This is a genomic window from Amycolatopsis sp. NBC_01286 (assembly GCF_035982555.1).
Taxonomy (GTDB): Bacteria; Actinomycetota; Actinomycetes; order Mycobacteriales; family Pseudonocardiaceae; genus Amycolatopsis.
Window position 1 is genome coordinate 10,452,320 of the sequence record NZ_CP108428.1, and the last position, 112,174, is coordinate 10,564,493.

114 protein-coding genes (2 of these 114 cut by a window edge) are annotated in these 112,174 nt (G+C 72.4%); 45 read left to right on the plus strand and 69 right to left on the minus strand.

The genetic code is table 11. The annotated features are described in order from the left end of the window. The 4 genes in view from OG570_RS47120 to OG570_RS47135 are tightly spaced (at most 58 nt apart) and all read right to left on the minus strand, a layout consistent with a single transcriptional unit that may run on beyond the window. Positions 1–705 carry the 5' portion of an alpha/beta fold hydrolase gene (locus tag OG570_RS47120; RefSeq protein WP_326955002.1) on the minus strand. Its footprint begins 108 nt before the window's first position, so only the first 705 of its 813 coding nucleotides appear in the window; it begins with the start codon at positions 703–705; its stop codon lies off the left edge, out of view. A 15-nt stretch (positions 706–720) separates the two neighbouring features. Further along, the gene (locus OG570_RS47125) at positions 721–1,452 is read right to left on the minus strand and encodes a VOC family protein (RefSeq protein WP_326955003.1); all 732 of its coding nucleotides are present in this window, start codon (positions 1,450–1,452) and stop codon (positions 721–723) included. 58 nt (positions 1,453–1,510) lie between these two features. Next, positions 1,511–2,278 carry a maleylpyruvate isomerase family mycothiol-dependent enzyme gene (locus OG570_RS47130; RefSeq protein ID WP_326955004.1) on the minus strand — a complete coding sequence of 256 codons (768 nt, stop codon included), beginning with the start codon at positions 2,276–2,278 and terminating at the stop codon, positions 1,511–1,513. Continuing rightward, complete coding sequence (locus OG570_RS47135; RefSeq protein ID WP_326955005.1) at positions 2,268–2,732, minus strand: SAV_6107 family HEPN domain-containing protein; 465 nt, start codon at positions 2,730–2,732, stop codon at positions 2,268–2,270. The genes OG570_RS47130 and OG570_RS47135 overlap by 11 nt, the downstream gene beginning before the upstream one ends. A gap of 222 nt (positions 2,733–2,954) precedes the next feature. Here OG570_RS47135 and OG570_RS47140 point away from each other — a divergent pair, with 222 nt between their 5' ends. Together OG570_RS47140 and OG570_RS47145 are read left to right on the plus strand one after the other, a co-directional pair. After that, positions 2,955–3,476 carry a YbaK/EbsC family protein gene (locus tag OG570_RS47140; protein WP_326955006.1) on the plus strand — a complete coding sequence of 174 codons (522 nt, stop codon included), beginning with the start codon at positions 2,955–2,957 and terminating at the stop codon, positions 3,474–3,476. A gap of 5 nt (positions 3,477–3,481) precedes the next feature. After that, a complete protein-coding gene (locus OG570_RS47145; RefSeq protein WP_442788360.1) occupies positions 3,482–4,063 on the plus strand; it encodes a GNAT family N-acetyltransferase in 582 nt (193 codons plus the stop codon). Between the two features lie 16 nt (positions 4,064–4,079). On the opposite strand, the gene OG570_RS47150 is transcribed toward OG570_RS47145, so the two are convergent. The 3 genes from OG570_RS47150 to OG570_RS47160 form a co-directional block, all read right to left on the minus strand. Further along, positions 4,080–4,940 carry a DMT family transporter gene (locus OG570_RS47150; protein ID WP_326955008.1) on the minus strand — a complete coding sequence of 287 codons (861 nt, stop codon included), beginning with the start codon at positions 4,938–4,940 and terminating at the stop codon, positions 4,080–4,082. A gap of 343 nt (positions 4,941–5,283) precedes the next feature. Then, positions 5,284–6,969 (minus strand): DUF885 domain-containing protein, encoded by a 1,686-nt coding sequence (locus tag OG570_RS47155; RefSeq protein WP_326955009.1) that lies wholly within the window; start codon positions 6,967–6,969, stop codon positions 5,284–5,286. Between the two features lie 42 nt (positions 6,970–7,011). Further along, the gene (locus OG570_RS47160; RefSeq protein WP_326947431.1) at positions 7,012–7,896 is read right to left on the minus strand and encodes a methylenetetrahydrofolate reductase; all 885 of its coding nucleotides are present in this window, start codon (positions 7,894–7,896) and stop codon (positions 7,012–7,014) included. Between the two features lie 135 nt (positions 7,897–8,031). Between OG570_RS47160 and merB the strand changes: the two genes are divergently transcribed. Genes merB through OG570_RS47185 form a run of 5 tightly spaced genes read left to right on the plus strand, consistent with a single transcriptional unit; the run spans position 8,032 to position 13,055 of the window. Beyond that, positions 8,032–8,721: an organomercurial lyase gene (merB, locus tag OG570_RS47165; RefSeq protein WP_326955010.1), complete on the plus strand. Its 690-nt coding sequence runs from the start codon at positions 8,032–8,034 to the stop codon at positions 8,719–8,721. Positions 8,722–8,781: 60 nt separating this feature from the next. After that, complete coding sequence (locus tag OG570_RS47170; protein ID WP_326955011.1) at positions 8,782–9,873, plus strand: polyprenyl synthetase family protein; 1,092 nt, start codon at positions 8,782–8,784, stop codon at positions 9,871–9,873. Between the two features lies 1 nt (position 9,874). After that, complete coding sequence (gene crtI, locus OG570_RS47175; RefSeq protein ID WP_326955012.1) at positions 9,875–11,347, plus strand: phytoene desaturase family protein; 1,473 nt, start codon at positions 9,875–9,877, stop codon at positions 11,345–11,347. Continuing rightward, positions 11,344–12,270, plus strand: coding sequence for a phytoene/squalene synthase family protein (locus OG570_RS47180; RefSeq protein WP_326955013.1), 927 nt, complete (start codon positions 11,344–11,346; stop codon positions 12,268–12,270). Before crtI ends, OG570_RS47180 begins: the two co-directional genes overlap by 4 nt. Then, on the plus strand, positions 12,267–13,055 hold the full coding sequence (locus OG570_RS47185) for an LLM class F420-dependent oxidoreductase (RefSeq protein WP_326955014.1): 789 nt from the start codon (positions 12,267–12,269) through the stop codon (positions 13,053–13,055). The genes OG570_RS47180 and OG570_RS47185 overlap by 4 nt, the downstream gene beginning before the upstream one ends. 57 nt (positions 13,056–13,112) lie before the next feature. On the opposite strand, the gene OG570_RS47190 is transcribed toward OG570_RS47185, so the two are convergent. Then, positions 13,113–13,649: a CGNR zinc finger domain-containing protein gene (locus OG570_RS47190; RefSeq protein WP_326960359.1), complete on the minus strand. Its 537-nt coding sequence runs from the start codon at positions 13,647–13,649 to the stop codon at positions 13,113–13,115. Between the two features lie 1,188 nt (positions 13,650–14,837). Continuing rightward, positions 14,838–15,206 (minus strand): Rv2175c family DNA-binding protein, encoded by a 369-nt coding sequence (locus tag OG570_RS47195; RefSeq protein WP_247062933.1) that lies wholly within the window; start codon positions 15,204–15,206, stop codon positions 14,838–14,840. 103 nt (positions 15,207–15,309) lie between these two features. Here OG570_RS47195 and pknB point away from each other — a divergent pair, with 103 nt between their 5' ends. The 5 genes from pknB to OG570_RS47220 all read left to right on the plus strand — a co-directional run bounded on the left by pknB (position 15,310) and on the right by OG570_RS47220 (position 21,437). Further along, positions 15,310–17,325: a Stk1 family PASTA domain-containing Ser/Thr kinase gene (pknB, locus tag OG570_RS47200; protein ID WP_326955015.1), complete on the plus strand. Its 2,016-nt coding sequence runs from the start codon at positions 15,310–15,312 to the stop codon at positions 17,323–17,325. After that, positions 17,322–17,531, plus strand: a complete 210-nt coding sequence (locus tag OG570_RS47205; protein ID WP_326947422.1) for a hypothetical protein — start codon at positions 17,322–17,324, stop codon at positions 17,529–17,531. The genes pknB and OG570_RS47205 overlap by 4 nt, the downstream gene beginning before the upstream one ends. Positions 17,532–17,586: 55 nt before the next feature. Further along, entirely contained in the window at positions 17,587–19,101 is a 1,515-nt protein-coding gene (locus OG570_RS47210; protein ID WP_326955016.1) for an SPFH domain-containing protein, read from the plus strand. A gap of 136 nt (positions 19,102–19,237) precedes the next feature. After that, a complete protein-coding gene (locus OG570_RS47215; protein ID WP_326947420.1) occupies positions 19,238–19,939 on the plus strand; it encodes a hypothetical protein in 702 nt (233 codons plus the stop codon). A 190-nt stretch (positions 19,940–20,129) separates the two neighbouring features. Next, positions 20,130–21,437 carry a wax ester/triacylglycerol synthase family O-acyltransferase gene (locus OG570_RS47220; RefSeq protein ID WP_326955017.1) on the plus strand — a complete coding sequence of 436 codons (1,308 nt, stop codon included), beginning with the start codon at positions 20,130–20,132 and terminating at the stop codon, positions 21,435–21,437. Positions 21,438–21,440: 3 nt separating this feature from the next. Here OG570_RS47220 and OG570_RS47225 read toward each other — a convergent pair whose 3' ends face one another. Further along, positions 21,441–22,832, minus strand: a complete 1,392-nt coding sequence (locus tag OG570_RS47225; RefSeq protein WP_247062925.1) for a class II 3-deoxy-7-phosphoheptulonate synthase — start codon at positions 22,830–22,832, stop codon at positions 21,441–21,443. A gap of 23 nt (positions 22,833–22,855) precedes the next feature. Between OG570_RS47225 and OG570_RS47230 the strand changes: the two genes are divergently transcribed. Further along, complete coding sequence (locus tag OG570_RS47230) at positions 22,856–23,089, plus strand: hypothetical protein (RefSeq protein ID WP_442788238.1); 234 nt, start codon at positions 22,856–22,858, stop codon at positions 23,087–23,089. Between the two features lie 295 nt (positions 23,090–23,384). Here OG570_RS47230 and OG570_RS47235 read toward each other — a convergent pair whose 3' ends face one another. The 3 genes from OG570_RS47235 to gltB form a co-directional block, all read right to left on the minus strand. Next, on the minus strand, positions 23,385–24,551 hold the full coding sequence (locus OG570_RS47235) for a macrolide family glycosyltransferase (RefSeq protein ID WP_326955018.1): 1,167 nt from the start codon (positions 24,549–24,551) through the stop codon (positions 23,385–23,387). Between the two features lie 103 nt (positions 24,552–24,654). Further along, positions 24,655–26,163: a glutamate synthase subunit beta gene (locus tag OG570_RS47240; RefSeq protein WP_326955019.1), complete on the minus strand. Its 1,509-nt coding sequence runs from the start codon at positions 26,161–26,163 to the stop codon at positions 24,655–24,657. Then, on the minus strand, positions 26,156–30,709 hold the full coding sequence (gene gltB / locus OG570_RS47245) for a glutamate synthase large subunit (protein ID WP_326955020.1): 4,554 nt from the start codon (positions 30,707–30,709) through the stop codon (positions 26,156–26,158). The genes OG570_RS47240 and gltB overlap by 8 nt, the downstream gene beginning before the upstream one ends. 333 nt (positions 30,710–31,042) lie before the next feature. Between gltB and OG570_RS47250 the strand changes: the two genes are divergently transcribed. Continuing rightward, the gene (locus OG570_RS47250) at positions 31,043–31,828 is read left to right on the plus strand and encodes an SDR family oxidoreductase (protein ID WP_326955021.1); all 786 of its coding nucleotides are present in this window, start codon (positions 31,043–31,045) and stop codon (positions 31,826–31,828) included. 4 nt (positions 31,829–31,832) lie between these two features. Here OG570_RS47250 and lgt read toward each other — a convergent pair whose 3' ends face one another. Genes lgt through OG570_RS47265 form a run of 3 tightly spaced genes read right to left on the minus strand, consistent with a single transcriptional unit; the run spans position 31,833 to position 35,181 of the window. Beyond that, the gene (lgt, locus tag OG570_RS47255) at positions 31,833–32,858 is read right to left on the minus strand and encodes a prolipoprotein diacylglyceryl transferase (protein WP_326955022.1); all 1,026 of its coding nucleotides are present in this window, start codon (positions 32,856–32,858) and stop codon (positions 31,833–31,835) included. A 26-nt stretch (positions 32,859–32,884) separates the two neighbouring features. Continuing rightward, the gene (locus OG570_RS47260) at positions 32,885–34,060 is read right to left on the minus strand and encodes a M20 metallopeptidase family protein (protein ID WP_326955023.1); all 1,176 of its coding nucleotides are present in this window, start codon (positions 34,058–34,060) and stop codon (positions 32,885–32,887) included. Continuing rightward, on the minus strand, positions 34,057–35,181 hold the full coding sequence (locus OG570_RS47265; RefSeq protein ID WP_326955024.1) for an amidohydrolase family protein: 1,125 nt from the start codon (positions 35,179–35,181) through the stop codon (positions 34,057–34,059). Before OG570_RS47265 ends, OG570_RS47260 begins: the two co-directional genes overlap by 4 nt. Positions 35,182–35,283: 102 nt before the next feature. Between OG570_RS47265 and OG570_RS47270 the strand changes: the two genes are divergently transcribed. After that, positions 35,284–36,642, plus strand: coding sequence for a glutamine synthetase family protein (locus OG570_RS47270; protein WP_326955025.1), 1,359 nt, complete (start codon positions 35,284–35,286; stop codon positions 36,640–36,642). On the opposite strand, the gene OG570_RS47275 is transcribed toward OG570_RS47270, so the two are convergent. The 8 genes from OG570_RS47275 to OG570_RS47310 form a co-directional block, all read right to left on the minus strand. After that, positions 36,634–36,783 carry a peptidoglycan recognition protein family protein gene (locus OG570_RS47275; protein ID WP_326955026.1) on the minus strand — a complete coding sequence of 50 codons (150 nt, stop codon included), beginning with the start codon at positions 36,781–36,783 and terminating at the stop codon, positions 36,634–36,636. The genes OG570_RS47270 and OG570_RS47275 overlap by 9 nt on opposite strands. A 552-nt stretch (positions 36,784–37,335) precedes the next feature. After that, a complete protein-coding gene (locus tag OG570_RS47280; protein ID WP_326955027.1) occupies positions 37,336–37,908 on the minus strand; it encodes a Uma2 family endonuclease in 573 nt (190 codons plus the stop codon). Between the two features lie 134 nt (positions 37,909–38,042). Next, a complete protein-coding gene (locus tag OG570_RS47285) occupies positions 38,043–38,423 on the minus strand; it encodes a MerR family transcriptional regulator (protein ID WP_326955028.1) in 381 nt (126 codons plus the stop codon). 33 nt (positions 38,424–38,456) lie between these two features. Continuing rightward, positions 38,457–39,248, minus strand: a complete 792-nt coding sequence (trpA, locus tag OG570_RS47290; RefSeq protein WP_326947407.1) for a tryptophan synthase subunit alpha — start codon at positions 39,246–39,248, stop codon at positions 38,457–38,459. Further along, complete coding sequence (gene trpB, locus OG570_RS47295) at positions 39,245–40,477, minus strand: tryptophan synthase subunit beta (protein WP_326947406.1); 1,233 nt, start codon at positions 40,475–40,477, stop codon at positions 39,245–39,247. The genes trpA and trpB overlap by 4 nt, the downstream gene beginning before the upstream one ends. Next, positions 40,456–41,265: an indole-3-glycerol phosphate synthase TrpC gene (gene trpC, locus OG570_RS47300; protein ID WP_247062897.1), complete on the minus strand. Its 810-nt coding sequence runs from the start codon at positions 41,263–41,265 to the stop codon at positions 40,456–40,458. The genes trpB and trpC overlap by 22 nt, the downstream gene beginning before the upstream one ends. 124 nt (positions 41,266–41,389) lie before the next feature. Further along, complete coding sequence (locus OG570_RS47305; protein WP_326951458.1) at positions 41,390–41,917, minus strand: Trp biosynthesis-associated membrane protein; 528 nt, start codon at positions 41,915–41,917, stop codon at positions 41,390–41,392. A gap of 58 nt (positions 41,918–41,975) precedes the next feature. Then, positions 41,976–43,535: an anthranilate synthase component I gene (locus OG570_RS47310; RefSeq protein ID WP_326947405.1), complete on the minus strand. Its 1,560-nt coding sequence runs from the start codon at positions 43,533–43,535 to the stop codon at positions 41,976–41,978. Between the two features lie 78 nt (positions 43,536–43,613). Here OG570_RS47310 and OG570_RS47315 point away from each other — a divergent pair, with 78 nt between their 5' ends. After that, positions 43,614–44,246, plus strand: coding sequence for a TetR/AcrR family transcriptional regulator (locus tag OG570_RS47315; protein ID WP_247062893.1), 633 nt, complete (start codon positions 43,614–43,616; stop codon positions 44,244–44,246). Here OG570_RS47315 and OG570_RS47320 read toward each other — a convergent pair. The 8 genes from OG570_RS47320 to hisF form a co-directional block, all read right to left on the minus strand. After that, positions 44,243–45,061 (minus strand): DUF3592 domain-containing protein, encoded by an 819-nt coding sequence (locus OG570_RS47320; protein WP_326955029.1) that lies wholly within the window; start codon positions 45,059–45,061, stop codon positions 44,243–44,245. The genes OG570_RS47315 and OG570_RS47320 overlap by 4 nt on opposite strands. Positions 45,062–45,070: 9 nt before the next feature. Further along, complete coding sequence (locus tag OG570_RS47325) at positions 45,071–46,150, minus strand: DUF3592 domain-containing protein (RefSeq protein WP_326955030.1); 1,080 nt, start codon at positions 46,148–46,150, stop codon at positions 45,071–45,073. A 94-nt stretch (positions 46,151–46,244) separates the two neighbouring features. Further along, positions 46,245–46,811 (minus strand): hypothetical protein, encoded by a 567-nt coding sequence (locus OG570_RS47330; RefSeq protein ID WP_326955031.1) that lies wholly within the window; start codon positions 46,809–46,811, stop codon positions 46,245–46,247. A gap of 102 nt (positions 46,812–46,913) precedes the next feature. Then, positions 46,914–47,681, minus strand: a complete 768-nt coding sequence (locus OG570_RS47335) for a hypothetical protein (protein WP_326955032.1) — start codon at positions 47,679–47,681, stop codon at positions 46,914–46,916. 44 nt (positions 47,682–47,725) lie between these two features. Further along, positions 47,726–48,088 (minus strand): DUF1304 domain-containing protein, encoded by a 363-nt coding sequence (locus OG570_RS47340; RefSeq protein ID WP_326947399.1) that lies wholly within the window; start codon positions 48,086–48,088, stop codon positions 47,726–47,728. Further along, positions 48,085–48,450, minus strand: a complete 366-nt coding sequence (gene hisI, locus OG570_RS47345; RefSeq protein WP_326947398.1) for a phosphoribosyl-AMP cyclohydrolase — start codon at positions 48,448–48,450, stop codon at positions 48,085–48,087. Before hisI ends, OG570_RS47340 begins: the two co-directional genes overlap by 4 nt. Next, positions 48,447–48,824: a hypothetical protein gene (locus OG570_RS47350; protein ID WP_326947397.1), complete on the minus strand. Its 378-nt coding sequence runs from the start codon at positions 48,822–48,824 to the stop codon at positions 48,447–48,449. The genes hisI and OG570_RS47350 overlap by 4 nt, the downstream gene beginning before the upstream one ends. Next, positions 48,821–49,594 (minus strand): imidazole glycerol phosphate synthase subunit HisF, encoded by a 774-nt coding sequence (gene hisF, locus OG570_RS47355; RefSeq protein WP_326947396.1) that lies wholly within the window; start codon positions 49,592–49,594, stop codon positions 48,821–48,823. The genes OG570_RS47350 and hisF overlap by 4 nt, the downstream gene beginning before the upstream one ends. A gap of 38 nt (positions 49,595–49,632) precedes the next feature. On the opposite strand from hisF, the gene OG570_RS47360 reads away from it, so the two are divergent. Further along, complete coding sequence (locus OG570_RS47360) at positions 49,633–50,241, plus strand: TetR/AcrR family transcriptional regulator (protein ID WP_326955033.1); 609 nt, start codon at positions 49,633–49,635, stop codon at positions 50,239–50,241. 268 nt (positions 50,242–50,509) lie between these two features. On the opposite strand, the gene OG570_RS47365 is transcribed toward OG570_RS47360, so the two are convergent. Further along, on the minus strand, positions 50,510–52,138 hold the full coding sequence (locus tag OG570_RS47365; RefSeq protein WP_326955034.1) for a hypothetical protein: 1,629 nt from the start codon (positions 52,136–52,138) through the stop codon (positions 50,510–50,512). A 294-nt stretch (positions 52,139–52,432) separates the two neighbouring features. On the opposite strand from OG570_RS47365, the gene OG570_RS47370 reads away from it, so the two are divergent. After that, complete coding sequence (locus OG570_RS47370) at positions 52,433–52,930, plus strand: SigE family RNA polymerase sigma factor (protein ID WP_326947393.1); 498 nt, start codon at positions 52,433–52,435, stop codon at positions 52,928–52,930. Beyond that, positions 52,927–53,907 carry a hypothetical protein gene (locus tag OG570_RS47375; RefSeq protein WP_326955035.1) on the plus strand — a complete coding sequence of 327 codons (981 nt, stop codon included), beginning with the start codon at positions 52,927–52,929 and terminating at the stop codon, positions 53,905–53,907. Before OG570_RS47370 ends, OG570_RS47375 begins: the two co-directional genes overlap by 4 nt. Here OG570_RS47375 and OG570_RS47380 read toward each other — a convergent pair. Further along, positions 53,897–54,844 carry a hypothetical protein gene (locus tag OG570_RS47380; RefSeq protein WP_326955036.1) on the minus strand — a complete coding sequence of 316 codons (948 nt, stop codon included), beginning with the start codon at positions 54,842–54,844 and terminating at the stop codon, positions 53,897–53,899. The two genes, OG570_RS47375 and OG570_RS47380, sit on opposite strands and share 11 nt — an antisense overlap. 142 nt (positions 54,845–54,986) lie before the next feature. Here OG570_RS47380 and OG570_RS47385 point away from each other — a divergent pair, with 142 nt between their 5' ends. From OG570_RS47385 to OG570_RS47395, 3 genes are read left to right on the plus strand one after another with little or no spacing between them, the layout of a single operon-like run. Beyond that, entirely contained in the window at positions 54,987–55,700 is a 714-nt protein-coding gene (locus OG570_RS47385; protein ID WP_326955037.1) for an ABC transporter ATP-binding protein, read from the plus strand. Then, complete coding sequence (locus OG570_RS47390) at positions 55,697–56,431, plus strand: ABC transporter permease (RefSeq protein ID WP_326955038.1); 735 nt, start codon at positions 55,697–55,699, stop codon at positions 56,429–56,431. The genes OG570_RS47385 and OG570_RS47390 overlap by 4 nt, the downstream gene beginning before the upstream one ends. A 13-nt stretch (positions 56,432–56,444) precedes the next feature. Next, positions 56,445–56,831, plus strand: coding sequence for a PPOX class F420-dependent oxidoreductase (locus tag OG570_RS47395; RefSeq protein ID WP_326947388.1), 387 nt, complete (start codon positions 56,445–56,447; stop codon positions 56,829–56,831). On the opposite strand, the gene OG570_RS47400 is transcribed toward OG570_RS47395, so the two are convergent. The 5 genes from OG570_RS47400 to OG570_RS47420 form a co-directional block, all read right to left on the minus strand. Further along, a complete protein-coding gene (locus OG570_RS47400; protein WP_326947387.1) occupies positions 56,815–57,291 on the minus strand; it encodes a GNAT family N-acetyltransferase in 477 nt (158 codons plus the stop codon). The genes OG570_RS47395 and OG570_RS47400 overlap by 17 nt on opposite strands. A gap of 48 nt (positions 57,292–57,339) precedes the next feature. Next, a complete protein-coding gene (locus tag OG570_RS47405) occupies positions 57,340–57,681 on the minus strand; it encodes a DUF1330 domain-containing protein (RefSeq protein ID WP_326955039.1) in 342 nt (113 codons plus the stop codon). 74 nt (positions 57,682–57,755) lie between these two features. Beyond that, complete coding sequence (gene priA / locus OG570_RS47410) at positions 57,756–58,493, minus strand: bifunctional 1-(5-phosphoribosyl)-5-((5-phosphoribosylamino)methylideneamino)imidazole-4-carboxamide isomerase/phosphoribosylanthranilate isomerase PriA (RefSeq protein ID WP_326955040.1); 738 nt, start codon at positions 58,491–58,493, stop codon at positions 57,756–57,758. 36 nt (positions 58,494–58,529) lie between these two features. Beyond that, a complete protein-coding gene (gene hisH / locus OG570_RS47415; protein ID WP_326951457.1) occupies positions 58,530–59,150 on the minus strand; it encodes an imidazole glycerol phosphate synthase subunit HisH in 621 nt (206 codons plus the stop codon). 32 nt (positions 59,151–59,182) lie between these two features. After that, positions 59,183–60,058, minus strand: coding sequence for a hypothetical protein (locus tag OG570_RS47420; protein WP_326955041.1), 876 nt, complete (start codon positions 60,056–60,058; stop codon positions 59,183–59,185). A 171-nt stretch (positions 60,059–60,229) separates the two neighbouring features. On the opposite strand from OG570_RS47420, the gene OG570_RS47425 reads away from it, so the two are divergent. Genes OG570_RS47425 through OG570_RS47435 form a run of 3 tightly spaced genes read left to right on the plus strand, consistent with a single transcriptional unit; the run spans position 60,230 to position 62,206 of the window. Then, the gene (locus OG570_RS47425) at positions 60,230–60,418 is read left to right on the plus strand and encodes a hypothetical protein (RefSeq protein ID WP_326955042.1); all 189 of its coding nucleotides are present in this window, start codon (positions 60,230–60,232) and stop codon (positions 60,416–60,418) included. A gap of 48 nt (positions 60,419–60,466) precedes the next feature. Beyond that, positions 60,467–61,639 carry an acyl-CoA dehydrogenase family protein gene (locus tag OG570_RS47430; RefSeq protein WP_326955043.1) on the plus strand — a complete coding sequence of 391 codons (1,173 nt, stop codon included), beginning with the start codon at positions 60,467–60,469 and terminating at the stop codon, positions 61,637–61,639. Positions 61,640–61,675: 36 nt separating this feature from the next. Continuing rightward, positions 61,676–62,206 (plus strand): NIPSNAP family protein, encoded by a 531-nt coding sequence (locus OG570_RS47435; protein ID WP_326955044.1) that lies wholly within the window; start codon positions 61,676–61,678, stop codon positions 62,204–62,206. Here OG570_RS47435 and OG570_RS47440 read toward each other — a convergent pair. After that, entirely contained in the window at positions 62,192–62,761 is a 570-nt protein-coding gene (locus tag OG570_RS47440; protein ID WP_326955045.1) for an NUDIX hydrolase, read from the minus strand. The two genes, OG570_RS47435 and OG570_RS47440, sit on opposite strands and share 15 nt — an antisense overlap. A 376-nt stretch (positions 62,762–63,137) precedes the next feature. Between OG570_RS47440 and OG570_RS47445 the strand changes: the two genes are divergently transcribed. Beyond that, positions 63,138–64,187, plus strand: coding sequence for a hypothetical protein (locus tag OG570_RS47445; RefSeq protein ID WP_326955046.1), 1,050 nt, complete (start codon positions 63,138–63,140; stop codon positions 64,185–64,187). Here the strand turns inward: OG570_RS47445 and OG570_RS47450 are convergent. Together OG570_RS47450 and OG570_RS47455 are read right to left on the minus strand one after the other, a co-directional pair. After that, entirely contained in the window at positions 64,165–65,049 is an 885-nt protein-coding gene (locus OG570_RS47450) for a transketolase family protein (RefSeq protein ID WP_326955047.1), read from the minus strand. The two genes, OG570_RS47445 and OG570_RS47450, sit on opposite strands and share 23 nt — an antisense overlap. 4 nt (positions 65,050–65,053) lie before the next feature. Continuing rightward, on the minus strand, positions 65,054–65,746 hold the full coding sequence (locus OG570_RS47455) for a thiamine pyrophosphate-dependent enzyme (protein WP_326955048.1): 693 nt from the start codon (positions 65,744–65,746) through the stop codon (positions 65,054–65,056). Positions 65,747–65,799: 53 nt separating this feature from the next. On the opposite strand from OG570_RS47455, the gene soxR reads away from it, so the two are divergent. Both soxR and OG570_RS47465 read left to right on the plus strand, forming a co-directional pair. After that, positions 65,800–66,261: a redox-sensitive transcriptional activator SoxR gene (gene soxR / locus OG570_RS47460; protein ID WP_247062842.1), complete on the plus strand. Its 462-nt coding sequence runs from the start codon at positions 65,800–65,802 to the stop codon at positions 66,259–66,261. A 34-nt stretch (positions 66,262–66,295) separates the two neighbouring features. Then, on the plus strand, positions 66,296–66,844 hold the full coding sequence (locus tag OG570_RS47465) for an RNA 2'-phosphotransferase (RefSeq protein ID WP_326955049.1): 549 nt from the start codon (positions 66,296–66,298) through the stop codon (positions 66,842–66,844). Between the two features lie 348 nt (positions 66,845–67,192). On the opposite strand, the gene OG570_RS47470 is transcribed toward OG570_RS47465, so the two are convergent. Continuing rightward, on the minus strand, positions 67,193–67,786 hold the full coding sequence (locus OG570_RS47470; protein WP_326955050.1) for a TetR/AcrR family transcriptional regulator: 594 nt from the start codon (positions 67,784–67,786) through the stop codon (positions 67,193–67,195). 207 nt (positions 67,787–67,993) lie between these two features. Between OG570_RS47470 and OG570_RS47475 the strand changes: the two genes are divergently transcribed. Further along, complete coding sequence (locus OG570_RS47475; protein WP_247062839.1) at positions 67,994–70,189, plus strand: MMPL family transporter; 2,196 nt, start codon at positions 67,994–67,996, stop codon at positions 70,187–70,189. Between the two features lie 58 nt (positions 70,190–70,247). On the opposite strand, the gene OG570_RS47480 is transcribed toward OG570_RS47475, so the two are convergent. Further along, positions 70,248–71,453 carry an IS30 family transposase gene (locus OG570_RS47480; protein WP_326955051.1) on the minus strand — a complete coding sequence of 402 codons (1,206 nt, stop codon included), beginning with the start codon at positions 71,451–71,453 and terminating at the stop codon, positions 70,248–70,250. A gap of 68 nt (positions 71,454–71,521) precedes the next feature. After that, on the minus strand, positions 71,522–71,680 hold the full coding sequence (locus OG570_RS47485) for a hypothetical protein (protein ID WP_247062838.1): 159 nt from the start codon (positions 71,678–71,680) through the stop codon (positions 71,522–71,524). Positions 71,681–71,697: 17 nt separating this feature from the next. On the opposite strand from OG570_RS47485, the gene OG570_RS47490 reads away from it, so the two are divergent. Then, complete coding sequence (locus tag OG570_RS47490; protein WP_326955052.1) at positions 71,698–72,435, plus strand: MBL fold metallo-hydrolase; 738 nt, start codon at positions 71,698–71,700, stop codon at positions 72,433–72,435. Here the strand turns inward: OG570_RS47490 and hisB are convergent. Genes hisB through hisD form a run of 3 tightly spaced genes read right to left on the minus strand, consistent with a single transcriptional unit; the run spans position 72,432 to position 75,450 of the window. Continuing rightward, positions 72,432–73,031, minus strand: coding sequence for an imidazoleglycerol-phosphate dehydratase HisB (hisB, locus tag OG570_RS47495; protein WP_326955053.1), 600 nt, complete (start codon positions 73,029–73,031; stop codon positions 72,432–72,434). The two genes, OG570_RS47490 and hisB, sit on opposite strands and share 4 nt — an antisense overlap. Continuing rightward, entirely contained in the window at positions 73,028–74,128 is a 1,101-nt protein-coding gene (locus OG570_RS47500; protein WP_326955054.1) for a histidinol-phosphate transaminase, read from the minus strand. Before OG570_RS47500 ends, hisB begins: the two co-directional genes overlap by 4 nt. Continuing rightward, positions 74,125–75,450 (minus strand): histidinol dehydrogenase, encoded by a 1,326-nt coding sequence (gene hisD / locus OG570_RS47505; protein WP_326955055.1) that lies wholly within the window; start codon positions 75,448–75,450, stop codon positions 74,125–74,127. The genes OG570_RS47500 and hisD overlap by 4 nt, the downstream gene beginning before the upstream one ends. An 84-nt stretch (positions 75,451–75,534) precedes the next feature. Between hisD and OG570_RS47510 the strand changes: the two genes are divergently transcribed. Next, a complete protein-coding gene (locus OG570_RS47510) occupies positions 75,535–76,326 on the plus strand; it encodes a carbon-nitrogen hydrolase family protein (RefSeq protein WP_326960361.1) in 792 nt (263 codons plus the stop codon). Positions 76,327–76,395: 69 nt separating this feature from the next. Here OG570_RS47510 and OG570_RS47515 read toward each other — a convergent pair whose 3' ends face one another. Genes OG570_RS47515 through eccB form a run of 3 tightly spaced genes read right to left on the minus strand, consistent with a single transcriptional unit; the run spans position 76,396 to position 79,180 of the window. After that, positions 76,396–77,052 carry a response regulator gene (locus OG570_RS47515; protein WP_247062829.1) on the minus strand — a complete coding sequence of 219 codons (657 nt, stop codon included), beginning with the start codon at positions 77,050–77,052 and terminating at the stop codon, positions 76,396–76,398. Beyond that, the gene (locus tag OG570_RS47520; protein WP_247062827.1) at positions 77,049–77,747 is read right to left on the minus strand and encodes a response regulator transcription factor; all 699 of its coding nucleotides are present in this window, start codon (positions 77,745–77,747) and stop codon (positions 77,049–77,051) included. Before OG570_RS47520 ends, OG570_RS47515 begins: the two co-directional genes overlap by 4 nt. Before the next feature lie 11 nt (positions 77,748–77,758). Continuing rightward, positions 77,759–79,180 (minus strand): type VII secretion protein EccB, encoded by a 1,422-nt coding sequence (gene eccB, locus OG570_RS47525; RefSeq protein ID WP_326955056.1) that lies wholly within the window; start codon positions 79,178–79,180, stop codon positions 77,759–77,761. 142 nt (positions 79,181–79,322) lie between these two features. Between eccB and OG570_RS47530 the strand changes: the two genes are divergently transcribed. Beyond that, positions 79,323–80,381, plus strand: coding sequence for a type VII secretion protein EccE (locus OG570_RS47530; protein WP_326955057.1), 1,059 nt, complete (start codon positions 79,323–79,325; stop codon positions 80,379–80,381). 67 nt (positions 80,382–80,448) lie between these two features. On the opposite strand, the gene eccD is transcribed toward OG570_RS47530, so the two are convergent. The 6 genes from eccD to OG570_RS47560 are packed head-to-tail and all read right to left on the minus strand — an operon-like array spanning position 80,449 to position 85,914. Beyond that, complete coding sequence (eccD, locus tag OG570_RS47535; protein WP_247062821.1) at positions 80,449–81,822, minus strand: type VII secretion integral membrane protein EccD; 1,374 nt, start codon at positions 81,820–81,822, stop codon at positions 80,449–80,451. A 37-nt stretch (positions 81,823–81,859) separates the two neighbouring features. Then, positions 81,860–82,180: a YbaB/EbfC family nucleoid-associated protein gene (locus OG570_RS47540; RefSeq protein ID WP_247062813.1), complete on the minus strand. Its 321-nt coding sequence runs from the start codon at positions 82,178–82,180 to the stop codon at positions 81,860–81,862. Then, positions 82,177–82,650 carry a hypothetical protein gene (locus OG570_RS47545; RefSeq protein ID WP_326947367.1) on the minus strand — a complete coding sequence of 158 codons (474 nt, stop codon included), beginning with the start codon at positions 82,648–82,650 and terminating at the stop codon, positions 82,177–82,179. The genes OG570_RS47540 and OG570_RS47545 overlap by 4 nt, the downstream gene beginning before the upstream one ends. Next, positions 82,644–84,008, minus strand: coding sequence for a WXG100 family type VII secretion target (locus OG570_RS47550; RefSeq protein WP_326955058.1), 1,365 nt, complete (start codon positions 84,006–84,008; stop codon positions 82,644–82,646). The genes OG570_RS47545 and OG570_RS47550 overlap by 7 nt, the downstream gene beginning before the upstream one ends. A gap of 3 nt (positions 84,009–84,011) precedes the next feature. Continuing rightward, entirely contained in the window at positions 84,012–85,097 is a 1,086-nt protein-coding gene (locus OG570_RS47555) for a hypothetical protein (protein ID WP_326955059.1), read from the minus strand. A gap of 40 nt (positions 85,098–85,137) precedes the next feature. Next, positions 85,138–85,914 (minus strand): WXG100 family type VII secretion target, encoded by a 777-nt coding sequence (locus tag OG570_RS47560; protein WP_326947363.1) that lies wholly within the window; start codon positions 85,912–85,914, stop codon positions 85,138–85,140. Between the two features lie 141 nt (positions 85,915–86,055). On the opposite strand from OG570_RS47560, the gene eccCa reads away from it, so the two are divergent. Both eccCa and OG570_RS47570 read left to right on the plus strand, forming a co-directional pair. Then, a complete protein-coding gene (gene eccCa, locus OG570_RS47565; RefSeq protein WP_326955060.1) occupies positions 86,056–89,985 on the plus strand; it encodes a type VII secretion protein EccCa in 3,930 nt (1,309 codons plus the stop codon). A gap of 93 nt (positions 89,986–90,078) precedes the next feature. Further along, the gene (locus tag OG570_RS47570) at positions 90,079–91,767 is read left to right on the plus strand and encodes an arabinofuranosyltransferase (RefSeq protein ID WP_326955061.1); all 1,689 of its coding nucleotides are present in this window, start codon (positions 90,079–90,081) and stop codon (positions 91,765–91,767) included. A 4-nt stretch (positions 91,768–91,771) separates the two neighbouring features. Here OG570_RS47570 and OG570_RS47575 read toward each other — a convergent pair whose 3' ends face one another. Further along, entirely contained in the window at positions 91,772–92,263 is a 492-nt protein-coding gene (locus tag OG570_RS47575; RefSeq protein WP_326955062.1) for a hypothetical protein, read from the minus strand. A gap of 208 nt (positions 92,264–92,471) precedes the next feature. Here OG570_RS47575 and OG570_RS47580 point away from each other — a divergent pair, with 208 nt between their 5' ends. The 3 genes from OG570_RS47580 to OG570_RS47590 are packed head-to-tail and all read left to right on the plus strand — an operon-like array spanning position 92,472 to position 94,126. Then, positions 92,472–93,149 (plus strand): S1 family peptidase, encoded by a 678-nt coding sequence (locus tag OG570_RS47580; RefSeq protein ID WP_326955063.1) that lies wholly within the window; start codon positions 92,472–92,474, stop codon positions 93,147–93,149. A 57-nt stretch (positions 93,150–93,206) separates the two neighbouring features. Then, entirely contained in the window at positions 93,207–93,650 is a 444-nt protein-coding gene (locus tag OG570_RS47585; RefSeq protein ID WP_326955064.1) for a YdeI/OmpD-associated family protein, read from the plus strand. Next, positions 93,650–94,126: a nucleotidyltransferase domain-containing protein gene (locus OG570_RS47590; RefSeq protein ID WP_326955065.1), complete on the plus strand. Its 477-nt coding sequence runs from the start codon at positions 93,650–93,652 to the stop codon at positions 94,124–94,126. The genes OG570_RS47585 and OG570_RS47590 overlap by 1 nt, the downstream gene beginning before the upstream one ends. Here OG570_RS47590 and OG570_RS47595 read toward each other — a convergent pair. Continuing rightward, positions 94,123–95,586 carry a class I adenylate-forming enzyme family protein gene (locus OG570_RS47595; protein WP_326947357.1) on the minus strand — a complete coding sequence of 488 codons (1,464 nt, stop codon included), beginning with the start codon at positions 95,584–95,586 and terminating at the stop codon, positions 94,123–94,125. The two genes, OG570_RS47590 and OG570_RS47595, sit on opposite strands and share 4 nt — an antisense overlap. 641 nt (positions 95,587–96,227) lie before the next feature. Between OG570_RS47595 and OG570_RS47600 the strand changes: the two genes are divergently transcribed. From OG570_RS47600 to OG570_RS47625, 6 genes are all read left to right on the plus strand, one after another. Continuing rightward, a complete protein-coding gene (locus tag OG570_RS47600) occupies positions 96,228–96,572 on the plus strand; it encodes a WXG100 family type VII secretion target (RefSeq protein ID WP_256475974.1) in 345 nt (114 codons plus the stop codon). Positions 96,573–96,589: 17 nt separating this feature from the next. Next, a complete protein-coding gene (locus OG570_RS47605) occupies positions 96,590–96,892 on the plus strand; it encodes a hypothetical protein (RefSeq protein ID WP_072480751.1) in 303 nt (100 codons plus the stop codon). Positions 96,893–96,992: 100 nt separating this feature from the next. After that, complete coding sequence (locus OG570_RS47610) at positions 96,993–97,376, plus strand: hypothetical protein (protein WP_247062789.1); 384 nt, start codon at positions 96,993–96,995, stop codon at positions 97,374–97,376. Further along, a complete protein-coding gene (locus tag OG570_RS47615; protein ID WP_326955066.1) occupies positions 97,373–98,689 on the plus strand; it encodes a WXG100 family type VII secretion target in 1,317 nt (438 codons plus the stop codon). The genes OG570_RS47610 and OG570_RS47615 overlap by 4 nt, the downstream gene beginning before the upstream one ends. A gap of 76 nt (positions 98,690–98,765) precedes the next feature. Beyond that, positions 98,766–100,106, plus strand: coding sequence for an alpha/beta hydrolase (locus tag OG570_RS47620; protein ID WP_326955067.1), 1,341 nt, complete (start codon positions 98,766–98,768; stop codon positions 100,104–100,106). Further along, positions 100,103–100,468 (plus strand): hypothetical protein, encoded by a 366-nt coding sequence (locus tag OG570_RS47625; RefSeq protein WP_326955068.1) that lies wholly within the window; start codon positions 100,103–100,105, stop codon positions 100,466–100,468. The genes OG570_RS47620 and OG570_RS47625 overlap by 4 nt, the downstream gene beginning before the upstream one ends. 185 nt (positions 100,469–100,653) lie before the next feature. Here the strand turns inward: OG570_RS47625 and OG570_RS47630 are convergent, their stop codons facing one another. The 4 genes from OG570_RS47630 to nadA form a co-directional block, all read right to left on the minus strand. Further along, a complete protein-coding gene (locus tag OG570_RS47630; RefSeq protein WP_442788239.1) occupies positions 100,654–101,820 on the minus strand; it encodes a S8 family serine peptidase in 1,167 nt (388 codons plus the stop codon). A 79-nt stretch (positions 101,821–101,899) separates the two neighbouring features. Then, positions 101,900–102,793, minus strand: coding sequence for a carboxylating nicotinate-nucleotide diphosphorylase (gene nadC / locus OG570_RS47635; protein ID WP_326955069.1), 894 nt, complete (start codon positions 102,791–102,793; stop codon positions 101,900–101,902). Then, entirely contained in the window at positions 102,790–104,433 is a 1,644-nt protein-coding gene (locus OG570_RS47640) for an L-aspartate oxidase (protein ID WP_326955070.1), read from the minus strand. Before OG570_RS47640 ends, nadC begins: the two co-directional genes overlap by 4 nt. Next, positions 104,430–105,443 carry a quinolinate synthase NadA gene (gene nadA, locus OG570_RS47645; RefSeq protein WP_326947350.1) on the minus strand — a complete coding sequence of 338 codons (1,014 nt, stop codon included), beginning with the start codon at positions 105,441–105,443 and terminating at the stop codon, positions 104,430–104,432. Before nadA ends, OG570_RS47640 begins: the two co-directional genes overlap by 4 nt. A 111-nt stretch (positions 105,444–105,554) precedes the next feature. Here nadA and OG570_RS47650 point away from each other — a divergent pair, with 111 nt between their 5' ends. Next, entirely contained in the window at positions 105,555–106,187 is a 633-nt protein-coding gene (locus OG570_RS47650) for an NUDIX hydrolase (protein WP_326955071.1), read from the plus strand. Between the two features lie 41 nt (positions 106,188–106,228). Continuing rightward, a complete protein-coding gene (locus OG570_RS47655; protein WP_247062774.1) occupies positions 106,229–106,945 on the plus strand; it encodes an LON peptidase substrate-binding domain-containing protein in 717 nt (238 codons plus the stop codon). A 6-nt stretch (positions 106,946–106,951) separates the two neighbouring features. On the opposite strand, the gene OG570_RS47660 is transcribed toward OG570_RS47655, so the two are convergent. From OG570_RS47660 to OG570_RS47685, 6 genes are all read right to left on the minus strand, one after another. Continuing rightward, positions 106,952–107,986 (minus strand): M48 family metallopeptidase, encoded by a 1,035-nt coding sequence (locus OG570_RS47660; RefSeq protein WP_326955072.1) that lies wholly within the window; start codon positions 107,984–107,986, stop codon positions 106,952–106,954. 46 nt (positions 107,987–108,032) lie between these two features. After that, positions 108,033–108,629 (minus strand): DUF2567 domain-containing protein, encoded by a 597-nt coding sequence (locus OG570_RS47665; protein ID WP_326947347.1) that lies wholly within the window; start codon positions 108,627–108,629, stop codon positions 108,033–108,035. 59 nt (positions 108,630–108,688) lie between these two features. Further along, positions 108,689–108,901, minus strand: a complete 213-nt coding sequence (gene bsaP / locus OG570_RS47670) for a biotin synthase auxiliary protein BsaP (protein ID WP_326947346.1) — start codon at positions 108,899–108,901, stop codon at positions 108,689–108,691. Continuing rightward, positions 108,888–109,901 (minus strand): biotin synthase BioB, encoded by a 1,014-nt coding sequence (gene bioB, locus OG570_RS47675; protein ID WP_326955073.1) that lies wholly within the window; start codon positions 109,899–109,901, stop codon positions 108,888–108,890. Before bioB ends, bsaP begins: the two co-directional genes overlap by 14 nt. A 79-nt stretch (positions 109,902–109,980) precedes the next feature. Continuing rightward, entirely contained in the window at positions 109,981–110,706 is a 726-nt protein-coding gene (gene bioD / locus OG570_RS47680) for a dethiobiotin synthase (protein WP_326947344.1), read from the minus strand. Between the two features lie 64 nt (positions 110,707–110,770). Then, a protein-coding gene (locus tag OG570_RS47685; protein WP_326955074.1) for a bifunctional SulP family inorganic anion transporter/carbonic anhydrase crosses the window boundary here: on the minus strand, positions 110,771–112,174 show its 3' portion. It continues 774 nt past the right edge of the window; the window shows 1,404 of its 2,178 coding nt (coding positions 775–2,178); its start codon lies beyond the right edge, outside the window; its stop codon occupies positions 110,771–110,773.

The window sequence follows — 112,174 nt, forward strand, 5'->3', positions numbered from 1 at the left end:
CGGGATGGCCGCCGCGAGGCGCTCGCCCAGGGAAATCGGGATCCACGTGTCCTCCGTGCCCCACAGCACCCGCACCGGGAGGTTCAGCCGGTCCAGTCGCTGCTCGTTCTCGGCCAGGTAGCTCTCGTCGTACGCGGCGATCTGGCGGTAGAGCGCCGGCTGGCCCTCGTCGCCCAGCCATGGGGCTACCAGCTCAGCCAGGTCCGACTCTCGCAGCTGGTGGAACGCCGCGTTGCCGATGTACGCCCTGACCAGCGCCTCGTGAATGTACGGCGGCACCTGGGCCAGCACGTCCGGGTGCTGCTTGACCAGCTGGAAGAACGGCGAACCCGACGGCGGGATAGCCACCGCGTCGGCCAGCAGCAGCGACGCGTACGGGACGTCGTGGAACAGGTGGGCGCGCAGCGACACCGCGCCGCCGTAGTCGTGGGCCACGACGTGCGGGCGCTCCAGGCCCCAGTGGGTGAGCAGGGCGGTGAACGCCTCCGTCTGGACGCCGAAGTCGACGGCGTGGGACGGGTCCTTCGACGACCGGCCGTAGCCCGGCATGTCCCAGAGGTACACCGTGAAGTCGCCGCTCAGGGCTTCGGCGAAGGGCCGCCACAGCCAGGACGACCAGGGCGTTCCGTGGCAGAACACCACCGCGGGCCCGGAACCCGCGCGCTCCCAGGCGATCCGGCGCCCCTGCCAGTCGAAGTTCTCCATGCCTCCCAAGCTAGGTCAGCGCGGGGTCAGCACGCAGAACTCGTTGCCCTCCGGGTCGGTCAGCACGCGCCACGGCACCCGGACGCCTTCGCGGTCCGCCGGGGCCGCGCCCGCCACCAGGACCTCCGACACCGCCGCCGCGTGGTCGGCGCCCGCCGGGGGCGCGATGTCCAGGTGCACCCGGTTCTTCACGCGCTTCGCGTCCTCGTTGCGCAGGAATTCCAGCCACGGCCCGCGACCCGACGGCGCGCGCAGGCCCACGATGACCTCACCCTGGCCGGCCCGGACCTCCCAGCCCGTGATGCCCGCCCAGAAGTCCGCCAGCCGCGGCGGGGACCAGGCGTCGACCAGGATCGACGCCACCGCGCCGGTGTCCGCGTACTGCTCGCGCGGCTCCAGGACGCAGAACTCGTTGCCCTCCGGATCCGCCAGCACCACCCACGGCACCGCGCCCTGCCCGATGTCGACGCGCCGGGCGCCCAGCTCCAGGGCGCGCGCGACCAGCTCCTCCTGGTGCGCGGGCGTCCGGCTCGCCAGGTCGAGGTGGATGCGGTTCTTGACCACCTTGGCTTCCGGCACCGGGACGAACACCAGGTCCAGGTCCCAGCCGTCGGTCTCCGGGGCGCGGACGTCGACCTCGTCCGGCAGCTCCCCGGCGACGCGCCAGCCGAGCAGCGCGGCCCAGAAGTCCGCCAGGACCCTCGGCCGCGCCGCGTCGATCACCAGGTTGACCAGGCGAGTGCTCATGCGCCGCACGCTAGCCCGCACCACCGACAGTTCCGGTTCGGCTTCCCCACCGGCCGGGTCATCGGGTCGCGAGCCGCAGCAGCGCCCAGAGCTGCGCCGCCTGGTCGTGCACTCCTCGCACGGTCACCGAGGTCAGGGACGCCCGGCCCCAGAGCCACAGGTAGATCCGCTCCGGTTCGGCCGTGACGACGTCGTCCGCGGCCTCGGCCTCCTCGGCCGGGCAGTGCCAGGCCTGCGTCACCTCCGGACCGGCCCGCGCGATCCAGCTGTGGCCGCCCGCCAGCACGCCGACCGAGCCCGCTTTCGTGCCGGTGAGCCCGAGCAGCGGCAGCTTCTGCCCGAACCAGAGGAGCAACGCCTCGTCGATGCCGTCGAGCGCCAGGTCTTCGGGCACCTCACGCGGCTCCACACCCGCGGACTGTTCGACGTCGACGCGGTGCACCAGGGTCTCGTGCACCATCCGCCGCCGCCAGAAGCCGTACGTCGGGTCGGCGGGCCACCACGTGTCGGCGCGCTCCCCCGGGTCGTGCGCCGCCAGCTCGTCGAGCAGTTCGGCCAGCCCGGTCTCCAGGTAGTCCGCCAGGCCCTGGCCGGGCGCGGGGTCCCGCGGCCACTCGTCCGGGACGCGCCCTTCGGCCAGCCGGCGCCGGACCATCCGGTAGCGGCTGCCGACGTGCCGGGCCACCTCGCCGAGCGACCAGCCCGGGCACGCGGGCACCGGCGCCTCGAGCGGCGCCGCGCGCACCGCGTCGACCAGTATTCCGCCTTCGATCCCCAACGCCGTGAGCAGCCGCCCTTGGTCGATCAGGCCGTGCTCACGCGACATGGGCGTCCTCCGCGATCGGCAGGCCGTGCACGAGACGGCGGACCAGCTCCAGGAACGGCTCGGCGGCGCGCACCAAGGCCGCGGCCGACTCCGCGGTGACCCGGCCGGTGATGCCGGCCTGGGCGTCGGCGCGCATGGCCGAATTGCTCGCGAAGAAGGCAGACCACTCCCGCAGCTCGGGGGCGTCGGCGTCGAGCAGGACCCACGTGCTGGCCGGGCGCGACCGGCCCCGGTGCGGGCGGCCGTGGGCGGCGAGCACCGCGGCGGCGCCGCGCAGCGCGGCGAGGTAGGCGCCGATGAACCGCTCCGCGGGATCGGCTTCCCGCTCGGCTTCGGCGAGGCCGCGCCGCGCCTGGGCGAGCAGGCCGGCCGCCGCCGGCGAGGCGGGCGGGCGCAGCGACAGGGGCAGCTGGGGCTGCCCGGGATCCGCGGGGGACACGACCGAGACGGACATGACGACCCTCCTCCTGCGCGTTGTGAGCCCGGGCGGTGCCCGGCGCGGGACGCTTCCCCCCGCCCCGCGCCGGTCACCTGACCGGTGCGCGCTCACCAGATGTCGAACGTCTGTTCGAACGATTTCCAGAGTAACCCCGGACGTGGCGTTCGCTCAACCCCGAGGCGGAATCCCCCGGACGTGGTGCGGGACACCTCGCCGCCGGCGTGATCTCATAGGTTCATGAGTTCGCTGGACCACCCCGCCGTCGCCAAGGTGGCGGCCGCACTGTCCGAAGCCGGGCAGCACGCCGCCGCCGAAGGCATCCGCGTCCTGCCCGCCGAGGTCCGGACCGCCGCCCAGGCGGCCGAGGCACTCGGCGTGCCGGTGGGGGCCATCGCCAACAGCCTCATCTTCCGCGTGGGGTACGACAAAAACGCGCACGCGCTGCTCGCGCTGACCTCCGGCGCCCATCGCGCGGACCCGGAAACGCTCGCCGGCCTGGCCGGCGTCGAGGCCGTCGGGAAGGCCGACGCCGACTTCGTGCGGGCCCACACCGGGCAGCCGATCGGCGGCGTCGCCCCGGTCGGGCACCCGACGCGGCTGACCACGCTCGTCGACACCGCGCTGGCCGCCCACGACGTCGTCTGGGCCGCCGCCGGGCACCCGAAGACCGTCTTCCCGACGACGTTCGCCGATCTGGTCACCCTGACCGGGGGGACCACTGGCGCGCTCGCGGGCGCGGAGGAGAATAGCCAGCTGTGACCGCGATGCGCTCCCGTTACGTCCAGCTCTCCGCGGACGAGTTCCGCGCGCGCCTGCCCGAGGCGCTGGACATCTACGTCCGGGCGATGCGCTACCCGGCGGGCACCGCCGAGCAGCGGGCGCCGATGTGGCTGACCCACGCGCTGCGCGAGGGCTGGCGCTGCATGGCCGCCTTCGACGCCGACGACGTCCTGCTCGGCCTGGCCTACGGCTATCGCGGCCGGCCGGGGCAGTGGTGGCACGAGCAGGTGCGCCACGGCCTGAGCCGCCGGTCCGGGCCCGCCGAGGCCGACCGCTGGCTGATGGACTACTTCGAGCTGACCGAGATCCACGTCCGGCCGGAGAACCAGGGCCACCGGATCGGCGAGGACCTGCTGCACGGCCTGCTCGACGGCGTGCCGAGCGCGAACGTGCTGCTGTCGACGCCGGAGGGCACGAGCCGCGCGTGGAAGCTCTACCGCCGCACCGGGTTCGTCGACGTCCTGCGCGACTACCACTTCGCCGGCGACCCGCGCCCGTTCGCGATCCTGGGCCGGACGCTGCCCCTCGAGCCCCTCGAGCCCCTCGATCCCCTCGAGCCGCGCTGAGGGGCAGCGCCGGGACTCACCTCGGTTCGGGCCGCCAGTAGCCGACGGCCAGCGCCGCGACCAGCACGGCCGCGCCGCACCACGCCGTGCCGGCGAGCCGTTCGCCGAGCAGGACCGCGGACAGGATCGCCGCCGTCAGCGGTTCGAGCACCGCCGACAACGCGCCCAGCACGGGATGCGCGTCCGCGAGGCCGCGCAGGTACGCGGCGTACGCGAGGGCCGTCGGCACCACACCGAGGTACAGGGCGACCGCGAGGACGTCCGGGTGCAGCGGCAACGCCATGCCGGACCAGCTCGCCAGCGGCGCGAGCAGCAGACCGCCGAGCAGGCAGCCGAACGCCGTCGTGGACAGCGGGTCGAGACCTTCGACCGGCTTCGCGGTGAGCAGGGTGAGCGTCGCGAATCCGGCCGCCGCGAGCAGCGCGAACGCGAGCCCGCCGAGGGACGCCGAAACGTCCGGCGACCAGCGGAGCAGCACCAGGCCGGCGAGCGTGCCGGCCAGGGAGACCAGCGTCCAGCGGCCGGGACGGCGCCACCTGGCCACGGTGACCACGACGGGCGCCGCGCCGATGGTGGTCATCGTCGCGACGCTCACCGAGCTGAGCGCGACGGCGGCGAAGTAGCTCGCTTGGAACAACGCGAACAGGCCGCCGACGGTGAGCAGCCGCCGGATCGCGGCGCGGCCTCGTGGCCGGGACTTGACGAACAGGCACGCGACGCCGCCGCCGATGAGCAGCCGCCAAGCCGCGACGGCGAGCGGGTGGAGGCCGGCGAGCGCGCCGAGCAGCGAACCGGCGAGACCGCCGGTGCCCCACAGGACACCGGCGAGGACGAGCGCGGCCGACGAACGGGCGCGCACGGGTAGGGCGAGGGACATCGGAAAACGCTCCTGCGTCGAAGGAATCGGAATCGACGACGCGGGGCGATCTGCTTCAGAGCACCACGAAGAAGCCGCGGGTCACGCGGCGAAGACCACCCCGCTCAGGCGCGGGGCGGCGGGGTGGCGAACAGGATCCGATGCACAGAGCCGACATTAGCGGGGACGTCGTGGCGGGCGCGACGGGTTTTCGGGCCCGCTTGTCCACAGGGGTGCCTTGTTGTGGACAAGCGGGCCCGGGAAGGGCTTTCCGGGCGGGATCGTCGGCCAGGCCCGATAAACTGGACGTGGGACGCCCCCCAGGGATGGGCGGGGGCTCGGTTCCGGAGGGGGCGGCCGGCCGTCAGTCCAGCTGGGCCAGCTGGTCCCGCAGTGTGTCCAGGCCCATGCCGCCCATGTCCAAGGCCTGGGTGTGGAAGCGCTTGATGTCGAACGACGCTCCCGCGCGGGCCCGGGCGTCCTCGCGAGCCGCCAGCCAGAGGCGCTCGCCGATCTTGTACGACGGGGCCTGGCCCGGCCAGCCCAGGTAGCGGTCGATCTCGTCGCGGACGTGGGCCGGGTCGGTGATCGTGCGGGTCAGCATGAACTCCAGGCCCAGGTCCGGGGTCCAGCGCTCCCCCTCGTGGAAGCCGGTGCCCGCCGGGATCTCCAGCTCCAGGTGCATGCCCAGGTCGATGATCACGCGCGCGGCGCGGAACAGCTGCTCGGACAGCATGCCCAGCAGGTCGCCGTCGTCGGAGAGGTAGCCGAGGTCCTGCATCAGGCGCTCGGAGTACAGCGCCCAGCCCTCCGCGTGGCCCGACGTGAACGCCATCATCCGCTGGTACTTGTTCAGCGCGTCCGACTTGTCGACCGCCGTCGCGATCTGGAGGTGGTGGCCCGGCGCGCCCTCGTGGTAAACGGTGCTCGTCTCGCGCCAGGTGATGAACTCGTCGCGGCCCGGCGGCAGTGACCACCACATGCGGCCCGGCCGGCCGAAGTCCTCGCTCGGGCCGGTGTAGTACGCGCCGACGCCACCGCCCGGCGGGGCGATCAGGCACTCCAGCGCCATCACCCGGTCCGAGATGTCGAAGTGCTTGCCGCGCAACGACTTCAGCGCGTCGTCCGAGAGCCGCTGCATCCACGCCTCGAACTCGGCGCGCCCCTGGACGCGGTAGCGCGGGTCGGCGTCGAGCTGCGCCGCCGCCTCCGCCGGGGTGGCGCCGGCCTTGACGCGGTTCGCGACGGTGCGCATCTCGGCCTCGATGCGGGCGAACTCCGCCCAGCCCCACTCGTAGGCCTCGCGCAGGTCGAGCGCCGCGCCGACGAAGTACCGCGACCACAGGCGGTAGACGTCCTCGCCGACGGCGTCCTTGCCCGGGGCCTTGGGCGCCAGCTCCGCGCGCAGGAACCCGGCGAACTCCGCGAACGCCTCTTCGGCGGCCCGCGCACCGCGCGCGAGGTCGGTCTTGAGCGCGTCGCCCTGCTTCTCCGCGCCGCCGACGAGCTCGCTGAAGAAGCCCTTCTCCTCCTTCAGGCCGGCCCATGTCTCGCACTGCTCCGCGACCTTCGCGACCTGACGCAGCGCCGCGACGTGGCCCGCGTCGGACCCGGCCAGCAGGCCCGTGCGGATCCCGGCCAGCGCCTTCGGCACCTCGCCGATCCGCGTAGCGACGACCGACCAGTCGGCCTCGGTGTCCACCGGCATCAGGTCGAAGGCCATCCGCAGTTCCTGGACCGGGCTGGAGATCACGTTGAGCTGCGCCACGTCGAGGCCGGCTTCGTGGATCTCCAGCTCGAGCCCGATCCGCTCGGTGAACACGGCCTTCGCGGACCGCTCGCCGGCGTCGGCGGGCTCGGCCGCGGCCACCGCGGCGTGCGCCCGCGCGGCCAGCTCGGCGCGCTCGTCGAACCCGGCGGGCGAGTAGTCGGTCAGCCGGTGATCGTGGCCGATGATGCCGAAGGAGGTCGCGGCGACCGGGTCGGCGGCCGCGTAGTCGTCGACGTAGCGGTCGCAGATCCCGTGCACGCCATCGGAAGAAGAAGCCATGCGCCGCACGCTACCGGTCCAGTATGGGCCCGCGGTACGGACTTAAGTGCGGGCCGGCACCAGCCCCAGCCGCGCGATCACCTCGCGTGTCGCCTTCGACCGGTTGAAGGTGTAGAAGTGCAGGTTCGGCACGCCTTCGGCGATCAGCTTCTCGCACAGCTCGGTGATCACGTCGATGCCCGCGGCGCGGAACGCCTTGGGGTCGTCGGCGAGGGGTTCGAGCCGGTCGAGCAGCTTCGCCGGGGCCGGCGCGCCGGACAGCTTGATCGTCGTCTGCAGGGTCCGCAGCGTCGTCAGCGGCATCACGCCGGGCAGCACCGGGACGTCGCAGCCGGTCGCCGCGACGCGGTCGCGCAGGCGCAGGAAGTCCTCGGCGTCGTGGAACAGCTGCGCGATCGCGAAGTCGGCGCCCGCGCGCAGCTTGCGGACCAGGTACTTCGTGTCCGTTTCGAGGTCGGGCGAGCGGGGGTGGCCGTAGGTGGACGCCGAGACGCCGACGCAGAAGTCGCCCAGCTCACGCACGAGCTGGACCAGCTCCTCGGCGTAGTTCAGGCCCTCGGGGTGCGGGGTCCACTCGCCGTAGACGTCGCCGGGCGGGTCGCCGCGCAGCGCGAGGATGTTGCGGACGCCGACCGAGGCGTACCAGCCGATCACGTTGCGCAGCTCGGCGACGGAGTGGTTGACGGCGGTCAGGTGCGCCATCGGCACCAGCGTCGTCTCGGTCGCGACGCGGGCGATGCTGCGGATCGTGCCGTCGCGGTTGGAGCCGCCGGCCCCGTAGGTGATCGACATGTAGGCCGGGTCGTACGGCTCGAGCTCCCGGACGGCCTTCCACAGGACGGCCTCGTCCGCCGTGTCCCGGGGTGGGAAGAACTCGATGGAGAACTTCGGCCCGTCTCCTCGCAACCGCTCGATCACCGACGTCATACCCGAATGTTAAGGGCCAATGCCCGACATCCGGGAGCCCCCGTCCGCTTTCCGAGACGGAGAGTCGAGTGGTTTTCGAGTGTGGTTCGTGCGGGCGGCCCGACTAGACTGGGCAGCCACCGTGGGGAGCGAGCGATGAGGGACGACGCGAGCTGGGACGAAGACGTGCGCCTGGCCGTCTACCGCGCCTTCGCCGCCCATGGCCGCGCGCCGACGGCGCCGGAGCTGGCCGACGCCGCGGGCGGGTCGCTCGCCGTGGCCAAGCAGGCGTTGCACCGCCTCGCCGACGCCCACCACCTGGTGCTCGACGAGTCCGAGCACGTCGTGCTGGCGCACCCGTTCGCCGCGAAGTCGCTCGGCTTCTCCGTGATGGGCGCGCGCACGCTGTGGTGGGGCGGCTGCGCCTGGGACTCGTTCGCCATCCCCCACCTCGTCGACGACGAGCCGGAGGTCCTGGTCGCGACCCGGTGCCCCGGCTGCGAGCAGCCGCACGCGCTGGTCGTCGGCCGCGCCGAGCCGCCGGCGGGCTCCCAGGTGGCGCACTTCCTCGTGCCCGCCGCGCGGATGTGGGACGACGTGCTGCACACCTGCGAGCACCAGCGACTGTTCTGCGACGAGTCCTGTGTGGACGAATGGCTCACCGCGACCGGGCAGGCCAAGGGGGACGTGCTGGACCTCGGGACGCTCTGGCGGCTCGCCCGCGGCTGGTACGCGGGGCGGCTGGAGCGCGGCTACCGGCGGCGCGAGCCCGGCGGCGCCGTCGCGTACTTCGCCGAAGCCGGGCTCACGGGCCCGTTCTGGGCGCCGCTCGCGACGAGAGTCTGATTCACCACATCCGGGCGCCCCGGCGGCCCGGCCGCGGCCGGGTTCGGCGAGGATGAGGGCATGAACGTGCCCGTCTCCGACGTCGATCTGCCCGCCAACGTCCAGCGCGCGCTGGCCGGGTTCCTCGGCCGGGCGGGCGAGCGGATCATCGAGACCGAGCCGACGGTGGCCGCCGGGATCGAGGCGCTCAGCGGGTTCGTGCTGACGGGTGGCAAACGTTTGCGGCCCACGTTCGCGTGGTGGGGCTGGCGCGGCGCGGGCGGCGACCCGGCCGGGCCGGACGCCGAGGGCGTGCTGCAGGCGGTGTCCAGCCTGGAGCTGATCCAGGCGTGCGCGCTGATCCACGACGACCTGATCGACTCCTCCGACTCCCGCCGCGGGTTCCCGACCGTGCACATCGCGGGCGCGAAGCTGCACGCCGACCGCGGCTGGCTCGGCTCCCCCGCGACGTTCGGGCTGGCCACCGCGGTGCTGGTCGGCGACCTGGCGCTGGCCTGGGCCGACGACATGTTCGCCGACGCCCCGCTGCCGGCCGAGACGCTCGCCGCGGCCCGCCCGGCCTGGCGCGCGATGCGCACCGAGGTGCTCGCCGGGCAGTACCTCGACGTCCGCACGCAGGCCACCGGCGACGCCTCCCCCGAGGCCGCGCTGAAGATCGACAAGCTCAAGACCGCCGCCTACACCGTGCAGCGGCCGCTGCACCTGGGCGCGGCGCTGGGTGGAGCGTCCCCCGAGCTGATCGAGACGCTGCTGGAGTTCGGCGGCGAGGTCGGCATCGCCTTCCAGCTGCGCGACGACCTGCTGGGCGTCTTCGGCGACCCGTCGGTCACCGGCAAGCCGGCCGGTGACGACCTGCGCGAGGGCAAGCGCACCCTGCTCGTCGCGCTCGGCCTGCAGCTCGCCGCCGAGAAGGGCGAGGAGGCGGCCGCCACGGTCATCGCGGACGCGATCGGCGACGCCGACCTGTCCGACGAGGGTGTCGAGACCGTCCGGATGGCGTTGCAGCAGGTCGGCGCGGTCGACGCGGTCGAGCACCGGATCGACGAGCTGACCACCGCCGCGATGGCCGCGCTCGAGCGCGCGCACCTGGCCGAGCCGGCGCCCGCCGCGCTGACCGGGCTGGTCGTCAAGGCCACCCAGCGGACGTACTGACGTGCGGCGCGTGGAGGGGCCGACCGACCACGTCGTCGTCATCGGCGCCGGGCTGGCCGGCCTGTCGGCGACCCTGCACCTGCTCGGCGCGGGCCGGCGGGTGACGCTGCTGGAGCAGGCCGACGTCCCGGGCGGGCGCACCGGGCAGCAGCGGTTCGGCGGCAACGCCGTGGACACCGGCGCGAGCGTGCTGACCATGCCCGAGCTGCTGGACGAGGCGTTCGCCGCGGTCGGCGACTCGATGGCCAAGAACCTGCGCCTGACCCGGCTCGACCCGGCGTACCGGGCGCGGTTCGCCGACGGCAGCGCCCTTTCCCTGCACACCGACGGCGACGCCATGGAAGCCGAGATCCGCGCCTTCGCCGGCGCGCGCGAAGCCGCGGGCTACCGGGCGCTGCGGCGCTGGCTGACCGAGCTGTACGCGGTGCAGAAGGACCGGTTCCTCGGCACGAACTTCGACTCGCCGTTCGACCTCGCCCGGCCCGAGCTGGTGAAACTCGCCGCGCTCGGCGGGTTCGGCCGGCTCGGCCCGCGCGTCGCCCGGTACCTGCGCGACGAGCGCGTCCGGCGGCTGTTCTCGTTCCAGTCGCTCTACGCGGGCCTCGACCCGGCCCGCGCGATCGGCGCGTACGGCGTCATCTCGTACATGGACACCGTCGGCGGCGTGTACTACCCCGAAGGCGGGATGGGCGAGATCGGCCGGGCGCTGACCGGTGCGGCGACGCGGGCGGGCGCGGACGTGCGGTTCGGCACCGAAGCGGCGTGGCTCGAGCGCGTCTCGTCCCGGGTGCGCGCGGTCCGCACGCGTTCGGGCGAGCGGATCCCGTGCGACGCCGTCGTCCTCGCGACCGAGCTGAGCACGGCGTACCGGCTCATCGGCGCCCGGCCGAAGCGGCCGGTGCCATTGCGCTACTCGCCGTCCGCCGTCGTCCTGCACGGGCGGACCACGAAGGCGTGGGACCTGGGCCACCACACGATCTACTTCGGCGCCGCCTGGGAGCGGACGTTCGCCGAGATCATCCGCGAAGGACGGCTGATGAGCGACCCGTCACTGCTGGTCACGCGCCCGACGGCGACCGACCCGGGCCTCGCCGGGAACGGCGGCGAGATCGTCTCCGTGCTGGCGCCCGCGCCGAACCTGAACCGCGGGCCGATCGACTGGGCGCGCGTCCGCGGGCCGTACCGCGAAGAGCTGCTTCGCACGCTCGAAGCGCGGGGGCTGACCGGGTTCGGCGACGAGTTCACCGTCGACGAGACGCTCACCCCGGCCGACTGGGCGGCCCGCGGGCTCGCCGCCGGGACGCCGTTCTCGCTGGCGCACACGTTCACCCAGACGGGCCCGTTCCGGCCGGCGAACCTGGTGCGCGCGGCGGGCAACGTGGTGCTGGCCGGCTGCGGCACGACGCCGGGCGTCGGCATCCCGCCGGTGCTCATCTCCGGACGGCTCGCGGCGGAACGGATCACCGGGAAGTGAACGAGCTCGACGCCGCCGGCATCACCGACCCGGCCCTGCGCGCCTCCTACGCCGCGTGCCGCCGGCTCAACGCCCACCACGGCCGCACGTTCTTCCTCGCGACGCGCCTGCTGCCGGCCCGCGCCCGGCCGGCCGCGCACGCGCTGTACGGCTTCGCGCGGATGGCCGACGAGCTGGTCGACAACCCCGAACCGGGCACGGACCCGGCGGCCGAGCTGGACCGCGTCGCGGCGATGGTCGAGGACGTCTTCGCCGGCGGCAGCCCGGACGCCCCGGTGCTCGCGGCGCTGTCGGACACGGTGCACTCCTACGGCATCGCCCAGGACCTGTTCGAGGCGTTCCTGCGCTCGATGCGGGCGGACCTGAAGCCGGTCGAGTACGCGACGTTCACCGATCTGGGTGCGTACACGTACGGGTCGGCGGCGGTGATCGGGCTGCAGATGCTGCCGGTCTTCGGCACCGTCGGGCCGCTGGCCGACGCCGAGCCGGGGGCGATCGCGCTCGGCGAGGCGTTCCAGCTGACCAACTTCCTGCGCGACGTCGGCGAGGACCTCGACCGCGGCCGGCTGTACCTGCCGCTCGACGAGCTGGCCGCCTTCGGCGTCTCGCGTGAGCTGCTGGAAGCCCGCCGCCCGGACCCGCGGATCCGCGCGGCGATGGCGTACTTCGTGGCCAGGACGCGCGCGGTGTACCGGCGGGCCGAAGCCGGGGTTCCGTTGCTGCGCCCGGAATCCCGGCCGTGCGTGCGGACGGCGCTGACGCTGTACGAGGGCATCCTGGACGAGATCGCCGCACTGGACCACGACGTCCTCACGCGGCGGGCGGTGGTGCCGAAGACGCGCCGGCTGGTGGTCGCGCTGCCCGCGTTCGCCGCGGTCTGGGCGCGCGGGACCCTCGGGGCCGGTCGTAGGCTGCGATCATGACCTCAGCAGCAAAGCGACCGATCCGGATCGGGCTGCAGCTCCAGCCGCAGCACGCCGACTACGACACCATCCGGCGCACCGCGTCCGCCGCCGAAGAGCTCGGCGCCGACATCGTCTTCAACTGGGACCACTTCTACCCCCTCTACGGCGAGCCCGAGGGCCAGCACTTCGAGTGCTGGACCATGCTCGGCGCCTGGGCGGAGTCGACGTCGCGCGTGGAGATCGGCGCGCTCGTGACCTGCAACAGCTACCGCAACCCCGAGCTGCTGGCCGACATGGCCCGCACCGTCGACCACATCTCCGGCGGGCGGCTCATCCTCGGCATCGGCTCCGGCTGGTTCGAGAAGGACTACGACGAGTACGGCTACGAGTTCGGCACCGCCGGCGGCCGCCTCGACAACCTGGCGGAGTCGCTCCCGCGCATCGAGGCCCGCCTCGGCAAGCTGAACCCGGCGCCGACGCGCAAGATCCCGGTGCTCATCGGCGGTGGCGGCGAGAAGAAGACCCTGAAGCTGGTCGCCAAGCACGGCGACATCTGGCACGGCTTCGGCGACCCGGAGGTCGTCGAGCGCAAGGTCAAGATCCTCGACCAGCACTGCGCCGACGTCGGCCGCGACCCGGCCGAGATCGAGCGCTCGTGCGGCGTCCAGGGTGAGCCGGACGAGCTGGGCCCGAAGCTGCTGAGCCTGGGCGTCTCGACGTTCACCGTCGGCGTGGGCGGCCCGGACTACGACCTGGGCCTGCTCAAGTCGTGGATCGCCTGGCGCGACAAGAACAACGGCTGAGTCCTTTTTGGTCCGTGAAGGCCTCCTTACCGGCTCTTATGGCCGGGAAGGAGGCCTTCACGGCTTTCCGGGGTGCCGGGCGGCGCGGTGGGCGGCGACGCGTTCGCGCGTTGCGCAGCGGGGTGAGCAGTAGCGCTTCGGGCTGCCGCCGCCCAGGTGGGCGAACGGTTTGCCGCACGACGGCGACGCGCACAGCCCGCCCGGCGGGCCTTGGCGGTCCGCGAGGAGCGTCGCCAGGCCCAGCGCCGACGACGTCACCAGCCAGCGGTCCCACGGGCCGTCGTCGGCCGCGTCGAGGTGCAGGTGCCAGCCGTAGCCGTCCTCGTGGTCCGTCAGGCGCGGTGGGCCCGCGTAGCGCGCGAAGAGGCGGTTGAGCGCCGAAGCCGCTTCGGTGACGTCGGACGCTGCGAAGACGTCACGGAGTTCTCGCGCTGCTTCGCGCAGCTTCGTCAGGTCGCTCGGTGAGAGCGTCGTAGCCGGTTCGCCGTGGGCCTGCAGGACGCGCTCGACGTCGGCCGCGCCGGTGTCCGGGGGCAGCAGCACGGCGAGGAGGTCGACGGCGCGCTGGACGGAATCCCGGTGCGGAAAGGCCATGCCCCACTGTAACGTCTCGATCATGTCGAGCCGTTACAGACTCGCCGGGTACCTCACCGGGGCGACGCTCGCCCGGACCGGCGACGAGCTGTCCGGGCCCGCGCTCCTGCTGCTGGGCCTGACCGCCGGCCCGCACGCGGGGGCGGCCCTGCTGGCGGGCCTGACCGCGGCGGCCGCGGCGGGTGGCCCGGTGTTCGGGGCCCTGCTGGACCGCAGCCCGGCACCGGGGCGGCTACTGGCGGTCGCGCTGGCCGGGTACGCGGGCGGGATAGCCCTGGTGACAGCGGTGTTCGGGTATCTGCCGCTGTGGTCGGTGGTCGCATTGGCGGCGCTGACGGGCCTGCTCAACCCAGCCATCGCGGGCGGCTGGACGGCTCAGCTGCCGTCGGTCGTGAGTGGCCAGTCGGCTCAGCTGCCCTCGGTCGCGGGACCCGTCCCCGCCACCGCCAGCCGCCTCGATGCGTTGACCTTCACCGCCGCCGCCCTCGCCGGGCCTGGGCTCGCCGGTCTCCTCACCACCCTCGCCGGCGCCCCGGTCGCCCTCGCCGTGGCGGTCGGCATGGTCGCCGCCGCGCTCCCCGCCGCCTGGACTCTCCCTCGAAGACCCCGCCCGGCCGCGACCCGACTCGGGAAACAGCTCGCGGACGGCTTCGGCGTCCTTCTGCGCAACACGCCGCTCCGGCGGGCCACCTCGACGTCCACGCTCTCGTGCGCCGGGGTCGGGATGGTCACCGTCTGTTATCCCCTGCTCGGCGCCGCGCACCTCGGGAGCGCCGCGGACGGCACACTGCTCATGACCGTCCTCGCGGTGGCGTCACTGCTGGCCAACGCCGTCTTCGCCGGAAAACGGCTCGCACCCGACACGGTCGTCTGGGCGAGCACGCTGGTCCTGGCCGCGAGCTGCGTCGTCGCGGCGACGGCGACCGACGTAAAACTCCTGGTCGCGGCCGCGGCACTGGCCGGATTCGCCGAAGGGCCGCAGCTCACGGCCCTGTTCGCGGTCCGGCACCGGGAGACGCCCGCACGCGTGCGGGCTCAGGTGTTCACGACGGCGGCGAGCGTCAAGATCACCGGTCTGGCCGCCGGGGCGGCACTGGCCGGCCCGCTGGCGGCGCGGTCGGTCCCGGCGTGCCTGCTCACGGCCGCGGCCGTTCAGCTGGCGGCCGCGTTGTGCCAGATCAGAAAGCCTCAGAAAGCCATCGCCTGGGCGCGCCGCTTCACCTCGGTGCCGTGGCTCGTGCGCAGCGCGTTGACCGGCGTGTTGCCCGGCAGCGACTCGTCGACGGTGAACAGCCAGCGGAGCATCTCGGTGCGGCTGAACCCGGAGTCGTCGAGCACGGTTATCGTGCCGGACAGGCCCTTGACCACGCCGTCCTTGACGAGGAACGCGCTCGGGACGCACAGCTCGCCGCCTCGTTTGAGGGCGATCAGCTCGCCCTCGCGCAGCAGCTGGCGGACCTTGTTGGTCGACGTCCCAAGGGCGGTCGCGACCTCCGGCAGCGGCAGCACCGCGATGTCGGCGGCCAGGACGTCTTCGGCGACAGGAATCCCACTCACAGGTGACACTGTGCCACATTCGCCCCCCTCTCCCGCTAGTGCGCACGGGTGACCCGCGAGGTCTCCTCCACGCGGCGTGCCGGGTTCCGTACGATCCCTACTCGTGACACGCACCCACCCCAGCCTGGTCGGCACGCTGCTCGAGCGGCGCTACCGGGTGGACCGGCTGCTCGCCCACGGCGGGATGTCGTCGGTCTACCAGGGGACGGACACCCGGTTGGACCGCCAGGTCGCGATCAAGATCATGGATCCGCGCTTCGCGGACGACCGGTCGTTCGTGGACCGGTTCGTGCGGGAGGCCCAGTCGGCCGCCCAGCTGCACCACCCGAACGTCGTGGCGGTGCACGACAAGGGCGAGGAGGGCGGCCTCGCCTTCCTGGTCATGGAGCTCGTCGACGGCGGCACCCTGCGGGACCTGCTGGACGAGAAGGGCCCGCTCGACATCGCGCTCGCGCTGAGCGTCGCCGAGCCCGTGCTGTCGGCGCTCGCCGCCGCGCACCGGGCCGGGCTGGTGCACCGCGACGTCAAGCCCGAGAACGTGCTCATCGGCCGGTCCGGGCCGCACACCGGCGGCGTCGTCAAGGTCGCCGACTTCGGTCTCGTGCGGGCCGTGGCCAGCGCCGGGACGACCAGCGCGAGCGTCATCCTCGGCACCGTCGCCTACCTCTCCCCCGAGCAGGTCACCACCGGCGCGGCCAACGCGCGCGGCGACGTCTACTCGGCCGGGATCCTGCTCTACGAAATGCTCACCGGCCGCGCGCCCTACACCGGTGACACCGCGATCTCGGTGGCCTACCGGCACGTCAACGACGACGTCCCGCGGGCGAGCGAGCTGCGCCCGGACCTGCCGGCCGCGCTCGACGACCTGATCACGCGCGCGACCCGGCGCGACCCCGAGCTGCGGCCCGCCGACGCCGGGGAGTTCCTCACCGAGCTGACCGCGGTGCGCGCACAGCTGGGCCTGCTGCCGGTCACCGTGCCGGTCCCGGTGTCCCACGGCCAGGGCGACATCGCCGACACCGAGCGCACGCTGCCGCGGATCCCGCAGGTGCAGCCCGACACCGGGAAGACCATGCCGGTGCACCGCCCGAACGCGACGCGGGCGCTCAGCCACCCCGGCCACCCGGGCACCCCGCCGCCGGGGATCCCCGCGGCCGGGAACGTCCCGCCGCGCCCGCCCCGCCGGCGGGCCGAGCCGGAACCCGAGAAGCCGGCGGACAACCGCAAGCGGATCGCGCTGATCGCCGGGGCGGTGCTGCTGTTCGGCGGGCTGATCACGGCGTTCATCTTCATGCTGACCGACACCGGCGGCGACAAGACGTCGACGGTGCCGAAGCTCGTCGGGCTGAACCAGGCGGCGGCGGGTGACGCCCTGCGCTCGGCGAAGCTGACGCCGCAGTTCAGCCAGGAGTTCGACAACACGGTGCCGTCGAACACCGTGCTGCGCAACGAACCCCCCGAGGGCACCACGCTGACGCCGAACTCGACGGTGTCGGTCGTGCTGTCCAAGGGCCGCCCGGCCGTGCCGGACATCCGCCCGGGCACCGCGTTGCCCGACGCCGAGCAGGCGATCAAGACGGCGCAGCTGACCCCGGTCCGCGGCACTGACGACTTCGACGCCGACGTCCCGCAGGGCGCGGTGATCCGCACCGAACCCGGCGCCGGCAGCCAGCTGAACATCAACGGCCAGGTCACGATCATCGTGTCCAAGGGCCCGATCCCGCTGCCGCCGGTCCCGGACGTCACCGGGAAGAGCAAGGACGAGGCGTTCCAGCTCCTGCAGCAGGCCGGGTTCGAGCCGTTCCAGGCGGGCGAGGAGTTCAACCAGAACGTCCCGGGCGGCGCCGTCACCCGGACCGACCCGGGGGCCAACTCGCAGGCGACGGCGAAGCGGATCGGCGTGTTCCTCAACAACGCCGTGCAGGTGCCGGACGTCCGGTTCCGCTCGTTCGACGACGCCCAGAAGCTTCTCGAGCAGGCCGGGCTGCAGGCCGACCGCGACGGCGGCCGCGGGCGCGGCGGGGGCGGCGGGTTCGACTTCGTCTTCCAGCAGGACCCGCAGCCGGGCACGTTCGTGCAAAAGGGCTCCAAGGTCAAGCTGAAGGGCTTCGGTGGATGATCGGCAGCCGCGGGCGCGTGACCGGCACGATCGGCCCCGGCCTCATCGGTGAGGTGCTGCTGAGCGTCCGGGGCGGCACCGAGGCCTTCTACGCCTACCCGATCGACCCCGAAGCGACCTTCGCCTCGGGCACGCAGGTGCTCGTCGTGGACTTCGAACCTCCCCGCACGGTTTATGTCGAACGGTGGCAACCACTGAGCCGTTAGCGGCGTCGAAGGGCTACCAACAACAGAAGACTGAACTGAGGGGTGTGGGAGGCCAATGAGCATCCTGCTGATCGTCGGCATCGCCGTCGTGGCCGTGATCGTGATCTTCGGACTGCTGCGGGTCCTGTACAAGGTCGCGGAGCCGAACGAAGCGCTGATCGTGTCCGGCTGGGGGATCCGGGTCGAACGCAGCGAGACCGCGGACAGCCTGGGCTTCAAGATCATCACCGGCCGCGGCGTGAACGTCATCCCCGGGTTCCAGACCGCCCGGCGGCTGTCACTGGACACCCGGGGCGTCAACCTGCAGGTGTCCTGCGTGACCCGGCAGGGGCTGCCGGTCACCGTGCGCGCCGTGGTGATCTACAAGGTCGGCGACGACTTCTCGTCGATCGCCAACGCCGCCCGCCGGTTCCTGGACCAGCAGAAGGGCATGAACGACACGATCCACGAGCTCTTCTCCGGGCACCTGCGCTCCATCGTGGGCGGGCTGACCATCGAGGAGATGATCCACAACCGGGACGCGCTCACCGGTGAGGTGCGCCAGTCCTCGGCCACCGAGATGATCAAGCTCGGCCTGATCGTGGACTCCTTGCAGATCCAGGAGATCGACGACGAATCGGGCTACATCCTCAACCTCGGCAAGCCGCACGCCGCCGCGATCGCCGCGTCGGCCCGGATCGCCGAGGCGCAGCGCGACCAGGAAGCCGCCCAGGTCGAGCAGGAGTCGGCGGCGAAGAAGGCGGCCGCGGTCCGCGCGAGCCAGATCCAGCAGGCCGGTTACCAGGCCGAGGTCGACCAGGCGCGGGCGAAGATGTCCCAGTCCGGTCCGCTGGCCGAGGCGACCGCGCGCCAGGAGGTCGTCGTCCAGGAGACGCGGGCGGCCGAGCTGGAGGCGGCGCTGGCCGAGCAGCGGCTGCAGTCGCAGGTCCGCAAGCCGGCCGACGCGAAGGCGTACGACACGCGCACGGCGGCCGACGCGGCCCGTGACGCTTCGATCGCCAAGGCCCAGGCCGAGGCGAAGGAGACCGAGCTGCGGGCGGCGGCGGACGCGACCCGCGTCAAGACCGCGGCCGAAGCCGAGGCGCAGGCGACGAAGGCCCGTGCGGAAGCGGCGGCCGGGGCGACCCGGGCGACCGGTGAAGCGGAGGCGGCCGCGGCGAAGGCCCGCGGTCTCGCCGACGCGGAAGCCGCGAAGGCGAAGGGTCTCGCCGAAGCCGAGTCGGCCCGGGCGAAGGGTCTCGCCGAGGCGGACGCCATCAAGGCGCGCGCCGCGGCGCTGGCGGAGAACCAGGAAGCCGTCGTCGCGCAGCAGCTGGCCGAGCGCTGGCCGGAGATCGTCGAGGCGGGCGCGAGCGCGTTCGGCAACATCGACCACATGGTCGTACTCAACGGCGCCGACGGCATGTCCGACATGTTCGCCAAGGCGCTGTCGCTCGGCGGGACCGGTCTCGGCCTGGCCCGGCAGCTGATGGAGTCAATGGGCAAGCCGGCGGACAAGGAGCTCGACGAGAACGCCGGCAAGAACGGCGAGCTCAAGCTGAGCGACCGGGACCTCAAGCTGAGCGACTGATCGCGCACGCTGCGTACGGCCCTTGTGTCCCGGATCACGGGAGACGAGGGCCGTACGCCCGTTCGGGGGCGGAAATTCCCGGGACGTTGCCTTACCGTGGGCGCATGGTGCCGGACAGCACGTCGCGGGCCGCCCGATGAACTTCTTCACCGGCGGTCCCCGCGAACGTCCCCTGTTCCCCGTTCCGGAGCAGGAGCTGTACGCCTTCAACGGCAGGCACTGGACCGATCCCCCGCGCGAGCACATCGTCCCGGCCGTGCTGCCGTGGGCGCAGGCGCTGGGCCGGTCCGAGCGCACGATCGTCGCGCTGCGGGCCGTCGAGGTGTGGCCGGAGGCGGTCACCCTGCGGGTCACGGTGTACTCGCGCGACAGCCTGGTCGACGACCCCGCGGAAGGCCTGATCGACCACCGGCGGGTCCCCGACTACAACGGCCTGCTCATCGGCGTGCTCTACGCCGACGGGAGCCGGGCCAGCTCGGAGACCATTTCGGTGCCCTCGGCGAGCGAGCCGGACGGGCCGGTGCTGCGGGCGCAGGCGGTCGGCGGGACGCGGTTCGCCGTCGAGCACGAGGTGTTCCTGTGGCCGCTGCCGTCGGCGGGGCCGCTCAAACTGGTCGTCCAGTGGCGCGGCCGGGGCATCGAAGAGTCCCGGACGACGCTCGACGGCGGCGCGATCCGCGCCGCGGCGAAGGACGCCGCGGAGATCTGGCCCGGGCTCGGCAAGCGCCACGCCGGTGCGTTGCCGGTGCGCCGCGTCGGCAAGCAGGTGGCGTTGACCCCCGACTGGGGGACCGCCACGGCCCGGGCGGACACGCCCGAAACCCCGCCCGGCGAATAAAAACCGGTTGATCTGTGACCCCGGGCACCGCTGCCCGGGGTATCTCGAATGGCTGAATGGGGTGGTTAGTTAGCGTCGACGAAACACTTCGACCACCCGCGCGTCACGTCGGGCTGGTGCAGTGGCTTTCTCCTCCCCTCGTCGCACGTGGCCGTGCAGACCCGCGAACGCCTGATGGGAAAGGTCGCTTATGGCAGGCTCGCCGCTCAGCGCACTCGACGTCGCTTTCCTTTGCCTGGAAAGCGAAAAGTCCCCGATGCACATGGGCGCGGTGATCACGTTCACCGCGCGACGGCCGGTGGATCCGCCGGCGTTGACCGCGATCCTCGCCGAACGCGCCGCCCGGCTCCCGAAGCTGCGCCAGCGGGCGCGCTCGGAGCTGTTCCCGCCCGGCGCCGCCCGCTGGACCGAAGACGCGGATTTTGTTGCCGCGGACCACATCCACCACGTCGAGCTCAGCTCGCTCTACGACCCGGACCCGCTGACGGCCTACGCGTCGCGGTGGATCGCCGAGCCGCTCGACACCGGCCGCCCGCTGTGGGACCTCACCCTGGTCACCGGCCTGCCCGGCGGGCAGTTCGCGTTGCTGATGAAGCTGCACCACGCGCTCACCGACGGTGCCGGGGCGTACGCGGTCGCGGCCGGGCTGCTCGACGGCGTCAAGCTGCCTGCCGCGCCGACCCGCCGGATCCCGGCCCAGCGGTCCACTTTGGACACGGTGAAGGGCGCGCTCGGCACGGTCTGGGACCAGGCCAACGAAGCCGCCGGCATCGCCTCGTCGGTGGTGCGGGCCACCCGCCCGACGCTGTCCCCGGTGTCGGCGCCGGCCTCGGCCGAACGCCGGCTGGGGTTCGTGCGGCTGCCGCTCGCGGAGCTGCGCCGGGTGCGCCGGGCCCACGGCGGCACCACCAACGACGTCGTGCTGGCGGTGCTGTCCGGCGCGCTGCGCGAGTGGCTGGTGAACCGCGGCCACCGCGCCGACGGCCGCACGCTGCGCGCGCTGATCCCGGTGAGCGTCCGCGGCCGCTCGGGTGACCAGCTCGGCGGCAACAAGCTGTCCGGCTACCTGTGCGACCTGCCGGTCGGCGAGGACGACCCGGTCGAGCGCCTGCGCGTCGTCCGACGCGCGATGAACCGCAACAAGGCGGCGGGCCCGAGCCGCGGTGCGGGAGCGCTGCCGCTGCTGGCCGACCGCGTCCCGGCCCTGCTGCACCGGCTGGGCACGCGCACCGCGGGCCAGGCCGCACCGCTGCTGTTCGACCTGGTGATCACCACGGTCCCGCTCCCCCCGGCCCGCCTCTCGATCGACGGCGCACCGCTGGCGGAGGTCTACCCGTTCGTCCCGCTGGCCCCCCGCCACGCGGTCGGCATCGCGGTGGCCACCTACCGCGACTCGGTCCACATCGGACTCCAGGTCAACGGCGAAGCGGTGCCGGACATCGGCTCGCTGCGGGACGCGGTCCTGAAGTCCGCGTCCCGCTTGCTCGACGCCTCCTGAGCCTCAGCCGCGGAGCATCTCCGCGACCAGGAACGCCAGTTCCAGGGACTGCTGCGTGTTCAGGCGCGGGTCGCACGCCGTCTCGTAGCGGCCCGAGAGGTCGATGTCCGAGATCTCCTGGGCGCCGCCCAGGCACTCGGTCACGTCTTCGCCGGTCAGCTCGACGTGGATGCCGCCCGGGTAGGTGCCGAGCTCGTTGTGGACCTCGAAGAAGCCCTGGACCTCGTCGACGATCCGGTCGAAGTGGCGCGTCTTGTACCCGGTGGACGACTCGTGCGTGTTGCCGTGCATCGGGTCGCACTGCCAGATGACCTTGTGCCCGGACGCCTCGACCTTCTCGACGATGCCCGGCAGCACGTCGCGGACCTTGCCGTTGCCCATCCGCGCGATCAGCGTCAGCCGGCCCGCCTCGACACGCGGGTCGAGCCGCTCGACGTACTCCACGGCCTGCTCGGGCGTGGTCGTCGGGCCGATCTTCAACCCGATCGGGTTGGCCAGCAGCTCGGCGAACGCGATGTGCGCGCCGTCCAGCTGGCGGGTCCGCTCGCCGATCCAGAGGAAGTGCGACGACAGGTTGTACAGCTTCGGGTTCGACGCGTCGGCGTTGTCGAGCCGCAGCATCGAGCGCTCGTAGTCGAGCAGCAGGGCCTCGTGGCTGGCGAAGATCTCGGTCGACTGCAGCGACGTGTCGGTGACGCCGCAGGCCGACATGAACCGCAGGCCGCGGTCGATCTCGTTGGCCAGCGCCTCGAAGCGCTGCGCCGCCGGCGACGCCGACACGAAGTCCTTGTTCCAGTCGTGCACCTGGTGCAGGTCGGCCATGCCGGCGCCGGTGAGGGCGCGGACCAGGTTCATCGCCGCGCCCGCGTTCGCGTAGGCGCGGATCATCCGGCCGGGGTCCGGCACGCGCAGCTCGGGCTTGGCGACCAGCGAGTTGATGATGTCGCCGCGGTACACCGGCAGGCCCAGCGCGTCCGTCGCGGCCGAGCGCGGCTTCGCGTACTGGCCGGCGATGCGGCCGACCTTGACCACCGGCAGGCTCGCGCCGTAGGTCAGCACGACCGCCATCTGCAGCAGGGTGCGCAGGTTGGCCCGGATGTGCGGCTCGGTGTTCGACTCGAACGTCTCCGCGCAGTCGCCGCCCTGGAGCAGGAACGCCTCACCGCGGGCGACCATCGCCAGCCGGCTCTTCAGCCGGTCGATCTCGGCCGGGACGGTGATCGGCGGCACGCTCTCCAGCACCCCGCGCACCCGGTTGGTGAGTTCCGGGTCGGGCCACTCCGGCTGCTGGGCCGCGGGCCGGGCCAGGGCCGCGTCGAGGCGGGCCCGCAGCTCGGGCGGAAGCGGCGGCAGTTCGGGCAGTGTGTCGACGGGGACGTCCACAGTCCAGTTCACCCCTCCAGGATAAGGTTCGCGCCGTGCTTCGTTCCGCCAGGTGGGCCACCGAGCTCCTCGCTCCCTGGGTCTGGGTGCTCGCGTTGCCCCTCGCGCTCGCCTGGGACGCGACCGGCCACCGGTGGCTCTCCGCACTGAGCTGGGGACTCCTCATCGCCGTCACGGGCTCGCTGATCCCGATGGCCGTCATCGTCCGCCGGGGCGAAGCGCGGCGAGTGGGACGGCCATCACGTGACGGCGCCGGGTCCCGCTGCTGATCGTCGGGCTCTCCGGTCGCCGATACCGGGCTGGTCAGCCCGCTGGTCACGGCAGGCGCGAAGGTCGAGATCTCCCCGCACGCGGTCGCGCCCGAGGTGCCGACGCTCCCCCGCGGCCCGTCGGTGCTCCCACCGGTTCGACTGGGTGGCGTGGTCGCGGCTCGCCGGGCCGGCGATGGGCGTCGTCGTCGGTGGCGGCGGTTACTGGGCGCTGCTCACGGCGTTGACCGGCTGACGTTCCGCACTCGCGAAGTCAGCAAGCCGGAAGAAACCGACTCGGCACGGTGCCCCGGAGTCAGGCGAGCAGCTCCTCGATCGTGTCGGCTCCGGCACGCGGGCCGCCGGCCGCGCGCAGGTGGCCGGCCATCCGGGCCAGGTTCGCGCGGATCGCCGGGTCCGCCGCGACCTCGTCGACCGTCCGGCGCAGCTCCCGCGGGTCGAGCGGGCCGGTGAGCACCCGGCCCAGGCCCAGCTCCTCGACGCGGCTGCCGTTGACCGTCTGCTCCGGCGTCTGCGGGTACGACACCAGCGGCACCTCGCACAGCAGCGCCTCCATCGTGGAGTTCATCCCCGTGTGCGACAGGAACACCGCCGCGTGCCGCAGCACGGCGGGCTGCGGGAAGTACGGCCGGACCTCGAAGTTCGCCGGGATCGGGCCCAGCCGGGCCGGGTCGACGCGCTCGCCGAGCGCCAGCACCACGGGCCGGCCGGTGCCGCCGAACGCCGTCACGCACGCGGCGAAGAAGTCGGGGCGGTCGTTGACCACCGTGCCCAGCGAAACGAACAGCACCGGGCCGGCCGCGGGCGTCCAGTCCGCGGCCCGGGAGCCGAACGACGGGCCGATGAACCGGTAGTCGGCCCCGAAGGTGTCGCCGGCGATCTGGAACTCGCGCGGGAGGAAAACGAGCTTCCGGTCCGCGAGCCGGCCCACCGAGGCCGGCGTCCCGGCCGGGACGCCGGCGGACGCGGCGAACCGGGCCTGGGCGGCGGCGTACTCGGCCAGCCGCGGGTGCCCCGGGTCGAAGTCGGGCGGGGCCAGCAGGGTCGTCGGGTCGAACACGTCGTTGCCCGCGAACGTCGGCACCGTCGCCACCGACGGGCGGCCGAGCCGGTGGGCCAGTACCGGCCCGAACGGCGTCAGCGAGTCGTAGCAGACGACGTCCGGCGGATCTTCGCGGAACACCTCCGTCAGTCGCGGCAGCACCGCGCGGGTGACGTCGAGTGCGCCGGTGAGCGTCTCGGCGACCTCCTCGGTGGTCCGGCTGCGCGCGGCGGCCACCTTCGCCCACGGCGCGTCCGGGACGACCGGTGCCGCCCCCGCCGCGGCGACGGCGTCCCGCAGCGCCGGGCCGGTGGCGTAGGTGACCCGGTGCCCGCGCCGGACCAGCTCCTCGACCAGCGGCAGGGTCGGGTTGACGTGCCCCGCCGCCGGAACCGCGAGAAACGCGATGTGTGCGCCCATGGTCGGAACGGACCCCCATTTCCCGACCATTGTGGCGGGCGCCGCTCGAATACGGAAAGGGCCGCCCGGCACGCGGCCGGGTGGCCCTTTCCGCAACGCGCGCTCAGACGACGGCGAGTGGCAACGCCGTCGGGTGCACCGGGGACGGCAGGTCGGACGCGCCGGTCAGGTACGTGTCGACCGCGTTGGCCACCGAACGGCCTTCGGCGATCGCCCAGACCACCAGCGACGCGCCGCGGTGGGCGTCACCGCAGACGAAAACACCCGCCGTCTCGGTCTGCCAGTCCGCACCGCACGACAGCGTGCCGCGCTTGGTCAGCGACAGCCCGAGGCCGCCCAGCAGCGGCATCTCCTCGACGCCCTCGAAGCCGATCGCCAGCAGGACCAGGTCCGCCGGGAGCGTCTCGACGTCGTCGCCGACCGGGATGACCTCACGGCGTCCGGTCGCGGGGTCCTTCTGCACCTTCACCTGCTGCAGCTCGACCGCCGTGACGCGGCCGGCGTCGTCGCCGACGAACCGCTTGACCGCGACGGCGAACTTCCGCTCCCCCGCCTCCTCGTGCGCCGGGTAGGTGCGCAGGATGTAGGGCCAGGTCGGCCACGGCGAGCGGTCGTCGTCCCGGGTGGACGGTGGGATCGGGTACTGGTCCAGCTGGGTCACCGAAAGCGCGCCCTGGCGGGTCGCCGTGCCGTAGGAGTCGGCGCCGGTGTCGCCGCCGCCGATGATCACGACGTGCTTGCCGCGCGCGTCGACCGGCGACGGGCCGTCACCCTCGACGAACTTGTTGGCCGGCACCAGGTGTTCCATCGCCAGGTGCACGCCGGACAGCTCCCGCCCGGGTGTGGTCGTGTCGTCGCGGCCGCGCAGGGCGCCGACCGCGAGCACGACGGCGTCGTACCGCTCGCGCAGGTCCTCCACCGTCAGGTCGACGCCGACCTCGCAGCCGGTGACGAACTTGGTGCCCTCCTTCTGCAGCTGCGCGAGCCGCCGGTCGAGGACCTTCTTCTCCATCTTGAACTCGGGGATGCCGTAGCGCAGCAGCCCGCCGAGCCGGTCGTCCCGCTCGAAGACGGTGACCTCGTGCCCGGCGCGGGTCAGCTGCTGGGCGGCGGCGAGCCCGGCCGGGCCGGAGCCGACGACCGCGACCCGTTGCCCCGACGACACTTCCGCCACCTGCGGCTGGACGTAGCCCGCTTCCCAGGACTGGTCGGCGATCGTCTGCTCGACGCGCTTGATCGACACCGGCCCGCCCGAGAGCGGCGAGATCGACAGCACGCAGCCCGCCTCGCACGGCGCGGGGCACAGCTTCCCGGTGAACTCGGGGAAGTTGTTGGTGGCGTGCAACCGATCGCTGGCGGCGGCCCAGTCACCGCGGCGGACGAGGTCGTTCCACTCCGGGATCAGGTTGCCCAGCGGACAACCGGACCCGCCGGAGTGGCAGAACGGGATGCCGCAGTCCATGCACCGCGACGCCTGCTTGCGGACGTCTTCGTTGCGCGCGCCCGGATCGACGTCCGCGTAGACCTCGCCCCACGAGTGGAGCCGGTCCTCTTTGGCCTTCTTCTTGGGCTCTTCGCGGTCGTACTTGAGAAAACCGGTCGGGTCAGCCACGAGCGGCCTCCATGATCGCCTCGTCGACGTCGCGGCCCGCGGCTTTCGCCGCCTTCGCCGCGTCCAGGACCCGCTGGTAGTCACGCGGCATCACCTTCGTGAACGCCACGCTGCGGCGCGGCCAGTCGCCGAGCAGCGACGCGGCCACCGCGGAGCGGGTGAGATCGTAGTGCTGCTGCACGGTTTTCTTGAGCCAGGCCAGGTCGTCCGCGGTCGGCTTGAGCAGGTCCACCATGTCCTGGTTGACCTTCTTGCGGTCGACGTCGAGCAGGAACGCGATGCCGCCGGACATGCCGGCCGCCAGGTTCCGCCCGGTCGGGCCGAGCACCACGGCGCGGCCGCCGGTCATGTACTCGAAGGCGTGGTCGCCGACACCCTCGGCGACGACGGTGGCGCCGGAGTTGCGGACGCAGAAGCGTTCGCCGACCTGGCCGCGCAGGAACAGCTCGCCGCCGGTCGCGCCGTAGGCGATCGTGTTGCCCGCGATCGTCTGCGCCTCGGCGGCGAAGGACGCGTCCGGGTCGGGGCGGACGATGATCCGCCCGCCGGACAGGCCCTTGCCGACGTAGTCGTTGGCGTCGCCGACCATGTCGAGGGTGATGCCGCGCGGCAGGAACGCGCCGAGCGACTGGCCCGCGGACCCGGTGAGCAGGACGTGGATCGTGCCCTCGGGCAGGCCTTCGCCGCAGTAGCGGCGGGTGATCTCCGAGCCGAGCAGGGTGCCGACGGTCCGGTTGACGTTGCGCACCGGCAGTTCGAGCCGCACCGGGTGCGCGTCTTCCAGCGCCGCCTCGGCGAGCTGGATGAGCGTGCGGTCCAGGGCGTGCTCGAGGCCGTGGTCCTGGCCGCGGGTCCGCCGCTTCGCGCCGCCGTAAGGCGTCTCGGCCGGCATCTCGAAGATCGGCGACAGGTCCAGACCGGACGCCTTCCAGTGGTGCACGGCCTCATCGGTGTTCAGCAGCTCGGCGTGGCCGATGGCCTCGTCGAGCGTGCGGAAGCCCAGTGCCGCCAGGGTCTCCCGGACTTCCTGCGCGACGAACTTGAAGAAGTTCACGACGTGCTCGACCTGGCCGGTGTAGCGCTTGCGGAGCTCCGGGCTCTGCGTGGCGACGCCGACCGGGCAGGTGTCGAGGTGGCAGACGCGCATCATGATGCAGCCCGCGACGACGAGCGGGGCCGTCGCGAAGCCGTACTCCTCGGCGCCGAGCAGCGCCGCGATGACGACGTCGCGCCCGGTCTTCATGGCGCCGTCCACCTGCACGGTGATCCGGTCGCGCAACCCGTTGAGCAGCAACGTCTGCTGGGTCTCGGCGAGGCCGATCTCCCACGGCGTGCCGGCGTGCTTGAGCGAGTTCATCGGGGACGCGCCGGTGCCGCCGTCGTGCCCCGAGATGAGCACGACGTCCGCGTGCGCCTTGGACACGCCCGCCGCGACCGTGCCGACGCCGAGCGAGGACACCAGCTTCACGTGGATGCGGGCGTGCTCGTTGGCGTTCTTGAGGTCGTGGATCAGCTGGGCGAGGTCCTCGATGGAGTAGATGTCGTGGTGCGGCGGCGGGGAAATCAAGCCGACGCCCGGCGTGGAGTGCCGGGTCCGCGCGATCCACGGGTACACCTTGTTCGGCGGCAGCTGGCCGCCCTCACCGGGCTTCGCGCCCTGCGCCATCTTGATCTGGATGTCGTCGGCGTTCACGAGGTACTCGCTGGTGACGCCGAACCGGCCCGAAGCCACCTGCTTGATCGCGCTGCGGCGCTCGGGGTCGTAGAGCCGCTCCGGGTCCTCGCCACCCTCGCCCGTGTTGGACCGGCCGCCCAGCCGGTTCATCGCGATCGCCAGGGTTTCGTGTGCCTCGGCCGAAATCGAGCCGTACGACATCGCGCCGGTGTTGAAGCGCTTGAAGATCGCCTCGGCCGGCTCGACCTCGTCGAGCGGCACCGGCTCGCGGACGCCGTCGCGGAAGGCGAACAGCCCACGCAGCGTGCCGCCCTCGCGGTAGAGGCGGTGCACCTCGTCGGTGTACTTGCGGTACACCTCTTCGCGGCCGGTCTTGGACGCGTGCTGCAGCAGGAACACCGTCTCCGGCGAGAACAGGTGCAGCTCGCCCTCGCGGCGGTAGGCGTACTCGCCGCCGGTGTCGAGTCCACGGTGGACGCGGTCGGTCGGGTTGTCCGGGTACGCGCGGCGGTGCCGGACGGCGACCTCTTCGGCGAGCACGTCGAGCCGGACGCCGCCGAGCTTCGACGACGTCCCGGTGAAGTACTCGTCGAGCAGGTCCTGGGCCAGGCCGAGGGATTCGAAGACCTGGGCGGCGGTGTACGCGCCGACCGTCGAGATGCCCATCTTGGACATGATCTTCAGGACGCCCTTGACGAGCGCCTGCACGTAGTTGCGGATCGCCTTGCCGGACTCGATGCCCGTGACGGCACCCTGCCCGATCATGTCCTCGATGGTCTCGAAGGCCAGGTACGGGTTCACCGCGGCGGCGCCGTAGCCGAGCAGCAGCGCGATGTGGTGCACCTCGCGGGCGTCGCCGGATTCGACGACCAGCGCGACGCGCAGGCGTTCCTTCGTGCGCACCAGGTGGTGGTGCACCGCGGAAACCAGCAGCAGCGACGGGATCGGCGCCATCCGGTGGTCGGAGTCGCGGTCGGACAGCACCAGCGTGCGCGCGCCGGCCGCGATCGCCTCGGACGCCTCACGCCGGACGCGCTCGACCGCCGACGCCAGCGCCTCGGCGCCGCCGTCCACTTCGTACAGTCCGGAAAGGACACTGCACGCGAAGCCCGGCAGGTCGCCGTCGTCGTTGATGTGGATGAGCTTGGCGAGCTCGTCGTTGTCGATCACCGGGTACGGCAGCTTCAGGTGCCGGCACGACGCCGGGCCCGGGGCCAGGAGGTTGCGCTCCGGGCCCATGATCCGCGCCATGCACGTGACGAGCTCTTCGCGGATCGCGTCCAGCGGCGGGTTGGTCACCTGCGCGAAGTTCTGCTTGAAGTAGTCGTAGAGCAGCCGAGACCGCTGGGACAGCACCGCGACCGGGGTGTCCGAGCCCATCGAGCCGATCGGCTCGGCGCCCTTCTCGGCCATCGGCGCGAGCAGGATCTTGAGCTCTTCCTCGGTGTAGCCGAAGGAAAGCTGGCGCCGCAGCACCGAGTCGTGGCTCTGCACGACGTGGTCGCGGTCGGGCAGCTCGGCGAGCTTCAGCAGGCCGGCGTGCAGCCAGCCCTCGTACGGCAGGTCCTTGCCCAGCTCGGACTTGACCTCTTCGTCGTCGACGATCCGGCCGGCCGCGGTGTCCACCAGGAACATCCGGCCGGGCTTGAGGCGGCCCTTCGCGACGACGTCCTTCGGGGCGACGTCCAGGACGCCCGCCTCGCTGGCGAGCACGACGCGGTCGTCGGCGGTGCGCCACCAGCGCGCCGGGCGCAGGCCGTTGCGGTCGAGGACCGCGCCGACCAGCGTGCCGTCGGTGAAGGTGACGCAGGCCGGGCCGTCCCACGGTTCCATCAGACTCGCGTGGAACTGGTAGAAGGCGCGGCGCGCGGGCTTCATGGTGGCGTGGTTCTCCCACGCCTCCGGGATCATCATCAGCACGGCGTGCGGCAGCGACCGGCCGCCCAGGTGCAGCAGCTCCAGGACCTCGTCGAACGAGGCCGAGTCCGACGCGTCCGCCGAGCAGATCGGGAACAGCCGGGTCAGGTCGCCGGGGATGAGGTCCGATTCGAGCAGCGCCTCGCGGGCCCGCATGCGGTTGCGGTTGCCGCGGATGGTGTTGATCTCGCCGTTGTGGGCCACGAACCGGAACGGGTGCGCGAGCGGCCACGACGGGAACGTGTTGGTGGAGAAGCGGGAGTGGACCAGGGCGATGGCGCTCGCCAGCCGCTCGTCGCGCAGGTCGCCGAAGAACGCGGGCAGCTGCTCCGGCGTGACCATGCCTTTGTAGACGATCGTCCGCGAGGACAGCGACGGGAAGTACGTGCCGCAGCCCGCGATCCCGCTCTCGTGCTCGGTGCGCTTGCGCAGGCAGAAGGCCAGGCGGTCCAGCTCGAGGCCCGCGGCGCCGTCGCCGGCGACGAAGAGCATCGCGAAGTGCGGCATGACCGAGCGGGCGGACGGGCCGATGTCGGCGCGGTCGGCGTCGACCGGGACCTCGCGCCAGCCCAGGACTTCGAGTCCTTCCTCGACGGCGATGCGTTCGGCCAGCTCGACGGCCTTGCGGCGCTGCTCGGCGTCGGCGGGCAGGAAGGCGATCCCCGCCGCGTACCGGTGGTGGCCGTTTTCGTCGGGTTCGGGCAGCTCGAAACCGGCTTCCGCACGCAGCAGCTCGTCGGGCAGCTGCAGCAGGATGCCGGCGCCGTCGCCGCTGGTGGGTTCGGCACCGGCGGCGCCTCGGTGGTCCAGATTGGTCAACGCGGCGAGGCCGTCGGTGACGATGCCATGGGAGCGGCGGCCGCGGATGTCGGCCACCATGGCCACACCGCAGGAGTCCTGTTCGGTCTCCGGATCGTAGAGACCCTGCTTGCCGGGAATGGCGGAGAAGATCATGAAGGGACCTCCTTCGTCGTCTGTTCGTGCTGGCCGGGCTAGCGGCCGGGGAGCGCACGGGACGACGATGGCCCGCTCGTTAGCGCGACTTTAACACCTGGGAAACATGCCAGCATCAATTCAGAGCGCCCCGAACAACGTCGGACGGTAACGATCTGGCCGCGCGGAACGACGTAGTTCCTGATGAGTTCCTGGTAGTTCGCTCTGCTAAGTATACGACCCGGAAACCTGCGTCAAGTCTAACGTGACGCGGCCGACGCCGCCCGGTCCGATGGCCGCAACGCCCCCTTCGAGGCGTTCCCGCACGTTAGTAGAACGTGTTACATTTCCCGCATGATCCTCGACCGGTTCCGGCTGCCCGGCCAGGTCGCGGTGGTCACCGGCGCCGGACGCGGGATCGGCGCGGCCACCGCCGTGGCCCTCGCCGAAGCGGGCGCCGACGTGGTCATCGCCTCCCGGACGGCAGCCCAGCTCGAAGAAGTGGCCTCCCGGGTGTTCTCGGCGGGCCGGCGCGCCCACGTCGTCCCGCTCGACCTCGCCGACCCGGCCTCAGCCGCGACGCTCGCCGCGGTGGCCGTCGAGCAGTTCGGGCGCCTCGACCTGGTGGTCAACAACGTCGGCGGCACCTACCCGCGGCCCCTGCTCGAGACGACGCCCGAGTTCCTCGAAGAGGCGTTCCGCTTCAACGTCTCGACGGCGCACGCGCTGACGGTCGCGGCGGCGCCGTCGCTCGTCAAGACGGGCGGCTCGGTCGTCAACATCTCGTCGATCATGGGCCGGGTCGGCGGCCGCGGCTTCGTCGCGTACGGCACGGCGAAGGCCGCGCTGGCCCACTGGACCCGCCTCGCGGCGGCCGACCTCGCACCACGCGTGCGGGTGAACGCGATCTCGGTGGGCTCGGTGGCGACGTCGGCGCTGGAGATCGTGGTCGGCAACCCGGAGCTGAAGGAGAAGATGGAGTCCGCGACGCCGTTGCGCCGGATCGGCGAGGCGGAGGACATCGCGGCGACCGTGGTCTTCCTGGCCTCGCGCGCCGGCGGCTACATCACGGGCAAGATCCTCGAGGTCGACGGCGGGCTCCAGTCCCCTAACCTGGACCTGGGCCTGCCGGACCTCTGACGCGTCAGTCCTCGGTCTTCTTGGGTTCCTCGGCCACCGGGGGCTCTTCGGCGGGCTTCTCCGCCGAAGCCGGCGTCTCGGCGGCCACCTTCACGGAGTCGCTGTCGTCCGGTTCGGTTTCCGGCACGGCCGCGGCCGCGGCGGTGTCCTTGCCGTGCAGCAGTTCCGGGGCTTCCCGCGGCCCGCGCCGGCCCGCCAGCACGAAGTAGATCACCGCGGCGAGGAACAGCAGGATCGACGTCCACACGTTGACCCGCAGGCCGAGGATGTGGTTCGCGGTGTCGGTCCGCATCATCTCGATCCAGCCGCGGCCCACCGTGTAGCCCGCGACGTACAGCGCGAACACCCGGCCGTGGCCGAGCTTGAACTTCCGGTCGGCCCAGACGATCAGGCCGGCGATCAGCAGGTTCCAGATCAGCTCGTACAGGAACGTCGGGTGGACCGGGCTCTCCGGCAGCGGGATGTGCCCCGTCGCGACGCCGTTGAGCAGGTTCTCCGGGTCGTCCGGGTTGAAGCGCTGGTAGACCTCCAGGCCCCACGGCAGGTCGGTGTGCGCGCCGTAGAGCTCCTGGTTGAAGTAGTTGCCGAGGCGGCCGATGGCCTGCGCGACGATGATGCCGGGGGCGATCGCGTCCGCCATCGCCGGCAGCGGGACGCCCTTGCGGCGGCACGCGATGAGCGCGCCCACCGCGCCGAGCGCGATGGCGCCCCAGATGCCGAGGCCGCCGTCCCAGATCGCGAAGGCGTTCCAGGGGTTCTTGCCCTCGGTGAAGTACAGCTCGGGGTCGGTGATCACGTGGTACAACCGGCCGCCGACCAGGCCGAACGGCACGGCGTACACCGCCATGTCGATGATCGTGCCCTTGGTGCCGCCCCGGGCGACCCAGCGCCGTTCACCCCACCAGATCGCGACGATGATGCCGGCGATGATGCACAGGGCGTAGGCGCGGATCGGGATGATCCCCAGGTGCCAGACCCCGCGGTCGGGGCTGGGGATCGTCGCGAGGAAGGCGGCCGAGGCGGAAATCACGGGGCCACCGTAGCGCGTCTCCCGAGCTAGCGGGACTCCGCCTCCGTCGCGGCCAGGTAGCCCGCCACCAGCGCGTGCGCGACGCGGGTGACGGCGTCGTCGCCGGGGAGGAACACCTCGTCGTGCAGGCTGGGCGCGCCGGCGGTGTCGCCGAGGCCGACGAACAGCATCAGGCCACGGGTTTCGCCGCCGCAGTAGTGCGCGAAGTCGTCGGCGCCGAACGAGCGGAACTCGTGGTCGACGCGGGCGCCGCTGTGCACCAGCCAGCGCTGCGCCGCCGCGGCCAGGGCCGGGTCGTTGTGCAGCACCGGCTCGCACGGGCTGATCCGCAGCTCGGCGGTGCAGCCGTGGGCCGCCGCGGTGCCGTGCACGATCTGCGCCAGCGCTTCGAGCGCGCGTTCACGGTCCTCCGCGCGCATCAGCCGCAGCGAGCCGGCCGCGCTCGCGGAGTTCGGGACGACGTTCGCCGCGGTGCCGGCCTGGATCCGGCCGACCGAGCAGACCGCGCCGAACACCGGGTCGATCCGGCGCGACGCCAGCTGCTGCAGGCTCACCACCAGCTGCGACAGCGCGAGGATCGGGTCGCGCAGCATGTGCGGGTAACCGGCGTGCCCGCCTTGGCCGTGCAGGACGACCTCGAACTCGTCGGTGGACGCGTTGACCGGGCCCGGCACGGCCGACACGGCCCCGTCCGCGAGCCGGGGCTGGACGTGCGCGCCGATCACGGTGTCCACCCGGTGCTCGGCGAGCAGCCCGGACTCGACGACGTCGAGCGCGCCGGAGGGTGAGGTCTCCTCCCGCGGCTGGAGCAGCGCGAGGATCGGGCGCGGCACCTCGACCCGCACCGCCGCGCGGGCCACCGCGACCAGCGCCGCCAGGTGCACGTCGTGGCCGCACGCGTGCATCAGGTCGGTCTCCGACGCCCACGGCACGCCGGTGCGCTCGGTGACCGGCAGCGCGTCCAGCTCGGCGCGCAGGGCGACCGCGGGGCCGTCGGCCGCCGCGCCGGGCAGCGGGATCGCGCGGCCGGTCTTGGCGACACGGATGCCGTCACCCGCGCCGATCGCCGCGGTGACCAGCCGGGCGGTGTCCTCCTCGTCGCCGGAGCCGCGCGGGTCGGCGTGCACGGCGTGGCGGAGGGCGACGGCGGCGGGCAGTTCGTCGTCGATCGCCCGGGTCCACCGGGTCCACAGGTCGGTCACACGTGCTCCAAGCGGTAGATCCTCTTCGCGTTCTCGTGCCCCACCAAAGCACACAGCCGGACGGCGTCCACTTCGGACATCGCGTCGGCGGCGAGCGCGGCGCGCACGAAGTCCGACAGGCCGCGCCGGAACAGCGCCGTGCCCAGGTGGTACAGCTCGGCCAGGCCGAACGCGTCGGTGGAGAACAGCACCTTCCCGAACGGCGCGATCTCCAGCAGCTCGGCCAGGATCGCGGGCGCTCGGAACCCCGCGTTGTGCGTGATCAGGCCGGCGTCGACGAAGACGTGCTCGAAGACCTGCGCGAGGTAGGCCGCCTGGCGGTGGAACGGGTAGTTGTGCAGCAGCAGGATCGGCACGCCCCGGTCGCGTGTCGCCCGCAGGAAGCCGGTGAGCAGCAGCGGGTCGCAGCGGTGCAGGTCGACGTCGGAGTCGCCGTACCCGACGTGGAACTGCACCGGCAGGCCCAGGTCGAGCCCGGTCCAGACGAGGTGGCGGTGCAGCACCTCGTCGGCCAGCCGGACGTCTCCGGAGCGCAGCCAGCGTTCCGCCGCGGCCGCCACCTCGGACGGCGACGGCCGCTCCCCCGCCAGGTCGAGGCCGACGCGGTAGGCGGCGATCGACTTGAGCCCGACGGCCGTCGCGGCGCGTTTCCCCAGCTCGTCGGCGAAGGCCGCGGCGAACCCCGCCGCGGTCGTGCCCGCGATCACCGCCTCCGCGACCTGCTCCAGCCGGACGACGTCGTGCGCCCGGGACGCGGCGAGGGCGCCGAACTCCGGCGTCGACGTCACGGATTCCGGGAGGAACCCGCCGTCCAGCAGGAAGTCGGTCGTGCCGGTGGCCCGCAGGAACCGCCGCGCCACCTCAGCCGCGCCCAGCTCGGCGCGGCGGTCGAGGTAGACGTCGGCGGGCGCGTGCTTCGGCAGGTCGAGCACGGGCGCGCAGCGTTCGCGCACGGCCAGGCCGATGAGCGAGTCGAACAGGCTGGTGCCGAGCGGCGACGTCGTGTCGGCCTCGGTCAGCAGGGCCTCGAAGTCCGCGCGGACCACGTCCCGGGTGAGGACGCCGTGGCCGTGGTGGTCCACGAGCGGCAGGTCCGCCACGAACGGGAGCAGCCCGGTCATGCGCGGCCCGCCGCTGGACGGGTTTCGACGGCGTCTGACACGATCTCCTCCACTTTCCCAAGGTATCCGGTTTTCTCGGGGTATCCAGTGAACAGGAGCAGGATGAGCCGGCTCGATCGGGCAGAACTCGCGCAGCAGGGCGCCATCCGGGCCGACGGCCTGCGCGCCGCCGGGGTGGAGCTGGTCGCGCTGACCTTCGTGGACAACAGCGGCATCACCCGGACGAAGGCCGTCCCGGTGGACCGGCTGTGGTCGGCGGCCGCGTGGGGCGTCGGCGCGTCGAACTCCTTCGACTTCTTCCTGGCCACCGACGAGATCGTGGACGGCACCTACTCGCGCGGCCCGGTCGGCGACCTGCGGCTGCACCCGGACCTCGACGCGCTCGTCCCGCTGGCCGCGCAGCCCGGCTGGGCGTGGGCGCCGGCGAACCGCTACGACCAGGACGGCGTCCCCCATCCGCAGGACTCCCGGGCGCAGGCGGCCGCGGCGACGGCGCGGCTCGCGGCGCTGGGCTACGACGTCCGGACCGCGTTCGAGATCGAATGGGTGATCACGACGGCGGACGCGCCGGACGACCCGCGCTCGGCGACGGCGGGCCCGGCCTACGGTTACGCGCGGCTTTCCGCGCAGGCGCCGTACCTGCGGGCGCTGGTGTCGGCGCTGGCCGCGCAAGGTGTTGCGGTGGAACAGATCCACCCGGAGTACGCGGCCGGGCAGTTCGAGCTGTCGGTGGCGGCGGACGACCCGGTGCGCGCGGCCGACATCGCGGTGCTGACCCGCGAGACGATCCGGGCGGTCAGCCAGCAGCACGGGCTGCGCGCGTCGTTCACGCCGAAGTTCGCCCCGGACGGCGTCGGCAACGGCGGTCACGTGCACCTGAGCCTGTGGGACGGCGAGCGCAACCTCTGCGCCGGCGGCGACCGCCGGTTCGGGCTGACCGCGACGGCGGAGGCGTTCGGCGCCGGGATCTTCTCGCGGCTGCCCGCGTTGCTGGCGATCGGCGCGCCGTCGGTGGTCAGCTACCTGCGGCTGGAGCCGCACCACTGGGCGGGCGTGTTCCTGGCGTGGGGCCTGGAGAACCGCGAGGCGCCGCTGCGGCTGGTGCAGGGCGTGGCCGGCCAGCGCGACCGGGCGGCGAACTTCGAGGTCAAGTGCTTCGACCTGACCGCGAACCCGTACCTGGTGGTGGCCGCGCTGCTGTTCGCCGGCCTGGCCGGCGTGGACGCCGACGCGACGCTGCCGGAGCCCGTCGACGTCGACCCCGGGACGTTGCCCGCGGCCGAGCGGCTGCCGAAGACACTCGCCGAAGCCGTCACGGCGTTCGAAGCGGACGAAGCGCTGACGAAGGCGTTCGGCCCGGAACTGGCGACGACGCTGGTGGACGTCCGCCGCGGCGAGATCGACCGGTTCGGGCGCCTGTCGCCGGCCGAGCTGTGCGCCGTGATGCGGTACCTACACTAGGGCGTTCGCGACCTCCGTCCGCAGCTGCGGGAGCTTGGCGTAGAGGCGGTCGCCGGGGCACTCGGTGTTGTAGTAGTCGCGGTGGCCCTTGATCTCCGCGACCGGGATGCCGTACTGGCGGCAGATGTAGGCGCAGAACACGACGAGCGAGTCCCACTGGGTCTGCCGGGGGTTGGACGCTGGTGTAGAGGCCTTCGTTCTCGATGCCGATGGCGTTGGTGTTCTGGCCGGGGCAGTGCGCGCCCTGGATCATGGTGGTCCGGCCGCGCAGCGCGTCGAGGCTGCCGTGCCGCCCTTCCATCCGGTACCCGCCGCGGCTGACGGTGAAGTGCTGACCGGTGTCGGACCAGCCGTTGTTGTCCATGTGGTCGTGCTGATCGTCGCGGGCGACCTGGAAGGCGTGGTCGAGGGAGTAGTCGGTGCTGTTGGCACTGGCGATGTGGTGGATGAGGATCCGGTTCGCCGGATGGTCGAGGGTGACGAGTTCATCCGACGGCGGCCGCGCACCCCACTCGGCACAGCTGTAGATCCGCGGCGCTTGCGCGGCCCTGGCCACGGCGGGCAGAAGCAGGCCGCCCGCCCCGGCGACGGCGAGGCCGGTGGCACCGCGAAGGAAGGTACGCCGCGGAGGGTGTCCGATGTCCATGCACCGGACCCTCCCGCGGCCGCGTACAGCTTTTGTACAAAGCCCGGTCAGGCCAGGGTGATCTCGGCTTCGAAAGGCCGGGTGAAGGTGAGCTTCCCGGCTTCGCTCTTGGCGATGGGTTCGTACTCGCCGCGTTGGAGTTCGAACAGGGTCGCGGTGTCCGGCTCGCCCGGCTCGACCAGCAGGTAGAACGGGATCAGGGCTTCGGCGTAAATGGCCCGCTTGAGGATCCGGTCCTGCACCCTGGAGGACGGCGACACGATCTCGACGACGAGAACGACCTGCTTCTCGGTCAGGCTCACGCCCGTCAGACCACACTCGTCGGCCACCACGAGATCCGGTATCAGCAGGCGGTTACCGCGGTTCCCGAGTACGACATTCGCTCCGGGGAAGACTTCGAACTGATCTCCAGCCCCCGCAGAGAGCTGGCCCCACAGGGTACCGACAAGACGCTGGTGCTCCAGCCGTGGCCATGGGCTCACGAAGAGTGCCCCGTCCACGAGCTCGATCCGCTGGAGTGAGGTCTGATCCTCCGGCAGTGCGAGGACTTCGTCGACCGTCCAGCCGTCGGGGTGCGGTGGGATGCTGAGCCCGGAATCGGGTTCAGTCGGTGCTGCCATCGCGCTTCACCTCCGCTCGCGCCGATTGCCGTCGGTCTGCTCCAGTGTGGCATGTCCGCTCGGTCCCCTCGTTGTGGATCATCACACGGGGAGTATGCGGATCACCACCGACAGTTCTGAGCCGGGTGATGGCGTCACGAGGATGCGACAGCCAGTTCCGGTGCGCCGCTGTAGAGCTTGATCTTGAACTGGATGTGCTCCTGGTGCTCGCGCAGCCGGTCGATCTGGGCCTCGACGCGGGCCTCGTGCTCGCGTAGGACCTCCAGGCGCTCGTCCTGCGTTGCGTCGCCCGAGCGCAGCAGCTCCACGAAACGCAGCATCTCCGCGACCGGCATGCCCGTGTACCGCAAACAGCGCAGGAGCTGCAGGAACTCCACGTCCTGGTCGGTGAACGTGCGGCGGCCGCCCGCGGTGCGGCCGACGTGGTGCAGCAGGCCGATGCGCTCGTAGTACCGCAAGGTGTCGATGGTGAAGCCGGTCTTTTCGGTCACCTGGGCCGGGGTGTAGGACGTCACCGGTCCAGGGTGGCACCTGGAGTGCGGTCCAGGTCAAGCCGTGGCGACGGCCCGGCGTACCCCGTCGGCCAGCTCCGCAGACAGCCGGTGCACTCCCGAGGGGCCGTCCGCCGCCGCCGTGACCAGGGCCGAGCCCACGATCACCGCGTCCGCGAACGACGCCACCTCGGCCGCTTGGTCGCCCGAGCGCACGCCGAGGCCGACGCCGATCGGGAGCTTCGTGTGCGCCCGCGTGCGGCGTACCAGCTCCTCCGCGCCCGCGCCGACCTGGTCACGCGCGCCCGTCACGCCCATCACCGCGGTCGCGTAGATGAAGCCCGAGGCCGCGTCCACCGTGCGGGCGAGCCGCTCCTCCGACGACGACGGCGCCACCAGGAAGGTCCGGTCGAGGCCGTGGGCCTTCGACGCGGTCATCCACTCGCCGGCTTCGTCCGGGATCAGGTCCGGGGTGATCAGGCCGAGCCCGCCCGCCGCCGCGAGGTCGCGCGCGAAGCGGTCGACGCCGTAGCGGTGCACCGGGTTCCAGTACGTCATGACGACCGCGCGGCCGCCACGCGCCGAGATCGACTCGACGACCTCGAAGACGTGCTTGAGGCGGAAGCCGTTGTCCAGCGCGGTGACCGACGCGGCCTGGATGGTCGGGCCGTCCATCACCGGGTCGGAGTACGGGACGCCGACCTCGATGAGGTCCGCGCCGCCGTCGATCGTCGCCGCGATCAGGTCCTTCGAGGCCTCGACGGTCGGGAAGCCGGCCGGCAGGTACCCGATCAGGGCGCCGCGGCCCTCCGCGCGCGTCGTGGCGAAGAGGTCGTCGAGCCCGCTCACTTGTCCACCAACCCGAACCACTTCGCCGCTGTGTCCATGTCCTTGTCGCCGCGGCCGGACAGGTTGACCACGATCAAGCCCTCCGGGCCGAGCTCGCGCCCCAGGTCCAGCGCGCCGGCCAGCGCGTGCGCCGACTCGATCGCCGGGATGATGCCCTCGGTGCGCGAGAGCAGCATGAACGCGTCCATCGCCTGGGCGTCGGTGATCGGGCGGTACTCGGCGCGGCCGGTGTCCTTCAGCCACGCGTGCTCCGGGCCGACACCCGGGTAGTCCAGCCCGGCCGAGATCGAGTGCGACTCGACCGTCTGGCCGTCGTCGTCCTGCAGCAGGTACGTCATCGCGCCGTGCAGGGTGCCCGGGGTGCCCTTGGTGAGGGTCGCGCCGTGGCGGTTGCCGTCGATGCCCTCGCCGCCCGGCTCCAAGCCGACCAGCCGCACGGACGGGTCGTCGTAGAAGCCCGAGAAGATGCCGATCGCGTTCGACCCGCCGCCGACGCAGGCCGCGACGACGTCGGGCAGGCGGCCGGCCTGCTCGAGGATCTGCGCGCGGGCCTCGGTGCCGATGATGTGGTGGAAGTTGCGGACCATCGTCGGGAACGGGGCCGGGCCGGCCGCCGTGCCGAACAGGTAGTGCGTGCTGTCCGCGTTGGTCACCCAGTCGCGCAGCGCCTCGTTGATGGCGTCCTTCAGCGTCCGCGAACCGGTCTTGACCGGGATGACCTCGGCGCCGAGCAGCCGCATCCGGGCCACGTTCAGCGCCTGGCGCTCGGTGTCGACCTCGCCCATGTAGACGACGCAGTCGAGGTCGAGCAGCGCGCACGCGGTGGCCGTGGCCACGCCGTGCTGGCCCGCGCCGGTCTCGGCGATGACGCGCTTCTTGCCCATGCGCTTGGTGAGCAGCGCCTGGCCCAGCACGTTGTTGATCTTGTGCGAGCCGGTGTGGTTCAGGTCTTCGCGCTTGAGGAACACGCGCGCGCCGCCCGCGTGCTCACCGAAGCGCTTGGCCTCGGTGAGCAGCGACGGACGGCCGGCGTAGTCGCGGAGCAGGCGGTTGAACTCGTTCAGGAACTCGGGGTCGTGCCGGGCCTTCTCGTACTCGGTGGCGACCTCGTCGACGACGCCGATCAGCGCCTCCGGCATGAACCGGCCGCCGTACGGGCCGTAGTAGCCACGCTCGTCCGGGTCGTGTTCGGTGTTGGGCTCTTTGCTCACCGCGACGGCCTCGGGCACGCGGGGTGCGATCCGGCGGTGACCAGCTTGACCAGGGCGCCCTTCGGGTCGCCCGAGGCGACGAGGCCTTCGCCGACCAGTACCGCGTCGGCGCCGTGCCCGGCGTAGGACATCAGGTCGCCCGGCCCGCGGACACCCGACTCGGCGACCTTGTAGACGTCCATCGGCAGGCCGGGGGCCAGCCGCGAGAAGACGTCGCGGTCCACCTCGAGGGTGTGCAGGTTGCGCGCGTTGACGCCGATGACCTTGGCGCCCGCCTCGAGGGCCCGGTCGGCCTCCTCGGCGTTGTGGATCTCCACCAGCGCGGTCATGCCCAGCGACTCGACGCGGTCGAGCAGCGCGGCGAGCGCGTTCTGCTCCAGCGCGGCGACGATCAGCAGGACCATGTCGGCGCCGTGCAGCCGGGCCTCGTGCACCTGGTACGGGCTGACGACGAAGTCCTTGCGCAGCACCGGGATGTCCACGGCCGCGCGGACGGCGTCGAGGTCGGCCAGCGAGCCGCCGAAGCGGCGCTGCTCGGTGAGCACGCTGATCACCCGCGCGCCGCCGTCCTGGTAGTCCTTGGCCAGCGCGGCGGGGTCGGGGATGTCGGCCAGGTCGCCCTTGGACGGGCTGCGGCGCTTCACCTCGGCGATCACGCCGATGCCGGACTCGCGCAGCGCGGTCATCACGTCGCGGGGCGGCTGCGCGGCGGCCGCGCGGATCTTCAGCTGGTCGAACGGCAGCGCGGATTCCCGCACGGCGAGGTCTTCCCGCACGCCGGCGACGATCTCTTCGAGCACGCTCACCGGGCGCCCCCGCCCGGGCTCGTGGTCACGGTTTCACTCGCAAGGTCGCTCACAAAAACCTTCCCCTTCCCGCCGAAACGATGCTAACCCCCGCATCCGAAGAGCCCGGTTCCGGGTGTGCGCGTTACTCCGAATGCCGTCCGCCACCCTCCGTGGGATCCTCGCCCTCCGACAGCGCTTCCCACAACTCGGCGTCCGGATCACGCACCTTCTTCCGGGTGGCCGGGGCCGCGTACTTCGCGCCGAGCCGGGCACTCCGCCCGGCACCCTTGATCGCTGCCAACCCGCCGGCGGCGACCAGAATTCCCCCGAGCACGGCCAGGCCGCGTCCGAGCAGCATCTGCGTCACCGGCAGCCCGTCGGCCCAGCCGGTGAACCGGACCCCCGCCACGCCGGCCCACACGGCCGCCACACCGGCCAGCGCCAGCACGACGCCCAGGACGCGCCGGGCCCAGCCGCCGGTGGCGATCAGGCCGGCCACCCCGGCGAGCGCGAGCAGCGCCAGCGGCACGAGCGCCGTCGCGCGCTGTTCGCCGGTCTCGCGGTAGAGGACCGTGCCGCGGACGCCGCCGTCGCGGAACTCGGCGTACCAGGTCAGCTTGGACGCGCCCCACAGCGCGAGCGCGCCCAGCAGCAGGGCGACCACCATCATCCACAGTGGACGCCGGGACGGCCGCGCCGTCGCGGTTTCGGGGTCCGCCACCTCCGGCTCAGACACGAGCGGCGTCCGCGGCCGGGTCGAGCTTGCCCGCCGGCACCATGGTCTGGGCCGCGGCGACCGCGGACAGCACGGTCCGCGCCTTGTTCAGCGACTCGGTGTCCTCGTAGTCGGCCACCGAGTCGGCGACCACCCCGCCCCCGGCCTGGACGTGCGCGATCCCGTCCTTCATCAGCGCGGTGCGGATCGCGATGGCCGTGTCGGCGTCCCCGGCGAAGTCGAGGTAGCCGACGACGCCGCCGTACAGCGCGCGGCGCACCGGCTCCAGCTCCTCGATCAGCTCCATCGCGCGGACCTTCGGCGCGCCGGACAGCGTCCCGGCCGGGAAGCACGCGGTGACCGCGTCGAAGGCCGTCTTGCCCTCGGCCAGCTCGCCGGTGACGGTGGAGACGATGTGCATGACGTGGCTGTAGCGCTCGATCTGGAAGAAGTCGACGACGCGCACGGTGCCCGGCTTGCAGACCTTGCCCAGGTCGTTGCGGCCGAGGTCGACGAGCATCAGGTGCTCGGCGCGCTCCTTCTCGTCGGCCAGCAGGTCCTTGGCCAGCTGCGCGTCCTCCTCGGGGTCGGCGCCGCGCCAGCGGGTGCCCGCGATCGGGTGCGTGGTCGCCTTGCCGTCCCGCACGGTGACCAGGGACTCGGGGCTGGAGCCGACGATGTCGAAGCCGTCGAGCCGCAGCAGGTACATGTACGGGCTGGGGTTGGACGTGCGCAGCACGCGGTAGACGTCGAGCGCGTCGGCGCCGGTCGCGATCTCGAACCGTTGCGAGGGCACGACCTGGAACGCTTCGCCGGCCTTGATCGCCTCGACGGCCTTGTCGACCGCGGCGTGGAAGTCCTCCTTGGACCGCTTCCGGGTGAACTCCGGCTCGGGCCGGTCGAACGCGGCGACGGTGGCGGGCGCGGGCACCTGCAGCTGCTCGGTCATCGCGCCCAGCCGGGCGACGGCGTCGTCGTAGGCCGCGTCCACGCGCTCGGGCGAGTCGTCCCAGTTGACGGCGTTCGCGATGAGCGTGACCGTGCCCTCGTGGTGGTCGAACGCGGCCAGGTCGGTGGCCAGGAGCATGGTCAGCTCGGGGATGTCGAGGTCGCGCTCGGCCAGCTCGGGCAGCTTCTCGAGCCAGCGGACGGCGTCGTAGCCGATGTAGCCGACCATCCCGCCGGTGAGCGGCGGCAGGCCGGGCAGCGCCTCGGTGTGCAGCGCCTCGATGGTCTCGCGGAGCACGTTCAGCGGGTTGCCCTCGGTCGGCAGGCCGACCGGCGGGGTGCCGGTCCAGACCGCTTCGCCGTCGCGGACGGTGAGCGCGGCCGGGCTGCGGACGCCGATGAACGACCAGCGCGTCCAGGAGGCGCCGTTCTCCGCGGACTCGAACAGGAAGGTGCCCGGCCGGTCGGCGGCGAGCTTGCGGTACACCCCGATCGGCGTCTCGCCGTCGGCGAGCACCCGGCGCACGACCGGGATCACGCGGCGGCTCTCGGCGAGGGCGCGGAAGTCCTCGCGGGACGGGCTGACCGAGCCGGGGCCGGTGGAACCGGCGTAAGCGCTGACCATGGAACTCATTGTGCCGCCCCGCGTGAACCGGGCCGCGCGGGGTCCCGAATTCAGCAAATGTTGAATTCAGGATCGCGGATGAGTCATGATGGGGCGGTGAGCACCACCGACAACCCCGAGACTACGGCGCGCCGCCGCGGCCGCCGGCCCGCGGGCCAGGACACGCGCACGGCCCTGATCGACGCCGCGCGGTCGGTGTTCGCCGAGAACGGCTACGACGGCGCGACCGTCCGCGCGATCGCCACCCGCGCCGGCGTCGACGCCGCGATGGTCAACCACTGGTTCGGCAGCAAGGAGGGCCTGTTCGCCCGCGCGGTGCTCGAGCTGCCGTTCGACCCCCTGGAGCTGCTGGAGACCCTGCGCGACGGCCCTGACGAGGAGTTCGGCGAGCGGATCGTCCGCACGTTCCTCACCCGCTGGGACAGCGCGGGCGGCGGCGTGTTCGTGGCGCTCATCCGCAGCGTCGCCGGCCACGAGCAGGCGGGCCAGGTCCTGCGCGACTTCTTCCGGAAGTTCTTCACGCACGTGCTCTCGTCGGTCGGCTCCGACCAGATCCCCTTGCGCACCACGCTCTGCGCGTCCCAGCTGGTGGGCATGGGCATGATCCGCTACGTGGCGAAGTTCGAGCCACTGGCCGCGGCGGACGTCGAAACCCTGGTGGCCGCGGTGGCGCCGAACGTGCAGCGCTACATCAGCGGCGACATCGGTTAGGGCACGCGCCGGCCCATCTCGGTGCGCGACGTCCGGCCGAACGCCGGGACCGCGTACGGCCGGCGCAGGTCGCCGCGCGAGAAGAGGACGACCATGTCCGGGCCCGCCCCGCCGACCCACGCCGGTCGTGCGGGCCGGTGCCACAAGTACGTGCTGCCGTGGCACGACATCGAGGCCCGCAGCTCGGCGCGGCTGCCGTCGCGGTACTCGACGAGCAGGTCCGGCAGGTGCCGGCCCCGGCGGACCGGGTAGTCGGGCCGCACGGTGACCGAAGCCGGCCGCCAGCCGGTCCGCAGCACCGCCGCGTGCCGCCGGCGCCACCGGAGGGCGGCGGCCAGGCTCACGCCGGCGAACGTCAGCACGAACAGGCCGAGGATCCAGAACAAGGCGGACACCCGTCCGTCCAGGCGGTCTTCCAGCAGCGTGCGCGCCCGGCCCGGGTTCGCGGGGTCGTAGATCACCGTGAGCGTCCCGCCCACGATGTAGCGCCGTCCCGACGTCACGGGGATGGTGGCGTAGCCCGGTTCACCCCGCACGTCGTAGGAGACGCGGATCGCCTGCTCTCTCGGGTGGTCGTCGAACCACAGCACCTTCCCGGTCACGTGGACCCCGTCGCGCAGGAGCGCGCGGGCGGGGTACTCGTACACGACCAGGCCGGCGAACACGCCTCCGGCGGCGACCAGCAGGAGCAGCGCGATGGCCAGCGCGCGCCGGCCGTACCCCGGCAGCCTGGCGATCTGGGCGGCCGGATCCGGCGGTGCCCCGTCCGGTGCGGTTTCGTCCTCTTCCGGCAGCCAAGCCGCGTCTTCCCCCATCGGCCCAGATTACGCGGCCGGAGGCCGCCGCCGCGGCGAAATCGCGCGCGCCGGGACGGCGAGCGCCCGCTTGCGCAGCGGCGCGTCCGGGAACAGCACGACCATGGCCCGGCCCCAGCCGCCGACCCACGCCTCGCGGTCGCGCCGGCCCTGGAACCCGGTGGCGCCGTGCGTCGAGGCGACGGCCCGCAGCACCACGCGGGAGTCGTCGCCGTAGCGGACGTGGAGGTCCGGCAGGTGCCGTCCTTTGCGGACCGGGTAGTCGGGCACGACGCGCACCTCGGCGACGCGCCAGCCGGTGTGCCGGACGGCGCGGTACCGCCGCCACCAGCCCGCGGCGGCCACCAGCGACCAGGGCACCGCGACGCAGGCGAGCAGCATCGGCACCACGAGGATCCCCAAGAGGCCCTGGTCGGCGTTGGGCTCCTCCACCGTCCGGACGTGCGCCGGGTCGGCCCGGTCGTACACCACCGTCACCGCTTCGCCGACCGCGTACGCGCGTTCGGTGTCCCGGACGATCTCCGCGGTCCGGGACACGCCGCCTGCCGGGTAGCGCACCCGCATCGACGACGCGCCGCTGCCGTGCCTCGTGTCGTGGACGCTCACCACCTCGCCCGCGGTGCGGGCCCCCGTCGCCAGGAGGTGCTCGGCCGCGTCGTCCACCAACGTGAGCCCGGTGGTCGCGGCGGCCAGCACGCCGAACCAGAGCAACGCGATCCCCACCGCCCGCACGCCCAGGCCGCGCAGCCGGCGGGTTTCGGCCGCGAAGCGCTCCTCGTCGTCGAGCGGCACCACCGGCGGGAGCCAGCTGCCGGTGCCCATCCGCGTGAGCACGTCGCCGGTCCGGCGGTCGCCGGCGCGGATCCGGACGACGGCGAAGCCGGACAGCGCCCCGGAACCGGCGAGCACCCCGAAATCGGCGGCGAGCTCACCGTCGTCGAGGCCGTAACCCGGGTCGAGGACCGAGTAGGCGGTGCCGATCACGAAGACCACGAACACCAGCGCCCCCACCGCACCGGCGACCACCCAGGCCGCTCTGCGCCGCGTGAGCCGTCGCAGCACGGCCGCGTAGTCCCGTTCCGGATCCATCCGCCGAATGTAGGGCGGAAACCCTTGTGCCGGCGGGGTTCGGGAGGTAACCGACACGCGGGCAACCGAACGCGGCGCCCGCGCGTGCAAGCGGTCATGGCTCAGGCGTCCAGCGGTGGGTCTCGGCCTTAGCCGCCAAAACGCGGGGCCGCGTCCACCACGGCGGCCGCGGCAGCACCAGCAGGACCATGGCCGAGCCGTGGCCGCCGACGAGCGCGGGCAGGTCAGGCAGCTCGGACAACGCCTGGACCGTCCACCCGCTGTCGGCCATCCGCAGGTCGATCCGGCTGCCGTCGGCGAACTTCACGGCCACCGCGGGGCCCCGCGACCTGGGCCCCACGTAGCCGATCGTCGCGGTCGCGTCGCGCCAGCCCGTGACGCGCACCGCCCGGTAGCGGCGCCGCCACCGCACCAGAGTGCCCACGCAGCCCGCGACACCGATCGCGCCCACGAAGAAGAGCACGGTGCCGGCCCCGACGCTCGCGAGCGACACCGGCGCGGCGCCCAGCAGCATCGCGGCCGACAGCACCACGAAGAACACCGAGCGGTCGCCCTGCTCGCGCACCAGCCGGGTGTACTCCGGCACGCCCGCCACCCGGGCCCCGCGCCGCCCGGGCAGCGGCAGCGAGTCCGCGATCTTCCGCCGTCGCTCCAGGTCCATTCCCGGAATGTAGAGCGGAAAGCCACGGTTCGGCGGGGTTCGGGAGACAGCCGACACCCGGGCAACCGGACGTCGCGCCCGGGCGTGCAAGGGGGCAGGGCTTCAGCTCTGTGCCGTCGGACGGGCGCCGGGCTTCGGCTCGAGTGACCTGACCGGGACCGCGTACGGGCCGTTGCGGAAGAGGCCGCGCGGGAACAGCACCACCATCGAGCGGTCCGCCCCGCCGAAGCGCACCGGGGTGCCCGGGAAGTCCGTCATGTTCGCGGCGCCGTGCGTCGAACCGATCGACTGGGTGCGGATCCGGGTGTCGTCGCCGAGGGTCAGGATGACGGTGCACATGCCGCTGCCGCGGGTCACCGTGGCCGTCGCCGGACGCCAGCCGGACGCCGTCACCGCGCGATGACGGCGTCGCCAGTTGACCGCGGCCGCGACCGAGAACCCGAACCCCATCAGGGCGAAGACGATGACCACCAGCGGCGTGGCCGCGGCGATCTCGGGCGGCGAATCGGTGCCGGACGACGCGGGATCCCGCGTCAGCACCACGGCGGCAGCGACACCCGCCACGACGGTGACGACGGCCCAGAGCACCGCGAACCCGGTCGCGCGGAGGCCGAGCGCGCGCACGCGGGTGGTCTGGACGTCGAGGTCGACGTCGTCCCAGCCGGGCGGCACCACACCCGTGGCCGCCGCGTACCGGCGGCCGAGCCGGCGGGCCCAGCCCGCGCACAACGCCGACAGCGCCGCGAAGGGCACCACCAGCGGCATGTACGGCTCGCCCGCCACCAGCGCCAGGACCAGCGCGGCGACCGCGACAAGCCCCAGCAGCACACTCCCGGCGACCAGCGCCGCCCTCCCCCGCCGCAGCCCCACGGCCGCCCCCTTCCCCAGGGGACGGAGCGTAGACCGGACGGTGGTTACCTGGCCAGCAGCAGCGCGATCAGCGTCAGCACGCCCGGCACCACCTGCACGAACAGGATCCGCTTGTTCGCCGTCGCCGCGCCGTAGATGCCGGCGATGATCACGCAGACGATGCCGTAGAGCTTCAGCTGGTAGCCCGTGGGGTCGGTGGCGATCAGGCCCCAGACCAGCGCGAGGGCCAGGAAACCGTTGTACAGCCCCTGGTTCGCGGCCAGCGGCGCGCTCTCCTTGGCGAACTCCTCGGTGGTCCCGAACGCCGCGCGTCCGCGCGGGGTGTTCCAGAGGAACATCTCCAGGACGACGATGTAGACGTGGATCAGGGCGACCAGCCCGACCAGGATGTCGGCGGCGATCTTCACGCGGTGTGCTCTTTCTCGTCGGCCAGGAGCAGGCGCTCCTCGGTGTCGAAACAGGTGTGGGTGCCGGTGTGGCAGGCGGGACCGGTCTGGTCGACGCGCAGCAGGACGGTGTCGCCGTCGCAGTCGATGCGGACCTCGCGGACGTGCTGGTAGTGCCCGGACGTCTCGCCCTTGACCCACAGCTTCTGCCGGCTGCGGGAGAAGTACGTGCCCCGGCGGGTGGACAGGGTCGCCGCGAGGGCGTCGTCGTTCATCCAGGCCATCATCAGCACGTCCGAGGTGGCGTGTTCGACGACGACCGCGGCGATCAGGCCGTCGGCGTTGCGCTTGAGACGCGCCGAGACGCCCGCGTCGAGGTTCATGCTTCGGCTCCCAGCAGGTGCCGCTTCAGCGGCATGGAGTTCAACAGGACGAACGCGTAGCCGTAGCCGAAGAAGGACAGGCCGGAGAACACCTTGTTGAACCACAGTTCGGCGCCCAGCAGCAGGAACGCGTGCAGCAGCGCGAACACCACGGTGACGACCAGGCCGCCGATCCGGGCGCTGCCCATCTTCACCGCCAGCCCGGTGGTCACGACGCCGCCGAGGATCAGGGCGAGCGCGGGCGTCCGGTAGATGGCCAGGCTCGAGCCCGCGCTCAGCACGGGGATCAGGTCGAGCAGGGCCCACGCCACCGGCAAGCCGATCAGCAGGGCGGCGACGACCTTGACCTCGACGGGTGCGCGCCAGGACTTCATCGGACCTCCACCCCGCCGTCGCGCAGCGCGGTCTTGACCTCGCCGATCTTCAACTGTCCGAAGTGGAACACGCTGGCGGCGAGGACGGCGTCCGCGCCGGAGCGCACCGCGGGCAGGAAGTGCTCCAGGGCCCCCGCTCCCCCGCTGGCGATCACGGGCACCCGCACGGCCTTGCGGACCAGGTCGATCAGCTCGAGGTCGAAGCCGTTCTTGGTGCCGTCGGCGTCCATCGAGTTCAGCAGGATCTCGCCGACGCCGAGCTCCTCACCGCGCGCGGCCCACTCGACGGCGTCGATGCCGGTGCCGCGGCGCCCGCCGTGGGTGGTGACCTCGAAGCCGGACGGCGTCGCTTCGCCGCCTTCGGGCACGCGGCGCGCGTCGACCGACAGCACGATGCACTGGGCGCCGAACCGGCGCGAGGCCTCGTGGAGGAATTCCGGCCGGGCGATCGCGGCGGTGTTGATGCTGACCTTGTCCGCGCCGGTGCGCAGCAGCCGGTTGACGTCGTCGTTGCTGCGGACGCCGCCGCCGACGGTCAGCGGGATGAACACCTGCTCGGCGGTCCGGCGGACGACGTCGTAGGTGGTCTCGCGGTCGCCCGAGGACGCCGTGACGTCGAGGAACGTCAGCTCGTCGGCGCCCTCGGCGTCGTAACGCCGGGCCAGCTCGACGGGATCGCCGGCGTCGCGGAGGCCGGCGAAGTTGACACCCTTCACGACCCGGCCCGCGTCGACGTCGAGACAGGGGATCACCCGCACCGCGACAGACATGACCGCAAGCGTAGTCAAGGGCGTTCTAAGCTCGGGCAATGGCACAGGCGGGGCGGCGGCCGGGGCGGACGGAGACGCGGGAGAAGATCCTCGACGCGGCCCGGCACCGGTTCGCGGAGCTGGGGTACGACGGCGCGACGGTCCGCGGGATCGCCGCCGACGCCGGGGTGAACGCGGCGCTGCTGCACCACTTCTTCGGCAGCAAGCAGCAGCTTTTCGCGGCGTCGATGAACCTGCCGGTGAACCCGGCTTCACTGGTCCCGGCGATCCTCACGGGCCCGCGCTCGGGCGTGGGCGAACGGCTGGTGCGCGCCTTCCTGGCGCTCTGGGCCGCGCCGGAGGGGCGGACGCCGTTCCTCGCGATGCTGCGCGCCGCGGCGACGAACGAGCAGGTCGCGCTCATGATGCGCCAGTTCATCGAGCGCACGGTGCTGGCCGAGGTCGCCAAGGCGCTCGACGTGCCGCCGGTGCGCGTCACCGGGATCGCCGCGCAGATGATCGGCGTCGCGCTGCTGCGCTACGTGATCAAACTGCCCCCACTGGCCGACGCGGACGACGAGGAACTGGTCGCACTGCTCGCCCCGGTCGCGCAGTACTACCTCGACCCGGCACCCGGCGGTCAGGGCCCGGCCACCCGATCCGTCTAGCTCACCCAGGCGCGCGGGCTGCTCCCGGCGGCGCTCGCGGACGCCGACGACCGCAACCGGTGGTGCCGACGCCGCTCACGCCGGACCGGTGGCGCTGACACCGCTCGCGCCGGGACCGGACAACACGCCCGGCCGGTTTCGGCGACCGGCACCGCGTGCCGGGCCCGCCGCGGCTACCCGCACGGCCTCCTCGTCGCCGGGCCTACGGCGGCCGGTCGTGAGTGGCGAGGAGGGTTCCGCCCCTCCTGGACACTCACGACCGCCGCCGTCACCAGACGAAGATCCGCGGCATGCTCACCCGTGGTGGTGGCGCGATCCGGGGTACCCGGGCGATCTCCGGGGGCACCCGGAACGTGTCCGGCGGCGTGTAGCCGTGCAGGCCGTAATCGCGCGTTCCGTAGCTGCCCAGGCCGTAGTCGTACGGGTACCGCAGGCTGTAGTACTCCGGCGGTGGCAGGCGGAACGACTCGATGTCCGGAAGGGTGAGCTTCAGCTTGCCCGACGGGTCGTATTCCGGCGGTGGCCGCCGGGCCTCGATCACCTCCGTGACCTTCCGGTCCAGCTGGACCGGGGCGTCCCGCAGCGCCGAGACGGTCGTGGCGAACGTGCGCGCCAGGTCCTCCGCGCGCGGCGTGGCGTGCGCGACCGGCTTGGCGACGTCCGTCTGCCGGACCAGGTCCGCGGCCTCGCGGTCGACCGCCGCGCCGAGGTCCTGCGGGGCGCGCAGCACCAGCTCGGCCAAGCGGTCGTACGCCCGGGCGAGCCGGTCCTGCAGGCCCTTGTCCGCCGCCTCGACGAACGCCTGCACCAGCGGGTCCAGGAACGGGACGGCGTCCGTCACCGGTTTCGTGAGCGCCGCGATCCGTTCGGTGGCCACCTTCTCGACCTGCAGCGTCACCTTCTTCCGGCTGTCGGCGACCAGGTCGATGCCCGGCTCGGCCGGCCGTGCGTCGACGACCGCCCGCGCGGCTTCGACCTGCTCCGGCGTCACCTCGCCGGGCGTCGCCCGGCCGGTGCCCTCGACCCGCAGCTCCGGCCCGATCCCCGCGGCCTTGTCGCGGCTCACGGTCTCCGCGCGGACGGCGTCGTCGACCGCGGGCAGGCTGACGTCGTACGGCTTGGCGCTCGCCGCGCTGCTCCGCGCGGTGTCGAGCAGGTTCGGCAGCTGCGTGGCCCGCGCCGCGAGCGCGTCCCGGTAGGACTGCGGGAACGCCGCTTGGACCTTGTCGTAGAGCTTGCCGGCGACGCGCTCGGTCAGGCCCGCCTCGAGCTTCTTCGTCACCTCGGCGTAGCCCTGCTGCGCCACCTTGAACTTCACCTGCAGGTCCGTGGCCGGCACGCCCACCTGCATGCCGAACAGCGTCAGCGCCGCGAGTGTGGCCAGCCCGGCGGCCGCCGGTCCGCTGTACTTCGTGTAGAAGTCCGCGGCCCGCCCCAGCCCGGCTGCGGTGCGTCCGCGCCACGGCCCGGCGTCCCGGCGGGCGAGCAGCAGGCAGGTCAGCAGGTAGACGCCGATCAGCACGGCGAACACCGAGAACTCGCTCAGCTTCAGGTGGTCCGAGAAGAACCGCGACACCGTCTCGAAGAACCGCTGCAGTGAGATCAGCCAGCCGACGCCCGACGTGTCGCCGAACCACTGCAGGTACGCCGACAGCAGGAAGTACGCCGTCGCCGCCACGCCGATGGGCACGAGGTAGAGCACCCCGAACGAAGCCAGGTGGTACCGGAACCCCGGGCCCTCCCGCACCTGCTCGGCCGTGAACCGCCGCGGGTAGCCGCGGCCGAACCGCACCAGCCCCCAGATCACGCCCACGACCAGCGCGAACGGGCCGGCCACGAACGCCGCCACGAGCACCACCGAGACGGCCAGAGCCGCCCGCTGCTTCCCCGCCGTCATCTCCCCCTCCGATCTGTCCGGTTCAGGAAAGCACGGCCCACCGACAGGTTTTCCGAGGCGATCCACGGCACCGCCGAAGGCCGGGAACGCAGCGGAGCCGCCACTCACCCGGACTCGTGAACAACCGTGACGGAGCAAGACCGAACCGCCCGGCATCTGCCGCTCAGTGACGGACAAGGCTCGCGAGCTGGGCCGAACCGGTGAACTCCGTCACGAAAGAAACTTCCCGGCCGCGTGCATCAACTCGGCCGTCCCGGACGTCCATGAAGGTGACAGGCGGGCGAAGGGACGTACGTGGGCTTCGAAGAGTTCGTGGCGGAGCGGCTGGACGGGCTGCTCCGCTACGCGACCGTCCTGACGAACGACCCGCACCTCGCGCAGGACATCGTCCAGGACGTCCTGCTGCGCGCGCAGCAGCGCTGGGACGGCATCGACGCCCCGCCGACCTACGTCCGCAAGATGGTCACCAACGAGTACCTGTCGTGGCGCCGCCGGGCCGTGCGGCGGATGGTGCCGAGCAGCCACGAGGTCCTCGACGCGCTGTCCCCGCCCGAAGCCGACCCCGCCACCGCCTACGACGAGCGGGACGCGATGCTCGCCCTGCTCGCCACGCTCCCCCGCAAGCAGCGCGCCGCGGTCGTGCTGCGCTACTACGAGGACTACTCGGACGCCGAGATCGCCGCCGTCCTGCGCTGCGGCACCTCCACCGTGCGCAGCCAGATCTCCCGTGCCCTGGCCACCCTCCGGGACGCACCCCACCCCGCGCCCCTGACCACCGGAGCCCCCGAATGACCCGCAGCGACCACGAGACCGAGACGCTGATCCGGGAGAGCCTCGACCGCCTCGCCGCCCGCGCGCCGGACGGCCACGCGGTCCGGGACGCGCTCGCGGACGCCCGGCGCCGTCGTCCGGTCGCGCGGCTGACGCTGGTGGCCGCCGCCGTGGTGCTGCTGGTGGCCGGGGTCTTCGTCGGCACGCAGGTGCTCACGAGCCCGCCGGTGCTCGACCCGGCCGCGGGCCGCCCGGTGCTCGGCTACACCCCCGGCTGGCTGCCCGACGGCTTCACCGAGCAGAGCCGCGAAGGCGGCCCGGGCCTCACGCCGCAGGTCCGCCGGTGGTTCGCCGGGCCGGCGGAGGTCACGCTGTCGGCGTACCCGACGGCCGATCCCGAGTGGTCGCGGACCGCGCTGAAGATCGCGTCGATCAAGGACCAGATCGTGGTGCACGGCCGGGTCGCCATGGTCACCGGCGACACCGGCACCGCCGCCCTGCTCACCTGGCTGGCCGACGACGACCACGTGCTCACCGCCCGGGTCGGCGGGGTGCCGGACGCCCGCGCGGTCGCCCAGCGGATCGCCGAGTCGGTCGAGGCGACCCCGGTCGGCGTCCGCGGCGAGCTGCGGTTCGGGCCGCTGCCGGCGGGGCTGACGGAACGCTCGGCCGCCGTCCGGGGCACCGGCCCGGACGACGCGAGCACCGAGCTGACGGCGGCCGACCCGGCCCGCCCGTCGGTCCCGGCCGTGACGGCCGCCGTCGGCGCCGGCTCGCCCGGGATCGGCGGCGCCGCAAGCATTTCCGTGCGCGCCGGCCCCGGGTTCTACTCCGCGCCGAAGCCCGGCGAACCCGCGCTGGTCGCGGTCCGGCTGCCGTCCGGGCGCTGGCTGACGGTGACCGGGCCGCAGCCGGAGGCCGTGCTGGTCGCCGTCGCGGACGGCGTCCAGCTCGACCCTTCGCCCGACTACCGCTGGCTCGGGCGGCCTACCAGCTGACCGTCGGGAACCAGATGATCCCGAGCCGGCCGAGCACGCGCACGTCCCAGTAGAGCAGCGTGAACGTGCCGCCGACGAGCAGCGCCGCGCCCGTCACGGCGGCGATGCGGCCCGGCTTCGCGGCCAGCCAGCGCTGCACGCGCCCGCCCGTCGCGTGCGTCAGGATCAGGAACAGCACGCCCATGATCACGATGTTGCCGAGTGACTGCAGGGCGAACGCGGCGGCGCCGTAGAACACGTTGTGCTGCTCCGCGGCGCTGCGGAACATGATCCGGAACAGCGGGTAGGGCCGGCCGATGAGGAACCCGCCGATCAGCGCGCCCATCAGGACCAGCGGCGCGGCCGGGTGCCGCCGGGTCAGCGCGCCGATCGGGTTGCCGATCACGCCCACCGAAGCCAGGCCCAGCACCAGGAACACCAGGCCGACGACGCCGAAGGCGACCATCGACTGGATGCTGCGCGGCGTCAGCCCGCTGGCCGGCGCGGTGTCGAACTGCGGCATCCGCGTGCCGACCAGCGCGACGATCACGCCGTAGACGATCGACACGGTGAGCATGCCCGCCGCGATCCAGCCGAGCGGCTTGAGCGTCGTCGCGAACCGCCGTTTCCCGCCCGCCTCGGCGCCGACCAGCGGCGCGACCGCGCCGAACGCGGCGATGTTGCAGGCGGTGAACGAGCCGGCGAGCCCGGAGACGAACGCGAACAGCGTCCCGGCGAGCACGCCGCCGATCGGGGTGGCCTTCGCGTCGTAGCCGAGCAACGTGTTGGCGACGCTGTCGCCGATGACGGAGTCGACGAACGGTGCCGACCAGAGCGCCGTCAACGCGAACCCGGCGAGGACCGCGATGACCACGACCCGCGCCCGGTGCGCGGGATACGGGCCCGAGCCGAAGAAACCCGCTTGCGGATGAACCGGAACCTGCTGTGTGACGGCCATCTACACCCTCCAGTGTGCGGGAAAAACCCAGCCCGCAAAGCGTTGCAAATATTCCGTTGAAGCGCTTCCGCCGAACTGCGCCTCCGCGTTGAGCCGGAAGCCCGCTTGACGCCGTGACCTCGGCGAGCGCAGAATTAATCGCATGACTAATTCTGCCGTCGAGGTCACCTGCCTGCGGGTCCGCCGCGGCGGGCGGCCGGTGGTGCGCGACGTGAGCTTCGCGGTCCCGCGCGGTGTGGTCACCGGGCTGCTCGGCCCGAGCGGCTGCGGCAAGACGACGCTGCTGCGCGCGATCGTCGGCGTGCAGCTCGTCGAGAGCGGCACCGTCACCGTGCTGGGGCTGCCCGCGGGCAGCCCGCCGCTGCGGCGCCGGATCGGCTACGCGACGCAGAACCCGGCGATCTACGCGGACCTGACCGTCCGGGAGGCGCTGCGCTACTTCGCCGCGGTGCTGCGCGCCCCGGTGTCCGATGTGGACCGGGTCATCGGCGAGGTCGGCCTGGGCGACCACGCCGGGAAGCTCGTCGGCTCGCTCTCGGGCGGGCAGCACAACCGCGCGAACCTCGCCGTCGCGCTGCTCGGCAAGCCCGAGCTGCTGGTGCTCGACGAGCCGACCGTCGGGCTCGACCCGGTGCTGCGCGACGAGCTGTGGGCGCTGTTCCGCCGGCTCGCCGAAGGCGGCGCCACGCTGCTGGTGTCCAGCCACGTCATGGACGAAGCCGCGCGCTGCGACCGGCTCCTGCTGATGCGCGAGGGCGTCCTGCTGGCCGACGACGCGCCGGCGGAGCTGCGACGGCGTACCGGCGCCGCCGACCTCGAGCAGGCGTTCCTGCGGCTCGTGCGGGTCGCGTCGTGAGCCCCGCGCTGACGCTCGCCACCACGCGGCGCATCCTGGCCCAGCTGCGGCACGACCCGCGCACCGTCGTGATGCTGGTCCTGGTGCCGACGCTGCTGATGATCCTGCTGCGGTACGTCTTCAACTCGACGGTGGTGTTCAGCCACGTCGCACCCGCGCTGCTCGGCGTTTTCCCGTTCCTGATCATGTTCCTGATCGCGTCGATCACGACGTTGCGCGAGCGGACCACGGCCACCCTGGAGCGGCTGATGACGCTCCCCCTCGGCCGGCTCGACCTGCTTTTCGGCTACGCGCTGGCGTTCGGCGTGCTCGCCGTCGTCCAGGTGGCGCTCGCGACGGCCGTCTCGCTGTCCTGGCTGGGCCTCGACCTGGCGGGCCCGGTCGTGCTGCTGCTGGTGATCGCCGTCCTCGACGCGCTGCTCGGGATGGCGCTCGGGCTGTTCGTCAGCGCGTTCGCGCGCACCGAGTTCCAGGCCATCCAGTTCATGCCGGTGTTCGTGCTGCCGCAGATCCTGCTGTGCGGCCTGATCGCGGCGCGCGAGGACATGGGCCGGCCGCTGCGGTGGCTGTCCGACGTGATGCCGCTGTCCTACGCGGTCGAGGCGCTGAACCGCGTCACGGCTTCGCCGACGGTGGACGCGGTGATCCTGCGGAACCTGGCGGTCGTCGCCGGCTGCGCGCTGCTGGCGCTGGTCCTCGGCGCGGCGACGCTGCGGCGCCGGACGCCCTGACTACCGTGGACGCATGGCATCCGAAACGGATCGGCTCGCGGCCGAGCGCTACGTCGTCCTGACCACGTTCCGCAAGGACGGCCGCGCCGTGCCGACCCCGATCTGGGTCGCCGGCGACGGCGGCGAGCTCGTCTTCAACTCGGTCCGGGACGTGGGCAAGGTCAAGCGGATCCGCAACAGCGGCCGCGTCGAGGTCCAGGCCTGCGACCTGCGCGGCAAGAAGACGCACGGCGCGGTGGCGAGCGGCCAGGCCCGGCTGCTGGACCTCGAGGAGACCAAGCGGGCCCAGCAGGTGATCGGGCGCAAGTACGGCGTCGTCGGGCGGGTGTCGATGTTCTTCTCGAAGCTGCGCGGCCCGGCCGACCGGACGGTCGGGATCGCCGTCAAGCTGAGCGAGTGAAGCCCCGGAACCCCCGCCGCAGGTAGTTCGGCAGGGCGTTCGGGTGATCGAGGGTCGAGGTGTGCAGCCAGACCCGGCGCGCGTCCGGCACCGTCCACGCGGCCGCGACGACGAGCGTGAGCGCGTACCCGCCGAGCCCCTTCCCGACAAACTCGGGCAGCAGCCCGAACGTCGTGATCTCGACGTCGTCGCCGGGCTGCGGCTCGAAGTCGGCGGCGCCGGCGATCTCCCCGCGGTACTCGACCAGGCGGTAGCGCCGGTGCGGCTCGGCGAGCCAGCGCGCCCAGTCGTCGTCGGTCCGGGACGCGCTCGGCCAGCGGTAGGGCGTCCCGATCCGGACGTGCAGCTCGCGGATGAGCGGCGAGGCCTCGACGGTGCGCAGGGTCACCCCGTCGACCGGCGGCGCCGGGGTGAGCTGGCCGGCCGCGGTCATCTCGAGCTGGGTGACGATCTCCTCCACCGCGGCAACCTAGTGGTTCGGCGTGGTCCTGTCAGCCGCTTTTCGGCGTCAACCCGCCGCGCGCAGCGCCGCCGCCATGGCCGCCGAGTCGTGGTCCGGCCCGCAGCCTTCGACGATGACCAGGTCACCCGGGATGTGGTCGGCGCGCAGGCGCAGGATCGCCTGGTAGGCGGGCGAGTCGTACCACTCGCGAGCCACCGCGGCATCCGGGAACTCGATCACCACGAGCGCGCCGGGCCACTCGCCTTCCAGCACCTGGACGTCGGCGCCGTGCACGACGAACCTGCCGCCGTACGGATCGAGCGTGGCCTGGATGCGTTCCAGGTACCGGAAGACGTCCTCGGGTAGCACGGCGGGCGGACGCAGGTGCGCGATTCCGTAGGCGGTCATGGTGGTCCTTTCGTTGTCCTGAAAGGAATCCTGCTCGCCCGCGCGCACCGCGTCGATTACCCCGGAGGTAACCTTCAGACCTGCGCGACCGCCGCCAGCGCCTCGGGCAGCGTGAACGCCCCCGCGTACAGCGCCTTGCCGACGATCGACCCCTCGACGCCGTCCGACTCCAGGCCGGCCAGCGCGACCAGGTCGTCCACACTGGACACGCCGCCGGACGCGATCACCGGGGCGTCGGTGCGGGCGACGACCTCGCGCAGCAGGTCGAGGTTCGGGCCCTTCAGCGTGCCGTCCTTGCTCACGTCCGTCACGACGTAGCGGGACGCGCCGTCGCGGTCGAGGCGGTCCAGGACCTCCCACAGGTCGCCGCCGTCGGACGTCCAGCCGCGGGCCGAAAGCCGGTGGCCGGCCTCGGTGATGCGGACGTCGAGGCCGATCGCGACGCGGTCGCCGTACTCGCCGATCACGCGCGCGGTCCACTCGGGATCCTCGAGCGCGGCGGTGCCGAGGTTGACGCGGCGGGCGCCGGTGGCCAGCGCGGCCTTCAGCGAGGCGTCGTCGCGGATGCCGCCGGAGAGCTCGACCCGCACGTCGAGCCGGCCGACGACCTCGGCGAGCAGCTCGCGGTTGCTGCCCTTGCCGAACGCGGCGTCGAGGTCGACCAGGTGGATCCACTCGGCACCGTCGCGCTGCCAGGCCAGCGCGGCCTCCAGCGGGCTGCCATAGGAGGTCTCGGTGCCGGCCTCGCCCTGGACGAGTCGCACGGCCTGGCCATCGGCCACATCAACGGCGGGAAGCAGCGTGAAAGTCACGCCGGTAACTCTAGGGCGGCGGCCCCGGTCACCCGGTCAGAGGGTCGCGAGCCAGTTGCGCAGCAGCTGCGCACCGGCGTCACCGGACTTCTCCGGGTGGAACTGGGTCGCCCAGAGCGGGCCGTTCTCCACCGCCGCGACGAAGTCCTCGCCGTGGTTGGCCCAGGTGACCTTCGGCTCGCGGCCGGGCAGGCCCGACTCCAGCTCCCACGTGCGGGCGGCGTAGGAGTGCACGAAGTAGAAGCGCTCCTCGGGATCGAGGCCCGCGAACAGCTGAGAGTCTGCCGGTGCGCGCACGGTGTTCCAGCCCATGTGCGGCAGCACGTCGGCCTTCAGCCGGTCGACCGTGCCGGGCCACTCCCCCGTGCCTTCGGTCTCCTCGCCGTGTTCGACGCCGCGCTCGAAGAGGATCTGCATGCCGACGCAGATGCCCAGCACGGGACGGCCGCCGGCGAGGCGCTTGCCGATGATCCGCTGCCCCCTGACCGACAGCAGGCCGGCCATGCAGGCGGAGTACGCGCCGACGCCGGGCACGACCAGGCCGTCGGCTTCGACGGCGGCGTGCGGGTCGGCGGTGACCTCGACTTCGGCCCCGGCGCGCGCCACAGCGCGTTCGGCGGAGCGGAGGTTGCCGGAACCGTAGTCGAGAATCACCACACGAGACACGCCACACAGCGTAGCCGGAGGGCTCAGCGGCGCTCGAACGAATAGACGTCGGTCACCGTGTTGCACGGCGACGGCGGCACGACCTCGACCCGCAGGACCCCCGTCGGCGCGTCGTAGTCGACGCCTTCCGGGGTGAACGTGCCGGTGCAGGTGCTGACCAGCGGCACCTGGCCGAGCTCGCGCACCTTCGCCGTGACGTCGTGACCGTTGAGCGGCCGCGCCAGGTCGACCTGCAGCAGCTGCAGGTTCGTCGGGTACAGGTCGTTGTTCGGGTCCGACGTCGCGCAGACCAGCCGCGTCGAGCTGACGAAGTCGCAGCCCTGGGCGCTGCGGATGTGGTGGTCGAGGTGGATGCGGGCGGCGATCGGCAGGTCACCGGCGACGCGCGGGGCACGCGGGTTGAGGAACGGCGTCGGCGAGACGTAGAGCCGGTCGACCTCGCCGAGCGGGCCGGACACCAGCCACTGGCCGTCGGGAGTGGCCGCGACCTGGGCGTTCGCGTTGACGGCCGGCTCATCGGCCTGCAGCGGGTGGACGAACTCCGTCGTCGTCCCGTCCGGCTTGGTGACCAGGTACATCTTCTTCGCCGGCGTCGGGGTGACGGTGTCCTGGTAGACGTCGAAGACGTAGCCGCGCAGGGAGTCGGGGTCCCCGACGTGGCCCCAGCCCTCGTCCTTGAGCGGCTGCGGGATGGTCGCGCCGTTGCGGTAGACGGTCTCGGGGGCCTGCCCGGGCAGCCGGAGCGTCGTGATGCCCTCGCCGCTCACGCGGTTCTCGGCGGTGGTGTGGCCGACCTGGCGCCACGGGTTGCCCTGGGCGGCGGCAACGCCGGTGCCGGCGCCGCCGAGCAGGGCTGTGGTGGTCAGGGCGAGCAGACTTGCCGTCCGCAGTGCGCGCATGTGCGCTCCTCGGGAGTTGAGGCCATGGCGGCGGCGACGCGATTCTGCCATGGGTGGGTGACGCGCCGGAAGAATCTTGAAGACCTGCGTTTCGGCGTCCCGGTCGCTGGGTATCTAGCCACCCGATCGTGTGAGCGCGCTTCCGCGCGCCCGAAACGCCAGGAGGCGGAGATGGCCGAGAACGATGTGCTGTCCCAGATGCTCGACGCCTGGCGCGACGACGTCGAAAGCGTCCCGTTCCCCCAGTTCAGCGAGCTGCTGATCCCGCGCCAGCAGGTCCGGCCACGGGTCGAGCGACGCTGCACCGCGCGTCCTTCTGTCGCCCGCGTGACGAACGCCACGCAGGGGACAGACGCCTGACTGTGGTTTCCTGCGGGGACCGCACCGACGCGTCCCCTTGGAGCCCTCATGAGCCGCACCCCGGATCCGCACGACTTCCTGGACCTCGACGCCGGGCTCGCCGAGGAGGAACGCGCCATCCGCGACGCGGTCCGCGCGTACGCGAAGGACAACCTGCTGGACCGCGTCGCCGGCTGGTACGAGACGGGCGCGCTGCCCGCGTCGGAGCTGGCGAAGGAGTTCGGCTCGCTCGGCCTGCTGGGCATGCACCTGGAGGGGTACGGCTGCGCCGGCACCAGCGCGGTCGCGTACGGCATCGCGTGCCGTGAGCTGGAAGCCGTCGACTCGGGCCTGCGGAGCTTCGTGTCGGTGCAGGGCTCGCTGGCGATGTACGCGATCCACAAGTGGGGCAGCGAGGAGCAGCGCCAGGAGTGGCTGCCGCGGATGGCCACCGGCGACGCCCTGGGCTGCTTCGGCCTGACCGAGCCGGACGCGGGCAGCGACCCGGGCTCGATGCGCGCGCGCGCGGTGCGCGACGGGTCCGACTGGGTGCTGTCGGGCACGAAGATGTGGATCACCAACGGAACCGTCGCCGACGTCGCGGTCGTCTGGGCCCAGACCGACGACGGCATCCGCGGCTTCGTCGTCCCGACGTCGACACCGGGCTTCACGGCGAACGAGGTCAAGCACAAGCTGTCCCTGCGGGCGTCCCTGACGGCCGAGCTGGTCCTCGACGGCGTCCGGCTCCCCTCGTCGGCGATGTTCCCCGAGGTCAAGGGCCTGCGCGGGCCGCTGTCCTGCCTGAACGAGGCCCGCTACGGGATCTTGTTCGGCGTCGTCGGCGCGGCGCGCGCGTGCTACGAATCGGCGTTGGAGTACACGCTGTCGCGGGAGCAGTTCGGGAAGCCGCTGGCGGGTTTCCAGCTGACCCAGCGCAAGCTGGCCGACCTGCTCGTCGAGGTCAACCGCGCCGGCCTGGTGGCGATGCAGATCGGGCGGCTCAAGGACAGCGGGCAGCTGCACCACAACCACGTCAGCTTCGGCAAGATGGCCAACGTCCGGTCGGCGATCGAGGTGGCCCGCACGGCCCGGACGATGCTGGGCGCGAACGGGATTTCGCTGGAGTACCCGGTGATGCGCCACATGGCGAACCTCGAGACGGTGCTGACGTACGAGGGCACCGAGGAGATGCACGCGCTGTCCCTCGGCCAGGCGGTCACGGGGCTGGCGGCGTTCCGCTGATCCTTTTTGTCGGTGGTGCCGGGTAGCTTTCGCCTCGTGACTTTCACCGAGTACGAAACGGTCCTGGAGCTGCGGCGCTACACGCTGCACCCAGGGCGTCGCGACAACCTGATCGAGCTGTTCGAGCGCGAGTTCGTCGAGCCACAGGAAGCCGCCGGCGCGCACCTGTTCGGCCTGTTCCGCGTGCCGTCTTCCCCGGACGAGTTCTGGTGGCTGCGCGGATTCCGGTCGATGGAGGCCCGGAAGGAGGCGCTGGAGGCCTTCTACTTCGGCCCGGCGTGGAAGGCCCACCGCGACGAAGCGAACGAGACGATGATCGACTCGGACAACGTCCTGCTGCTACGCCCGGTCCAACGTGGTCTGACGGCACCGCCACCGGGCTCGGAGCTGTACCTGTCCCGTTCGGCGCCGCCTACCGCTTTTGCCACTTTCGAGACGGAGCCATCCCCGAACACCTTCCCCCAGCTGCCGGTCCGCGAAGACGGCCCATTTTCGGTGTCGTTCAGCCGCTCTGCTTCGCCTTCGGGGGTGCTGCTGGAGCCGACGACGCGGTCACTGCTCCGGTAAGAGCAGCTCGGTGAGCCCTGTGGGGTAGAGGATCTTGCTGCCATCGCGAAAGTCCGCGACGTCGACCCACCGCGCGGTGGAGTCGTCGTCGAGGATCTTGAACTCTTCCCGGGCATAGAAAGCGCGATCGGCGAACGCGGCGTCGTAGAGGAAGACGATCTCGTGCCCGGTCCGCCCTTCCGAGACGAAGACGTTCTCGAGCACCTCGATCCGCGCGCCCACCTCGACGTCGGCGTCGAGCTCCTCCCGGAACTCCCGCCGAAGGGCCTCCGCACCGGTTTCGCCGAACTCGATCCCGCCCCCGAGCGGCCGGTAGAACGTCTCGTCCTTGACTCCGTCGTGCCCTTCGAAGACGAGCAGAGCGCCGCCACGCCGAATGACCCCGAGCGCGAGCGGCCGAATGGTTGACCCCATACCGCCCACGCTAGCGGGCTCGCCGTCCCGAAGCACGACCCAACCGAGCATCCCCACCCCACCGGCCACCACCACCCCGAAGGCCAGCCAAGCCCACCCACCCCCGAACACCCCGGCAACGGCGACCACCACGATGCCCACAGCAGGCCCCACCCAGGGCGAAACCCCCATCCCCACCCCGCCTCACGCAGTCGACTGCGCCTGAATGCTGGCCTAACATGGTCCATTCCTGGACGGCGGGGTGAGGCGATGCGCAGAGTGCGTTTCGTTCGCCGGATCGTGCAGCTGACGAGTATCCCACCACCGACGCTTCCCGGTCACCGCAGGCGACAAGGTGGGAGACGGTGCCCCCAGTGCGGCAACCTGGTCCGACCGGAGGGAAGCCGGGACTGGTGTCCGGCCTGCGACGAGTTCGTCGACGAGATGCGCGGCTAGGCCCGCGATGACAAGTCCTTCACCTTCGGCGGTCCCCTTCGACCTGGCCGGACGGATAGGTCGCTACTTCAGCGTCGTCAGCGTGGTGCCCGCACTTTTCCTGACCGCGTGGACGGTGGCCTTGGCCACCAGTGATGCGTGGAGGACGACGCCAGACCTGAACTTGATGGTGAGACGGCTGACCGGAATCAATTTCGCCGGTGCTGTGTGGTTGGTCCTGATCACTACGATCTTCGCTCTGTTCCTCCACCCGCTCCAGCTGGGGATGACGCGAATCCTGGAGGGCTATTGGGGAAGTTCGTGGCTCTCGCGAATCCTGCTCCGGCGAGGTATCACCCACCACCGCAAGCGGCGGACCAAGTTGCACAGGCGCTACGAGAAACTCACAGCGGCAAAGGACGAGATTCTCCTGGCGCAACTGGTTGCCAGGTACGAGGAAAGACAGGCTGCTGGAAAGAGACACCAAGGCGACCCGAGGCTGTGGGGTAAAGAACAACTGGACCACGGTTTGACCGGACGACTGTCACACGACAAGGCACATGCGGCCAGTGGGCTACATGCTGCCTCGGCTGCAGCAGAGATCGCTTTCGAGCGCTACCCGGAAGCTTCTCGGATCATGCCGACCCGGCTCGGCAATGCCCTTCGCTCGGCCGAGGACGCAATCGGCAAGCAGTACGGGCTCGACGCGATCCTTACCGCACCGCACGTAGCTTTGATCGCCCCCGGTGAGCATGTCAGCTATCTCCAGGATTCACGCCAGCAACTCGATACCGCGGTGCGGTTGTGCGTGGTCGCTCTGATCGTCACAGGTGAGACCGCCGGTTGCCTGTTGACCGACGGGTTGTGGCTGCTCATTGCCATCGCACCGTACCTCCTGGCGGTGATCGCCTATCGCTCCGCGGTCGCCGCGGCCGACCACTACATGGCGATCGTAGGAACAGTTCTCGATCTCAACCGATTCAAACTCTACGAAAGCCTTCACGTGAAGATGCCGATGAACACCGTCGAAGAGCGCTGGAACAACGAGAAGCTGATGGCAGTTCTCGCACGGCAAAGAGGTTCGAACATCCGGTACGAACACCCCGCCGCCGGCACCGGCGTCACTCCGGCTACTCCCCCAGGAACTCCCTGATCGACAGCCCCAGCGACCCCGCGTCCAGCCCGTGTGCCAGGTCGTGGTCCGCGATCTCCCCGTACGTCCGCACCTCCGCGTCCCGTCGCACCCCCAGCGACCGCAGCCGGTGCGGCACATCCGACAAAGCCTCCGAAACCCAATGCGCCGACGTCCCCGCCAAGTACGGCTCCACCAGCACGACGGAAGCCGAAGCAGCGAGCACCGCCGACCGCAAGCCCGCCGCGTCGAAAGGGCGGATCGTCGACGCGTACAGCACCGTCACGTCCAGGCCGGAAGTGGCCCGCAGCACCCGATCCAGCACCGGCCCGACCGCCACCACGACCCCGCGAGAGCCCGATCGCAGCCGTGTGAACCCGACTCCCAGGTGCGGCGACGCGTTCTCCTGAGCCGAGAGGCGCAAGTAGACACGGCCGTCTCCCGGGATCGACTCCAGCAAGAGCCGGCGCGCCTCCGACGGATGGCCCGGGACGTGCACCGTCCAGCCCGGCAGAGAATCGATCAACGCCACATCACCCGGGGCCTGGTGCGTGCGACCCTCCGTCGACATGTCGTACGACGCGCCGTACGACACCAGCACCCCGCCCAGCTCCTGGTGCGAGAAGTCCAGCTTGATCTGCTCGAACCCGCGCTCCACCAGGAACGACGAGAACGTGTGCACGATCGGCCGCAGCCCCGCCAGCGCCAGGCCCGCGCCCGTGCTGACCAGCAGCTGCTCGCGGATCCCGACGTTGATCACCCGGTCCGGGTGCCGTCGCGCGGCGCCGGCCAGCTGCGCCGCCGAGATGTCCGCCAGGACGATCGCGACGTCCGGGTCGGCGTCGAGGATCTGCTCGGTCGTGGTCAAGAACGTGTCGCGCATGGGTTCAGCCCTTCGGTTCGACGACGGCGACGACCGCGAGCGGCCGGCCCGGGTGCGGGGTGGTGAACGCGGCGAACAGCGCGTCGTGGTCGCGGCCGGGCACCGTGCGCGTCTCCCAGCCCTCGACGTCGAACCGGCGCGCGATGCCGCCCGGCCAGCCGCGCGTCGACGACCGGTTGTCGATCACCACCGTCGTGAGGTTTTCGAGCGCGAACCTCGCGGCGACGACGATCGCCTCGTGGTTCGAGCCCTCGTCCAGTTCCGCGTCGCCGATCAGCGTCACTACCTTGGGTGACAACAGGCCGCGGGCGCGCAGGCCCAGCGCCGTGCCGAGCGCGATCGGGAGGCCGTGGCCCAGCGAACCGCTGGAGATCTCGACGCCCGGGATCCGCCGCCGGTCCGGGTGGCGGCCGAGGCGCGACACCGGGTCGGACCACGTCGGCAGCTCCGCCTCGTCCAGGAAGCCTTTCGCGGTCAGCACGGCGTAGTACGCCATCGGCCCGTGCCCCTTCGACAGCAGGAAGCGGTCGCGGCCCGGCTCGCGGAAGTTCTCGGTCGTGATGTCGAGCACGCGGTCGTAGAGCACCCACAGGACGTCCACTGTGGACTCCGCGGCGGCTTGGTGCTTGTCGTCGCCCGTCATCAGCGAGATGAGTCGGGGCAGCTCGGCGTAACCCGGTTCGGTCGCAGTGGTCATGCTTCCGACGATGCAACCTCGACTAAACTCGAAGTCAAGGCTAGCCTGAGCCGGTGACGAGGCTCGCCGAACATCTCAGCATCGGACAAGTGGCAGACCGCAGCGGAGTACCGCACACGGCGCTGCGGTTCTACGAGGAACGAGGGCTGATCAGCTCGGAGCGCTCGGCGGGCAACCAGCGCCGCTACGCGCGTTCGGTGCTGCGGCGGATCGCGTTCATCCGCGCGGCGCAACGGGTCGGCCTCTCCCTCGAAGACATCAGCGCGGCGCTGGCGACCCTGCCCGTCGACCACGCGCCGACGAAGGCCGACTGGGCTCGCCTTTCCCGCGACTGGCAGCACGAGCTCGACGCCCGGATCGACGCCCTGCAACGCCTTCGCGACCGCCTCACCGGCTGCGTCGGCTGCGGTTGCCTGTCCCTGCGCAGCTGCGCGCTCTACAACAACGACGACGACCTCGCGCGCTTCGGGCCCGGCGCCAGCAAACTGCGTCCCGCGGTCGAGGGCGGCATCTGAAATCGCTTGCCCGCGGCGGGATCCTGGGGAGGTTATGAACGACAAAGAAATGATCCGCATCTCGAAACGGCTGGCGCTGCACCTGCGCCACGACCCCGCCGCGATCGGCCTCACCCTCGGCCCCGGCGGCTGGGTGGCGGTCGACGCGCTCCTGCGCGCGCTGCGCGCCCACGGGTTCACGCTCACCCGCGAGCAGCTCGACGAAGTCGTCGAGACCAACAGCAAACGCCGGTACGCCTTCGACGAAACCGGCACCATGATCCGCGCGAGCCAGGGCCACAGCGTGGACGTCGACCTCGGCCTGGTGAACGCGCCACCACCGGCTGTCCTCTACCACGGCACGGTGGCGAAGTTCCTCGACGCGATCCTGCGCGACGGCCTGCGCCCGATGAACCGTCACGCCGTCCACCTGTCGGCGACGATCGACACGGCCCGGACGGTCGCCGCCCGCCGCGGCAAGCCGGTCATCCTGCGCGTGGACGCCGCGGCGATGACGGCCGCGGGCCACATCTTCCAGATGAGCGCGAACGGCGTCTGGCTGACCGCGGCGGTGCCGCCGGAACACCTCCACCGCCTGGCCTGACGCGGACGACACGCGCACCTGAGCGGACGACACGCGTACCGGGATGGACGACTCGCGTACCCGGAGGGTCGGCTCGCGCACCGGGACGGTCGGCTCGCGTACCAGGCGGTCGGCTCGCATATCTGGACGAACGACACGCGTGCCCAGGCGGTCGGCTCGCGGGAGCAGAACCCGAACTCGCGTGATTGGGCGCGGGACTCGCGTGATTGGGCGCGTATCTCGCGTGACTGGGGAGGTATCTCGCGTGATTAGCGGGTCGACTCGCGTGACTGGAGGGTCGACTCGCGTGATTGAGGAGTCGACTCGCGTGACTGGAGGGTCGACTCGCGAGGCGGGGGGTCGCGGGGGTTAGAGGGTTGAGACTGGGAGGTGGGCTCGGCGGCGGGGGCGGCCCAGGAGGCGGCGGCCGACGTCGAGGAGTTCCGTGCGGAGTTCTTCGTCGTCGAGGGCGGCCAGGTCCGGGGAGCCGCCGGCCATCGCGATGCCCGTCAGGGCCACCATCGCGTTGACGCGGGCCGCCGTGTCCGGGTCCGGGCCCGACAGGATGCCGAGCAGCGCCTGGCCGAAGCCCTCCATGCCGCCGTGCGCCGACTTCTCGATCGCGCGGATGAGGCCCGGGTCGCTCGAGAACAGCGCCACCAGCGTGCGGTGCCGGACCACCAGGTCGACGAACCCCTCCAGCAGCAGGTCCACCTGCGCGCCGCGGCGCTTCTGCGCGGCCGCGCGCAGGACCAGCTCGTCCAGGTCGCGGATACCGGGCTCGGCGACGGCCTCGGTGAGCTCCGCCTTCGTCTTGAAGTGGTAGTAGACCGCGGCCTTCGTGATGCCGAGCGCGTCGGCGATCATCTGCAGCGACGTGCCTTCGACCCCGTGTTCGGTGAACAGCCGCAGCGCGGTGTGCAGCAGTCGGGTCCGGGTGTCCTCGGCCGGGCCGGCGGTCATTCTTCCTCCTCAGCGAGTCGTCGGAGCGTACGTCAAGCCCTCCTTCACGGGCAAACGCGCTTACTTGCCGATCGGCAAGCGAACTCCTTGCTGTTCGACAAGTCACATACTTGCCGATCGGCTTGGACGCCTCCTTGCCGATCGGCTAGCTTGGAAAGTAATCAGATGGAGTGAACCGACCCCGTTCGGGCGAAACGGAGCTGACTCGTGGCGACCTTCCTATACCGGCTGGGCCGGTTGTCGTTCCGGCGGCGCGCGCTGGTCGCGGCCGTCTGGGCGGCCGTACTCGTGGCCCTCGGACTGGGCGCGCTGACGCTGTCGGGCCAGCTGTCCAACTCGGTGACCATCCCCGGCACCGAGTCGCAGCGGGCGATCGACCAGCTCACCGAGAAGTTCCCGCAGGCCAACGCCGGGGGCGCCACCGCGCGCGTCGTGATCGAGGCCCCGGCCGGGACCACCGTGGCCGACGCCCGGGGCAAGGCCACCGTCGAGGCGCTCGTCGGGCAGCTGAAGACCGCCCCGAAGGTGTCGAGCGTCGTCGACCCGTTCCAGGCCCAGTCGATCTCGCCCGACAAGCGCGTCGCCCTCGCGCAGGTCAGCTACGGCGCGAAGGCCTACGAGCTCACCGACGAAGACCGCCAGGCGCTGCTGAACACCGCGAACGCCGCCCGCGCGGCCGGGTTCACCGTCGAGCTCGGCGGCGACGCGGTGCAGGGCATCCCGGAAACCGGCGCGACCGAAGGCCTGGGTGTCGCGGTCGCGGCCGTCGTGTTGATCATCACCTTCGGCTCGCTGATCGCCGCCGGGATCCCGCTGCTCACCGCGCTGATCGGGGTCGGCACCGGAATGGGCGGCATCTTCCTCGCCTCCGGCTTCCTCGAGCTGAACTCGAACACGCCGATCCTGGCGCTGATGATCGGGCTCGCCGTCGGCATCGACTACGCGCTGTTCATCGTGTCGCGCTACCGGCACGAGCTCAAGCTCGGCCGCAGTCCCGAGGAAGCCGCGGGCCGCGCGACCGGCACCGCCGGGTCCGCCGTCGTCTTCGCCGGCCTCACCGTGATCATCGCGCTGGCCGGGCTGACCGTCATCGGCATCCCGTTCCTCGGCCAGATGGGCGTGGCCGCCGCGGTCACCGTCGCGGTCGCCGTCGTCATCGCGCTGACGCTGCTGCCCGCGATCCTCGGCTTCGCCGGGAAGCGGGTCGCCGGCGAGCGGATCCGCCTGCGCCGCAAGCCGGTCGAGACGACGCACGGCGAGCGCTGGGCGCGGTTCGTCGCCCGCCACCGGTGGCCGGTGCTGCTCGTCGCGCTGGCCGGGATGGCCGTCGTCGCGCTGCCCGCGCTCGGCATGCAGCTCGGCCTGCCCAACGACAGCACCGCCGCGCCGGAGTCCACGCAGCACAAGGCGTACGAGATCGTCAGCCGCAGCTTCGGCGAAGGCGCGAACGGGCCGCTGCTGGTCGTCGTCGACGTCGGCTCGAGCACCAACCGCCAGGCCGCGCTCGGCCAGGCCGCGGCCGACATCCAGAAGCTGCCCGACGTCGCCGCCGTCACCCCGCCGAAGGTCAACCAGAACGGTGACACGGCGTTGCTCTCGGTGATCCCCAAGAGCGGGCCGAGCAGCACCCAGACCGAGGACCTCGTCGCCGCGATCCGCACCGAATCCGGGACGCTGCAGGAGGCGACCGGCGCGAAGCTGGCCGTCACCGGGCAGACGGCGGCGAACATCGACGTCTCGGAGAAGCTGTCCGACGCGATGCTGCCCTACCTCGCCCTGATCGTCGGGCTGGCGTTCATCCTGCTGATGCTGGTGTTCCGCTCGGTCGTGGTGCCGCTGAAGGCGACGATCGGCTTCCTCGGCTCGGTCGCCGCGACGTTCGGCGCCGTGGTCGCGGTGTTCCAGTGGGGCTGGCTGACGGACCTGCTCGGCGTCGAGTCGACCGGGCCGATCATGAGCATGCTGCCGATCCTGCTCATCGGTGTCCTCTTCGGACTCGCGATGGACTACCAGGTGTTCCTGGTGACGCGGATGCGCGAGGAGCACGTCCACGGCGCCGAACCCCAGGAGGCCATGGTCACCGGCTTCCGGCACGGCGCCCGCGTGGTCGTCGCGGCGGCGCTGATCATGATCAGCGTGTTCGCCGGGTTCATCCTGGCCGAGTCGACGCTGATCCAGTCGATCGGCTTCGCGCTGGCGTTCGGCGTGCTGGTGGACGCGTTCGTGGTCCGGATGACACTGGTGCCCGCCGTGATGTCGCTGCTCGGCCGCGGCGCCTGGTGGCTGCCGAAGTGGCTCGACCGGATCCTGCCGGACGTCGACGTCGAGGGCGAGAAGCTCACGAAGCACCTGGACGACGCCCCCGGCGACGACCCGCGCGAACTGGTCGGCGCGAGCCGCTAGCGGCAAAGTCCGTGAAGGCCTCCTTACCGGCTCTTATAGCCGGTAAGGAGGGGCGGATTCATGCAGTGGTTGCAACACCTGGTGTTTGTTGATCTGACAGTAGCTTCGTAAGGGCCTCGGTCGGTGTCCGCCAGCCGAGGGTCTCCCGAGGTCGCCCGTTCAGCTCCGCCGCCACCCGTGCCAGCTCCGCCGCGTCGTGCTGGGACAGGTCGGTGCCTTTGGGGAAGTACTGCCGGAGCAGTCCGTTGGTGTTCTCGTTGCTGCCTCGCTGCCAGGGCGAATGCGGGTCACAGAAGTAGATCTGCAACCCCGTGTCCAGGGTGATCTTCCGGTGATGGGCCATCTCTTTGCCCTGATCCCAGGTCAGGGAGCCCAGCAGCAGCGGCGGCAACGTCTGGATCATCTCGGTCATCGACGCCGCGACCGTGGCTGCGTCCCGCCCGTGGGGCAGGTGCAGCAGCATCACGAACCGGGTCGAGCGTTCCACCAGCGTCCCGATCGCGGACCGATTGTCCCGGCCCAGGATCAGGTCGCCTTCCCAATGCCCCGGCACCGCACGATCAGCGACGTCGGCGGGCCGCTGCGAGATGTTGACCATGTCCTGGATCCGGCCTGACGGGCGGGCTCGCCGGGCTTGGGCCTGCCGTTGCGGCATCCGTAACGCTCGTCCGGTCCGCAGTGCCGCTGTCAGTTCGCGGCGTAGCGCACCTCGGCTTTGGACGTAGAGTGATTGGTAGATCGTTTCGTGTGACACCCGCATCTCCGGCTGGTCGGGAAAGTCGAGGACCAGTCTCTCGGAGATCTGCCGCGGTGACCATTTGCGGTCCAGTCCGGCCTGGACGATCGCCCGCAGCAGCGGATCCGCGGCCAGCTTCGCGGTTTTGGGTCGTTTTGCGCGGTGTTCGGCGTGGTGCTGGGCGCTGCTGGCCCGGTAGGTCCCGGTCAGGCCGGTGTTGCGGACCAGTTCCCGTGACACCGTCGAGGCCGGCCTGCCGATCACTCGTCCGATGGCGCGGGGCCCGTGACCTGCGGCGGTGAGGCAAGCGATCTCGTCCCGTTCGGTGATGCTCAGCCGGACTGGGCCGGTCCGGCGGGGTGCGTTGCTGGTCACTCCGCCAGCTTGGCGGAACAGCCGGACTCCAGTGGCGGGGGCGAAGCCGGCCGCTTGCGCGGCCGGCTTCGCCCCCGTCCCGGCCCGGATCTGGTCCCAGAACTCCAGTTGCAGTGAGCGTGGTAGCCAGCGATGCTCTCGAACCATCTGCATCCCACCTTTCATCGAGGTGGTGTTGCAACGACCCCATGACTCCAAGAGGCCTTCACGGCTTTACGGGGTCAGCTGGCGAACCAGAAGATGGCGCCGCCGATGGCCAGTACGGCCGCGATGCCCAGCACCACGGCCATGAACTTGGCCGTCTTCCAGGCCGAATAGACGCCGCCCACCAGGAAACCACCCAGGGCCAGCAGCAGAACGCCCACCACTTCCTTGCTCACGCTGGTTAGGGTGCCACATGTCGTTCGACGTGATCGTGCTGGGCAGTGCCAGCCCCTACCCGCGCCCCGGCGCGCCGTGCTCGGGGTACCTCGTGCGCAGCGCGGGCGCCACGCTCTGGCTGGACGCCGGGCCCGGCACCCTGGCCGCGCTGCAGGAGCACACCACCCTCACCGACGTCGACGCGATCTGGATCTCGCACCTGCACGCGGACCACGTCGCCGACCTGCTGCCGGCGGTGTACGCGCTGCTGTTCGCCGACCTCCGGCCGGCACGGCCGATCCAGCTGTACGGCCCGCCGGGCATCGCGGCCCGGCTCGGCGCGTTCCTGACGAACACCGCGGCGGCGCCGATCGGCGAGGCGTTCGAGGTGCACGAACTGCACGACGGTCACTTCGCCGAGGTTGGCGGGCTGACACTGGCGACCACGGCGGTGGAACACGGCTTCCCGGCGTTCGGCGTCCGCGTGACCGACGGCGACCGGGTGCTGGCGTACTCCGGTGACACCGGCCCGTGCGCCGCGCTCACCGACCTGGCCAACGGCGCCGACCTGTTCCTCTGCGAGGCGGACGGGCCGGAGCCGTCGACGGTGCACCTGACGCCGGAGGACGCCGCCCGGGCCGCGCACAGCTCCGGGCGGCTCGTGCTGACCCACCTCGGGCCGTTCCTCGGCGCCGCCGACGCCGTCGAGCGCGCCTCGGCCGTCCACACGGGACAGGTCGAGGTCGCGACGCCCGGCGCGGTGTTCGCGGTCTAGAGCACGCCCTTCGTGGAGGGGATGCCGCCCGCTCGGGGGTCCGGTTCCGTTGCCGCGCGCAGGGCTCGGGCCACCGCCTTGTACTCCGCCTCCGCTATGTGGTGCGGGTCGCGGCCGTGGATGACTCGGACGTGCAGCGCTATCTGGGCGTGGAACGCCAGCGAGTCGAACACGTGGCGGGTCAGCACGAACGGGTAGTTGCCGCCGATCGTGAAGGTGGTGAACTGCTCCGGCTCGCCCACGTGCACGCAGTACGGGCGGCCCGAGACGTCGATCGCCGCGTGGGCCAGGGTTTCGTCCATCGGGATCCAGGCGTCGCCGAAGCGGCGGATGCCGCTCTTGTCGCCCAGTGCCTGGCGGATCGCCTGGCCGAGCACGATCGCCGTGTCCTCGACCGTGTGGTGCGCGTCGATGTGGACGTCGCCCGTCGCCTCGACCTTGAGGTCCAGCGAGCCGTGCACGCCGAACGCCGTCAGCATGTGGTCGTAGAACGGGACGCCGGTCGAGATCTCCACCTCGCCCGTGCCGTCGAGGTCCAGCTGCACGGAGATCGAGGACTCCTTGGTGGTCCGCTCGACCTTGCCGATGCGCGTCATCGTGATACTTCCTTACTCGCCTCGAGGAAGGCGTCGTTCTCCTCCGGGGTGCCGATGCTGACGCGCAGGTGCCCGGGGATGCCCGGGTCCCGGATCAGCACACCGGCGTCCAAATAGGACTTCCACGCGGTCGCCGGCGAAGCGAACCGTCCGAAGAGGACGAAGTTCGAGTCGCTCGGCACCGGGTCGAAACCCAAGCCCGCCAACGCTTCCACGACGCGGTCGCGTTCCGCGGCCAGCTTGTGGACGGTGCCCAGCGTCGCGTCGGCGTGGCGCAGCGCCGCGCGTGCGGCCGCCTGGGTCAGCCGCGAGAGGTGGTACGGCAGGCGCACCAGCAGCAGCGCGTCGACGACCGCCGGGGCCGCCGCCAGGTAGCCGAGGCGGCCGCCGGCGAAGGCGAACGCCTTGCTCATCGTGCGCGACACGATCAGCCGCGCCGGGTAGTCGGCCAGCAGCTCGACCGCGCTGGGCTGCGACGAGAACTCCGCGTACGCCTCGTCGACGACGACGATCCCGGTGGCCGCGTCCAGCACCACGCGCAGCTCGTCGAGCGGGATCGAGCCGCCGGTCGGGTTGTTCGGGCTGGTGACGAACACGATGTCCGGCCGCTTCTCCCGGATCACCGACGCCGCCGCGGCCGTGTCGAGCGTGAAGTCGGCGCGGCGCGGCGCCGGGAGCCACTCGGTGCGCGTGCCCGACGCGATGATCGGGTGCATCGAGTACGACGGCTCGAAGCCGAGCGCGCTGCGCCCGGGACCGCCGAAGGCCTGCAGGATCTGCTGCAGCACCTCGTTGGACCCGTTGGCGGCCCAGACGTTCTCCTCGGTGAGCACGACCCGCGTCGACACGCTCAGGTAGTCGGCCAGGTCGTGACGCAGCTCGAGGGCGTCGCGGTCCGGGTAGCGGTGCAGCTCGGCCGCCTCCGCGCGGACCGCCTCGGCGACGTCCGCGACCAGCTCGGGCGGCGGCGGGTACGGGTTCTCGTTGGTGTTGAGCCGGACCGGGACGTCCAGCTGCGGCGCGCCGTAGGGCGACTTGCCGCGCAGGTCGTCGCGCAGCGGCAGCTCGTCCAGCGTGATCTCTTCGCCGATGGTCATCGGGCCTCCCCCGCGAATCGGGCCGTGACGGCTTCGCCGTGCGCCGGCAGGTCCTCGGCGTTCGCCAGCGCGACGACGCGGCCGGCGACCTCGCGCAGGGCGTCCTCGGAGTAGTCCACGACGTGGATGCCCTTGAGGAAGCTCTGCACGGACAGGCCCGAGGAGTGGCGGGCGAACCCGCCGGTGGGCAGCACGTGGTTGGAGCCGGCGCAGTAGTCGCCGAGCGACACCGGGGCGTACGCGCCGACGAAGATCGCGCCGGCGTTGCGGACGCGGGCGGCGACCGCGCGCGCGTTCGCCGTCTGGATCTCGAGGTGCTCGGCGGCGTAGGCGTCGACCACGGTCAGGCCGTCATCCACAGTGGACACCAGGATGACGCCGGACTGCTTGCCGCCCAGGGCTTCGGTGACGCGCTCGGTGTGCTTGGTCGCCGAGACGCGGCCTGCCAGCTCCTTGTCGACGGCGTCGGCCAGCTCCTCCGACGTCGTCACCAGGACACTCGCGGCGAGCGGGTCGTGCTCGGCCTGGCTGATCAGGTCGGCGGCGACGTGCACCGGGTCGGCCGTGTCGTCGGCGAGGATGGCGATCTCGGTCGGGCCGGCTTCGGAGTCGATGCCGATCAGGCCGCGCAGCATGCGCTTCGCCGCGGTCAGGTAGATGTTGCCCGGGCCGGTGACGACGTCGACCGGGGTCAGCTCGGTGCCGTCGGTGTCCGTGCCGCCGTAGGCCAGCAGCGCGACGGCCTGCGCGCCGCCGACGGCCCACACCTCGTCGACGCCGAGCAGCTCGGCCGCGGCGAGGATGGTCGGGTGCGGCAGGCCGGCGAACCCGGCCTGCGGCGGCGAGCAGACGACCAGCGAGCCGACGCCGGCGATCTGCGCCGGGACGACGTTCATCACCACGGTCGACGGGTACACCGCGAGCCCGCCCGGCGCGTACAGCCCGACGCGCTCGACCGGGACCCACTTCTCGGTGACCGTGCCGCCGTCGACGACCGTGGTCGTGACGTCGGTGCGGCGCTGCCCGTCGTGCACCTTGCGGGCCCGGGTGATCGACTCCTCCAGCGCGGCGCGCACGGCGGGGTCGAGCTGGGCGAGGGCCTGGGTGAGCCGCTCGCGCGGCACGCGCACGCTCACCGGCCGGACCTTGTCGAACTTCTCGGTGTACTCCAGGACGGCTTCGACACCGCGATCGCGGACCGCCTCGACCACCGGCCGCACCTGATGCAGCGCCGCGTCCACGTCGTATTCGGCACGCGGGAGGGTGGCGCGCAGTTCGGCGGCGGTCGGGACCTGCCCACGCAGGTCGGTGCGGTTCAGCATGCCCACCAGGGTACGAGGTCACGATCCCGGCCCGTTCGGCGATACTCCCCGGTGACGGCGGATCCCAGCATGCAGGAGGCCACGGTGGCGCGAATCGCGTTGTGCCAGCTCAACTCGGGTGACGACCCGGAAGCGAACCTGAAGCTGGTTCGCTCGGGCGTCGAAGCGGCGGTCGCCGACGGCGCCCGGATCGTCGTGTTCCCGGAGGCGACGATGGCGCGCTTCGGCCGGCCCCTGGACGCGGTGGCCGAGCCGCTGGACGGGCCGTGGGCGTCGGCGGTCGCCGCGGTGGCGGCCGAGCACGACGTGGTGATCGTCGCCGGGATGTTCACCCCGGCGGACGGCCGGGTGCGCAACACGCTGCTGGTCACCGGCGGCGGGCACCACCGCGGTTACGACAAGATCCACCTCTACGACGCGTTCGGCTTCGCCGAGTCCGACACGGTGGCGCCGGGCGCGTCGTTGACGACGTTCGAGTTCGAGGGCGTCGTCTACGGCGTCGCGACGTGCTACGACGTCCGGTTCCCGGAGCTCTTCCGGTCGCTGGCCGACGACGGCGCCGACGTCGTGCTGCTGCCGGCGTCGTGGGGCGCGGGCGAGGGCAAGCGCGAGCAGTGGGAGGTCCTGGTGCGGGCCCGCGCGCTGGACTCGGGCTGCTGGGTCCTGGCGTGCGGCCAGGCCGACCCGGCGGCGACGGGCGTCACGGTGAACCCGAAGGCGCCGACGGGCATCGGCTACTCCCTGGCGTCCGACGGCTTCGGCCGGGTGCACGCCGCGGCGGGCCCGGGCGCGGAGACGCTGGTGGTGGACGTCGACCCGGCGGTGGCCGCGCGAGCCCGCACGGCGACCGGCGCCCTAGCCAACCGCCGCCTCTGAATCCCGAAGGCGGCACTTTCACGTGAAAGTGCCGCCCCCTGGTGGTCACTTTCACGTGAAAGTGCCGCCTTAGCGGAGCAGGCCTTCGCGGATCGCCACCCGGACGAAGCCCGCGCGGCGGCGTTCGCCCGTCTTGTCGCGGATGCGGTCCAGGTAGGAGCGGACCGTGCGGACGCTGATGTTGAGGATCTCCGCGACGTCGACGTCGCGCTCGCCCGCCGCCACCAGGCGCAGCACCTGCTTCTCGCGCTCCGAGAGCACTATCTTCGGCCCGGCGTGCCGCTCCTCGCTGTCCTGGATGATCATCCCGGCCAGCGTCGGCGACACGTAGGCGTTGTCGTCGGCGATCGTGCGGATCGCGCGCAGCAGCTCGTCGCCGTCGACGTCCTTCGACAGGAAGCCCTTCGCGCCCGCCTGCATCGCGCCCAGGACCTCGGGCTGCTCCGCGTGCGCGGACACCACCAGCACCTTGTGCCCCATGTGCCCCACCTCCAGGACCGCGGCCGCGTCCTGGACGCCGCGCAGCTTGAGGTCGAGCACCACGACGCTGCCGGCAGGCTGTTCCTGCACGGCGAAGCGGGCCACCGAGTCGGCGACCGCGCCCAGCTCGATGTCCGGGGCCTCGGTGAGCACGCGGGTCAGCGCGTACCGGTAGAGCGGGTGGTCCTCGATCACGCCGACGCGGATGCGCCGCGGGGCCGGGGTCTGCTCGCCGGAGTCGCTCACTTGCGACCGCCGCGCCGCGGGCCCGACCCGCCGATGAGACCGCGCCGGATGGCTTCCTTGACCAGCCCCGGCCGTCGGCGTTCGCCCGTCTTGTCGCGGATCCGGTCGAGGTAACCGCGCACCGTCCGGACGCCGATGCCGAGGATCAGGGCGATGTCGACGTCCCGCTCCCCCGCCGCGACCAGCCGCAGCACCTGTTCCTCACGCGGCGACAGCTCGACCTCGGCCGCGGTGACCGGGCGGTCGGCGTTGTCCTTGATGATCATCCCGGCGACCACCGCCGAGACGTACGCGCCGCCGTCGGCGACCGTCTTGATCGCGATCAGCAGCTCGTCGGCGTCGACGTCCTTCGACAGGAAGCCGCGCGCGCCGGCCGCGATCGCGCCGAGCACGACGTCCGGTTCCGCCTGGGCGGACACGACGAGCACGTGGTGGCCCAGCTCGCAGACCTCCAGCACGGCCGCCGCGCCCGCTACGCCCGGGAGGCCGAGGTCGAGCAGCACCACGCTGCCCGGCGGCTGCCGGTGGACGTGGAAGCGCGCGACCGAGTCGACCACCGCGCCGAGCTCGACGAAGTCGGCCTCGGCCAGCACGCGCTCCACGGAAACGCGGTACAGCGGGTGGTCCTCGACGACCGCGACCCGGATCTTGCCCATCGCGGCCAGTGCGTCTTCGGTCGAGCGCTCTTCTGTCATGTGCACGACTTTCACCCCGTTCCACCCAACGGGGCCGGCCGGCCGGCGGTGACCGGATCCAGCGCGGGGCCCGTCGGCACCAATGCGAGCAAACTACCTGCGATCGACTGGCGGGCCACTCCTCCGTACCCCAGCGAGGCCAGCGCCTGTGTGTTCACCACCGGATACTTCAAGCCCGTGTCGGTCACCAAGTACGTCGTCGCCGAACCCGCTTCGACGACCACCGCCCCTCCCGACGGCGGCACGAACACCTCGTCCGCCACCCGTGCTTCGGAGCGGGTCGCGACCTGGATGGCCCGGGATCCGGCGGGCAGCGGAAGTTCGGCCGAAACGAGCAACCGGTTCCCCTGACTGCACAGCGTCACCGAGTTCCCGGTGATCGGCGCCTTGCCGGGGATGCGGTCCGGGAAGGCGGCCGGGTCGGCGCCGCCGGCGCGGGGCGCGGCGAGCTTCGGCGCCCCGGCGACGTCGGCGGCGCGCACCTGGACCGGCGCCGGAGTGCCGGCGTAGGCCGCCGCGTTGGCCTCGGTCGTCACCAGCAGGCTCGCCTCGGTCTGCCCGACCGGCTCGAGCCCGTCCGCGCGGACCAGGTAGTACGACGTCGCGGTGCCGGGCGCGGCCATCGCGTCGACCACGGAAAGCACTTCGCCGACGCGCGTGTCGCGGCCGCCCACGACAGGCCCGCGGCCGCCGGCGCCGTCGACCGGCAGCGCGGTGAGGTCCCGCCCGGACGCGACGGTGTCGATCCAGCGGGCGGACACCGCGATCGTCGGGTAGCTGTCGAACTGCAGCGCGGTCGCGGCCTCGTCGCCGAGCTTGTAGCGCCGGCCGCCGCTGAGCAGGAACTTCTCGCCCTGCGGCAGCCGGACGATGACGCCCTGGTCACGCGGCAGTTCGACGCCGGACGCGGGCGCGGCGAGCAGGACGGCGGTGCGCGGCTCGGCCGACGCGGGCGCGTCCTGGGTGGTCCGGCTGCAGCTCGTCCAGGGCGCGGTGACCAGCGCCGGCGCCGCGGGCAGCGAGTCGGGGGCGCCGGCGATGCCGATCTGGGCGCCGCGCCCGGCCTTGCCGAGGTTCTCCGAGGACACCGAGACGGTCGCGTCGCCGTTGCCGCCGGCCAGCAGCCGGGCGGAGGCGTAGTTGAGGACCGGGTGCAGCACGCCGTCGGCGCCGAGGACGAACCGCGCGCCGGTGCCCTCTTCGACGATCACCTTGCCGCCGGCCAGCCAGTCTTTACCGCCGGAGGGGTTCAGCAGGCCGATGATGCCGAAGACGGCGGTCACGAGCAGGGCGGCGACGAGGCCCAGGACGGTGCCGAGCACGAGGCGGCGGCTGGGCGAGACGGGGTGGTTGGCGTCGGCGGCGACGAGCGCGGAGACCAGCCTGCGGCGGAGGAACTGGTACGCCTGGATCTGGTCTCGCTGCGTCCACACGCTGCTGCGCCCCCGGTGTGTGCGTACCGACCCTCCGAGCGGTTGATGCTAAGCACCCGATCCGGGCACGGCGAGGGTAATTTTTACGCCCACGCCGTATCTGGGGAGGTACTAGCGTCCCGGAGCGGGGAAAGGGGAACCTGTGTCCGTCGGAACCGCTGAATCCGCCGTCCGCCCGGCGCCGCCGCGACCCGCTCGCGCGCCGCTGCCCTGGCTGCTGCCGATCCGGCCGCTGCAGGCCGCGGTGTGGGAGATCGCGGCCATCGCCGCGCTGCTCGCGTGGACCGTCGGCGGCCTCGCGCAGCCCGTGCGGATCGGCGTCAGCGCCGCCGCCGGGCTGGTGGTGCTGCTGACGTCGGTGCGGTTCGCCGGGCGGCACCCGGCCGGCTGGACGCTGACGTGGATCGCCTACCGCTTGCGGCGCCACGACACCCGCCACGACAGCCCGGACCCCCTGATGCGGGTCGCCGGGCCGGTGAAGGTGCGGCAGCACGTCGACCGCGCCGGGAACCGCTTCGGCGTCGCGGAGGTCGACGGCGGGTGGAGCGCGCTGGTGCGCCTCACGCCCGGGTCGGGCTCGCCCTCGTCCGCGGTGCTGGTGGACATCCTGCGCGCGGCCTACCGCCGCACCGACGTCCCGCTGGCGTCGGCGCAGCTGCTGACGTGGGCGGTCCCGCGCGGCGACCAGGTGCTGCGGGTGCGCTGGCTGGCCGTGCGCTACCGCCCGGACCTCGCGCCGATCGCGGCGCTGGCCCGCGGCGGCGGCGATCTGGGTGCGTTGCGCAGCACGGCGTCGGCGGCGCTGAGCCTGATGGGCGAGCTGGCCGAGGCCGGCTACCCGAGCACGGTGCTGGAGGCGGGCGAGCTGGGCCAGGAGCTGCGGGTGGCGCTGGGCGTCCAGGGTCCGTCCGCCGCGCAGGCCGACCACTGGCGAGCGTGGACGTGGGGCGAGGCGAGCCAGATGTGCTTCATGCCGCGTTCGGTGCGGACGCTGGACGTCTCGGTCCCGGAGGCGGCCTTCACGGCGACGTCGTACACGCTGCGCCGCACGGCGGCGGGCAAGGAACACGAGGAGCTGACGATCCGGGTGGGCGGCCGTCCCGGCAAGCCGGTGCCGTCACCGGGCCACTCGGCCGTCCCGCTGCACGGCCGGCACGGCGCCGGAGTCCGCCGCACGCTCCCGCTGGCGCTGGACTCCTGAAAGCCGTGAATGCCACATTGAGGGACACTTGGTCCCTCAATGTGGCATTCACGGCTTTGGACCAGCGTCAGCCGCGGACGGCTTCGTAGACTCCCGCGATCATGCCGACGAACGGGACCAGCGAGAGCAGCACCAGGAACTCCGAGACGTCCAGCAGCCGTGACCAGTACGGCGATCGCAGGCCGCGCGCTACCCGGGTGGCGTAAGCCAGGCAGATCGCCGCGGCGAGGACGACCGCGCAGCCCGTCGCGAAGATCGCCGTGCGGTTGCCCGAGGCCACCAGCCAGCCGCCCGCGACGACCAGGCTCGTGATGCCGAAACCCACCAGCACCAGGCGTTGCGTCTTCCCCGCGTACGACCGCGACCGCAGGATCCACGCCAGGCCCAGCACCGCCGCCAGCCCGGCGTCCCACGGGCCGCCGGTCGCCAGCACCACCGTCGAGAACAGGACCACCAGGCCCAGCGCCACCAGCAGGCCCGTCAAGACGGCTTGGGCGCGCGACGTCCGGCCGAACATCTCGTCGCCCAGCGACGGCTGTTCGTCGGCGCGGAAGGCCTCCATGTCCTCCGGCACCCGCGGCAGCGGAAGCCGCGCGAGGCGCAGCGCCAGCATCGGGGCCACCGCGGCCAGCGCCGTGGCGAGGACCGCGGCCACCGCCGCGGCCGCCACCGGAGTGGTGCCGGCCAGCAGCACGACCCCGGTCGTCACCGCGCCGAAGCCGGCCGCGACCGTGATCGCGACGAACCACGGCAGCCGGTCGGCGACCGAGACCGCCGCGAGGACGCCGTAGATCGTCACGGCGGCGAACCCGGCGGCCAGCGGGCCGGCCGACAGCGAGAACAGCGGGTGCGGTGGCAGCACGGACATCCCGGCCAGCAGCGCGACGCCCACCCCGGCGAGCGACCCGGCCGCGCCGGCCTCGGCGTCGCCGTACGCGCGGCTCAGCGCGCCGCCGCCCAGGAGCAGCACCAGCGCCAGCAGCCCGGTCCCGATCGGGGCCAGCACGCTGCCGGACGCCGCGGCCTGCACCAGCAGCCCGCCCGCGAGCAGCAGCACGACCGCGGCCACCAGCCCGGACCGCCGCGCGACCGAGGGGCCCCAGCCGCCGTTCGAGTCGGCGACGCTGGCGATCGAATCGATGACGTCGTCGAACAGCAGCGGACCCCGCGGGCGTTCCCGCGGGGTCAGGTGGAGGACTTCGCCGTCGCGGATCTGGGCCGCGGCGACGCTCAGGCCGAGTGCGAGTGGCGCCCCGCCGAGCCGGGAGAGCACCCAGCCGGGATGGTCCGCGGACGCCTGCCCGGCGGCGCCGGCCAGCCGCACCAGCTGCGGCACCAGCTCGGCGAACGTCGATTGCTGCGGCAGCGCGACGTCCACCCGGGCCCGCGGCGTGACCACGGTGACCCGCCGGGTCGTCCCCGTGATTGCGGCGGCGGTCATCGTGGCGCCTCCGCGGGAAAGAACACGTCGGCCGTCATCAGATGTTCTTGGCGGCCGAGATGACCGGGGCGAACTTCGCGTTCGAAGCCTCGGCGAGCTTGGTGAGCCCGGCGTTCACCGCCTCCAGCACGATCTCCGAGAGGTTGCGGGCGTCGTACTCGCGGATCGCGCGGGGGTCGATGTCGATCGAGGTGAACCGGCCGTCGCCGCGGAGGGTGACGGTGACCTCGTTCTGCCGCGAGTGCGCCTTGACCTCCATCGCCTCGACCGTGCGCTGGATCCGCTGGACCTCTTCGGTCTGCTTGCGCACCTGCGCCAGCAGTTCGTCCATGTCCGGCACCGCGTACGGATCGGTCACTGTTGTCTCCCTTCGTGCTGGCGGACGTGGACGCTGCCGACGAACCGCTGGAAACCGGGTGAGAGCGCCCGCGCGGTCGCGGGCGCGGCCGTGCAGGCGAGCTCGAGCACCAGCCGCTGCTCCGGCGTGGCGCCGGGGACGGTCAGGTGCACCTGGGTCTGGATCAGCTCGGTGCCCTCGCCGGTGCGCAGGCGCAGCAGCTGCATGACACCGGGCGCGGCCGGGGCGCCGACGTCCCGGTGGCTGAGGACGTCGAGCCCGGCCGAGCTGAGGGACAGGCGTTCGACGGCTTCGGCGGCGATGTCGTCGATCGACTTCGCGTCGGGCCGCTGCTGCACGCTCACCGTGATGTTCGGGACGAACTCGCCGGCCGGCGCGTCGTGCACGGCGACGAACACCGCGCCGGAGTCGCCGGGGTCGACGGCCGTCCAGCCGTCGGGGATCACGAAGTCCAGGGGAAGGGTCACCACGCCCCCACCGACGAAACCGCGTCGTCCCAAGCGGAACCGACGGCGTTGGCGGCGTCGTGCGCCGCGGTGCCGACGTAGTCGGCGGCCGCGCCGCCGTACTCGCTGATCGTGTGGCCGACCTTCGGCAGGTCGATGTCGATCTTCGCGCCGACACCCGCGCCGAAGCCGAGCGCGGCACCGGCTTTGAAGTTGACTTTGAGGTGGCCGGCGTCGTAGACGGCCTGGGCGTCGAGCTGCGCGCCGATGCCGTACTGCAGCGTGCCGTTCGCGCCGACGCCGATGCCGGCGACGTCCGCGGCGACCTCGCCCTCGACCTTGCCGCCGACGAAGACGTTCGCGTGCGCGCCGACGCCGTGCGCGCCGAGCGTGCCGGACGCGCTCGCCTCGCCGCCGGCGAACACCGTGCCCTTGGCGTGCGCCGACGAGACACCCCAGTCGCCCTTGAGCTCGCCCTCTTCCTTCACCGCGGCCAGCTCGGTGTGCCCGGACGCGCCGACGTCCCAGCCCTTCGACGTGATCTTCCCGTCGTACTCCGGGGTGAGCCCGTCCTGGTCCTGCTTGAACTTGTAGTAGGTGATCTCGGTGTTGTTGCCCAGCTTGTCCTTGAGGCCCTCGGGCTTCGGCTGCCCGAACGGCGTGTCCGCCTTCTTCGGCGCGCGCGTGCCCTCCAGGCCGTCCCAGGTGAGCTTCTTCCAGCCCGAGTTCTTGAACCACGACGGCGCGTCCCGCGGCCGCTTGCGCCCGTCGAGCGGGCTGCCGTTGAGCCAGCCCAGCGGGCCCGCGGTCTTCTTGCCCAGCTTGTACTCCAGCCGCTGGGTGCCCTCGGGCGGGAACAGCTCGGCGAGCGCGTCGGAGTACTCGTCGACGACCTGGCGGGCCGCCTGGACGCTCTGCTCGCCGAGCTGGCGGGCGGCCTGGATGAACGCGCCGACCGAGGCGGAGTTCACCGCGCGGGCCTGCGCGGTCAGCTGCTGGGCGTACTGGTCGAACTGCGCGAGCACCGAGTCGACGGCGGCCTTCGCGGACTGCACGAGCTGCGCCGCCGTGCTGAGCCGTTTCGCCTGGTCGTCGAGCTTCGTGGCGGCGTCGGTCAGCTCCCCGCCCAGTTTCCGCGCCGCGGTGGCGAACGCGGTGTAGGCGTCGCCGTCCCAGTCCGCGTGCAGCGTCTTCGCGGACTCGTCGATCTCCTTGGCCTTGCCGGAAACCGTCGAGGCCTGGGTGGCGACCCGCTGCGACGCCGCGCTCAGCGCGCCCGGGTCACCCGTGACGCGCCGCCGGCACTCGACGAGGACCTGCCGGTACCCGGACAGCACGGAGCTGACCACTCCCGACGCGTCGACGACCCCCGAGCCCGTCATCGGCTAGTTCCCCGCCGCGTCGTAGCCGACGTGCTGGCTGAAGTGTTTTCCGTCGTAGTCGAGGTTGATGTCGACGTCGAAGTCCTGCCCGCCCGGAGCCTCCACAGTGGACTCCCCGGTGGTGAGGTTGGTGTGGATGACGACCTCGTTCGCGCCGCCGGCCGCGCCCGCGCCGCCGGTGACCGGGGCGGGCTGGGTGACCGGCGCCGGCTGGGTCGGCACGGTGGCGCCGTTCTGGGCCGGGTCCACGGCGATCCAGCTGTTCGACGGGTCGAGCGGGGTGCCGTTGGCCGTCACCGGCGTCGTCGCCCCGGTCGCTCCGGTGCTGGAACCGCCGCCGGTGGCGAGCGCGGGCGGGGTGTAGTCGGTGAACGAAGGCTGCTGCGGGATCCCCTCACCGCCGGGGGTGGGATTTCCTGACGACGCTGCCTGCTGCCCGGCCAGGCTCGCCACCGACGACGGGGCCTGCGGGGCCGTGACCGGAGTGGTCCCGGCCGACGGCGTCGTCGCTCCCGCGGTTCCGGTGTCGTGGTGGAACAGCTTCTCGATCTCCCCGATGACCGTCGCCAGCTGGGTGATCTGCTGGGCGAGGTCGGTCGCGCCGAGCGCCTTGAGCAGCGCGCCGATCGACGTGATGAAGGCCCGCAGCGACGCGCTCGTGCCGGTCGACAAAGCGACCGCCGCGCCGTAGGTCCACGGGTTCGACATCAGCGAGGCGACCGTCGGGTTCACCGCGGCGACGACCGCGCGGTAGGCCTCCTGCGCGGTCTTGATCAGCGTGCCGGAGATGCCGAGCAGCTCGGCACCCTTCTGGACCACGCCGATGATCTTGGTGAGCTGGTCGAGGGAGTCGGTGATCTTCTTCAGCGCCGACTCGCTCGCCGCGCCGGACCAGATCTTGCCGAGCTGGTCGGCGGCCTTGGACAGCTCGGTGTACATGCTCAGGAACTGCTCGGCCTTCTTGACCAGGTCGAGCACGTGCTGGGCGATCTGCTCCGGCTGGCCGGTGACGATCTGCGGCAGGATGGTGATCGGCCCGCCCGAGGACGCGGTCGCGTCCATCGCGCTGGAGTTCGGGAAAGTCAGCATCGGACGACCTCACAAAGTCTCATCGGGCGGGAAACACAGCTCAGACGACGGAAGCGGGCCGGTACACACTGACTTTCGCCAGTCCGCTGATGCGGGCGTCGAGGAGCCCGTGGTTGTACAGGCGGCCGCCGTCGCCGGCGACGCCGATGACCGGCTGGCGGTCGGAGAACAGCAGCGGTTCGACCACCACGACGTCCCCGCTGTGCACGCCGCCGGGGACGTCGGAGAACGTGCGGGCGGTGCCGGCGTAGACCTCGATCAGCCCCATCCGCGCCTGGTTGTCGGCGTCGCCGGCGAGCCAGTCGTTGAAGTCGGCGACCCCGTGGAAGCGGGTGTCGGTGATCGGGTGGTCGCCGAGCTTGCCGAGGTCCGCGTCGCCGAGGTAGCGCAGGACGTTGCCGACCGACGACGGCTCGCCGTGGGCGCCCGCGCTGTCGTTGATCGCCAGGGTGGCGAGCTCGGAAGCGTGCGAGTTCCCCCAGATCGACGCGGGCGGTGTGGCCCCGCCGGTCGCGGTGCCGCCCCCGTAGCCGGTGGCGACGTCCTGGTCCGCCGCCTGGTAGGCGTCGGCGCTGGCCTTGACGAGCCCGTTGATCTGCTGCAACAGCTGCAGGAGCGTGCGGACCGCGGTGATCTGGCCGGAGTGCAGGGCGGCGTTGGCGGCGGCGACCGCGCTGCCGAACGTCGCGAACGACGTCGGCTGCACGACCAGGCGTTCCAGATCGGCCACGGCGTTGATGCCGTGGGCGATGATGCCCCCGACGTTGCCCACGGCGGAGCGCATCGCCTCGGGCTCCGCCCGGTACTCGCCGGCCATGGCTCTCCTTCCGCGGATGGCTGCTCGGCAGAGCGTAAGTTCGTCCCCGGAAGCGGGCGGACGGCAAAAGTACCCACCGCGATGCCGTGGGAAGTGGCCAAAATACCGGGCAGAGCCGTCCCGATCTGGAGTTTTCGCCGCATGAGCCTTTCGCCCGAGCGCCCGACCGAGATCGTGCTGCAGTCGCCGCCGATGCTTCCGAAGAGCTCGTCCGGCGGGATGATGCAGCTGATGATGTTCCTGCCGATGATGCTCGGCATGGGCGCGATGTCGTTCGTCTACATCGGACGCGACGGCGGGGTGATGACCTACATCTTCGGCGCGTTGTTCATCTGCGCCATGGGCGGCATGGTCGTGATGTCGCTGGGCCGCGGCGGGATGGCGAAGAAGGCGCAGATCAACGACGAGCGCCGCGACTACCAGCGTTATCTCACCGGCCTGCGCGGCCAGGTCCGCGACATCGCCGACGGCCAGCGCGCCGCGATGGTCGCCGTCCAGCCCGACCCGGCCGACCTGTGGGCCTACGTCGAGACCGGGCAGCTGTGGGACCGGCGCCGCACGGACGGGCAGTTCGCGCAGGTCCGCGCGGGCACCGGGCCGCAGCGGCTGGCGACGCCGTTGAAGGCGCCGCAGACCGTGCCGCTGGAGGACCTGGACCCGGTGTCCTCGACCAGCCTCAAGCACTTCATCCGCACCTACTCGACGGTCGACGGGCTGCCGGTGGCGCTGTCGCTGCGGTCGTTCGCCGCGGTGAGCCTGGCCGGGCGCCGGCCGGACGTGCTCGGCCTGGCGCGGGCGCTGCTGTGCCAGCTCGCCACCTTCCACTCCCCCTCCGACCTGCGGCTCGCGCTGTGCGTGTCGCCGGATCGCCGGCACGACTGGGAGTGGCTGAAGTGGCTGCCGCACGCGACGGCCGCGACGGCGTCCGACGCCGTCGGCTCGCGGCGGCTGGCCGCCGACACCGCGGCCGCGCTGGCCGAGCTGCTCGGCCCGGACCTGGGCGAGCGCCCGGTGTTCAGCCGCCGCGCGGCGAGCGAGCTCGACCTGCCGCACCTGGTGGTCGTCGTCGACGGCGGCAACGCCCACGGCGAGCCCCGGCTGATCGGCGTGGACGGCCGGCTCGGCGTCACGGTGATCGAGGTCGGCGCGGAGCACCCGCGGACGTACTCGACCGAGAAGCTGCTGAGCCTGCACACCACGCCGGACTCGCTCGGCATGGTCGTCGGCGACGCCACCGAGCAGCGGCTCGGCTTCCTCGGCCGCCCCGACGTGCTCGACCGCGGCGCCGCCGAAGCGCTGGCCCGGATGCTGACGCCGTTGCACACGCCCGCGGCCGTCGTCGGCGAGAAGCCGATGTCGGCGACGTTCGGGCTGTCCGGGCTGCTCGGCATCGGCGACCCGCGCGACACCGACACCGCCGTGACCTGGGCGCCGCGCGCGGCGCGGGACCGGCTGCGGATCCCGCTGGGCATCAACCCGGAGGGCCGGCCGGTGGAGCTGGACCTCAAGGAGTCGGCCGAGGGCGGGATGGGCCCGCACGGCCTGGTCATCGGCGCGACCGGGTCCGGCAAGAGCGAGCTGCTGCGGACGCTGGTGACGGCGCTGGCCGTGATGCACTCGTCGGAGACGCTGAACCTGGCGCTGATCGACTTCAAGGGCGGCGCGACGTTCGCCGGGATGACCGGCCTGCCGCACACGTGCGCCGTCATCACGAACCTGTCCGACGACCTCGCGCTCGTCGACCGGATGGCCGACGCCCTGAACGGCGAGCTGCTGCGGCGGCAGGAGCTGCTGCACTCGGCCGGGAACTACGCGTCGGTGCGGGACTACGAGAAGGCCCGCGCGGACGGCGCGCCGCTCGACCCGCTGCCGTCGCTGCTGGTCATCATCGACGAGTTCAGCGAGCTGCTGTCCGCGCGGCCGGAGTTCATCGACCTGTTCGTCGCGATCGGCCGGCTCGGGCGCTCGCTCGGCATCCACCTGCTGCTGGCGTCGCAGCGGCTGGAGGAGGGCCGGCTGCGCGGGCTCGACTCGCACCTGTCCTACCGCGTCGGCCTGCGGACGTTCTCCGCGGCGGAAAGCCGCGCGGTGCTGGGGGTCGCCGACGCCTACCACCTGCCGCCGGTGCCGGGGTCGGCCTACCTGAAGGCCGACACCGACACGCTCATCCGGCTCAAGGCGGCCTACGTCTCGGGTGAGCTGCCGCCGCGCAGCACCGTCGTCCGCGAAGACGGCCAGGCACTGGGCGTCCTGCCGTTCTCGCTGGCCCCGGTCGAGATCCCGGTGACGACCGAGATCTCGGAAGCCCCGGTCGCGCCGGACGGCACCGGCGAGACCATCATCCACGCGATGCTGTCGCGGCTGGAGGGCCGCGGCCCGTCGGCGCACCAGATCTGGCTGCCGCCGCTGGCCGAACCGCCGACGCTGGACCAGCTGCTGCCGCCGCTGGGCGAGGACGCCGCGCGCGGCCTGTGCCCGCTCGGCTGGGGCGGCAACGGGAAGCTGACGGTCCCGGTCGCGCTGGTGGACAAGCCGTTCGAGCAGCGCCGCGACATGCTGTGGGCCGACTTCTCCGGCGCGGGCGGGCACGCGCTGATCGTCGGTGCCCCGCAGACCGGCAAGTCGACGCTGATGAAGGACATCGCGGGCATGCTCGCGCTGACCCACACCCCGGCCGAGGTGCAGCTGTTCGTGCTGGACATGGGCGGTGGCGCGCTCGCGCCGATCGCCGGGCTGCCGCACACCTCCGGCTACGCGACCCGCCGCGACGCCCAGCGCTGCCGCCGCGTCGTCGCCGAGCTGACGACGTTGCTCGAACAGCGCGAGGAGTTCTTCGCCGCCAACGGGATCGAGTCGATCACGACGTTCCGCCAGCGCCGCGCGGAGTTCACCGAGAGCACCGAAGGCCGCGAGTTCGGCGACGTCTTCCTGTTCGTGGACAACTGGACCACGATCCGCCAGGAGTACGAGCAGCTGGAGGAGCAGATCACCGGGCTGGCCGCGCGCGGCCTCGGCTTCGGCATCCACGTGATCGTCTCGCTCAACCAGTGGATCGGCGTCCGCGCCCAGCTGCGCGACGCCATCGGGACGCGCTTCGAGCTGCGCCTCGGTGACCCGATGGACTCCTCGATCGACCGCAAGGTCGCGATCAACGTCCCCGCCGACCGGCCCGGGCGCGGCATCACCGCGGAGAAGCTGCACTTCCTCGCGGCGCTGCCGCGGATCGACGCCGACCAGCGCCCGGAGACGATCGGCGCGGGCGGCGTCGACCTGACGCGCCGGATCAACGAGGCCTGGCAGGGCCCGCGCGCGCCGCAGGTCCGGCTGCTGCCGCCGGAGGTGCCGCTGGACACGCTGGCCGCGGGCCCGGGGAAGCAGGTCACCTTGGGCATCGCGGAGTCGACGTTGCGCCCGGTCCACCTGGACTTCGCGGCGGACCCGCACTTCGTGGCCTTCGGCGACGTCGAGTCGGGCAAAAGCTCGCTGCTGCGGGCGATCGCGACCGGCATCACCTCGGCGTACACGCCGGAGGAAGCGGCGATCATCGTCGCGGACTACCGCCGCGGCCTGCTGGGCGCGATCTCCGAGGAGCACCTGCTGGGCTACGCGGGCGCGGAAGGCAAGCTGACGGAGCTGATCGCGGACTGCGCCACGGCGATGCGCAACCGCTTGCCGGGCCCGTCGGTGACGCCGGAGCAGCTGCGCAACCGCTCGTGGTGGCGCGGCCCGGAGCTGTTCGTCCTGGTGGACGACTACGAGCTGGTGGCCACGGTCGGCCGCAACCCGCTGCAGCCGCTGCTGGAGTTCCTGCCGCAGGCCAGGGACATCGGCCTGCACGTGATCATCGTCCGCGGCTCCGGAGGTGCGGGGCGGGCGTTGTTCGAGCCGGTGCTGCAGCGGCTGCGGGAGCTGGGCTCGCCGGGGCTGATCATGTCGGGCACCAAGGACGAGGGCGCGCTGCTGTCGGACGTCAAGCCGTCACCGCAGCCGCCTGGTCGCGGAACGCTGGTCTCGCGCCGCCACGGCACGGGTCTGGTGCAGGTCGCGTGGACCAAGCCCGTGGAGTCCTGACCGCACCGCGCTACAGTTCCCGCCTGCGCCATCGCGGGCGCGGCCGGCTTCCCGGGCGCGCGCGGGCGCCGGTGTCTTCCCAGGGAGCTGTCCGTGAAGACCGTGGTCGTCGAGGAACCCGCCGCCGTCTCGCCGTGGCGGCTCGTCAACCGCGTGACGCTGGGGCTCACCGTGGCCGGGTTCGCTGCCGCGGCCTGGGATCGGCGGTGGATGAGCGACGACGGCCTGATCGTGCTGCGGACCGTGCGGCAGCTGCTGGCCGGGAACGGGCCGGTCTTCAACGTCGGCGAGCGCGTCGAAGCGAACACCAGCACGCTCTGGACGTACCTGCTGGCCGCGTTCGGCTGGGTCCCCGGCGTCCCGCTCGAATGGGTCGCCGTGGTCACCGGGCTGCTCTGCTCGGCCGCCGGGCTGCTGCTGGCCCTCGACGGCGCCCGCCGGCTCAGCGGCGGGTTCACCCTGCCGGCCGGTGGGCTGGTCGTGCTCGCGCTGCCGCCGTTCCGGGACTTCGCGACGTCCGGGCTCGAAACCGGCCTGATCCTCCTGTGGCTGGGCGGCACGTGGTGGCTGCTGGTCCGCCGCGCCCGGCGGCAGCCGTCCGGTCCACTGTGGACAACGGCCGTCGTGGTGGGCCTCGGCGTGCTCGTCCGGCCGGATCTCCTGCTGTTCAGCGTCTTCGCCGGGATCGGCCTGCTGGTGCTGGAGTGGCGGGGCTGGCGGGCCGCAGTGACCTGGCTCGTGGCCGCCGCCGCGCTTCCGCTGGCGTACCAGGTGTTCCGCATGGGTTACTACGGCCTGCTGACGCCGAACACCGCGCTGGTGAAGGAGGCGTCGAGGGTGCGGTGGGACCAGGGTTTCGCGTACCTGGACGACTTCTTCACGCCGTACCTCCTGTGGATCCCGCTGGCGTTGTGCGCGGTGGCGGCGCTTCTCCGGCGCTTCTCCTTCGACCGCCGAGTGGCCGTCGTGTGCGCGGTGCCGGTGGTGGCCGGGCTCGGCCTGGCGCTGTACGTCGTCCGCATGGGCGGCGACTTCATGCACGCCCGGATGCTGCTGCCGGCGCTGTTCTGCCTGCTGCTGCCGGTGATGACGGTCCGGCTCACCCGCGCGTCGGCACTGCCGGTGGCCGCGCTGGGCGCCTACGCCCTGATCGCCGCCGCCGACCTGCGGACCGCCTACGCCGACCTGCCGGCGCCGCTCGACGAGGCGACGGGAATCGCCGACGAGCGCGCGAGCTACGTCGTCGCCAGCGGCCACGCGAACCCGGTCCTGGCCACGGACTTCACGCAGTTCACGGCGATCGCCGACCGCATCCGCCCGCAGCTGGCGGCGGAACCCGCCCCGGTCATCTTCTGGGACGACGAAACGTGGCACGCGTACCCGTCGGCGGCCGGCCACAGCACCGGGACGTTCTTCAACATCGGCGGCCCGGGCCTGCTGCTGCCCCTGGACGTGGCGGTCCACGACCCGATCGGCCTGGCGGACCCGCTGGCCGCGCACACGACGCCGTACCCGGACCGCCGCGTCGGCCACGACAAGTACGCGGGCCCGATCTGGACGGTGGCGGACCAGGGCGTCGGCACCCCGGCCGGCTTCCCGCCGGACCGGCTGGCGGCGATCCGCCGGACGCTGGCCTGCCCGGAGGTGCGCGAGATGCTGGACTCGGTCCGCGCACCGTGGACGTTCGAGCGCTTCCGGGACAACCTGGCAGGCGCGTTCACCCGCACCGGCCTGCGCTACGACCACGACCCGGTGAAGGCCCAGTACTGCGGCCCGGCTTGAGCCCTCAGCGCGCGGGCGCGGTCATCTCGGCCGCGAAGTGGTAGTAGCAGACCGCCCGCGGCTTGCCCCCGACGCCGCTGACCGAGATCGGCGTCATGACCTGGACGCGCGCGCCGGGAACCGGGCGGGCGGCGGCCTGGCAGCGGTCCAGGATCGGCTGGTAGGACACGCCGATGTCGGGCATCGAGCCCTCGGCCAGCGGGAGCACCGCGAACGCCTCGGCGGTGTGCCGCTCGGTGCAGGGCGTCAGCAGCACGTCCACTTCACCTGTGCCCGTCGGAGACCGGAAGCACTGGCCCGCCGTGACGTCGAGCCCGTGCGCTTCACCCGCGGGCAGCTGTTCCCGGAACGGCTGCCGCCACCACACCATGCAGGCGGCGAAGACGATCAGCCCGAACACGAGCGCCACGATCGCGACGCGGCCGACCGGCCGACGGCGAGCTTCGGTGCGCATCAGCTCGTCGAACAGTTCCGGGTCGTGCTCCGGTGCCGCCATGGTTCCCCCTCGTGCGTGGCCGCGGGCACTGTAGCCCGTCCCGGCCACCGGGCCGGCGCGCGTTCACCGTCGGCGACTTTCCGACTTCGGTAGGTTTCGGAAAATTCCGGCGCAACTTACCTTGGGCTGATCGTCCCGCTCGGGACGGATCACCAGGCCGAAGGGCATTTTCATGCGAATGTCGAGGGCTTCGAGGGCGGTTGCCGCCGTGGGTGCCGCTGCCGCCGCGTTGAGCTTGGTCTCCGTGGGAGCCGCGGACGCCCAGCAGGACATCATCGGCGGGAGCACCGTCTCCTCCGCGCCGTGGGGCGCGCAGATCTACTGGAACAACGTCACCACCTACGGCGGTTTCGAGTGCTCCGGGACGATCATCGCCCCGCAGTGGGTGCTCACCGCCCAGCACTGCCTGAACTCGCCGGGCATGCACGTGAAGGTCGGCAACGTGACCCTCCAGCAGGGCACGAACGCCGTCGTCGACCAGCAGAAGGCCTCGCCCAACGGCGACGTCGCGCTGCTGCACCTCACGACCGCGGTGAACACCACCTTCATGAAGCTCGGCACCGGCAACCCGCCGTCCGGGTCCACCAACCAGATCTACGGCTGGGGCCGCACGCAGGGCACCAGCCCGCCGTCGAGCACGCTGAAGACCGCCAACGTCCGCGTCACCGGCACCAGCACGGACGCCTTCGGCGGCACGGCCATCGCGAGCCAGGGCGTCAACGGCTCGGCCTGGCACGGCGACTCGGGCGGCCCGGAGCTCTACAACGGCGTCCAGGTCGGCGTCTGCTCCACCGGCAACAACTCCGGTTCGAACCCGCAGGGCACGCAGAACTACGCGAGCATCGCGTCGAGCCGCAGCTGGATCCGCACCACCGCCGGCGTCTGACACGCGCCCCGCGCCGGCCTCACCGCCCGGGAGGCCGGCGCGGGGCATACTCGCCCCATGAAGTTCCGCACCACGGTCCTGCTCGGCGGCAAGACGGCGACCGGGCTGCCGGTGCCCGGCGACGTCGTCGAGGCGCTCGGCGCCGGCAAGAAGCCCGCGGTCACCGTCACCCTCGGCGGCCACAGCTACCGCACGACGGTCGCGAGCCGCGGCGGGCAGTTCCTCGTGCCGCTCAGCGCCGAGAACCGCGAGCAGGCCGGGGTCGCCGCGGGGGACGACGTCGACGTCGAGATCGTCCTCGACACCGCCCCCCGCGAGCTGGCGATCCCGGACGACCTGGCCGCCGCGCTGGCCGCCGATCCCGAAGCCCTGAAACGGTTCGAAAGCCTGTCCTACAGCCGGAAGCAGGGGTTCGTGCTGCCGATCGGGCAGGCGAAGACCGAGGAGACCCGGCAACGGCGGATCGCCAAGGTCGTCACGGACCTGCGCGCCGGGAAGTGATGGACGCCCGCACGGTCCTGCGGGTGCTCGAAACCCTGGCCCCGGCGCGGGTCTGGCTCGCCGGCGGCTGGGGCGTCGACGCCCTGCTCGGCCGGCAGACGCGCGAACACCGCGACCTCGACCTGCTGCACCGCCGGGAGCAGGAGCCCGCGGTGCTCGCGGCGCTGGCCGAGCTCGGCTACCACGAGACGCTCGACCTGCGCCCGGTCCGGTTCGTCCTCTCCGACGGCGGCACCGAGCTCGACCTGCACCCGCTGGTCTTCGCCGCGGACGGCTCAGCCGTCCAGGCCGCCCCCGACGGCACTTTTCCTTACCCCGCTGGGTGTTTCGTCACCGGCCGGATCGACGGCGTCGAGGTTCCGTGCGTTTCCGTGGCCCAGCAGGTGTTCTTCCACCAGGGGTACGAGCCGGCCGGGCGTGATCTCGCGGACATGCGGGCCCTGCGCGAAGAATTCGGCGTCGACACCCACTTCTAGTCCACAATGGACGCTCGAAGCGCCGCCTTGTCCGGCTTCCCCGACGGCGCCACCGGCACCGCGTCCACCAGCTCGAACCGCGCCGGCACGGCGGCCTCCCCCAGCTCGGCCGCCACGCCCTTACGCACCTCGGCCAGGTCCGGCGAACGCCCCGGCACCGGCACCACGAACGCCACCGCGGCCTCGCCGGTCAGCGCGTCCGGCACCGCGACGACGTACGCCTGGTCGACGTCCGGGTGCGCGGCGATCGCGTGCTCGATCGGGCCGGTGTAGTGGATGATCGCGTTGACGATCACGACGTCGCGGGCGCGCCCGGACAGGTGCAGGTAGCCCTCGGCGTCGAGGTGCCCGAGGTCCTGGGTGCGGACCCAGCCCTCGCGCAGGACCTCCGCCGTCGTGGTCTCGTCGCGCCAGTAGCCCGCCAGCGCGGACGGCGTGCGCACCCAGACCTCGCCCTCCCGCCCCTGGGCCACCGCCGCCCCGGCGGCGTCGCGGACCTCGATCTCGACCGTGTCGCACGCCTTCCCGACGGATCCGGGCCCCTCGTCCGCCCCGCAGACCGTCAGCATGCCGGTCTCGGTCTGGCCGTACGCGTGGTGCATCGCGGGCCCGATCAGCTCGGCCGCCTCCGCGAGCTTGTGCGGCGGCACCGGCGAGCCGGCCACGATCAGCGTCCGCAGGTCGCTCAGGTCGACGTCCTCGGCCCGCAGGGTGTCGAGGACCTGGTGCAGCCGCGGCACGGTCATCAGCGCCGCGCTCACCCGCAGCCGCGGCAGGATCCACGGGAAGTCCGGGAGCCCGTCGGGGATCACGGCCGTGCCGCCCGAGAGCAGGCAGAGCGCCAGCTGTTCGAGCATCACGGCGCTGGAGAGCGTGCCGAACAGCAGGAACCGGCTGAACCCCGCGCCGAGCTTCTCGTGGGCCGAGCCGGGCACCGGGGCCTGCCAGACGCGGCCCTCGCTCAAGGCCCGGTAGTCGAAGGCGACGCCCTTCGGGACGCCGGTGCTGCCGCTGGTGAACACGACCGTCGCGATGTCGTCGGGCCGGCCCGCGGGCACCGGTTCCTCGTACGCGGCGAGCAGCTCCGGCCCGATCCGCAGGATCAGCGCGCCGGCGACGGTGCCGAGCAGCTCGGGCGACTCGGTCGCCTCGTCGACCACGAGCGCGTCGATGTCCTCGACGATGTGCCGCAGCTGCGGCACCGGCAGCCCGGCCCGCACGCAGACGACCCGGCAGCCGAGCACGTGCGCGGCGATGATCGCGGCGAAGCCCTCGGGCGTGACGGCGGTGGCGATCCCGACGCCGGCGCCCGGCCCGAGCCCGGCGGCCCGCAGCCCGGCTGTGAACCGGCCGACCAGCTCCTTCAGCGACGCCCGGGTGGTCACCGCGTCCCCCCGCTCGAACGCGGGCACGTCCGGCGCGCGGTCCAGTTCGGTGAGCAGAGCGTGCGGGTGGACCATCTCGGGCCGCCTTCCGTCCGGGGCCCCCGGGTCTACCGGGCGGATCTCAGAATTTCGGCAGAGACCACCCGGTCCCGGGGCGCTCACCGCAGCCGCCGCGGCGGCGTCCGGAGCCCGGGTGGACGATCGACTGCCCGTGCTGCCTGCCGGATCAGCAGCACGAGCACATCGCGTAGCCGAACCCCGCGGTCTGACCCGGTCGCGGAAGATCCGTGCCGAACCACCGGCCGGCGTCAGGGCGTAGCACCCGTCGACACCGAGAACTCGAGCGGCTCGAGCCGGGTCGGCGTGTTGACCACCGTGCGATCATCTACGAGCAGCCCGAGCACCGACGCCGCGCACCGCGGCGCCGTGCTCCGGCGAGCACGACCAGGGGGCGGTGCCACGACCGGAGCGTGACCAGCGGATTTCCCTTGTCTGCCATGGCATACAGCCTGGCCGGGACGGTCACGACGGGCACTGCAGCGCGTCCCCGTCCGGAGGCGGGGCGGGCCTCGCCGGGTCCCTGTGGGTAATAGTGCCGTCAGCACGACCGGCAGTTGTGCCGTTTGACCACACCCCCCTTCTTTCTAGCGTGACTTTCACACCGCGCGGATCACCGCGCCAGGGGAAATTCGCTTCAGGAAGGAGGTGGCCCGTCGATGTCCAGTCCGGGATTCCAGGCAGATTCCGCTGCTATGACGCGCGCCGTCCAGGGTTTCGAGGAAACCGCCACGAACGCCAAGTCCACGATGGCCAGCTTGGAGTCCGAGCTGACCGAGGCCCTGCGCAACTACAAGGGTGACCAGGCCGTGGCGTTCTGGGACCTCCAGCGCCGGCTCCAGGAGAAGATGACCACGGCCGTGAAGGAGCTCGACACCATGTCGCAGCTCGTCCACACCAGCCACGCGAACTACGGCCGCGGCGACTCCGACGTCCACCAGAGCTTCCAGGGGGTCGGCAACACCCTCGAGGGCTCGGGCGTGATCCCCCGCCTCAACCCCTGACCTGAGAGGACGTACCGATGGCCGACGTCGTCGAAATCAACTTCGCCGCGCTGCAGCACAGCTCGGCGTCCCTGGCCGCCAAGGCCAAGGCGCTCACCTCCCAGCTGGAGCAGCTGCACCAGAACCTCCAGCCCATCACCGCGACCTGGTACGCCTCCGGCAGCTCCGCCGGTGACGCGGCGCGCCAGTCGGAGACCCGGCTGCGCCAGGCCACCGCGGACATCGTCGCCATCATCGCGCAGTTCGGCGGCAAGGTCGGCGAGGCCCACGACCTCCAGCAGCAGCTGGAGAACCGCAACCAGGGACTGTTCGCGGGCTGATCCGCGCCCAGACGTCGGTCGGCCGGTGCGGGAAACCCCCCGCTCGCACCGGCCGACCGGCTTTCCCTCATCCCCCACGTGCGGACAGAGACGGGATCCGATGCACGACCAGTCGTACTACGTCCACCTGGAATCGCTGAAGGACTTCGTGCGGGAGCTGGAGACCCAGATCCAGGCGATGTCCAAACCGAACGACTTCCTGCTCACCCTCGGCGACGAGCCGCTGCTGTTCGGCGAGTTCGGCGAGGCCGGGTCGCTGGCCGACGCCAACCGCGCCGCGGTGTCGGAGATGCAGGGCCTGCTCGACCAGGTCCGCAGCGCGATCGGGTTCGCGCAGGACGTCACGAACACGGTCGCCGACGGCTACGCGAACGCCGACCAGTCGGTGGCCGGCGACCTGCACAGCTCGGGCGCCGTCACGGGCCTGCTGGACCCGGTGCTCGGCCTGCTCGGCCTCGGGCACAGTGACGGGAGCAAGGGATGACCCACCACCACGACACCACGGCCCACACGAACTTCGCCGCGTACAGCCATCAGCAGCTGTACGCGATGCTGCAGGCCGGCGACCCGAACAGCGCGCGGCACGCCGCCGACAAGTGGAAGTCCGCCTCGCTGCACCTGCACGAGCAGGCCCACAACCTGAACTCCGAGCTCACCCAGTTCAAGGACCAGTGGACCGGTGGCGCCGCCGACCAGTACCAGCACATGATCGTCGACCTCGCGAACGGCATCGCCAAGGTGGCGCAGACCGCCGAGGCGATGAACGTGATGCTCGACGACGCCGCCGACGCGCTGGTGAAGGCCAAGAAGGAGATGCCGCCGCCGGTTTCGGTGCCGGACGTCTCCCCCGCCGACGTCGCGCTCGCGGTGAACCCGCCGCTGCTGCCGCCGGACGCCTCGCCCGCCGTGATGCAGGCCGCCGCGCAGCAGCGCCAGCAGGCGATCTCGAACGTCGAGGCGCAGCAGTCCGCCGCGAACGCCGCGGGATCCGCGCACGGCAAGGCGATCGCCGTCATGACCACACTTGCCGGTGAGTACGGCGTCGCCGAGGACTCGATCCCGGCGTCGCCGAACGCCGTCGAGACGCCGGTCGCCCCGCCCGCCGGTGGCGGCGCGGGCGGTGCCGGCGCGCCCGGCCTCGTCGGCAACGGCACGACCGATCCCGGCGTCGTCGTCACACCGACCGACGGGCACCCGCTGCCCGGCGCCGACGGCACCACGCAGCAGCCCGGCACGACCGCGCCGACGTCGAACCCGCTGTTCGGCGACATGTTCACCGCCGGGCTCGCCGCGGCTTCGGCCGCCGCGTTCGGCCGGTTCGGCTCGATCATGCCGAAGGTGCCCGGCTGGGCGTCCGGCAAGGACCCCAAGGAGAACAAGGACGAGGCACCCGGCACGAAGCTCGGCGGCGGCGCCGGCGTCGAAGGCGGTGCCGGGGGCGGCATCCCGATCGGCGGGGGTGACGCGCCGTCGATCGGCGGCGGCATCGGGGGAGCCGGCGGGCTTTCGGCCGGCGGCGGCGCGGACGCCCCGGCGGCGCACTCCGGCCTGGCCGGCGACGGCGGCTCGGGCAACGCGCTCAGCGGCCTGGCCGGCAGCGCGGTCGGGGCCGCCGGTGCGGCGGCCGCCAAGAGCGCGATGCCGATGATGCCCATGATGCCGATGGGCATGGGCGGCGGCGGGGACATGGGCTCCGGGCGCCGGATCCCGGCCTGGCTGGTGGAGACGGAGAACGTCTGGGGCCAGTCCGCCCCGGTCGCGCCGCCGGTGATCGGCGAAGAGCCGGACGTCTACTGACCCGGTCGTGAGTGCGTAACAGTGTTCTAACACTGTTACGCACTCACGACCCCTTGCTGCAGAACGGAGGCGGGCCGTGACGGCTGCCGGGTATCGCGTGGCCCCCGCTCGCCTCGACACGGCGGCGGGAGAGTACGGCACGCGGGCGGAAGCGCTGTCTTCGGCGCAGTCCGCCGTCGCGGGCGAGAAGGTGCCGGCCACGGCCTTCGGGCAGGTCAACGCGGCCAAGGCGGCGGCCAAGACGTTCGAGAAGACGATGACGGAGCTGGGCTCGAAGCTCTCCGGCGACGTCACGCTCGCCAAGAAGCTCCAAAGTGGACTGACTGAGTCGGCGGCCGGCTACCGGCGGGCCGACGCCCAGGTCGCCGCGATGTACCGGGCCCTGCTGCCCGAGGATCCCTTGCCCAAGGCCGGAAACCCGGCCGGCATCGGCGGCGCGGCCGACACCGGCGCGTGGGGCCAGGCGATCGCGGCCAACCGCACGAAGGTCTCCGACGCGCTGACGGCCGAGCGCTCGCGGCTCACTCAGCTCACCGACGCCGACGACATCAAGGCGTCCCAGGCCCGGATCAAGCTGTACGAGGACATCCTCGCGAACAACCGGCAGATCCTGAAGTTCGACCCGTCGGGCAACGGCCGGATCGCCGAGCTGGTCGGGCACATCGAGCCGGGCACGCGCGACGTCGGGCTGTTCGTGCCCGGCGTCAACACGCAGATGTCCAACTTCGACGCCTACGCCGGCCTCGGGCGCAGCCTGGTGGCCGCGGACCCGACCGGGCGCACCGCGATGGTCGTCTGGGCCGACGGCGTCTTCCCGCAGAACCCGGTGGTGCAGGGGCCGGACGCGAGCTACGCGCAGACGATGGCGCCGGACCTCAAGCACTTCACCGACGACCTGCGCGGCGAGATCGCGAGCCACGCCGGTTCCGACGTCACGCTGACCGCGATCGGGCACAGCTACGGTGGCGCGACGGTCGGGCTGGCCGAGACGCAGGGCCTCGACGTCGACCGCGTGCTGCACGTCGAGTCGGCGGGCATGGGCCACGGCGTCTGGTCGCCGGCGGACCTGCCGGCGAGCCAGGCGGGCGTGCAGCGGTTCTCGATGACCGCGCCGCTCGACCCGATCCAGATCGCCCAGGGCAACGCGTGGGGCCTCGAGTGGACCGGCATCGGCCACGGCGCCGACCCCGACACCTTCCCCGGCGTCACCGACCTGGAGACCGGGCGCGACGCGGCCGGCAACGAGATGTGGGGCCTGTCGTCGCACAGTGACGTGCTCAAGCCGGGTTCGGAGTCGTGGACGAACATCTACCGCGTCATCACCGGCGGCCCGACCACCGCCGACGGCACCTTCGACCCGCATGGCATCCTCGAGAACGGCGTCGAGTTCCTCAACGACGGAGGTGTGCTGCGATGAGCGTCGAACTGGACCGCCTGGCCGGCGAGCTGACCGGCGTGATCGACAGCGTCGCGGCCGTCTTCGGCTCCCCGGCGGACCCCACGGTCGACGGCGAGCTGGACGTCGACCCGACCAACCCCGGCCACCTGTGGTGCTGGCAGTACGGCGTCCGCCTGGAGCACACGGGCGAGCCGGAACGCCGCCTCACCGAAGAGGTCCTGCCTTCGCTGGAAGAACGCGGCTGGCAAGCCCACGACCGCAGCACGGCCCGCGAACTCATCGCCCGCTTCAGCCGCGAAGGCGCGGACTTCACCGTCCACGTCGCCCGTGCGAGCCACGCCGTGGCGATCATCGGCTCGACCCGCCCCGTCCCTGCCTAACCCACTTCGTGTCGACCTCCCAAACACGAGTGTCGACCCTCTAATCACACGTGTCGGCTTCCTGATCACACGAGCCGACCCTCCCAGGCACGCGAGTTCGCCCTCCCGGTTCAGGACGCCCGTGATGGGAAAGCCGACTCGGGTGATTGAGGAGACGACACTCGTGATTGGAGGGTCGACACGGCTTACGGGGTGAAGCGGGAGGGGCGCCAACCCCGGCGGCGGGCCCGGCGGACCGCGGCCACCGTGACTCCCGCGGCGGCCGCGAAGGCGACGCCCGCCAGGGCGATCGTGCCCGCGGCGACGTTCGACGCCGGGCGGGCCGGGGCCGCGGCCGGGACCACCGCCGGGCCGGGGGCCGGGGCGACGGCCGAGCCGGGCGGCGCGACGTCGGCGGGGAGGGTCGAGGAGACGGCGGCGTAGGCGTCCAGGACTCCCCAGCCCAGCCGTGGGTCGTGGGCCCCGGAAGGCGGGCGGTGCGCGGTCAACGTGAGCCGGGTGACGACCTGGTCGCCGGTCAGGTCCGGGTGGTACGCGCGGACCAGCGCCGCGACGCCCGCGACGTACGCCGCCGCGAGGCCCGGATCCGTCACCGGCCAGCGGTGCGCGACCGCGCCGCCCGCGCCGGCCGACGTGCTGACCAGCTCCGCGCCCGGCGCGGCGACGCCGACGTAGTCGCCCGCCTCGGTCTGCACCGGCTCGCCCGCCTGGTTCACCGAGCCGACGCCCAGCGCCCCGGACGTCGCCGTCGGGTACGTCCGCGCGCCCTGCTGGGTCGCCGTCGCCGCCGAGACGACCACCGCGCCCTCCGCCCGCGCCCGCGCGACCGCGCCGGACAGCGCCGGGCTGTCGAACGCCGCGGGGACGGCCACGAGGATGACGCCCGCATGCCGGTCGACCGCTGTGTCGATCGCGCCGGCCAGCGCGCCGGGGTCGCCGCCGTCGTTGGACGAGCCGTTCGCCTGCGTGTAGCGGATCGGCAGCAGGTGGACGCCGGGCGCGACACCGGCGAACGTCGTCGACGGATCCGGCTGGGCGCCGACGATGCCGGCCGCGATCGTGCCGCGGCCGTCGCAGTCGGACGCCTCGGTGCCGCCGCCGCCTTCGAGCTGGCCGGGCGCGAACTGGGAGTTCTGCCCGTCGACGCCGGTGCCGATGACGGCGACCAGCTGGCCCTCACCGCGTGTCAGCGGCCAGAGCCGCGCCGGGTCGACCAGCCGCTGCCCCCACGGGACGCCGCCGGTGTACGTGCCGGACGGGTTCGCGCACTGGGCCTCAGGCGCTGCGAAGGCGAGCGTGGGCGCACCGGTCAGCATCAGGCCCGCCACCGCGAGCACCGCCGGAAACCGCACCCCGACCCTCCGAACCCAGACTGAAAACCGGTGGCGGAAAGGAACTTCCGCCACCGGCAGTCTAACGGGGAAACACCGTTCAGCGAAGGTCCATGCCGAGATCCAACGCGGGTGACGAGTGGGTCAAACCGCCCACCGACAGATAGTCCACACCGGACTCGGCGTAGGCCCTACCACGGTCGAGGGTGAGGCCACCAGAGGATTCCAGCCGCGTCTTCGGGGAGACGTCGTCGCGGCGCGCGACCGCCTGGGCGCACTCCTCCGGCGTGAAGTTGTCCAGCAGCACCTCGTCGGCCGCCGCCGCCAGCGCTTCTTCCAGCTGCGCAAGCGAGTCGACCTCGACCTCGCACGGCAGCTCCGGCGCGTGCGCCCGGGCCGCTTCCAGCGCGGCGGTGACCGAACCCGCGGCGACGACGTGGTTGTCCTTGATCAGCACCGCGTCACCCAGCCCCAGCCGGTGGTTGACGCCGCCGCCGCACCGGACGGCGTACTTCTGCAGCAGCCGCAGCCCCGGCAACGTCTTGCGGGAGTCCCGGATCGCCGCGCCGGTACCGTCCACTTCGGACACCCAGGCGGCCGTCGCGGTGGCGACGCCGGAGAGGTGGCACAGCAGGTTCAGCGCCGTGCGCTCGGCCGTGAGCAGCCCGCGGACCGGCCCGCGCAGCACCAGCGCGGGCTCCCCCGCGACCAGCCGGTCGCCGTCCTCGCGCCCGGCCAGCACCTCGTACCCGTCGCCCAGCACCATGTCGAACACGGCCAGCGCGACCGGCAGCCCGGCCACCACGCCGTCGACCCGCGGGGTCAGCTCCGCGACGGCGATCGCGTCAGCGGGCACCGTCGACGCGGTTGTCGCGTCGGGTCCGTACCGCAGGTCCTCGCCCAGCGCCGTCGTGACCACCCGCGTCACGTCTTCGACGTCGAGGCCGGACGCGGCGATCAGGCGCAGGACCGGTTCGGAGATCGGGAAAGTCATGCCACGCCCTCCAAGGGGATCGGGTCGGCCAGCACCGGCTGACCGGAGAGGCTGAGCCGGATGTGCTGGCTGCGCCGCCAGGTCTCGGCCGGCGCGGGGAAGTCGGTCCGCACGTGGCAGCCGCGCGACTCGGTGCGCCGGTCGGCCGCGGTGAGCAACGCCTGCGCGACCACGGTCAGCGCCGCGTCCTCGACGGCCGCGTGTGTCCACAAGGGACTGTCCTGGGTCGACAGGTCGAGCACGGATCCGGCGGCCGCCAAGCCGTCGGCGTCCCGGCCGATCGCCGCGTACCGGCTCATCACACGCTGCAGCGCGTCGCGCTCGGCCGTCGGCGCGGTCGTCCACGACGGCAGCCGCCCCCGCGACGGATCGGCCAGCAGCCCGGCCGCGAGGTCCGCCGAAACGGCCTCCGCGACGCGCTGCCCGACGACCAGGCCTTCGAGCAAGCTGTTGGACGCCAAGCGGTTCGCACCGTGCAGGCCGGTCCGCGCCACCTCACCGGCGGCGTAGAGACCGGGCACCGACGAGCGTCCGTCCACAGTGGTCACCACGCCACCGCACGAGAAGTGCGCCGCCGGCGTCACCGGGATCGGGTCGCGGGCCGGGTCGAGCCCCAGCACCGCGCACGCGGCGAACACCGTCGGGAACCGCTGGGCGAACCCGGCGATCCCGGTGGCGTCGAGGAACACGTGGTCGTCGACACCGCCCGGCGCCGTCAGCATCCGCCGGGTGATCGCCGCCGAGACGACGTCGCGCGGGGCGAGGTCGCCGAGCGGGTGCACGCCGTGCATCACGGACACGCCGGCGCCGTCGACCAGGGTCGCCCCCTCGCCGCGCACCGCCTCGGTGACCAGCGGGCAGCGGCCGCGCGCGCCCGGCGTGTAAAGCACCGTCGGGTGGAACTGGACGAACTCGATGTCGGCCACCGTCGCCCCGGCCCGCAGCGCGAGCGCGAGGCCGTCACCGGTGGCGATCTCCGGGTTCGACGTCGCCTGGTAGAGCTGCCCGACCCCGCCGCTGGCCAGCAGCACGGCCGGCGCCCGGACGACCCCGGGCACGCCGCCCGAGTCGAGCACGGTGACCCCGGCGACCCGCCCGCCCGGTGTGCGCAGCGCGTCGACGGCGATGTGGTGTTCGAGCACCGGCACCCGCGCCTGGCCGGCCTGCGCGACCAGGGCCCGCTCGACCTCGGCGCCGGTGGCGTCGCCGCCCGCGTGGATCACGCGGAACGCGCTGTGCCCGCCCTCGCGGGTCCGCGCCAGCAAGCCGTCTCCGGACGAGTCGAACGTGGCACCGTCCGCCCGCAACCGCGCGATCGCGGCCGGGCCGCCGTCGAGGATCGAGCGGGCGGCGACCTCGTCGACCAGCCCGGCGCCCGCGGTGAAGGTGTCCTCCGCGTGCTTCTCCACCGAGTCGTCGAGGTCGTGCTCATTCTCCAGGACGACGGCGACGCCGCCCTGGGCCCAGCGGGTGTTGCCGTCCGTGACCGCCGCCTTGGTGACCACCAGGACGTGCAACCCGAGCGCCTGGGCCCGCAGCGCCGCGGTCAAACCGGCGACGCCGCTGCCGATCACGACCAGGTCGGCACGCGCTTCCCAGACCGGGGTTTTCGCCTGTGGGTCATTAACCGGCGTGCTCATTCCGCGCCGCCGGGCTGCCCGATCTCGATCATCCGCTGCACCGAAGCACGCGCCCGGGACGCCGTTTCGAGGTCGACGTGGACCTCGTCCAGGCCGTCGCGCAGGCACCGCAGCAGCGCCGCCGGGGTGATCATCTTCATGTACCGGCAGGACGCGCGGTCGTTCACCGCGCGGAAGTCGATGTCCGGCGCGGCCTTGCGCAGCTGGTGGATCATGCCGATCTCGGTGGCCACCAGCACGGTCTTGGCCTTGGTGTCGCGGGCCTCGTGGACCATGTCGCCGGTCGAGAGGATCTTGACCCGCTCCGGCGCCACCGCCCCCTCGCCGGCCAGGTAGAGCGCCGACGTCGCGCAGCCGCACTCGGGGTGGATGAACAGGTCCGCCTCCGGGTCCTCGGCCGCGCGCTCGGCCAGCTCCGCGCCGTTGATGCCGGCGTGGACGTGGCACTCCCCGGCCCAGACGTGGATGTTGTCCCGGCCGGTGACGCGCTTGACGTGCGCGCCGAGGAACTGGTCCGGCAGGAAGAGAACCTCCTGGTCAGCGGGGATGGACGCGACGACGTCGACCGCGTTCGAGGACGTGCAGCAGATGTCCGTTTCGGCCTTCACCTCGGCCGTGGTGTTGACGTAGGAGACGACGACGGCGCCCGGGTGCTCGGCCTTCCAGGCCCGCAGCTCGGCGCCGGTGATCGAGTCGGCGAGCGAGCAGCCGGCCCGCGCGTCGGGGATCAGGACGGTCTTCTCCGGGGCCAGGATCTTCGCGGTCTCGGCCATGAAGTGCACGCCGCAGAAGACGATGGTGGACGCGTCGCTGCTCGCCGCGATGCGGCTGAGCGCGAGCGAGTCGCCGGTGTGGTCGGCGATGTCCTGGATCTCCGGGAGCTGGTAGTTGTGCGCGAGCAGCACCGCGTCGCGCTGCTTCGCCAGGCGCCGCACCTCCTCCGCCCAGGCCGCGTTCGCCTCGACGCCGCCGAACGGCGTGAGACCTTCCGGAACCAACGTGGTGGTCATCTGGCCCTCCTGGACCTTTCTCCGGTTTTCGCCTTATAATCGAAAACCGTGCGAAGTCATCTTAACACCCAGACCCCCCTGGCCCACGAGGTTTTGGGAGCGGTACTGCAAGTGCGCTCGGACACACTGCGGGTCCTGCTGTGGCGGCGCGCGCTCGACCCGCACCTCGGCCGCTGGTCGCTGCCGGGCGGGCGGCTGCGGCCCGACGAGGACGTCGAGACGTCCGTCCGGCGCCAGCTGAAGGAGAAGGTCGACGTGCGCCAGCTCAAGCACGTCGAGCAGCTCGCGGTGTTCAGCGACCCGGTCCGCGTCCCCGGCCCGCGGGTAGTGGCGACCGCGTTCCTCGCCCTGGTCCCCTCCGACGTCGACCCCGAGGTGCCCGAGGACACCGAGTGGCACGACGTCGCGAAGCTGCCGCGCACGGCGTTCGACCACGAGTCGATCGTGCTGCGCGCCCGCGACCGGCTGCGCTCGAAGCTCTGTTACACGAACCTCGGGTTCGCCCTCGCGCCCGAGGAGTTCACGGTGTCGGCGCTGCGTGGGCTGTACTCGGCCGCGCTGGGCTACAAGGTGTCCGCGACGAACCTCCAGCGCGTGCTTTCCCGGCGTGGACTGCTGGTCCCGACGGGCCACACGGCGCCGCCAGGGCGGGCCGGCGGACGTCCCGCGGCGCTCTTCTCCTTCGCGGGCAAGGGCATGCAGATCACCGATCCGTTCGCGGTGTTCAAGCCGCCGAACCGGTGACCATCCTGCGGTGGAGGCGTTCTCCCCTTACCGTGGGACGCGTGACCGAGCCGGAATCGGAAAGTGACGCGACGACGACAATCCTGCCGTTGTTCCCGCTCCAGACCGTGCTGCTGCCCGGCACCCGCCTCCCGCTGCACATCTTCGAACCGCGGTACCGGCAGCTGACGGCGGACCTGGTGAGCGGGACCGTGCCGGGGCGCGAGTTCGGCGTGGTCGCGCTGCGCTCGTCGCTGACCCGCGAGGTGCGTGGTCTGGACCAGCTGTACGACATCGGCTGCAGCACGGTGCTGCGCGAGGCGAAACGCCTGCCCGACGGCCGGTTCGACGTCGTGACGCTGGCCCAGCGCCGCTTCCGCCTGCGGGAGCTCGACTGCACGTCCGCGCCGTACCTGATCGCCTCGGTGGAGTGGGTCGACGACGAGCCGGTGGCGCCCAGCGGCGGCGTCGCCGAGCGCTTGGCCGCCGTCGCGCGCACCGCGCACCAGCGCTACTGCGAAACGGCGTGGCGCAGCGACGACTGGGTCGAACCGGAAGCCGACGCCGCCCTCGAAGACCTCGCCTACCTGCTGGCCGCGGACTGCTTGCTGCCGCTCGAAGACCGCCAGCGGCTACTGGAGGAACGCCACCCGCTGCGCCGGCTGCGCATCGCCTGCCGCCTGCTGACGCGCGAGACCGGCTTCCTGAACACGCTCGGTGCGGTGCCCCTGCCACCGGGCGAGCTCACCGATCTGAGCCGCCCGGCCAGCCTGAACTGAGGCGCGTCAGGACTCGCTCGACGACCCGTTGCCGAACTTGTTCCAGACCTTGCCCGCGGCGCCGGACACCGTCTCCCCGACGTCGCTGAACGCCTTCGTCAGCGGGTCGGCGGACGCGCTCCACGAGTCCTTGTACGCCTTCGCGGCCGACTTCAGGTCGTCCTTCCAGTCGGCCGTCGGGCTGTCGTCGTCGCGGCGCGGGTAGTCACCGGCCAGGATCGCGCGGTACTCCGCCGACGCCGCCCACTTCTGCAGCTGCGCCGCGCGGACCACGGCGAACGGGTGCGACTCCGTCTCGACGTAACGGAGCTTGAGGAAGCTGTCGCGGATGTCGTCGACCGACTCGTACTCGGTCGCCTGCTGCAGGAACGACGGGATGTCGATGCGGGCCGGGTCGATGCCGCCGGCGACCTGGATCTGGGCGCGCAGCGCGGCCGTCGGGTCCTGGCTGCACAGCAGGCCCGCGCGGTCGCAGGACAGCTCGGCCTTGCGGTACCACTCGCGCAGCGCCGCGATGATCGCGCGGATGCCGAGCGCGCTGACCGGCGTCCACGACATCGACAGCTGCAGGCTGATCAGCCGCACCATGATCGTGCGGTACACGGTGTGCCCGGACAGCACGTGCCCCATCTCGTGGCCGAGCACGAACCGCAGCGCGTCCGGGCTCATCAGCTCGACGAGCCCGGTGCTGAGCCGGATGAACGGCTCGTCCATGCCGACGGCCGAGGCCTGGACCCGCGGGTCCTGGTAGACGAACACGTTCGGCACCGCGGGCAGGTCCAGCGTCTCGGCGCACTCGTGGCGGAGCTTCTCCAGCTCCGGGTACTGCTTCGGCCCGACGCGGATCGACGACGCGAGCGCCATCAGCCGCTCGCCGCGTTCGTTGTAGAACCCCGAAACGGCCTTCACGACCTGCGCGAACCCCGGCACCGCGCGCAGCGTGGCGAGCGCGCCGCGGTCCACCGGGTGCTCGTAGGCGCGCGGGCTGATGCCGGGAAAGCGGACGGCGTTGTGCCGCGATATCTCGATGTCCTCGGTCACTGCTGAAACCCCCTGTGGTTTTCGAGGGGGCCAGCCTAGGGAACGCTCAGCCGAGCCGGCGGCCGAGGTCGTCCCGGCCGTTCCAGGTCGTGAGCAGGCTGTAGGCCAGGGCGACGCCGAACGGGCCGGTGATCAGCACCCACCACGACTCCAGGCGCGGCGCCAGCTCGATCACCGAACCGAGCGCCGGCGCGCTGTCGATCGTGTAGTGGCTGTTGGCCCAGCCGACGCCGAGCAGCATGGCCAGCGCGCTCGCGAGCGCGACCCCGAGCACGGCGGCGAGGAAGACGACCGGCCCGCGGCGCTCACGCATCAGCCACGCGACGACGCCGACGACGATCCCCAGGCCCAGCGTCAGGAAGCCGAAGATCGCGAGGTCGTCGAAGCGGTGCCAGCTCTCGAGTTCGAGGGCGCCCTGGGTGCCGTCGGAGGCGATGATCCGGACGCGCTCCGGCGGCGCGATCCGCGACCACAGGAAGGCGAGCGGGAAGCTCAGGACGCTGAGGGTGCCGAGCACGCTCACGGCGGGCAGCAGGTCGGCCTTGACGACGACCCGCGGCTGCCGCTCCCGGAACAGCACAGGCACGGACCACGGTCCCGGCACGGCCGACGGCCGGTGCGCGGGGCCCGACGACTCACTCACCCGGACTCCCTCCTGCAACACGTGTCGACCGAGCGTAACCGGTCGGCGTGCGAGGGACGTCAGCCGCTCGCCGTGTCGCCGTGGCGGCTGCAGCGCGCCGTCCAGCCCAGCGGGCTCACCTGGACCACCAGGCGGCGCGCGCAGTACGTGCAGAACCGCGGTGGCTCCAGCGCCGTGCGCGGGTTGTGGCACGCCGGGTGGTCCGTGCCACCCGGCGACTCCTGTCCACAGTGGACGCAGTAGGTCGCGGAAACCGCGTCAGAGGCTGTCACTGAGGGCCTTGATGGGCATCTTGAGCTCGTCCAGCATCTCCAGGTCCGCGCTGGCCGGGCGGCCCAGGTTCGTCAGGTAGTTGCCGACGATGATCGCGTTGATGCCGCCCAGCATGCCCTGCTCGGCGCCGAGGTCACCGAGCGTCAGCTCACGGCCGCCGGCGAAGCGCAGCATTGTGCGCGGCATCGCCAAGCGGAACGCCGCGACCGTGCGCAGCGCGTCCTTGCCCTCGACGATCTCGTAGTGCTCGTACGGCGTCCCGGGCTGCGGGATGAGGAAGTTCATCGGCACCTCGTGCGGGCTCAGCTCGGCCAGCTGCACGGCGAACTCCGCGCGCTGCTCGATCGTCTCCCCCATGCCGATGATCCCGCCGCAGCAGACCTCCATGCCCGCCGCGGCGACCATCCGGAGCGTGTCCGCGCGCTCTTCCCAGGTGTGGGACGTGACGACGGACGGGAAGTGCGACCGCGCCGTCTCGAGGTTGTGGTTGTAGCGGTGGACGCCCATCTCGACGAGCTCGTCGACCTGCTCCTGCGTGAGCATGCCCAGCGAGCAGGCGATCTGGATGTCGTTGCCGTCTTCGCGGATCGCCTTCACGCCCTCGCGGACCTGCGAAAGCAGCCGCTTGTCGGGCCCGCGGACGGCGGCGACGATGCAGAACTCCGTCGCGCCGGTCTCGGCGGTCTGCCGGGCGGCCTTGACGAGGTTCGGGATGTCGAGCCACGCCGAGCGCACCGGCGTCGGGAAGCGGCCGGACTGCGAGCAGAAGTGGCAGTCCTCGGGGCAGCCGCCGGTCTTCAGGCTGATGATGCCCTCGACCTCGACCTCGGGGCCGCACCAGCGCATCCGCACCTCGTGCGCCAGGGCCAGCAGGTCGGGGAGCCGGTCGTCCGGCAGCCGCAGCAGCTCGAGGACCTCGGCCTCACCCAGGCCGACGCCGTTTTCGAGGACCTGCTCGCGCGCGTAGGCGAGGACATCGGTGTCCGGGACTGCGGTCACGGGCGTCTCCTTGGTCGTGGTGGTGCGGAAAGCGTCTCTCATCGTGCACGAAGCGCGGTCGAGGCGACAGCGACGCAGGTCACTTCTGGGCGGACGCCCGTCCGGTGAACAGCTCGGGGTCGAACTCGCCGCCGAACCACGGCGAGAGCCCGGCCCGCGCCGCCTCCAGGAACTCCTGGGGGGACGCGGTGCCGAGCCCGGCGGGCAGCACGCCCAGCAGCGGCGCCCCGGCCGCCACCGGCAGGTCTTCGAGGTTGGACAGCGCCGCGAGGTCCGGCTCGGCCGGCCAGGAGCCGATGATCACCCCGGCGACGGTCAGCCCGCGCTTCGTGGCGACCTCGGCGGTCAGCGCGGTCGCGTTGAGCGTGCCCAGCCCGGCCTCGGCCACGATGATCACCAGCGAACCGAGCGACCAGGCGACGTCGGCGAGGCTCGACCCGGCGGCGTCGAACCGCACCAGCAGACCGCCCGCGCCCTCGATCAGCGTCAGGTCGTGGTCGGTGTCGAGGTCGGACGCCGCCCGCGCGATCTCGCCCGGGTCGAGCGTCGGCAGGCCGCTGCGGCGGGCGGCGGCCTCGGGCGACAACGGGTCGGGGTAGCGGCGCAGCTCGCGCGTGGTCACCTCGGCCCCGGCCAGGCGGACGACGTCGGCGAGGTCACCGGGCTCGTCGGGGCCCACCCCGGTCTGCGCCGGTTTCAGCACCGCCACCCGCTGCCCGCCGGCCACCGCCAGCGCCGCGATCGCCGCCGTGGAGATCGTCTTGCCGACCCCGGTCCCGGTCCCCGTCATCACCAGCATCGTCACGGACCATCAACTTAGTGACCCCGGCCCGGGCCGCGCAGCCCGGGCGGTGCGGCCGGGGTCCGCGTCAGGCCTCCGGCACCACCGCCCCGGCGAGGCGGAACGAGCGCGCGTCACCCTCCAGCAGGTGCACCTGGGCGGCGCCGACGTCGAAGTACATCCCGGTCAGCTGCAGCTTCCCGGCCGCCTCGGCCGCCGCGACCTGCGGGTACTCCCGGAGGTGGTCGAGCTGCTGGAGCACGTTGAGCAGGGCCAGCCGGTCGCCTTCGCGAGCCGGGCGGGCGCCGTCGACGGTGACCGGGCCGGACCGGCGGGCGCTGGGCACGGCGTAGCGCAGCCACGTCTCCAGCGGCCCCGGCGGCGGGCCGTCGGCGAGCGCGGCCATCGCCCCGCAGCCGGAGTGGCCGCAGACGACGATCTCCTCGACGCCGAGCACGCCCACCGCGTACTCGATCGACGCGTTCATCGACGGATCGGCCTGCCCCGGCGGGACCAGGTTGCCGATGTTGCGGATGGTGAACAGGTCGCCGGGCCCGCTGGTGGTGATCAGGTTCGGCACGATCCGCGAGTCGCCGCAGGTGATGAACAGCGTCCGCGGTTTCTGGCCGTCGGCCAGCCCGGACAGCGTGTCCCGCAGCAGCGGCGCGGCCCGGCGGTGGAACTCCGTGGCGCCGCGGCGGGTCTGCTGGGCCGGGATGTCGACGGACTCCACGGCCTGCCAGTCGGACCACGGCGCGAGCCACCGCGGGACGGCCCGGCTCGCGGCGAACCGCGACCGCGTCGGCCGGCCGGCCTTGCCCTCGCCGAACCAGGGGTGGCCGACCTCGTCGACGTCCACCGTGCCGCCCGCGCGTTCGTGCGCCTGCTGCCAGGTGGTGAGGCTTTCGAAAGCGGCGTGGTCCAGGTAGTCGACGACCAGTTCCAGCCGCACCGGCACCCCGGCCGGGATGGCGCCGAGCACCTTCGACAGCCGCGGCACGGACAGGAACGTCAGGACACCTTCGACGACGACGCGGTGGCGGTCGCCGTCGCTCTCGACGTGAATGCCGGACCAGACCGTGCGACGCAGCATGAGCACCAGCGCCAGCCCGATCCCGGCGAGCACGCCGGTGAGCAGGTCGAACACCACCACCCCGGCGAGGGTCAGCAGGTAGACGGGCAGATCGCCGTGCCTGAGCGCGGTCTTCATGTGCCCGGGGTTGACCAGCTTCGCGCCGACGTGCACCAGCAGCCCGGCCAGCGCGGCGAGCGGGATGTTCTGGATCAGCCCGGCGAGCAGGACGACGAACACCAGCACCCAGACGCCGTGCAGGATCGCCGACACGCGGGTCTTCGCCCCGGCGGCGACGTTGGTGGAGCTGCGGACGATGACGCCGGTGACCGGGAGCCCGCCCAGTGCCCCGGAAACCATGTTGGCCGCGCCCTGCCCGACCAGCTCGCGGTCGAGGTTGGCGCGCGGGCCCGTGTGCAT

Excerpts from the sequence above, each read along its gene's own strand:
- OG570_RS47465 (WP_326955049.1), top strand. The coding sequence starts at position 66,296 with ATGAACGACAAAGAAATGATCCGCATCTCGAAACGGCTGGCGCTGCAC.
- OG570_RS47325 (WP_326955030.1), bottom strand. The coding sequence starts at position 46,150 with ATGGATCCGGAACGGGACTACGCGGCCGTGCTGCGACGGCTCACGCGG.
- hisF (WP_326947396.1), bottom strand. The coding sequence starts at position 49,594 with ATGTCTGTCGCGGTGCGGGTGATCCCCTGTCTCGACGTCGACGCGGGC.
- OG570_RS47170 (WP_326955011.1), top strand. The coding sequence starts at position 8,782 with ATGAACGTGCCCGTCTCCGACGTCGATCTGCCCGCCAACGTCCAGCGC.
- merB (WP_326955010.1), top strand. The coding sequence starts at position 8,032 with ATGAGGGACGACGCGAGCTGGGACGAAGACGTGCGCCTGGCCGTCTAC.
- OG570_RS47560 (WP_326947363.1), bottom strand. The coding sequence starts at position 85,914 with ATGGCCGGCGAGTACCGGGCGGAGCCCGAGGCGATGCGCTCCGCCGTG.
- OG570_RS47420 (WP_326955041.1), bottom strand. The coding sequence starts at position 60,058 with ATGCGCGCACTGCGGACGGCAAGTCTGCTCGCCCTGACCACCACAGCC.
- OG570_RS47350 (WP_326947397.1), bottom strand. The coding sequence starts at position 48,824 with ATGAAGTCCTGGCGCGCACCCGTCGAGGTCAAGGTCGTCGCCGCCCTG.
- OG570_RS47520 (WP_247062827.1), bottom strand. The coding sequence starts at position 77,747 with ATGACAGAAGAGCGCTCGACCGAAGACGCACTGGCCGCGATGGGCAAG.
- OG570_RS47615 (WP_326955066.1), top strand. The coding sequence starts at position 97,373 with ATGACCCACCACCACGACACCACGGCCCACACGAACTTCGCCGCGTAC.
- OG570_RS47405 (WP_326955039.1), bottom strand. The coding sequence starts at position 57,681 with ATGACCGCCTACGGAATCGCGCACCTGCGTCCGCCCGCCGTGCTACCC.
- OG570_RS47305 (WP_326951458.1), bottom strand. The coding sequence starts at position 41,917 with ATGATGGTGGTCGCCCTGCTGCTGGGCGCGCTCGCGCTGTGGGGCGCG.
- OG570_RS47380 (WP_326955036.1), bottom strand. The coding sequence starts at position 54,844 with ATGGCCGTCACACAGCAGGTTCCGGTTCATCCGCAAGCGGGTTTCTTC.
- OG570_RS47310 (WP_326947405.1), bottom strand. The coding sequence starts at position 43,535 with ATGGTCAGCGCTTACGCCGGTTCCACCGGCCCCGGCTCGGTCAGCCCG.
- OG570_RS47500 (WP_326955054.1), bottom strand. The coding sequence starts at position 74,128 with ATGACCATCGGCGAAGAGATCACGCTGGACGAGCTGCCGCTGCGCGAC.
- OG570_RS47250 (WP_326955021.1), top strand. The coding sequence starts at position 31,043 with ATGATCCTCGACCGGTTCCGGCTGCCCGGCCAGGTCGCGGTGGTCACC.
- OG570_RS47210 (WP_326955016.1), top strand. The coding sequence starts at position 17,587 with ATGAGCATCCTGCTGATCGTCGGCATCGCCGTCGTGGCCGTGATCGTG.
- OG570_RS47315 (WP_247062893.1), top strand. The coding sequence starts at position 43,614 with ATGAGTCATGATGGGGCGGTGAGCACCACCGACAACCCCGAGACTACG.
- OG570_RS47365 (WP_326955034.1), bottom strand. The coding sequence starts at position 52,138 with ATGACGGCGGGGAAGCAGCGGGCGGCTCTGGCCGTCTCGGTGGTGCTC.
- OG570_RS47130 (WP_326955004.1), bottom strand. The coding sequence starts at position 2,278 with ATGTCGCGTGAGCACGGCCTGATCGACCAAGGGCGGCTGCTCACGGCG.
- gltB (WP_326955020.1), bottom strand. The coding sequence starts at position 30,709 with ATGATCTTCTCCGCCATTCCCGGCAAGCAGGGTCTCTACGATCCGGAG.
- OG570_RS47220 (WP_326955017.1), top strand. The coding sequence starts at position 20,130 with ATGGCAGGCTCGCCGCTCAGCGCACTCGACGTCGCTTTCCTTTGCCTG.
- OG570_RS47140 (WP_326955006.1), top strand. The coding sequence starts at position 2,955 with ATGAGTTCGCTGGACCACCCCGCCGTCGCCAAGGTGGCGGCCGCACTG.
- OG570_RS47480 (WP_326955051.1), bottom strand. The coding sequence starts at position 71,453 with ATGCAGATGGTTCGAGAGCATCGCTGGCTACCACGCTCACTGCAACTG.
- OG570_RS47470 (WP_326955050.1), bottom strand. The coding sequence starts at position 67,786 with ATGACCGCCGGCCCGGCCGAGGACACCCGGACCCGACTGCTGCACACC.
- OG570_RS47160 (WP_326947431.1), bottom strand. The coding sequence starts at position 7,896 with ATGACGTCGGTGATCGAGCGGTTGCGAGGAGACGGGCCGAAGTTCTCC.
- OG570_RS47205 (WP_326947422.1), top strand. The coding sequence starts at position 17,322 with ATGATCGGCAGCCGCGGGCGCGTGACCGGCACGATCGGCCCCGGCCTC.
- OG570_RS47585 (WP_326955064.1), top strand. The coding sequence starts at position 93,207 with ATGAAGTTCCGCACCACGGTCCTGCTCGGCGGCAAGACGGCGACCGGG.
- OG570_RS47190 (WP_326960359.1), bottom strand. The coding sequence starts at position 13,649 with ATGGCCTTTCCGCACCGGGATTCCGTCCAGCGCGCCGTCGACCTCCTC.
- OG570_RS47280 (WP_326955027.1), bottom strand. The coding sequence starts at position 37,908 with ATGGCAGCACCGACTGAACCCGATTCCGGGCTCAGCATCCCACCGCAC.
- OG570_RS47185 (WP_326955014.1), top strand. The coding sequence starts at position 12,267 with ATGACCTCAGCAGCAAAGCGACCGATCCGGATCGGGCTGCAGCTCCAG.
- OG570_RS47555 (WP_326955059.1), bottom strand. The coding sequence starts at position 85,097 with ATGCTGACTTTCCCGAACTCCAGCGCGATGGACGCGACCGCGTCCTCG.
- OG570_RS47455 (WP_326955048.1), bottom strand. The coding sequence starts at position 65,746 with ATGACCACTGCGACCGAACCGGGTTACGCCGAGCTGCCCCGACTCATC.
- OG570_RS47595 (WP_326947357.1), bottom strand. The coding sequence starts at position 95,586 with ATGGTCCACCCGCACGCTCTGCTCACCGAACTGGACCGCGCGCCGGAC.
- OG570_RS47125 (WP_326955003.1), bottom strand. The coding sequence starts at position 1,452 with ATGAGCACTCGCCTGGTCAACCTGGTGATCGACGCGGCGCGGCCGAGG.
- OG570_RS47625 (WP_326955068.1), top strand. The coding sequence starts at position 100,103 with ATGAGCGTCGAACTGGACCGCCTGGCCGGCGAGCTGACCGGCGTGATC.
- OG570_RS47550 (WP_326955058.1), bottom strand. The coding sequence starts at position 84,008 with ATGACGGGCTCGGGGGTCGTCGACGCGTCGGGAGTGGTCAGCTCCGTG.
- OG570_RS47375 (WP_326955035.1), top strand. The coding sequence starts at position 52,927 with ATGACCCGCAGCGACCACGAGACCGAGACGCTGATCCGGGAGAGCCTC.
- OG570_RS47605 (WP_072480751.1), top strand. The coding sequence starts at position 96,590 with ATGGCCGACGTCGTCGAAATCAACTTCGCCGCGCTGCAGCACAGCTCG.
- OG570_RS47640 (WP_326955070.1), bottom strand. The coding sequence starts at position 104,433 with ATGAGCACGCCGGTTAATGACCCACAGGCGAAAACCCCGGTCTGGGAA.
- OG570_RS47145 (WP_442788360.1), top strand. The coding sequence starts at position 3,482 with ATGCGCTCCCGTTACGTCCAGCTCTCCGCGGACGAGTTCCGCGCGCGC.
- OG570_RS47215 (WP_326947420.1), top strand. The coding sequence starts at position 19,238 with ATGAACTTCTTCACCGGCGGTCCCCGCGAACGTCCCCTGTTCCCCGTT.
- hisD (WP_326955055.1), bottom strand. The coding sequence starts at position 75,450 with ATGCTGAACCGCACCGACCTGCGTGGGCAGGTCCCGACCGCCGCCGAA.
- OG570_RS47235 (WP_326955018.1), bottom strand. The coding sequence starts at position 24,551 with ATGGGCGCACACATCGCGTTTCTCGCGGTTCCGGCGGCGGGGCACGTC.
- OG570_RS47270 (WP_326955025.1), top strand. The coding sequence starts at position 35,284 with ATGAGCCGGCTCGATCGGGCAGAACTCGCGCAGCAGGGCGCCATCCGG.
- OG570_RS47610 (WP_247062789.1), top strand. The coding sequence starts at position 96,993 with ATGCACGACCAGTCGTACTACGTCCACCTGGAATCGCTGAAGGACTTC.
- OG570_RS47150 (WP_326955008.1), bottom strand. The coding sequence starts at position 4,940 with ATGTCCCTCGCCCTACCCGTGCGCGCCCGTTCGTCGGCCGCGCTCGTC.
- OG570_RS47490 (WP_326955052.1), top strand. The coding sequence starts at position 71,698 with ATGTCGTTCGACGTGATCGTGCTGGGCAGTGCCAGCCCCTACCCGCGC.
- OG570_RS47135 (WP_326955005.1), bottom strand. The coding sequence starts at position 2,732 with ATGTCCGTCTCGGTCGTGTCCCCCGCGGATCCCGGGCAGCCCCAGCTG.
- eccD (WP_247062821.1), bottom strand. The coding sequence starts at position 81,822 with ATGACCGCCGCCGCAATCACGGGGACGACCCGGCGGGTCACCGTGGTC.
- OG570_RS47385 (WP_326955037.1), top strand. The coding sequence starts at position 54,987 with ATGACTAATTCTGCCGTCGAGGTCACCTGCCTGCGGGTCCGCCGCGGC.
- OG570_RS47590 (WP_326955065.1), top strand. The coding sequence starts at position 93,650 with ATGGACGCCCGCACGGTCCTGCGGGTGCTCGAAACCCTGGCCCCGGCG.
- OG570_RS47450 (WP_326955047.1), bottom strand. The coding sequence starts at position 65,049 with ATGCGCGACACGTTCTTGACCACGACCGAGCAGATCCTCGACGCCGAC.
- OG570_RS47360 (WP_326955033.1), top strand. The coding sequence starts at position 49,633 with ATGGCACAGGCGGGGCGGCGGCCGGGGCGGACGGAGACGCGGGAGAAG.
- eccCa (WP_326955060.1), top strand. The coding sequence starts at position 86,056 with ATGAGCCTTTCGCCCGAGCGCCCGACCGAGATCGTGCTGCAGTCGCCG.
- OG570_RS47575 (WP_326955062.1), bottom strand. The coding sequence starts at position 92,263 with ATGGCGGCACCGGAGCACGACCCGGAACTGTTCGACGAGCTGATGCGC.
- OG570_RS47430 (WP_326955043.1), top strand. The coding sequence starts at position 60,467 with ATGAGCCGCACCCCGGATCCGCACGACTTCCTGGACCTCGACGCCGGG.
- nadA (WP_326947350.1), bottom strand. The coding sequence starts at position 105,443 with ATGACCACCACGTTGGTTCCGGAAGGTCTCACGCCGTTCGGCGGCGTC.
- OG570_RS47395 (WP_326947388.1), top strand. The coding sequence starts at position 56,445 with ATGGCATCCGAAACGGATCGGCTCGCGGCCGAGCGCTACGTCGTCCTG.
- hisB (WP_326955053.1), bottom strand. The coding sequence starts at position 73,031 with ATGACGCGCATCGGCAAGGTCGAGCGGACCACCAAGGAGTCCTCGATC.
- OG570_RS47425 (WP_326955042.1), top strand. The coding sequence starts at position 60,230 with ATGGCCGAGAACGATGTGCTGTCCCAGATGCTCGACGCCTGGCGCGAC.
- OG570_RS47155 (WP_326955009.1), bottom strand. The coding sequence starts at position 6,969 with ATGGCTTCTTCTTCCGATGGCGTGCACGGGATCTGCGACCGCTACGTC.
- OG570_RS47330 (WP_326955031.1), bottom strand. The coding sequence starts at position 46,811 with ATGGACCTGGAGCGACGGCGGAAGATCGCGGACTCGCTGCCGCTGCCC.
- hisI (WP_326947398.1), bottom strand. The coding sequence starts at position 48,450 with ATGAACCTCGACGCGGGCGTCTCGGCGCGTCTCAAGCGCAACGCCGAC.
- nadC (WP_326955069.1), bottom strand. The coding sequence starts at position 102,793 with ATGACTTTCCCGATCTCCGAACCGGTCCTGCGCCTGATCGCCGCGTCC.
- OG570_RS47265 (WP_326955024.1), bottom strand. The coding sequence starts at position 35,181 with ATGACCGGGCTGCTCCCGTTCGTGGCGGACCTGCCGCTCGTGGACCAC.
- OG570_RS47600 (WP_256475974.1), top strand. The coding sequence starts at position 96,228 with ATGTCCAGTCCGGGATTCCAGGCAGATTCCGCTGCTATGACGCGCGCC.
- OG570_RS47320 (WP_326955029.1), bottom strand. The coding sequence starts at position 45,061 with ATGGGGGAAGACGCGGCTTGGCTGCCGGAAGAGGACGAAACCGCACCG.